This window comes from Methylibium sp. T29-B, assembly GCF_000576225.1.
Lineage (GTDB): Bacteria > Pseudomonadota > Gammaproteobacteria > Burkholderiales > Burkholderiaceae_C > Methylibium > Methylibium petroleiphilum.
In genome coordinates this window covers 1-91796 of the sequence record NZ_AZSN01000001.1, presented here as the reverse complement: position 1 = coordinate 91796, position 91796 = coordinate 1, and the positions used below count along the sequence as shown (strand labels likewise).

Genomic DNA, 91796 nt, shown 5'->3' with positions numbered 1-91796 from the left:
TCCAGCGCCGGGCCGATGCCGCGCCCGACCGGCTGCATCCCGTCGGTGACGCGCAGCGCCACCTGCAGTCCGATGGCCCGGCCGACCTCGACGAGCCGCCGCCCGAGCGTGTGGGCGGCCTCGGCGCTGCGCACCTTGGCCGTGGGGCCCACCGGAAGATCGATCAGCACGTGAGTCGAGCCGGCCGCCGCCTTCTTGGACAGGACAGAGGCGACCAGTTGTCCCTCGCTGTCGAGATCGAGCGGGCGCTCGACGCGGATCAGGATGTCGTCGGCCGGGCTCAGCCGCACCGAGCCGCCCCAGACGATGCAGGCGCCGGTGCGCTCCACCGTGCGTCGCATGGCGGCGATGTCGAGATCGACCGGGGCGAGCACCTCCATCGTGTCGGCGGTGCCGGCAGGGGATGTGATCGCGCGCGACGATGTCTTGGGCATCGTCAGCCCGCAGGCGGCGACGATCGGCACGACGAGCAGCGTCGTGCGGTTGCCGGGCAGGCCGCCGACGCAATGCTTGTCGACGACCAGGTCGCGGCCCCAGTCGAGGCGTTCGCCCACGTCGACCATCGCCCGTGTCAGCGATACGGTCTCGTCGAGGTCGAGGTGGTCGCCGGCACAGGCGGTGATGAAGGTCGCCAGGTGCAGGTCCGAGTAGCGGCCTGCGGCGACGTCGCCGATCACGGCGCGGAATGCGCGATCGTCGAGTCGGTGGCCATACACCTTCGCGCGAACATGGCTCAGCGATTCGAGGACCGGGGCGTGCGTGACCTCCAGCGATTCGCCCGGCAGCGGATGCAGTGCCGCCCACGCCGCCTCCGACAGGCCGGCCACGCCATGTCCGAGCCAGGAGCCGTCCACGACACTGAGCGTGGCCACGATGCTGGCCGAGCCGGTGCTCAGTTTGACGCGCGCCTGCGTCGTGAAGCCCTCGGCGCGGCAGACGGCGCAATCGCGCCGCATGTAGACCACCGGCTCCTGGTAGGTGTCGATGCCCGTGCGCCAGGCGCGCAGCGTGTTCTCGACGGCGTCGACGTGACCGGGCTGCGGATGCGCGCTCATGACAGTTCCACCGTCTCGAGGTAGTCGGGCACGCGGCAGGACCAGCCGAGTTCGTGCTCGATGCGCGAGCGCATCGCGTCGGCCGCCGCCGGCTCGCCATGGGTGACGAAGGTCTGCGTCGGTGGCGCATCGAAGCCGCGCAGCCACTGCAGGATCTCGGCGGCGTCAGCGTGTGCGGACAGGCTGGGCAGCGAGGCGACCTCGGCATGGATCGGCACTTCCTCGCCGTGGATGCGCACGGAGGCGGCACCCTGCAGGATGGCGGCGCCGCGCGTGCCGCCGGCCTGGTAGCCCGCGAACAGGATCGTGTTGCGGCGGTCCGGCGCGAAGGCCTTGAGATGGTGGACCACGCGTCCGCCCGTGGCCATGCCGCTGGCCGAGATGATGACCATCGGGCCGCGCCGCGCACTCAGTGCGCGGGAGTCGTCGGGTTTGTTGACGATCGTCGCCGCATGGCACATGGCATCGCACTGCTCGGGGCTCAGCCGGTGCTCGCCGCGGTGCGCGTGGTAGATGCGCGTTGCGTCGGTCGCCATCGGGCTGTCGAGGTAGACCGGCAGGTGGTGGATGACGCCGCGCTCCTTGAGCAGGTGGATGCAGTACATCAGGCTCTGCGCCCGCCCGACCGCGAACGCCGGGATCACCACGACCCCGCCGCGTGCCGCCGTCCGATTGATGACCTCGCCCAGCTTGAGCAGCGGATCGCTCGCCTCGTGCTGGCGGTCGCCGTAGGTCGATTCGACCACCGCGTAGTCGGCCCCGGGCACGCGCGTCGGCGCGGCCAGCACCAGATCGTTCGGACGCCCGATGTCGCCGGAGAACAGGATCGAACGCCGTCCGTCGTCGATCTTCACGAAGGCGGACCCGAGCATGTGTCCCGATGGATCCAGGCGCGCCTGCAGCCCGGGCACCGGGCTCCATGACGTGCCGTAGGGCCGCGGCACGAACTGCTTCAGGCAGCGTTCGGCGTCCTCGCGGGTGTACAGCGGCAGCGCCGGCTTGTGCTTGGAGTAGCCGCGCCGGTTGGCGTACTCGGCTTCCTCCTCCTGCAGGTGGCCGCTGTCGGGCAGCAGGATGCGACAGAGCTCGTAGGTCGCTTCCGAGCAGTACACCTTGCCCTTGAAACCCTGCCGCGCGAGCAGCGGCACGTAGCCGCTGTGATCGATGTGGGCGTGCGTCAGGACGATCGCATCGACCCCGGCGGCCGGCACGGGCAACGGCGCCCAGTTGCGCAGGCGCAGCTGCTTGTAGCCCTGGAACAGGCCGCAATCGACGAGCAGCGTGGCGCCTTCGTGGCGCAGCAGGTACTTCGAGCCGGTGACGGTGCCGGTGGCACCGAGAAACTGAAGTTGCATGGAATCCTCTGTTCGTGCGGGTGATCAGATCAGCAGCGGTGCATCGGGCAACTCATTGCGATCGCCTGACGTGACCGGGAAGTGGCGTATGACCAGTTGCGTGACGGCCTCGATGCCCTCGACGGCACCAGCCCCGAAATTGCCGTTGGCGAAGTGTGTTTCCATGCCGCGGCAGATCACGGACCAGGTCTCGGCGTCGGCCCTCGCGTGGATGCCCCGGTCGGCGACGATCTCGACACGCCGGTCGGCGAGCAGCACGTAGATCAGCACGCCGGTGTTGTGTTCGGTGTCCCAGACGTGCAACCGCGCGAAGAGCTCGATGGCGCGTTCGCGCGCCGTCTGGCCGCGCAGCAGCGGCAGGCCGTCGAGCGCGCCTTCGACGACGAACCGGATCTCAGCCGCGTGGGTCGTCTCGCTCGCGGCAATGGCCTGCTCGATCGAGCGAAGCGCAGATGCAGGGAAGGCGCGGCGGACCTGATTCGAGGTCGTCGCGACATGGCGCAGGATGCGTGGCAGATCCATCGTCACCACCTGCCGGAGGCACCGCCTCCGCCAAAACCGCCGCCGCCGCCGCCGAACCCGCCGCCCCCGCCAAAGCCACCGCCTCGGTGTCCGCCATGCCCGTGCATGCCGCCGTGACCGCCCATGCCGATGCCCAGTAGCGTGACGAAGAAGCCCGTCAGTCCCGCCGTGGCGGCGACGGCCAGTGTGCCGAGCGCGAACCACGCGACAGCACCCAGCACGCCGCCGACCACCAGTGCCCCGGGCAGGCGGCCCAAAACCTGGCGCAGCACGCCGCCGAGGACCAGCGCGACGATGAACAGCACCGGCCAGCCTTGTCCGAGGCCGTTGTCCGCCGAGGCCGGGCCGCGACGAGCCGGCGGCGGCAGCGCTTCGCCATCGAGGACGCCCACGATCCGGTCCAACCCCGCAGAGAGCCCGCCGTAGAAGTCGCCCTGCCTGAATCGTGGCGTGATGACCTCCGCGATGACGCGCGCCGCCGTTGCATCGTTCAGCGCGCCTTCGATCCCGTAGCCGACCTCGAGCCGCACGGCACGGTCGTCCTTCGCGACCAGCAGCAGTGCACCGTCATCGACCTTGCGCCGCCCCAGTTTCCACTTCTCGACCACGCGCAGGGCGAAGGCCTCGATCGCCTCGGGCCGCGTCGTGGGCACGATCAGCACCGCGATCTGCGTGCCCTTGCGCTCCTCGAAGGCGCGCAGCGACTGCTCGAGCGCGGCGCTCTGCTCGGCGGTCAGCGTGCCGGTCAGGTCGCTTACGCGACCCTGCAGGGGCGGCACAGGAACCAGTTCCTGTGCCGATGCGCCGAACGCCGCGAGGCCCAGCAGCCAGCAGACCGCGAGGCTACGCAGCCAGCGTCCGACCGGCGTGACATCCGTTGTCACTTCTTGGCACCCGAGGCGCCGATGCCGCCGAGGTCGACCTTCGGCGGAACGGCGAGCGCCGCCTCGTCGGCGACGCTGAAGTTGGCCTTGACGCCGTAGCCGAACACCATCGCCGTCAGGTTGCTCGGGAAGGTGCGGACCGCGACGTTGTAGTCCTGCACCGCCTTCACGTAGCGGCCGCGCGCCACGGCGATGCGGTTCTCGGTACCTTCGAGCTGCACGCGCAGATCCTGGAAGCCCTGGTTCGCCTTCAGGGTCGGGTAGTTCTCCGACACGACCAGCAGGCGCGACAGCGCGCTCGACAACTCGCCCTGCGCGGCCTGGAACTTGTTGAACGCTTCGGGGTTGTTGACCAGCTCCGGCGTGGCCTGGATCGAGGTGGCCTTGGCGCGCGCCTCGACCACCTTCGTGAGCGTCTCCTGCTCGAAGTTGGCCTCGCCCTTGACGGTGGCCACGATGTTCGGGATCAGGTCGGCACGGCGCTGGTACTGGTTCAGCACCTCGGACCAGCTGGCCTTGATCTGCTCGTCGGTGGACTGGAAGGTGTTGTAGCCGCAGCCGGACAGTGCGAGCGTGAGCGCGGCGAGAAGGGCGGCGAGGAAGTGGCGCATGCTCAGAACTCCTTGAGGTTTCATTTGGGAAGCGGGTCGGAGCGCACTCGCGACAACTGCGACGCAGCGTCCTCGGTGGCCCACCACGTGGGTCGAACGATCAGGGTGCCCAGCGTGGCCAGCAGCGGCAGCGCAAGCCACGCGAAGCTGAGCTGGGCGACCGCGCCGAACAGCCAGCCGGCGGCGGCCGAGCCGAGCGTCTGGCCGAAGCCCGCGGCTGCGGCCAACCCACCCATCGTCGTGCCGAGCCGTCGCTGAGAGGCTCCGGCCGCGAGGTACGAGATCGTCGGCAGCACGAGCCCGGTGCCCGCGGCGGTGAAGCTGACGCCGACGTACATCCACGCGTCGCTGCGGTGCTGCGCCAGCATCGCCAGGCCGGCGATCGCCAGCACCAGCCCGGCCGCCATCACGCCGCGGCCGGCGGCACGCTCGAGCAGACCCGTGAAGAACAGCAAGGCATTGACACCGAGCATCACGAGGCTGCACTCGGCAAACATCAGCGAGATCTCGCGCGACGACAGCGTCGGGTGCTGCTGACCTTGCAAAACGATGCCGAGCTCGAAGCCGGACAGCACGAACATGACCACGCCGTTCAGCCCCCACAGCGCCGCCGCGCGCCGCCGATCGGCGGACGCAGAGTGCAGGTCTTCCTCGGCCGCCGGCGGAGCCATGCGCGGCAGGGTGACTGCCAATCCGAGCATCATCAACGCGCCCAGGGCCGCCGACATCACGATCACGAGGTCCGTCGGGTCGACAGTGCCGGCGCCGATGCCGGCGAGCCCGCCGGAAGCCTGCCCCGCGGCGGCATTGAGCCCCGGCCCGAACAGGAAGCCCAGCAAGGACATCGCACCGAGCCACGCGAAGCGGCGCGCGCGCTGACCTTGCGGCGTGTGCTCGGCGACGAGCGCAGGCACCACCGGTACGACAGCCGCCACGAAGAAGCCGGTGGCCCCGCGCGACACGTAGATGCCGGCAATGCCGATCCAGTCGGGCCGCAAGAGGGGCAGCAGGCTCGCGACATAGCCGACCAGCCCGATCACCAGGATGCGGCCCCGGCCCCAGCGGTCGGAGACGAGGCCCCACAGCGGCGCACCGACCAGCACACCCGCGGCATACAGGCCGCTGAGCAGACCCACGTGGCGGGCCACCTCGGCCTGGCCGTCGGCATTCATCAGCGGCGTCAGCCAGGTCGGCAGCAAGGGCATCAGCGCCCCATAGCCAGCCGAGACGACGAAGACCGCGGCCGCGAGCCAGGCCAGTTGCCAGGCCCCCAGTCCCGACGCTGTCGGCGAGCCCTGCCGTTCGATGCGGAGCGGGCGGTTCATCGCGTTGGCCTGGCGGGGATCAGAGCACCAGCCGCAGCCCGGCTCGCACCGAGTTCGCGCCCGTGCCTCCGTCGGCGCCACGCTGCCACTGGCGGCCGACTTCAAGATAGGGGGCGACCGCTCGTGTGACTTCGTAGCGCAGGTTGAGCCCCCACTCCGATGCAGTGACGCCAGCCTTGATGCCGTCCGACGGTGCCGAGCGTGCCGCCCAGTCGATGCCGGCGAAGGGTTTGGCGATGAGGCGGTTGGTGAAGAGCATGTCGTACTCCACACGGGTGCGTGCGAACAGCCGGCCGTCGCTGCGCACGAACGCTGCCAGGTCGACATCGAAGGCATAGGGTGCCAGGCCCCGCACACCCAGCACGGCGTAGTTACGGGCGGCGGGCTTGAGTTCGCGCCGCAGGCCGAGTTGCAGGTCCCAGAAGGGCGCGAGGTAGCGGCTGTACAGCCCCTGGACCTCGGCGTCCTCGAGCCGGCCGGCGCGTTGCGTGCCTTCGGTCCGCCAGGCAAAGCGGTTGTAGTCGGTGCCGATCCAGCCGTCGGCGCGCCAGGCTGCGATGCTCTTCGAGTCCGCCCTGCCGGCATCGATTTCGATGCGGGTGGCCTGGAAAACCGCGTCGTCCTCCATGGCACGGGCAGGTCCGGCCAGTGCTGCGGCGAGCGCGAGCCCCAGCAAGTGGTACAGGCGATGGTTCTTCGTGTTCATTCGTTCTTGTTCCATGACCGGCCCGCTCACTTGACGACGATGGCCTGGACCATGCCGGCGGCCGCGTGATAGAAGAGGTGGCAGTGGAAGACCCACGGGCCTGGCTCGTCGAAGCTGGTGTGCACCGTGATGGTCTCGCCGGGCTTGACGATGACGGTGTGCTTGAGAGGGGCTCGCTCACCCCTGCCGTTCTCGACCACGAAGAACGCGCCATGCATGTGCATCGGGTGCTCCATCATGGTTTCGTTGATCAGGCGGATCTCCAGCCGCTCGCCCAGGCGGGCATCGAAAAGCTGGCCTGCGACAGCTTCTTGTCGTTGATCGACCAGATGTAGCGGTTCATGTCGCCCGTGAGCCGCATGTCGATCTTCTTCGCCGGCCCCGCGGCAGGCGCATCGGCGTCAGGGCTTCCAGGTCGGCGTAGGCGAGCCGGTCCTTCACCGCACCGGCGCCCGCGTCAGTGGTCATGCCTCCCATCGGCATGGGCATGCTATCCATTCCCTTCATGCCACCGTGCATCGCGTGTGGATCGGCCGGTACAGCCGCAGGGGCCGGGGCCGCCGGTGCGGCGCCGTGTCCGGCATGCGGGTCGGCCGTCGTGACCGCCGGCGTTGACGACGCTGCGCCGTGGCCGCCGCCGTGCGCACCGGCCATCTCGGCCATGGTGCGCACGGGCCGCGGACCCAGCGCAGGGATCTCTCCCTCCATGCCGAGTTCGGGCGCGAGCGTGCCGCGCGCAAAGCCGATGCGCCCTGAAGTAGCGGCGAACAGCGTGTAGGCCTTGCGCTCGTTGGGCTTCACGATCACGTCGTAGGTTTCGCCATTGCCCATGCGCAGTTCGCGGACCTTCACCGGGCGGACGTTCTGCCCGTCGGCCTGGACGACGGTCAACTCCAGGCCGGGAATCGAGACGTCGAAGAAGTTCATCGCCGACGCATTGATGAGGCGCAGGCGGATGCGCTCGCCGGGCTTGAACAGCGCGGTCCAGTTGTCCTGGATCCGCTGGCCGTGCACGAGGAACTGCCACTGGCTGCCGCCGTCGGTGGCGTCGGTCGGGTCCATGCGCATCCGAGCCCAGGCCAGACGCTCCCTCCAGATCGCCTCGCGTTCCTGTGGACTGCGTGCCGCCTGCAACTCGGCATAGAGCTCGGGCAGGGTCTGGCGCCGGTCGTTGTAGTAGCCCTCCACCTTCTTCAGGTTCGCCAGAACCTTCTCCGGCGGCGTGTCGACCCACTCGGACAGCATGACGACGTACTCACGGTCGTAGCCGAACGGCTCACGCTCCTGCGGATCGATGATCAACGGGGCATAGAAGCCAGCCGGCTCCTGCAGGATCGCGTGGCTGTGGTACCAGTACGTGCCGCTCTGGCGCAGCTCGAATCGGTACTGGAAGGTCTCGCCCGGCTTGATTCCCGGGAACGTGACACCCGGCACGCCGTCCATGTTGTTCGGGACCTTGAGTCCGTGCCAGTGCGCCGCCGTCACCTCGTCCAGCCTGTTCGTCAGCGCGATCGTGACGTCGCGGCCCTCGTGCATGCGCAGCAGCGGGCCCGGCACCGTGCCGTTGACGGTGATCGCCGACGCCGGCGTGCCGCTGAAGTTGACCTGGGTACGTGCCAGCGTCAGTTCGAACTTGTTGTCGACCCGCGAGGAGGACAGCGGCAGCGCGAGGTGCGATTCCTTCACGACCGCATTGGCGCCGAGTGGCCATGCCAGCATGGCCGCCATGCCGGCCGTACCCTGCAGGAAGCGGCGCCGCGGCAGCAGCGCGCCAGCGGCGGGCCGCCGGTGGTCGGGGTGGCGATTCATCGAGAGAACTCCTGTGATTCGTTCGGGGGAAGAGGGGGCTCGGGCCGATCACGCCGACGCGCCTTGCGCCACGGCCGAGGTCGTCGCGGGCGAGGGGCGGGCAGCGCGGATGCCGGCGAGCTTGGTGCGCTTGAGCATCAGCGCGTTGATCGCCACGATGGCCGAGCTGCCCGACATGGACAGCGCGGCGACCTCGGGCGACAGCGTGAACGGATAGAACACGCCGGCCGCCAGCGGGAAGGCGATCACGTTGTAGCCCACGGCCCACCACAGGTTCTGGTGCATCTTGCGCAGCGTCGCGCGCGACAGCTCGATCGCGCCGACGACGTCATAGGGGTCACTCTTCATCAGCACGACCTGGGCGCTCTCCATGGCCACGTCGGTGCCCGCGCCGATTGCAAAGCCCACGTCGGCCTGCGTCAGGGCCGGGGCATCGTTGATGCCGTCGCCGACCATGGCGACCTTGTGACCCTGGGCTTGCAGTTCCTTGATCTTCGAGGCCTTCTGACCCGGCAGCACATCGGCGAGCACGATGTCGATGCCGAGTTCCTTTCCGATGCGCTCGGCGGTGGCCTGGTTGTCGCCGGTGATCATGGCGACCTTGACGCCGCGCTCCTGCAGCTTGGCGATCGTGGCCCTGGAGGTCGGGCGCACCGCATCGGCGATCGCGATCAGGCCGATCAGGCGGCCGCCGCGCGCCACGTGGACGACTGTGCGCCCGCCGCCTTGCAGGCGGGCCGCCTCGGCTGCCAGATCGGCGAGGTCGACGCGCTCCGCCTCCATCAGCTTGCGGTTGCCGAGCAGCACAATGTCGTCGCCGATGGTCGCGCGCGCGCCCTGGCCATCGATGTTGGTGAAGGCGGTTGCCGTCTCCGGCGTGTCCGGGCCGGCGCGCTTGAGCACCGCCAGTGCGAGCGGGTGCTCGGAGAACTTCTCCACTGCGGCCGCGGTGGACAGCAGTTGCGCTTCCGTTGTACCGGGCGCCGGCACCATCTCGACCACGTCCGGCTGGCCCAGTGTCAGCGTGCCGGTCTTGTCGAAGACAACCACCGTCAGCTTGGTCGCGTTCTCCAGCGCCGCGGCGTTCTTGAACAGGATGCCGTTCATCGCGCCCAGCCCGGTGCCGACCATGATCGCCATCGGTGTCGCCAGGCCGAGCGCATCGGGGCAGGCGATCACGAAGACAGTGATGGTGAGCGTGAGGGCGAACAGCAGCGGTTGGCCGAGGACCCAGAACCACACCGCGAAGGTCGTCAGGCCAACCAAGATGGCGATGAGCACCAACCACTGCGACGCCTGATCAGCGAGCAACTGGCCCGGCGCCTTCGAGTTCTGCGCCTCCTGCACCAGCTTGACGATCTGCGCGAGCGCGGTGTCGGCGCCGACCTTGGTGGCCTGGTAGCGGAAGCTGCCGCTCTTGTTGATGGTCGCGCCGATCACCGCGTTGCCGACCACCTTCTTGACCGGCATCGACTCGCCGGTGAGCATCGATTCGTCGACCTGCGATGCACCCTCGGTGATCTTGCCGTCCACCGGGATCTTGTCGCCCGGCTTGATGACCACCGTCTCGCCGACCAGCACCTCGGCGGTCGGCACCTTTGTCTCGACGCCGTTGCGCAGCACGGTGGCCATCGGCGGCGCCAAATCCATCAGCGCGCGGATCGCGTCGGAGGCGCCGGCGCGCGCACGCATTTCCAGCCAGTGACCGAGCAGGATGAACACCAGCAGCACGGAGGCCGCCTCGTAGAACACCTCGCCCTCGTAGAAGAAGGTTGCGCCGAGGCTGAACACGTAGCCGGTGCCGACAGACAGCACGACCAGTGTGGCCATGTTCGCCACCTTGTTGCGCGCGGCGCGCCAGCCGGCGACGAAGAACGGCCAGCCGGGATAGGCGATGGCGCCGGTGGCGACGATGAACAGGAAGAGGTTGCGATCCATCCCGAACGGCGTCGCGAAGTCGCCGAACATCTTGCCCATCGGCGAATAGAGGAACACCGGAATCGAGAACAGCAGCGCGACCAGGAAGCGGTTGCGCATGTCGTTGGCCATGTCCTGCATCGACATGCCGGGCGCATGGCCCATGTCGTGCATCATGTCGCTCGTCTGGTGGGCGGCATCGCCGCCGTGGCCGGCGTGCGCGGTGTGTCCCGCGTGCAGCGCATCGGGCGGCGCCTTCGCTGCGGCACTGCTCACTGCAGGCGTCGTGGCGGCGACGTGGCCGGCGTGCCCATTAGTGGCATGCCCGGCGTGGGCGCCATGGCCTTCGTGTCCTGCGTGTTCGGCATGTCCCTCGGGCGGGCAGACGTGGGCGGGCAGCATCTCACCGCGGCAGTGGTAGCCGCACTCGACAATGCGCCGTCGGATGTCCTCCAGCGAGGTCTTCGTCTCGTCGTAGTGCACGGTGGCGCTGCCGGCGACGTAGTTGACGTCGACGTGATGAACGCCGGGGAGCGCCGCGATCTGGCGCTGCACGCCGGCGGCGCTCAGGCTGGAGACCAGTTCGCCGACTTCTACGGTGCTTGTCTTCATGAAGGATCCTTTGGATGGGATGTCAGCGGGCCAGGCGACCGGCCTCGAGGCAATCGGGAGAGAACTCGAACACGATGTCGGGGTCAGGACGCACGAGCTTGTCCTTCCGGCCGGCGTAGTGGAGCCGGGAGAGAATGTCGCGCATCAGGTTGAGGCGGGCTAGGCGCTTGTTGTCCGCGCGCACGATCCGCCACGGCGCTGTCGCCGTGTGCGTGCGCATCAGCATGGCGTCGCGCGCGGCGGAGTACGCCTTCCAATGCTTGACGGCCACCGCGTCGATCGGGCTCGACTTCCACTGCTTGAGCGGGTCGCGGCGGCGCTCTTCGAGGCGCTTGACCTGTTCGTCCTTGCTGACGTCGAGGTAGTACTTCAGCAGCTTGATGCCCGATCCGACCAGCATCTCCTCGAACTTCGGCACCGATTGCATGAACTCTGCATGCTGCTCCTTGGTGCAGAAGCCCATGACGTGCTCGACACCGGCGCGGTTGTACCAACTGCGGTTGAACAGCACGAGTTCCTCGGCCACCGGCAGGTGCGGCACGTAGCGCTGGAAGTACCAGCCGCTGCGCTCGCGGTCTGAAGGCTTGCCCAGTGCCACGACGCGGGTCTCGCGCGGGCTGAGGTACTCGACGATGCGCTTGATGCTGCCGTCCTTGCCGGCAGCGTCGCGACCTTCGAGCACGACCAGGATCCGGTCCTGACAGCGGATGAAGTGGCGCTGCAGTTTCACCAGCTCGACCTGCAGCACGTGAAGTTGGGCCTCGTACTCCTCCCTCGACAGGGATCGGTCCGTGAGCGCTGAGGTGTCGGACGTTGGCGCGGTTGCTCTGCTTGCCCCGTCCTCGCTGGTACTGATCTCTTCGCGCTTCTCTTGCTTCTTGTGCTTCTTGGACATGGCGAGCCCCTCAGGCTGTTGGATCCGCGCCGATCAGCAGCACGGTCTCGGAGAGGAAACGGTGCGGCGGCACGGTCAGGTTGGTCGGTGCCGGCACGTTCTTGAACACGCGGCCGGCGAGGTCGAACTTCGACCCGTGGCAGGGGCAGTAGAAGCCGCCAGGCCACTGCGCGCCGATGTCCGGGCTGCCGGGCGTGGGTCGGAAGCTGGGGACGCAGCCCAGGTGGGTGCACACCGCCTCGATCACAGCCAATTCGGATCGGCTCGAGCGCAGGGCGTTGCGTGCAAACTCGGGCTGCTCTGACCGGCGCGACTGCGGATCGGCGAGCAGGGCGTCGTGCCGCGCCAGCGCGTCGATCATCTCGGGCGTGCGGCGCAGCACGAACACCGGCTTGCCGCGCCACTCCACCGTGCGCAGTTCGCCGGGGCGCAGGCTGGCCAGGTCGACGTCGACCGGTGCGCCCAGTGCACGCGCCTTCTCGCTGGGCGCGAGCGAGGCCACGAAGGGCACCGCGGTGGCGACCAATCCCGCACCGCCGGCGACCGTTGCCGCGCCGAGCCAGAGCCGACGGTCCGCATCGTCGGGCGAACCGGCAGAGAGGACGGAATTCGTCACGATAGTCTCCCGCAGGCTGTACTACGTTGTGGACCACGGTCCAGCTCCGGTTGTCTTTTGCATGCGCTCGCCAGCCTCAGGCAGCCGAGGCGCGGTTGCCCAGGGCGGGAACGAAGCGCGGCGTGCGCGCGGCGTAGGAGTCGAACTCGGCGCCGAAGCGCTCGCGCATCTCGCGTTCTTCCGTGACGGCAAGACGCCCGTACATGGCCACCAGGATCGGGAACATCACCAGCGTCAGCAGCGTGGGCCACTGCAGCAGGAAGCCCAGCAGGATCATCACGAAGGCGACGTACTGTGGGTGGCGAATGCGCGCATAGGGCCCGGTCGTCGCCAGCCGATTGGCGCGCTGCGCGTGGTACAGCACGTTCCAGGCCGCGGACAGCAGGTAGAAGCCGAGCCCGAGGAAGACGTAGCTCGCGATGTGCAGCACGCCGAAGTGCGGATCGCCCTTCTCGCCCAGCAGCGTCGACCAGAGGTGCCCGCTGTTGTGCGACATCAGGTCCAGGGAGGGGTACTTCGTCTGCAGCCAGCCCGACATCAGGTAAATCGTCAGCGGGAAGCCGTACATCTCGACGAACAGCGCGATGACGAAGGCCGCGAAGGCCCCGAAGGTGCGCCAGTCGCGTCCGGTCTGCGGCTTGAAGAAGCTGAAGGCGAACATCAGGAAAATGGCCGAATTGAGGATGACCAGCATCCACAGTCCGTAGCCGGGTTGGTCGTGACTCATCTGCAGGTCCCTTCAGTGGTGGCGGTGCGTCTTCCGGGAACGTCCTTCGTACGCTTCTGGACCTTCGGGGCGGTCGTCCGAAGGCCCCTTGTCATCGTGTGCATCACCGTCACCGTGGTCGTGGCCGCGGTGCATGAAGATGTGCAGAAACGGTGACGCAGCCAGCAGCAGGTAGGGCAAGGCGCCCAGGGTGTGTGCGCGGTGTTCGGTCAGCAGGAAGAACAGGGCGATCGCGGCAAACACCAGCAGTCCGATGGCATATCGGCTACGCCAGAAACCGCGCGCTCGGCGGGTTGGCTCGTCGTGGTCATGATCCATGGAAGGACTCCTGTGCGGCTCTCGGTTCGGCCCGGCGATTCGATGGGTTCGACCGGGGCTTTCAGGCGCGTACGAGAGTCACTTGGCCGGAGCGGCAGGGGACATGGGCATGCGGTCCATCATCATCTGCATCATCGACTGCATCATGTCCATGCGTTTCTCCATCATCTGCTGGCGCGCGGCGGCGGTGGGCCCTTTCGCAGGCGCCATGCCTCCCATCATCGACATGCCTTCCTGCATGAGCTTCATGTGCTCGGCCATCAGGGCCTCGCGCTCCGCCGGAGTCTTCGCGTTGGCCAGCTTCTCGTGCATCGCCTGCATGGCCTTCATGTGCTTGTCCATCATGGCCATGTCGGGCATGCCCGCCGGCTTGCCCGTGGCCGGTGCAGGCATCGCTGCGGAAGCTGCCCCGGCAGGGTGATGGGACTTGTGCTGGTCGTCCTGCGCGAACGAAGCCGCGGACACAGCGGTGAGAGTCGCGACAACGGCGAGGGTGCGGAAACGGAACATGGAAGCCTCCAGGAAGCGAGAGAACGATCGGTCAGCGGTTGGTCGGCCCGGTGGCCGGACAAGGGAGAGATGCCGCGACTTGCGGTCCGACTGTGCGGTCCGTAGTCGGCTACGGAGTCAACAGGTCGGAACTGCGCGGCGGGCCGCCAGCAAGGGACGCACTGGAGCGTCCGTCGCTGCGGCCCGGGGGTCGCGCGCTACAGCGCGAGCCGGGAGAACTGCACCCGCGGAGGGGGTGAGGGCGGTGGAACCGCTGCAAGAGCGGCGCGGACCAGGGCGGCCGGCGCCATGTGCAGGTCGCTGGCCTGCCTGTGAGGCGCAGGAATCAGGACCAGCTGATCAGGCGTGTCGAACTTGGGAAGTTGCTTCAGCAGCGTCTGCGACGACGCGTCGCAGGACTTCTGGCACGGCGCCTTGTCGGAGTGCTCGCCGTGCTGCGCTTGATCCGCCGCGTGGGGTTGTTGTACAGCGGCCGGCGCCGGCTGGTCTGCCTGCGAAACCTGGATGCCGGCATGCGCCAGTTCGCCGCGCGGTTCCGTCAGACAGGCATTCGCCACGCCCGACAGCAGCGCGAACACCCACACGAGCAACATCGTGAGGGCGATGCTGCGCTTGTGGTGGCGGCTGGCGGTCAGGGTCATGTTCGGCTGGCTTCGTGTGCAGATTCGCAGAATCCACGTTGGAAGTTTCGCCGGTCATTGCATCGGAAAGGTTGATCGTCGTCAAACCGGCTCTGGGGTCAACTACGGAATCCGGACGTACCATTCCGCCATGAAAAAAAGGGTGGTCGCGGGCCCCCCGTCGCTGGAGACACCCTCTCCCTTGACCATCGGCCGCCTTGCCAAGGCGTCCGGAGTGGGCGTGGAGACGGTGCGCTACTACCAGTCGCGCGGACTGCTGCGTGTGCCGGCGGCAAACGGCGGCTTTCGCGTCTATCCCGCTGCGGCGATCGACCGCATCGCATTCATCAAGCGTGCGCAAGCGCTGGGCTTTTCGCTGGACGAGGTGCGCAGCCTGCTGGACCTGGAAGACGGCCGCAATCGCCGGGCCATCCAGTCGGTCACCCAGGCACGTCTGGGCCAGATCGAGGACAAGCTGGCGGACCTGCATCGCATGCGCGGGGCGCTGTCCGAGTTGCTGCATCGCTGCAGGCAGGCCGGCCCCATGCAGGCCTGCCCGATCATCGAGACGCTGGCCGGCGCGAGGTCACCCGCCTGAAGGTACGTGACCCGGACGGTCCGCCCAGCCGTCAAAGTTGCTTGGCACGCGCCAAGGCACGCCCGACACATTCACCACCGACGCCGCCGGCATCACCGCAGCCAGTCGCTGCGTGCCCAAGCCGACCGTCGCTTGACGCATCGGAACGCCCGACAGCCGCACCTCGGCTGGGACGGTCGCTGGCGTGGTTGTGCCAAGCGCTTGGCGACAACCAACGGGACGCCAGTGCCCGCGCCTTCCGTTCCGGCGGTTGCCGCCGACGCCGAACCGATGGCCAGGCCGGCGAGTGCCAGCAAGTCTGCGATGGTCCTCATGTCAATGCTCCTTCTTCAAGGTACGCGCTATCCGGGATTGGCAGCGAAGTCTCCCCTGGCTTGCTGCAGGGAAGGACATCACGGTACGCGGCTTCGATTGACCGGAACCTGACCGATTGATGACGAAGTCGTCAGGATCGGCCGGCAGACGCTGCAGGCATTCGACATGCCCCGTTCGCGCCGCACGCGGCCGCGATGGCGCTAAGCTTGCCGGCCATGGAACAAGCCGTCTTGCCGATGTCCTCTGCCGCCCAGCGGGATGCCCTGATCGACCGTTGGCGGGCCGATCCCCATGCAACGTACCGCACCTGGTTCCTGTGGGAAGAGCGCCTGAAGAACTTCCGCTCGATCCGGCGCGGCATCGGGCAGATCGTGCGCGAGATCGAGGGGGGAAGCTTCGGCAACGTGTATCGGGGCTCGACGCTGGAGACCGTCGTGTCGTCGATCGCCGAGCAGCGGCAGGTCTTCAAGGGTGCGGACCATGCGTTTCTGTGGAAGCCCAAGCTGCGCATCCCGGACATCTACGAGAACGAGGACAACCAGCGCGCCTTCGGGCGGCTGCTGCACGCGTGCGACTGCTGCGACACGGCCGAAGCGGTGATCGACGCAATCCGTCAGCTCGACGCTCGGCAGATCAAGGGGTTGGGGCCGGCCGTGGCGAACCTCCTTTACTTCATCCACCCGACCCTTGTCGTTCCGTTCAACACGGCGATCGTGCGGGGCTACAACGCGCTGACCGGAGGCAACGTCAAACTGGGGCGTTGGGACCACTATCTGTCGATGCGAGAAGGGGTCATGCGCCTGAACGCCGAGCATCGCTCGCGCCTGTCCAATGACCTCGGCGCGGTCGCCGGGCTGCTGTTCGACATCGGCTCCGGGCGCTACGAGGCGCCGCCGCGCGAGAACGATCCTTTGGCGGCGCAGGCTTGGCAAGGCGACCTCGCGAGGGTGCGTGAAGAGACGGTCGCGCAACACCGGCAGTGGACGCTCGAGCGGGAGAGCGACACCACGCATACGGAGGTTCAGGGCTGGCTGCGCGATCTCGGCCTGAGTTTGGGCTTTCAGGTGTGGATCGCGGCGAACGATCGCTCGCGCGAGTACCTGGACGGCCGGCTCGGCGATGGTTGTCTCGAGGGTCTGCCCGCAGGACTCGACGGCGCCGCGGAGTCTGTGCGTCTGATCGACGTGGTCTGGCTGGACACCAGCGGCGCGCGAGTCGTCGCTGCCTTCGAGGTCGAGCATTCGACTTCGATCTACTCCGGCATCGTGCGCATGCTGGATCTGGCGCTGGGTTGCGCACTGGGGGCGGGTACCGCGATGTTCCTGGTCGCGCCCGACGATCGGCGCGACCAGGTGGCACAGCAACTGCGACGGCCGGCGTTCTCGCGCGTGTCGGAACTCGGTATTCGCTACCTGCCCTATGGCGAACTGCGCTTGCACCGCGCCGCCATCGGCAGATTCGGAACGGGATTGAAGCCCATCCTCGAGGTTTCGCAGGCTCTATGAACTTGATTGTCGCGGCCGGCGTCTCGCAACAACATGATGGGCTCGTTGACCCGCCTTCCCGCTGAGGCCGCCGATGAGTGCGTTCGAGTGCGGCTTTACCTGTGGCCCCACCGCCTGCTCTACATCGGGCCTGGCCCCAGTACTCGATCGCATCGCCATCATGCGGCCCAGATCTGCTGGGGACTCGGCGGCAGCTTGCGTTCGCGTATCGAGCCCCACGGAAAATGGGAAGCGTGGAATGGATTTCGCGTCCTGCCCGACCAGCCGCATGCCTTCGATGCCAAGGACGCTCAGGTGGCGATGCTCTTCATGGAGTCAGAGGGGGCCGAGTACGCCTGCGTCGAGGGTCGGCTACACACAGATGAGTGCATTGTTCCTTTCCAACCGCCGCACCCGGCGGCCGCGGGATTGGCGACGCTCGCAGCCGAAGGCGGGACCATCGACGAAGCGGACGCCATCTGCAGAGCATGGCTCGGCTTGGGCAGCGTCAATGCGAGCGGGCGCGGCCGCGATGCTCGGATTGTTCGTGCGCTGCAGGTCCTGCAGTCGGCCATAGATCGACCCGTGCGACTGCAGTCGCTGGCGAACCAGCTGAACGTCTCGCCGAGTTGGCTGAGCCACCGGTTCGTCGAGGAGACGGGTGTACCGTTGCGGCGCTATGTGGTGTGGACGAGACTGCGTCGGGCTGTCGAATCCGTCCTTCAGGGGGCTTCGTGGACCGAAGCTGCTCACGCGGTCGGCTTCAGCGACTCGGCACATCTGTCGCGTTCATTCCGCGACAACTTCGGGATCGCACCGTCTTCGCTGATCGGGCGGCGGGATCAGATCTCGGTCTGTTTCGACAAGGGTTGACGGGGCATGTCGTGGGGCTCGACGCGAGTCGTCACGAAGTGCCGGATCGCTCGTGCGACGGCGGCCGGCTGGTCTTCGGTCACGAACGGGCCTGAATCGTCGATCACTTCGACGGTCGCATCCGGGAACAAGCCAGCCAGGCGGTGGGCGTGCTCGAGCGGGAAGAATCGGCGACGCTCTCGCGCCCACGCAAGCAGCACCGGCTTGGGGAACCCCGGAAGGCGCGTGGCAACCTCGACCGTGTACATCGGATCGATGGCGCGGACCAAGGCCGCGAAATCGCTTCGTGTGCCTGGGCGGTCGCGCAGCGGGGCGGTGTAGGACCTCATGATGTCGTCCGGGATCGCCCTCTCAGTCAGCAGACCAAAGGCGATGGGCAGTCGTTGTACCCAACGCCAGCGCAAGGTTTGCGCCAAGACCCACAGTCCCCATGACGTTCTCCCCAACAGGCGCAGGTGCCGAATCGGCAGCGGGACGAAGTTGTCGAAGGCGTCGCATGGAGTCAATACGAGCGCAGCAATCCGCTGGGCATGGTCGGCAACCACATGTTGTGCCACTGCACCCCCCGTGTCATTGGCGACGAGCACGACGCTGTCGAGATTCGCAGCCGCAAGGAAGCGGTCGACCATCTGGGCAACTCCCGGAAGCGAAAAGTCGGTGCCGTCCCGCATCTTGAGGGCATGCGCTCCCAGCGGCCAGTCGGGTGTGATGCAGCAGTGATCCCTTGCCAGATCCTCGACCACACCACGCCACACGTCGCCGTTGGCGATGATGCCGTGCAGGAACACGATGGTCGGACCCGTGCCCGTGACCCGATACTCGATCGGACCCTCTGGAACTTGAACGATGCGGCGTTCGCCGAGCACAGCCGAAACGGACATACGCGCCCCTCCCTTTGTCGTTGCGGGCTTCACCAGACACGAGGCGCCAAACCGTCTACCCCCTGTGGGGCCGGTGCCTGCGCCACGCAGTGATTCCTCGCCAGGCCAGGAGCCCTCGCGCGCGTGCATCCGATGCGAGCCACCAACAGACCTGGCGCCTCTGCGGGGTGCGCGTCGATTGCACGTCAACCGCAATGCGGTGGTAGCCGCGGGCCCCGTCGGGGTAGGGTGCGGCAGCGAGTTCGGCCTGAACGCCTTCTCGTCCCCAGGTGCGGGTCTCCAAGGTGTGGCGGCCGGGCGTTGCATCCCAGGGCGCTTGCCACTGAACCCAAGCACTCGGGCCGAGGGCCGTGGCCAGCGCGCAGACTTGCCACGGGCCGCCGTCGATGCGCAGTTCGACCTTCGCGACGCCGTGCGGAGGACTCCACGCCACACCGGCGACGATCTGGCGGCCGGGTGCCAGCAGCGCTGAGTGGTTTGGAACGTCGATCCTCGAGTTCGGCGCCATGCGGGATGGCCGTCTTGGCCAGCCCTTGCGCTCCGCGTAGTCGATGGCTTCGCTGAACCGCATGACCTCCACGGACGCCAGCCACTTGATGTTCGCGTCATAGCCGTGGATGCCAGGCACAAGGACTCGAACTGGAGCACCGTGCGCGCGTGTGAGTGGTGTGCTGTTCATGGCGTAGACCAGCATGGGCTCGAAGCCGTCCTCGAGCAACGACAAGCTGATGCCGGCAGAGAACCCGTCCACCGAGTGAAGCCGGACATGGTCCGCTTCCGTGGCCGCTCCGGCGCGCACGAGCAGGTCGCGCAGCAGTACGCCTTGCCAGCGCGCATTCCCTACGAAAGGGCCGCCAACGGGGTTGTGCACACACATCAGAACCGCGTCGATCTCTCGCGATGGAAGCGACAGCAGCTCGTCGAGGGTGAGACTGAGCGGGTGCTCGACCATGCCTCGCACCACGAGGCGCCAATGTCGCAACACGACGCTCGGAGCAGGAAACGTCACGTCGGTGACGAAGAATCGGTCGACAGGGGTGATCAACTCGGACAGTCCTGGAATCTCCAGGGAGGCAGAGCCAGGGGGCGAACCCAGGGGGGCTTGCGGCCGTGGCAGACGTACGGGCTCTGCGCGCCGGCGTTGTCGGACACGACGAATCACCAACGCCAGTCCCGCCGCGGCGAAGCCGATGGCGAAGGAAGCTTCCGCGCCGAAGAAGACACCCAGTATCCCTGCCGCTGTCGCGACCAAACCCAGGGGGGCGGCCGTGGTGCGCGAAAGCTCGGTGCGGCGCCACAGCGCATACAGCCCGAGCAACCCAGACAACAGCAACGCCGCCACGAGCGTGGCCGTGCCCGCGGTCGCGGCCATCGCCGGAACTCCGAGACTGAACAAGGTCAGTGCGATGGCGATCGCGGGCTTGTCGCCGCGCCGAAGCAATGCAATTGCGACGTCGATCAGCGGTGTTGGCAGCGTGTCGACCAGCCACTTGCCGAGCGCTCGAACCGGCGAGGTATGGGTTCCACGGACGGCTGCGGCAAACTCGCCGGCGGCCAGCTGAACGAAGGCGGCGCCCAGGCCCTGAAGCCACGCATCGGAGGGAGAGAACGGCATTGGTTGCTCGGGGCTGAATACTGTTGGCGTTCCCAGCTTGCATCGCCGTGCGCCTGCAGGCTTGAAGAAACTGGCAGTTCGGTGGCGCCGCCGCTGGCGAACTGGGCCACAGCTGCGGCGCGAGGCCTCCGCTGGCAGAACTGCGCCGCCGATCCGTGGCCGGAGTCTGCGAGAGACAAGCTTACGAGCCTGTAATGTGGTTGTCGGCCGTGCGTCGGATGCGGTTCCCTAGAGTGCAGGCCATGCCAAGTGGCATGACGTTGAGGGAGCGACTCCCTCGCTGCATCACGAAAGGTTCGATCATGAAGGCGACTCTGTTCACCCTGACCATCGCGCTGGCGGCCGCCACGGCAACCGCGCCGGCTCTTGCGCGCGATGCTCTGCCGCAGGCCACGCAGCAGGCGCTGGCGCTGAAAGACGGTTCCACGCTGTACGTCTTCAAGGACGGGAAGATGGCGAAGGAGGATCGCTACGGCCGCGCGGCCTACCTCAAGCAAGGCGAGGTTCTCGAACTGGCCGACGGACGCAAGGTACCGGCAGTCGGTAACGAGGTCGCGCGGCTGGACGGGCTCCTCAACGACGGGCATCGGAACTGAATCCCGGCGAAACGGGCCACCCACAAAGCTCCATCGAGAAGCACCCATGAACAAACTTGGCAAGGCCGGCTTCGTGTCGGCGCTCGTGCTCGCCGCATCCGCAGTGATCGCCGGCCCCGGCCACGGCAGCAATCCTGTTGGCGAACCCGGCAAGGCCGCGCAGGCCACCCGCACCGTCAACGTCGACATGACCGACAACATGCGCTTCACACCCAGCGAGATCTCGGTCAAGCAGGGGGAGACGGTGCGCATCGTTGTGAAGAACTCCGGCGCCGTGAAGCACGAACTGGTGCTCGGCACGCCCGAGGAGCTGAAGGAGCACTACGCGATGATGCTGAAGATGCCGGGCATGGAGCACGCTGACGACAACATGGTCAGCGTGGCGCCCGGCAAGACCGGCGAGATCGTGTGGCGCTTTACCAAGGTCGGCAAGGTGGACTTCGCCTGCCTGCAGCCGGGCCACTACGACGCCGGCATGAAAGGCCTCGTCAATGTTGCGCAGGAGGCCGACGCTTCCAAGAATGACGGCCACGGCGGCCACAAGCACTGAGTGACGTTTGTCACGACATGTCCGAGGCGCTCGGCACTTGTTGTCGCCACGTGCCTCTTGGCAGAATCCGATTCACCCCCTCAAGGAGCATTCGATATGAAGACCTTCAAGCCCCTCCTCCTCTCCCTGGCCTTTGCGGCCGCGGCGCCGTTTGCGATCAGCGCGCACGCCCAGGCGATGGATCACAGCAAGATGGGCGGCATGAACATGCCCGGCATGAAGATGGACGGCATGCCCGCTTCGATGACCGAAGGCGAAGTGCGCAAGATCGACAAGGAGGCCAAGAAGATCACCCTGAAGCACGGCGACATCAAGAACCTGGACATGCCCGGCATGACCATGATCTTCCAGGTCAAGGATGCGGCGCTGCTGGACAAGGTCAAGGCCGGCGACAAGGTGACGTTCACCGCCGAGAAGGCCGATGGCGCGATCGTCGTCACGGCGATCGAAGCCGTGAAGTAACCCCGGGCAATGAGGCTGTCCCCGATGGATCCGTCCAAGCGCCGAACTCTGCAGACCCTGGCCGGTTTGGGCGCGCTGGCAGCACTGCCGCGCGCCTGGGCGCAGGTGAGGGCGGTCGACCTGCGCGACACGCCGGTGTCGCGCGCCTACGACCTGACCGTGGCCGAGACCCCACTTAACGTTACCGGCAAGCCCGCGCAGGGCATCACCATCAACGGCACGATGCCAGGCCCGGTGCTGCGCTTCCGGGAGGGCGACGAGGTGGTGATCCGCGTCACCAACAAGCTGCGCGAGATCACCGGCATCCACTGGCACGGCCTGCTCGTGCCCAACGACCAGGACGGTGTGCCCGGCGTCACCTACCCCGGCATCCGCCCGGGCGAGATCTTCACTTACCGTTTCAAGCTCAGGCAGTCCGGCACCTACTGGTACCACAGCCATGCCGCGCTTCAGGAGGCGGCGGGCTACTTCGCGCCGCTGATCATCGAGCCGGCCAAGCCCGACCCCTTCCAGTACGACCGCGACTACGTGGTCGTCATCTCCGACTGGATCGACACCCCGCCCGCTCAGGTGCTGGCCAACCTCAAGAAAGTGGATGGCTACTACAACTACCGGCGCGTGACAGCGCCACAGTTCTTCGCCCAGTTGCGCAGCGCACCCGATGCCAAGGCTCGCGAAGCACTGTGGGCCGAGCGCATGGAGTGGGCCAAGATGCGCATGGATCCCACCGACTACAGCGACGGCGGCGACGAATGGTCGTTCCTCCTGCAGGGTAAACGACCCGGCGAGAACTGGACCGGGCTGTTCAAGCCGGGCGAGCGCGTGCGGCTGCGGTTCATCAACGCCTCGCCGATGAACCTGTACGACGTTCGCATCCCCGGCCTGCCGATGACGGTGGTCCAGGCCGACGGTCAGAACGTCAATCCGGTCGAGGTGGACGAGTTCCGCATCGGCAACGGTGAAACCTACGACGTGATCGTGCAGCCCAAGGAAGCCAGGGCCTACACGATCTTCGTGCCGACCATCGCGCGCATCGGCTACGCGCGCGGCACGCTCGCCCCGGAAGTCGGCATGAGCGCGCCCGTGCCCGAGATCGGGCCCAAGCCCGTGCGCACGATGGCCGACATGGGCATGGCTGGCATGGACATGAGCGGCGGCATGGCGGGCATGGACATGGGCCAGGCGCCCGCAGCCGCAGGCCATGCCGGCATGGCGATGCCCGCGCCAGCGAAACCAGCCGACCCGCATGCCGGGATGGTCATGGCCGCGCCGGCCAAGCCGGCGGACCCACATGCCGGCATGCCCGGCATGAGCGACATGCCGGGCATGAGCGCCGCCGCCCCGCAGATCGCACCCGACGGCGACGGCGTGCGCCGGCTGAAGTACGCGCATCTACGCGCGGCCACCCGCAATGCCGACGACCGCGCCCCGGAGAAGGAGGTGCTGGTACGCCTGACCGGCGACATGGCGCGCTACTTCTGGAGCATCAACGACAAAAAGATGTCCCAGGCCGAACCGCTCGAGATGGGGCTGGGCCAGCGCGTGCGCATCAAGTTCGTCAACGAAACCATGATGGAGCATCCGATGCACCTGCACGGCGTGTTCATGGAACTCGTCAACGGCAACGGCGTATACGCGCCGCGCAAGCACACCATCATCGTGCCGCCGGCGCAGACTGTCGAGCTTGACGCCACCTTCGAGGACGAAGGTATGTGGGCCTTCCACTGCCACCTTTTCTACCACGCCGCCACCGGGATGATGCGCCTGGTCAAGGTGGCCTGAGGATCACGCCGATGCGGACGAACATGAGTGCGGCGTTGCGCCGCGCGGCCGGCGCGCTGCTGGCCGCCGTTGCCCTGGGGGCGCAGGCGATGGAGGACGAGTCGATCTACTCCTACACACTGGTCGAAGCCGGCGCCGGCAAGGTGCGCGGGCAATCCGGCTCGGCGCAGTCGCTGGCCGTTGACGGCTGGGTCGGCGGCGACTTCAACCGCCTGTGGTATCAGCTCGATACCGAACGGCGCGGCGGGCGCATTGAGGCGGCCGAACTGCAGTTGCTCTACGGCCGCTACATCGCGCCGTTCTGGGACGCGCAGATCGGCCTGCGCCGCGATGAGCGGCCCGACCGGCGCAACTACCTGGCGCTCGGCGTGCGCGGGCTCGCACCCTATGCCTTCGATGTCGACCTGAAGCTGTTCGTGCGCGACGACGGCAAGGTCTTCGCCCGCACGCGCTTCGAGAACGAGTTTCTGATCACCAACCGCTTCATCGTCACGCCATCGCTCGGCGTCGAGTGGTCGGCCTCCGACATCGACGCGACGGTTCGTCGCGGCGCCTATCAGGCCGATGTCGGCGTGCAGGCGCGTTACGAGTTCAACCGGCGAGTCGCACCCTACCTGGGCTTGTCGCGCACGTTCTATCCACGGGCGCAGTCCGGCGGGGAGGCCACCGCGACGCAGTGGCGCGCGGGGCTGCGGGTACTGTTTTGACGCAGCCGGCAGCGGACATGATTGATGCTGCCGACATTCTCAGCGCTGCAGTCGTCGGCGGCGATACGTTCGACTGCGTCGTGATTGGCGGCGGGCCCGCCGGGCTGGCTGCAGCAATTCATCTCCGACGGCATGGGCGCGGCGTGCGCTTGGTCGACGCAGGTGCCAGCCGGGCGCAGCGCATCGCGCGTGCCCTCAACGTTGCCGGATATCCCGATGGCGTGGTCGGTGGACATCTGCTCGAGCGGATGCGGCAACACTTGCGCGCAGCGGGCGGGCACGTCACCTACGATTCGGTCGAAGGAATACGACGTTGCTCGGACGGCAGGCTCTTGCTCCGGCTGAGGCATGGAACGCTCCTGGCGCGCAACGTCATCTTGTGTGCCGGGGCCACGGATCCGCCGATCGGATTGCCTGGGATCGACGACGTGGCGTCGGCGAACCTGCTGCGGCGCTGTGCGTGGCAGCATGGAGTCGACGATCTCTTCGGGAAGCGAGTCGGTGTGCTGGGCGAATCGCTCCTCGACGTGCCTGGCATAGCCGATCTGCGGAAGGTGTGTGCGGAGGCGAGGTTCATCGACATCGACAGCGCGGCTGGGAAGGCTGACTACTCGTCATGCCATGCCGGACTCGAGCGTGTGCCCGGCGTCGCACGCCATGTCGCGTTGACTCACAACAAGGGCATCCTCGTGACATGCGACGATGGTCGGGTCCATGAGTTCGACTTGCTGCTTGCAGCATTCGACGCGCAGCCGCGAACGTACCTGGCGAATCAACTGGCTGTTCGGCTCGACGTGCATGGCGCAATCGCGATCGGCCCGACCGGACTCACGAGTGCAGACAATGTGTACGCCGCGGGCGACGTGGCGGGAGGATCGTGCCAGATTGACGTTGCCATCGGCCAGGCAGCGGTAGCCGCCGCAGCCGTGCACGACAGCTTGTAGGTTCAGTTCGATCTTTTCGCCGCCTTCGCGGAGGCCCCAAGAGGTCGCCGAGTTCGCGCAACCGCCCGGATGGCATCGGGTTGAACCGTCGGAAGGTGGCGAGGCGATCGTGCTTCTGTGGCTGGCGTGCGATGACGAGTGTGTCATCGCGGCGTCGGTCTGCGGTTGGTGATGGCTTCTTAGAGTGTTCCTCGTGCGTGCCGTTGCGCACGCCATTGAACGCCGTAAGGAGCCTCGATGAACACGTACATAAGTCGCGCAGCGCTCGCGCTGAAGAACCCGATTCTTGCGGCAACGATTGCCGGCCTCGGACTGTTCCCGTTACAGGGCAATGCCAAGGATTCGCCTCTGGCGACCTACCGATGCGTGGTTTCGGGGCAAGCAGATCAGTGCCATCCGTCCGAGTCGACATCCGATGTTCGGATCGAGAAGCAACTCGTGCTCGGGCCCTATGCGCGCTACCTTGTCTACCGCGGCGAAAGCGCGCGCGCCGCGGCCGCCAGAGCCAAGCCCTTGGCGAACAGACCGTTGAGCGAACGGTGAGGATCACGAAGAGAGAACTCGATGCTTTCCGGCGATACCAGCGTGCCGTCGGGGGGCTCGCGGAGTCGGACTACATCTACGAGACGGTTTCCGAGGTGGCAGTTGACGCCAGCGCTGTCCAATCCGACTGAATGAAGTCTTGCGCAGTACGCCTGATGGCCGGGTCGATGGACGCCGGGGACCCTGCATGTGCGTGATCGTCAGCCCGGTCGGCGCCCTTGACGATCCTCAAACGGGCCGTGGCCCGGAAGGTGCATACTTGTTTGAATTCTTGAATCAACCGCTCATGTTTCGCAGCCATCGACAGCTTCGCCGCTGGGCCTCCGGGTCCTGTGTGTGTGGCTATTCGGTCTCGGCTTGGGCGTTGCCAACGCATGCTTGGCCGCCCAGCAATTCTCCGGGGGCGGGGACACGTTCCAGGGAGTCGTCGAAGCACAGGCCGCCGACATTGAGGTGGCTCCTGCGGGGTGCGAGCATCACTCGGTCGCAGCGCCGGATCAGTCACAGCACGGTCAGGATGACTCGTCGCCGAAATCGAACTGCGAGAGTTTCTGCGAGCGGGCCGGTGTGACGATCCCGCCGCAGAAGTCCGCTCTCGACAACTACCAGTTCCATGTCCTGCCGCCCCCGATGGCGGCTCTGACGGTGCCGGCGTCCATTGACGTGTCGGCAGATGTGCAGGCGCCGCGCCGGGAAGGCGCAAGGCCCCTGCCGATTCCGATCGCCTTCTTGCGCCTGGCGCTATAGCGGTCACGAGCACGCAGCCGGCCTGTTTTGGCCGCGCAGCTTGCGTGCATCTCGCGTTCTTTCGTCGGCCGTCCTCGAGGACGGCGCCACGGAAGACTGACTGTATCGCCGCCGTGTTCGGACCCCGGATCGCCCATGTGTCCGGCGCTCCGAGCGGCACGCAAGGAGAAGACGAAATGACAACCGTATGGGGTCAAGCGAGTACCGCATGGCCAGACATGCCGCGCTGGGCCGGCTCGCTGCTGATGGGGCTGGTTCTCTGCGCTGCCGGGCCTGTTCCCGCAGTCGCTCAAGACGCGCCGTTGGGGCGCGACCTCCCGGGACTGCTGGCCTACGCCCGAGCCCAGAGCCCTGAGCTCCGGGCCATGCGCGAGGAAGCCGAAGCCGCGGCGCAGCGTGTGGGGCCGGCGGGGGCGCTTCCCGATCCGGTGCTGCGCGTGGAGCTCATGAACATCAACAACTACGGCAATGACGCTTCGCCCAGCCTGCTGCCGTGGAAGGTCGGCGAGACCAAGTACACCTTGATGCAGTCGCTGCCGCTGTGGGGCAAGCGGGAGCTCAAGCGGGACGCCGCCGCCGCGGATGCGCGGCAGGCCGAAGCCCGCACGAATGCGAGCTGGGCCGAGCTGGCAGCTCGAATCAAGGCGGCTCACGCGGAGTACTACCGTGCCGCTGGCAACGAGCGGCTGACCACGGAGGTGCTCGGACTGATGACCCGGCTCGAGCAGGTTGCCCAGGCGCGCTATGCAGGCGGACTGGCCGCCCAGGCCGACGCGATCCGTGCGCAGTTGGAGCAGACGGCGATGCGCTCGGAGTTGATCATGATCGACAGCGAGAAGCGCCAGATTCGCGCCCGGCTGAACGCTCTGCTGGCTCGCGAAAGCGGCGCACCGCTCGCCGACCCCTGGAACTGCGCGCGGTGCCGACGCTGAACACCGCCGATGCATCGTCGTTGGCAGAGCGGGCGCGGTCGGGCAATCCGCAGCTCCAGGCAGAGCTGGCCCGGGTGTCCATCGCACAGAAGAGTCGTGACCTCACGCAGCGCAATCGCTATCCCGATCTCACCGTCGGTCTGTCCCCTTCGCAGATGGGCTCGCGCATTACCACCTGGGGCGTGATGTTCGAGATGAACATCCCGCTGCAGCAGGAAGCCCGCCGTGGTCAGGAGCGGGAAGCGGAGGCGATGGTCGCCGCGTCGCGGTCGAGAGCCGACGCGCTGCAGCAGCAGCTGGTCGGCGACCTGGCGGTGAACCTGGCCGGGCTCGAGGCCGCACGGCGCAACGAGACTCTGCTGAAGACCCAGCTGCTGCCGCAGTCGGAACTCGGCCTTCAGTCGGCGCTGGCTGCCTACGAGAACGGCAAGGCCGAGTTCGCGATGTTGCTCGAGGCGCAGCGCCAGATTCGCAAGGCCCGTCAGGAGATCCTGAAGACGCAGGTCGAGGCGCAGATGCGCCTGGCCGAGATCGAACGCATTGTGGGAGAAGAACTGTGAAGACCGCCACGACCGTCCTCATGATCGCCCTGATCGGCGCCGTCGGCGCTGGCAGCTACTGGCTGGGCTCGCAGTCGCGCAGCGCCGCGCACTCGTCCGCCAAGGCAAGCCAGGACGCGCCTTCCGCCGCAGCACCGAAGCCGCGCAAGCTGCTGTACTACCGCAATCCCATGGGGCTGGCCGACACCTCGCCAGTGCCGAAGAAGGACCCGATGGGCATGGACTACATCCCGGTCTACGAGGGCGAGGACGAGGCAACGCCCAACGCCGGGCCCGGGGCTGCGGGCCAGGTCCGCATCAGTACCGAGAAGATCCAGAAGCTGGGTGTGCGCACCGAGCCGGCAGGCATGCGCTTGCTCGGCAAGACGATCCGGGCGGCAGGCCGCATCGAGCCGGATGAGCGCCGGACCTTTGCGGTGACCGCGAAGTTCGAAGGCTACGTCGAGCGGCTGCACGTCAGTGCGACCGGCCAACCGGTGGCCAAGGGCCAGCCGCTGTTCGAGGTGTACAGCCCCGAACTGGTATCGGCGCAGCGTGAGTACGCGATCGCCATGCAAGGGCTCGAGGCGATGAAAGAGGCCGGCACGGAGGCGCAGGTGGGCATGCGCCAGCTGGCCGATTCGAGCCTCGCGCGCCTGCGCAACTGGGATCTGTCGGCGCCGCAGGTGGCGGCCTTGATGAAGTCCGGCCAGCCGCAGCGGACGATCTCGTTCCCGTCGCCGGTGTCTGGCATCGTTTCCGAGAAGAAGGCTCTGCAGGGCATGCGCTTCATGCCGGGCGAACTGCTGTACCAGGTGACCGACCTGTCGGCCGTGTGGGTGATCGCCGACGTGGCCGAGCAGGACATCGCTCTGGTCAAGACGGGTGCGAAGGCGCGCGTGACGACCACGGCGTATCCGACCGAGGGTTTCGAGGGACGCGTCACCTACGTCTACCCAACCCTGAAGGCCGAGACGCGCAGCATCCCGGTGCGTGTCGAACTGGCCAACCCCGGGCAACGTCTCAAGCCGGCGATGTTTGCCCAGGTGGAACTCGGTGTCGGTGGCAAGTCGGCGGTGCTGGCCGTTCCAGACTCCGCCGTGATCGACTCCGGCACCCGTCGGATCGTCCTCGTCCAGGTGGGCGAAGGGCGCTTCGAGCCGCGCGAGGTCGAACTCGGCGCGCGGGCGGAGAACTACGTCGAGGTGCTGAAGGGCGTGCGTGACGGTGAGCCGGTCGTCGTGGCCGCGAACTTCCTGATCGATGCCGAGAGCAACCTCAAGGCCGCGGTGGGAAGCCTCGGGGGACACGCGGGGCACGGCAGCCCGGCGGGCGGGGGCGCTGCACCAGCGGCGCCGGAGACGCCGGCAAAGTCGGTGCCGCCGGCGGCGGTCGGCCACAAGGCCGAAGGCACGGTCGACAGCGTCGACGCAAAGAACGGCACGCTGAGCCTCAACCACGGTCCGGTCGCCACGCTGAAGTGGCCGGCCATGACGATGGAGTTCAAGGCCGCCAACGCGTCGCTGCTGAGTGGCCTCAAGCCGGGTCAGGCCGTGCGATTCGAGTTCGTCGAACGGCAGCCGGGTGACTTCGTCGTGACGTCCATCGCCCCGACCGGAGCAGTCCCAACGTAGCGCCGCAGGCCAAGCCGGCCGCACCGGCGGCAAATGCGGGCAAATCCACCCACTCCGGCCACTGAGCAGGGGGCGCCATGCTGTCCAAGATCATCCAGTGGTCCGGAAGGAATCCCTTCCTGGTCCTGCTCGCAACACTGTTCATCATCATCGGTGGCATCCTGGCCGTTCTGAAGACGCCGCTGGACGCCTTGCCCGACCTGTCCGACGTGCAGGTCATCGTCTACACCGAGTACCCGGGCCAGGCACCCCAGGTGGTCGAGGACCAGGTGACCTACCCGCTGACCACCGCAATGCTGGCGGTGCCGAAGTCGAAGGTGGTGCGCGGCTTCTCGTTCTTCGGGGCCTCGTTCGTCTACGTCATCTTCGAAGACGGGACCGACATCTACTGGGCGCGCAGCCGGGTGCTGGAGTACCTGAACTTTGCGTCCGGGCGACTGCCCAAGGGCGTGTCGCCTTCGCTCGGGCCTGATGCCACCGGCGTCGGCTGGGTGTACCAGTACGCGCTGCTGGCCAAGGACCGCACGCTCGCGGAACTGCGCACCATCCAGGACTGGTATGTGCGCTACCAGCTCACCAAGGCGCCCGGTGTGGCCGAGGTCGCTTCGCTGGGCGGCTTCGTGCAGACCTACCAGGTCACGGTCGATCCGCTCAAGCTGCGCAGCTACGGCATTCCGCTGATGAAGGTGTCTCAGGTCATCCGCGACTCCAACCGCGACGTGGGCGGCCGCGTGGTCGAGATGGCCGAGACCGAGTTCATGGTCCGCGGCAAGGGCTATCTGCGCGGCAAGAACGACATCGAAACCCTGGTGCTCAAGAGCGAGGGCGGCACGCCGGTGCTGATCCGGGACGTCGCACGCGTCGAGATGGCACCCGACGAGCGGCGCGGCCTGTCGGAGCTGAACGGCGAAGGCGAGGTCGTCTCCGGCATCGCGATGTCACGCTTCGGGCAGAACGCGCTGGAGGTGATCCACAACCTCAAGACAAAGGTGGCCGAGATCTCCGCGGGGCTGCCTGACGGTGTGTCGATCCATGCCGTCTACGACCGCTCGGACCTGATCCACCGGGCCATCGACACGCTCAAGCGCACGCTGATCGAGGAGAGCCTGATCGTTGCCGTGGTCTGCGTCGTGTTCCTGATGCACGTGCGCTCGGCGCTGGTTGCCATCCTCATGCTGCCGGTGGGTGTGCTCATCTCGTTCATCGCGATGAAGTTGTTGGGCATGAACTCCAACCTCATGAGCCTGGGTGGCATCGCGATCGCCATCGGCGCGATGGTCGACGCGGCGATCGTGATGATCGAGAACGCGCACAAGCACCTCGAGCGGCTGCCGGCCGTCCACACGGTCAGGCAGCGCGCGGATGCCATGCTCGACGCCTGCAAGGAGGTGGGACCGGCGCTGTTCTTCTCGCTGCTGATCATCACGGTGTCGTTCCTGCCGGTCTTCACGCTCGAGTCGCAGGAAGGGCGGCTCTTCGCGCCGCTGGCCTACACCAAGACGTTCTCGATGGCCGGTGCGGCTCTGCTGTCGGTGACGCTGGTGCCCGTGCTGATGATGTTGTTCATCCGCGGCAAGATCATGCCGGAAGCGAAGAATCCGCTGAACCGCTTCATGATCTGGGTGTACCGCCCGATCATCGCCGGCGTGATGCGCTGGAAGAAGTTGACCATCGCGCTGGCCGTCATCGCCATGGCATTGACCTACTTCCCCGCCTCGAAGCTCGGCAGCGAGTTCATGCCGACGCTCAACGAAGGCACGCTGCTGTACATGCCGGCCTCGCTGCCGGGTATGTCCATCACCAAGGCAGCCGAGGTGCTGCAAACCCAGGACAAGATCATCAAGAGCTTCCCGGAGGTGAGTTCGGTCTACGGCAAGGCAGGCCGTGCGAACACCGCGACAGACCCAGCGCCGATCGAGATGTTCGAAACCGTGATCAACCTGAAGCCGCAGGAAGAGTGGCGGCCCGGCATGACCACCGACAAGCTGATCGCCGAGATGGACAAGGCGCTGCAGTTCCCGGGTGTGTCGAATGCCTGGACGATGCCGATCAAGGCACGCATCGACATGCTGTCCACCGGCATTCGCACGCCGATCGGCATCAAGGTCTTCGGCAAGGATCTCGGCGAGATGGAGAAGCTCGCCAAGCAGATCGAAGCGGTGGTCAAGGCGGTGCCCGGCACGACTTCGGCCTTCGCGGAGCGCCTAACGGGGGGCAGCTACCTGAACATCGAACCCAACCGCGAGGCACTGGCCCGCTATGGCCTTTCGGTCGGTGAACTGCAGGACATCATCGGGACTGCGCTCGGTGGCGAGATGGTCACGACGACGGTCGAGGGGCGCGAACGCTTCGGCGTGACGGTGCGGTACCCGCGCGAGCTGCGCACGCACCCGGAGCAGATCGAGCGCGAGGTGCTGGTGCCCACGATGGGCGGTGCGATGGTGCCGCTCGGCCAGGTCGCGAAGGTGACGGTCGCGCGGGGGACCCCTGGCATCCGCACCGAGAACGCGCTGCTGTCGGCCTACATCTTCGTCGACATCCGCGACCGCGACATCGGCTCGTACGTGGCCGACGCGCGCAAGGCGGTGGCCGACCAGGTGAAGTTCCCGCCGGGCTACTACATCACATGGAGCGGCCAGTTCGAGTACATGGAACGCGCCGTCCAGAAGATGAAGATCGTCATTCCGGTCACCCTGCTGACGATCTTCCTGCTGCTGTACCTGAACTTCAGGCGACTGACCGAGACGCTGATCGTCATGCTGTCGGTGCCCTTTGCGCTGGTGGGCGGCGTGTGGCTGATGTGGTGGCTGGGCTACAACCTGTCGGTGGCCGTCGCCGTGGGCTTCATCGCGCTGGCCGGCGTCGCGGCCGAGACCGGCGTCGTGATGCTGATCTACCTCGACCATGCCTGGGAACAGGCACGCGAGCGCTGCCGAGCCGAGGGGCGTGTTCCGGGCCCGTCCGACCTCTACGGCGCGGTCATGGAAGGCGCGGTCGAGCGCGTGCGGCCGAAGATGATGACGGTGGTGGCCATCATGGCCGGCCTGCTGCCGATCATGTGGGGCAGTGGCACCGGCTCCGAAGTCATGAGCCGCATCGCCGCACCGATGGTCGGCGGCATGATTTCGTCCACGATCCTCACGCTGGGCGTGATCCCGGCGCTGTATGCCCTGGTCAAGCAGTGGCAGCTGAAGCGGGAGGCGCGCCGGTGCGCCTCGGCGGACTCGTCCGTCGGGGATGCCACGCGCACCGAGTTGGTCGAGCCCGCCCCGATTACCTGAGGAGGAAATCATGAAACGTCGCGAGATCCTGCAATGGACCGGCACCCTGGTCGCACTTGCGCCGTGGGCCGCGCGCTCGAAAACGACCGCTGACGAGATCCAGGTGTTCAAGGGCCGATCCTGCGGATGCTGCGCGGTGTGGGTCAGACATTTGCGAGAGGCCGGTTTCGGCGTCGCCGTGGTGGATGTTCACAGCGCGGTTGTCGAGCGCAGGCGGCTTGGCATGCCCGATCGCTACGGCAGCTGCCATACGGCAACGGTCGGGGGCTACGTCCTCGAGGGACATGTGCCGGCAGCGGACATCAGGCGACTGCTGGACACGCGGCCGAAGGCCCTGGGTCTGGCCGTGCCGGGCATGCCCGCTTCAGCGCCGGGCATGGAAGTACCTGGTCGGCACGAGCCCTATCAGGTTCTGCTGGTCGATGCGGCGGAACAGGCCACGGTCTTCGCGAGTCATCGGGGCTGATGGCTCAGGTGCCGCTCACGGGAGGAGCCAGCGCGCTCCGGGCGATCGCGCCCGAGGCGAGCATCGCGCTGTTTGCCCTGCTGGTGAACTTCCCCTGGGAGATGCTGCAAGCGCCCTTGTTCGCGGGTCACGCGCAGGCGCCACATCTCATCGTCGTCCTGAGCTGTCTCCAGGCGACGGTCGGGGATGCGGCGATCATGCTCGTCGCGCACGGGCTCGCCAGTTGGTTCGCCGGCGATCGACGCTGGCTTCTCGCGCCGACCGCCGCCGACCTGGCACGATTGAGCACGACCGGCATCGTCGTGACGGTCGGCATCGAGTGGTTCGCGACGCGGGGCTGGTGGGTGCAGGCGTGGTCGTACTCGGCATTGATGCCGGTCGTGCCCGGACTTGGGGTCGGGCTCGCGCCCTTGGTCCAGTGGTTCATCCTCCCTCCGCTGGTGGCGTGGCTCGCGAAACGCCATCTGCATGGAACGCTTTCCATCGGACGGACACTGCCCGGCCGGGGCTGAAGCAGCATGACAACGGCATCGATCGAAACCTGGACGACGGCAGAAGGTCTCGTCGCAGCGCTTGCAGTGGGTCTCTTGATCGGCGTCGAGCGCGGTTGGCGAGATCGCGATCTGGCCGAAGGCGGCCGCGTGGCAGGGCTTCGCACCTTCGCGCTGGTCGGTCTCCTGGGTGGTGTGCTGGGATCTCTCGCCGCGGACCTGGGTGCCTGGATCCTGCCCGGCGGATTCGTCGGACTGTCGCTGCTGCTGGCCGTGTCGTACCGTGAGGCCGCCCGGAAGACGGGCAATCTGAGCGTGACGACGGCAGTCGCCACCCTGCTGGCTTTCATGCTGGGCGTGCTGGCGGCACGCGGCGCGCCGGCCTTGGCGCTGGCGGCCGCGGTGGTCACGACGGTGCTGCTGAACCTGAAGCCGACGCTGCACGCATGGCTGCAACGCGTCGAGTCTCGTGAGCTCAGCGCGGCTCTGCAATTGCTCGTCCTGTCGGTGGTCATCCTGCCCAACCTGCCGGACGCCGGATACGGGCCCTATCAAGCGCTGAATCCGTACCGACTCTGGTGGGCGGTGGTTCTGATTGCAGGGCTTTCGCTGGCAGGTCACTTCGCGATGAGGCTAACCGGCGCGCAACGCGGCATCTTCCTGACGGGCCTGCTCGGCGGGCTGGCGTCGTCGACTGCGGCGACGCTCGCGCTCGCTCGGCAGGCGCGCCGTCAGCCTGCCCTGGCGGATGCCGCGGCCGCGGGAGCCCTGGCCGCCTGCGGCGTGATGTTCCTGCGCATGGCGGTGCTGGTCGCGTTGATTCAGCCATCGCTGCTGCAACGCCTGGGCGTCCCGATGTTGGTCACGGGCTCGGCCCTGATTCTGTTGGCCAGCTGGCATTGGCGTCGACAACTGAAGTCCGCAGGCCCTGTCGAGGAGGTCGAGCCCGTCGCGACCTTCGACCTGGGCACCGCGCTGGCGTTCGGCGGTTTCCTCGCTGCCATGGCGGTGCTGGTGCCGGCGGCAAGGCAATGGCTGGGAGATGCCGGCATCTACGCCTTGGCGGCAGTCTCCGGGCTGGCCGACGTCGATGCGACGGTGATCTCGATGTCGCGCGCACAGGCAAACGGTGCTTTGAGCGTGGGAACCACCGTCGTGGCGATCGGGCTGACCACGCTGGTCAACATGGGCACGAAGGCCGGCATCGCCTGGACCACCGGTGGCGCCGCGGTGGGGCGGCCCGTGCTGCGCGGGTACGCGATCGGCATGGGGATCGGCGCGCTCGCCGCGTTTGCCGTCATGTTCCTGTGAGCATGGCCGCGCCGGGCGATACGGCGTCGGCGACTAGGAGTGAAGTGCAGCGTTCAACTGGTCGGCGAGCTCCGCCCAATCGGCGTCCTGCCCGATGAGGTCGCGCAGCAGCTGGCGTTGCGACTGCGTCCAGAACTCGGCGTCCTCGATGCGGGTGCCGCCGGGAAGTGGCCGGTGCGTCGATATGAATTGACGGATTCCGTCCTCGCTGGTGGGCAGTCCGAGTTGGGCAAACAACTCCGTGAAGCGGTGAAACGGCTTTTCCATGTCCTGAACCTCGTCGTCAGCGAATTGTCGTTCGTTTGCGTTCGCCAGAGGTCGCCGCGACTGCCGGTTTCAGAGACGATCCACTGGCGCCGTGGGACTGTGGTGGTGATCGGCGCGTCGCTGCCGGGTTTCGCGCTGGCGGCTGCCCCGAGGGCCGAAGTACAGGTGTTCAAGAGCCGCAGCTGCAGTTGTTGCGCGGTTTGGGTTGGGTACCTTCGCGAGGCCGGGTTCACTGTTGCGGCGCTGGACGTGCACAACGCGTCAGTCGAACGCCGGCGCCTGGGCATGCCCGACCGTTCTCATGTTTCATTGCCACATCCTCGAGCACGAGGACACTGGCATGATGGGGCAGTTCACCACGGTGTAGTTTGAGTCTCCACGCTCGGACGACAAGTCGGCGCCTCGTCAGTACAGGGTTCCCTCTCAGCGAGGTGGACGGGTCAGCGATCGTCGTGGGCGCGATGTAGTGACCGGGGAGGCCAACTATGATTCCGGCCGCATGCTCACGAACAAGAACGAGGTGCTGGCCGCTGCGCTGGACCAGACCAACACCTGGTTGGCCCAGACGCTCGGTAGGCCGGATCTTCAACTGCAGTTGATCAGCCAGCCGATCGCCAGAGCAGCCGCGATGCAGTTTGAGCGAGGCGGCGGGCCAAGGCGGAAGGTGCACTGGAACTGGGAAGAAATCTTCTTCTCGCGAGTGCGGCACCAGGACGCCTGGATGTACGCGATGGTGCGTGCGGGCCGCCCGCGCGCGATGTGCTACGGGCGCATCCAGGTCAAGGGCGGCCATGTGTCGCTTGAATACCTTGAGCGCACGCCTTACGCACGTGGAATCCGCGGCGTCACCGCGCCGACAGCTTTCCAGTTCGCCCGTGCAGTTGCCCTGCTGCTCGACCTCAGGGAAGTTCGACTCAATGAGCCGTTCCCGTGCCTTGTGCGGTATTACGAACGGGTGCTGGAGGGGGCCATTCGACACCCTGCGGTGGGTCCGGTAAAGTACCTGTCTGTGAAGGTTGCACTATGAAGCGCGTACGAGTTGCTCCCGGAAAGTTTGTCGTCGTCTCCCAGGGGATGGCGGACAAAGCCGCGCGTGTGTTTGCCTCAGGCGCGTTCACCCGGGATCAGGTCCGCGAAATGGCCGCGGCCGAGCCTAAGAGTGCGAGCGGAGTGTTCCTGGGCAAGTCCACGGCCAAGCGAGCGGGAGCCTTGTCGGGTAAGAACGGTACTCTTGTGCGCCAGAGCACCGGCCACGTTGTGGTGGCGGGCGCTGACAGAGCGCCGACCAAGCGCAAGGCTGCGTAGGGCTGTAGCTGCACCGTACGGAGCGCATCTGTTCGGCTATGCACGCCCCGAGTTGACATAAACATTAAAGTCGCTCATTCGGCTTGCTTGCGACTACTGTGCCGAGGCGGCGCATGGTGGCGGCTGCGCCATTGGCTCGCCCTGGCCAAAGTCCTCGACGCAACGCTGTCGTGGGCCGCACCGCGTCCCTGGCGGAGACCGCGAATCGCTGGACCACGAGTTCGGTGGACGACTGGCGATCCGCGCCATCATTCTTACTGAGTCTCGCTCCCGCCGCACATGGCCGTTGCGCCGGGGCAGTCAAATGCGCATGATGCTTCCATCTTAAATGCGATAGAACCGTCGCCAAGACAAGACCACCCACGTGAACGGAATGAGCCCCAGCGACGCCAGCCGAGCCAAACTGATGCGAACCGTTCATCGGACAGCAGCCCACAGCCGATGGCTCGCCACCGAGATCCAGGACGCGCTGAACGATCCGCGGCTAAGCCTCCCTCTCGAAGAGGCCATGGCCGCCATGGAGGCTGAGATCGACGCGGTCGATCGCGTGTCCGCCATCGATTGCGCTCCCGCTCAAAAGCCTTACCCTTCCAGAGCCCCGCGTCGACAGTGAACTGTCAGCATGTTCTTCGCCCGGTGAGTTCCTTGCAGGAGTTTTGCGCGTGAAGTTGCCCGGCGATATCGAGGATCAGGGGTCGACACGTGGCGGCCTGGTAGCTGCTCAGGCCCGCGGCGCAGCGGCTCGGGCCCGGTGGATCGAGGAAGGACTCGTCGTGCCCGGTCCGAAGCTGGCACAGGCGTGGGGCATCCCTCAGGAGACCCTGGCGACGGCCGCCGCAAGTGGCGAGGTGGTCAGCATCGCCATCGACGGTGGCGAGTACTTCCCCGAGGCGTTGCTGAGCCTGGATCGTTTGACCGCAGGTGCGATCTGCCGCGCACTGCCGCAGATCCATGACACCGAGAGGCTGATGTTCTGGCTGCGCGACCATGGGGCCCTCGGCGGCAAGCATCCGGCCGCGGCCCTGAAGGCCGGAACCCCGATTGACCAGGTGATCGCACTTGCACGAGCCTGGGCGCGCGAGAGGACGGAGGGCGGCAGCCCGATGGATGCGAAGCCCGACTCTATGTGCGCTTGACCGGCTTGACGCTCTGCAGAGGCGTAGGCTCCACGTCCTTTCGCAGCAGTTCGTCGATCACCGCCGCATGCCGCGCCAGATGCTCCGGCGCCAGGTGCGCGTACCGCTCCACCATCGAGTCCGACTTCCACCCGCCCATCTCCTTGATCATGCCCTTGGGCACGCCGTTCTGGATCAGCAGGCTGGCCCAGGTGTGGCGGGTGTCGTGGAAGCGGAAGTTCTCGATGCCCGATTTCTTCAGCGCGTTGCGCCAGGCGGTGTTCACCGTGGCGTTCAGCCGCTTGCCCTTGTAGACGAAGACGTATTCGTCGTGCTTGCCGATCTGCGCGCGCAGGATCTCCATGGCCGTGGCGTTGAGCGGTATGCCTAGGGTCTTGCGGCTCTTGATGTCGCTGGCCGCCACGGTCATCACCTGGCGCTGCATGTCTATCTGGCTCCACTTCAGGCCCAGCACGTTGGCGCGCCGCAGGCCGGTGGCGATGGTGAAGCGCGTCAGTGAACCCAGGTGCTCGGGCAGGTTGCGCAGGAAGGTGTCGATCTCGGTGGGCGTGAGGTAGCGCACCCGGCCCTCGGGCTCGCGGTGCAGCCGGATGGTGGGCACGCTGTCGATCCAGTTCCACTCGCGCATGGCCCGCCGCAGGATGGACCGCAGCAACTGGTAGTAGCGGTTGCGCGTGGCCGGTGCCTTGTCGCCCTTCTGGCCCTCCACCACGGCCTGCATGCGGTCCCAGGTCAGCTCGGTCAGCGGCAGGCGCTTGAAGAACGGAGTGAGGAACTCGATCTTCTTCGCGTCGTCGCGGATCGACGCCTTGTGGCCCTGCTCGTTCAGCCAGCGCAGGGCCGCGTCTTCCCAGGTGTAGCGTGGCTTGTCGCCCAGCTTGGCCTGGCGCCACAGGTCGTGCTTCAGCCGGTCGTGGAGTTCCTTCGCGGCCTTGCGGTCAGTTGTCTCAGCCGACTGTCTAACGCGCTGGCCACCTGGCGCGGTGATGTCGATCCACCAGGTTGTGCCTCGTTTGAGGATGCCCATTTCCTGCCTCCAATGCGTTCACATGCGTCGCGATGGCCCTGCGCCCGTAGCTGCACGGCCTCGGTGCCTTGCTGCACGAAGGCATCGATGGCGGCCTGGGTCACTTTCCAGCGCCGGCCGATCTGCATCGCTTTCAGCTGGCCGGTGTTCACCAGGTTCCAGGCGGTGGAGTAGTCCACGCGCAGCATCGTCGCCGTCTCGCGCAGGTCGTAGAAGAGAGGTGTCACTGCAGTCATGTCCGTGCCTTCCTGCTGCGCGCAGCCGGGTCAGTTGGATCTGCTGCTTCGCGGCCGGCGTCAGATCAAAGATCGCACGGTGCTAGAGGCGTCAAGTTCACAGTCGTCCCCGCGGGCGCCTCGCGCACGGGGTGTAGGGTGGGATGGGTTCGCTTCGCGGTGGATCAGGCGCGCAGGGCGTCGAGGTCGGCCATCAGACGGCGCTTGCCGTACAGGCACATGCCGCGCACGCACGCGTGCATCGGCTCGGCGGCCACGTGCACGGACTGCCGATGGAACAGGCCTTCCGCGGCCTGCAGGAAGTAGGCAGCGCCGCCGCCAGCCACCCACACGCTCTGCGGGGTCGGCAGTTCGGTCAGTGCTTGCGTGATGCCGCCCAGCATCCGGCGGGCCCGGCCATGGATCCACGGCCAGTGAAGCTGCAGGTCATGCAGTTGTCCGCTCGCCCGCACGGGCTTGCCATGGCGTAGCGCTTGATCAATGGCATCGAGCCGGCCGTCGCCGCTGGGGGAACCCTGGCCGATCTGGTCGTCCACGGTGCGCAGCAGGTTGGCAACGCCGTGGTATTCGGTGCCGCCGGCCAGTGGCTCCAGGTCACGGCCGCGGTACAGCGCCCATTCCAGGCTGCCGAAGCCCGCCACCAGCACCAACGACACCTGCGTCTCGTCGAGCTCGGGCGAGTCAAGCCATTCGATGGCGCTGGCCGCGGTCTGGGCCAATATTTCCACGCGTGCCACGGTGACGCTGGCGTTGGCCGCGGTGCGCACCGGTCGACTCAGCCAGTCGCGGATCTGCGGCTCCAGGGCATCGCGTTCCCGCATGGGCACGGTCAGCACCAGCAAGTCGATGAAGGGCTCCTCGATGAAGGCCAGCGCGCCGGCGACGCAGGCGCGGTAGTCGTCGGTGGCCGCAAAGCCTTCTGATTGCAAGTGAAAGATCGCATCGCCCAGTGCCGCTTCGATGTCCGGGCCCACCTCGACCAGGTGGGCACCGAAGGGGATCAGGCATTGCGCCGCGGGGACCTGAGCCTGCTGCAGCGGCTGTCGTGAAAGACGATGTCCGTGAGCGACGGGAAGACTTCGATGTCCGCATGCTGGCCTGGGCGCAGCTTGCTGAACTTCGTGAAGCCGCAACCGGCGTCGATGGCGGCGATGACAGGGCTCTTCGTCATGGTGGTGCTCCGCTTCGGCCTTGCAGGCCAAGGTTCAAAGGTTTGGCCGTCGATGGGCCACAGGCCAGCCACACGCCGAGTCCAGAAATTCGCCTGGCGCGCGATTCAAGCCGGATGGGGGGATGCGCCCCGGGCGGGGCGATTCGATTGAAGTGCGGGTCACGACCGCTAACGCCGCCCTATGCGGTGGATAGGGCGGAGGGCATGGCAAGGTGCGCATGCCCGTGCGCAGTGAATCTACGCCCGTCTTCGGCGCCTGCCAAGCAGGCTCGCTGGTCGGGCCACAACCCGACCCTACACGGGCTGCAGGTGGTTTCAGCGGCGCGGCTTGAAGGGCTTGACGACGTCTTCCACCTGAATCGGGTCCAGCATCTCTTCGACCTGGTTGGCCAGGCTGACCTGGTAGTGGCGGCGGCTCAGCATCGCCACCGGGCCGTACAGCGCCAGCAGCGGCAAGCCGATCAGCAGGACCATCGGATGCCAGTAGGCGCCGAGCATCAGCGCGCCGAACGATCCGAACACGATGACCACGACATCGATGCTCCGAAGCAGCGCGATCGGATTCTCCAGCACGAAGTTCACGCGCATGCCGATGCTCAGGTTGTACAGGCCCACGCCACGCCCGCCGTAGTGGATGACTGTGACGGCATGGCCCGCACGCGCCGGCATGCAACGGCTGTAGACGACGATCTTGTGCTCGCGATTGCTGGCGTCGGCCAGCCACAGCTCCCAGCGCTCGCGCGAGGGATCGTCGTCGCGCAGGCCGGGGATGCGGTTGAGGTAGCGGCGCGCTCGATGAGACGACCGGTCAGCGTTTCCAGGACGTACATGGGGACTCCCAGGCGAAGGTTCACCTGAAAGTCCCATGGGTTTGGCTGCGGTCAAGGCTTGCACCGTCGGCTACTCCGGCAGTGGATCGTCGAAGATGCCGCCGGCCGACGGGCTGGCAGGTGGCGATGCCGGCCTGAGCAGTGCGCCATGCTTGGCCTCTCCACCGCGCCTTTCCTGTTCGACCAGGACGCCCAGGTAGGCCAGCGTGCGGAAGCGCTCGGCACGGCGCCGGCCCTTCGGCAGCCTTGCCAGGTCTTCATACAGCGGGCCGTGCTGCCAGGCGCCCACCTGGGCGTAGAACTCCAGCATCGGCTCGTCGCGGCCCGCACTCGCCGGGCCAGGCGCTTCATCGTCAACTTCACTGCGCTTCATGGTGTGCTCCTTGGCTGGCATCGGTGGGGGCCTGGGCGCGCAGTCGGTCGACGCCGGCACGCTGGAAGCCGCGCACGTTGGCGTAGAACGGGTCGGCCAGTTCCAGCACCGGCTGCTTCTTGAAGGCGTCCCGCAGCGCCTTTCGGAAGAGATGCGCGCCGCCACCGCTCAGCACGATGTTGGCGAAGCGGTACTTGCCGCCAATGGAATTGGTCAAGGCCTGGATGCCTTCGACGGCAATGCGCTCGGCGATGGGCATGTAGCGCTGGATCTCGCGAGCCTTGCCGTAGGTCGTCAGGCTCCTGCCGGTGCGCAAGGCCTCGTCCACGGTGTGCGGTTCGTCGTAGCGCTCGCCGATCTCGCGCGAGATGGCGTCGCAGATCGCCGACACCACATCGTGCACGCCGTACTGCGCCGAGTAGCTGCGGTTGGCCACCAGGCGCAGGCCGCGTGCCGTCAACCAGTCCAGCGTGCGTGTGCCGCAATCGATGATCAGGTTTTCCTGCTGACCGATCTGGTCCAGCAGGCCATGCTCCTCGGCATAGGCCACCAGCGCACCTTGCGGCTGCGCCACCACCAGCGCCTTGTGCACCCGCACCTTGCGGCCCTTGCCCACGTCATGCTCACCCACGCACAGGCGTTCCAGCGCCGATTTGCGAGCAGTGAACTCGGAGACCGGCAGACCCACTACCAGCACGTCGATCTCGTCGGCCTGCATGTAGTTCAGTGCGCCGAGCATCAAGGCCTTGTAATCGGCCGATTGCGTGTAGCCCTCGACCGACAGGATGGGTTTGCTGCGCGCGCCGACCGACAACACATCCGGCCCCACCTCGTAGAAAAACTGGCCCACCCGCACCGACACCGTCCGCCGCGGCGCCAGCAGCGGGCGTGCGGTGTGCGGATCGACGCTGGCCAGGGCCAGCGAAGGAAAGCTGGCGTATCGGAGCTCGCCGCTCGCGTTGACGGTGGTGAACTTCGTGTGGCCGAAGCCGAGATCAATGGCCCTGACTGTGCTACCCATGGGACCTCCAGCAGCCGTGGTGCCGACATGGCTCTACTGTTGCCAACGCGGCCAATCACGTCCACTCGAAAGGCGGGTCGAAGTCCCCCCGGAAATCGGCCGTCGATTCCCGGGGCCACGCTCAGCGGCACGATTTGCTTCAGCGAAGTGGGGCTGCAGCCCGAGTGATACGGCTGTCCGATCGCTTGTTTCGGCCCTCAGGTTCGTTTCCGGTGCGTCTGCGACCCGACCAGCAAGTCCGGCACGATCAGGCTTCGGAGAGAGAGGTATGGAATCCATTCGTCAACCCCAGGGGGCTTGCAGGTCTCACGCAGGTATTGGCGCCGTAACGGCACTTTTCGCGCTTGCAAGGGCGGCGACCTTCGCGCATGCTTGCATCGCCTTTGGCACCGGGCAGCTGGCCCACCGGGCGCATCGAGCGCGAATGGCAAGCCCTCCAGAGCACCTTCGGGTGCACGAGCCTTCGGGCTCTGATCCCCGGCCTGTCAACCCGACAGCCGATGACGACGGCGGCAGCGACCTTGGTCGATGCTGACCTGCAAGCCCCCGGCCCCCGAGCCACGCGGGCTTGATGCGCGCGACCCTGATCGCGCAACTGCAGCGGGCACGCGATGCCTGCTGGAAGACTCCCCAACGACTGCTGCGTGCGCGCCTACAAGGCGCCGACGAACACCGACACGATCGGGTTCGCCGGTGTGCACGCACGCATGGCGCGCCAGGTGGCACTGGCGCACTCAGGCCATGCGGCAGATCGTGAAGCCCTGAAGCGCCCCGAGCGCTTCAGCATGGGTGACGCCCATGCACCTGCTGCGCAGCGTGGCCACCAACGTGGCCATTCCCCTGCGCCCCGCCTTGAGCGGGCTGCCACGGCGCCAGACGCCGTGTTTGGGCGATCACTTTTACGACTGGCCTGCGCCCATGCCGATGACGGCAAGCGCGAACCCTGAGAACCTGAATGCGCCTGGCACCGGCGGGACGGTGCCGCACGAACCCACCCGCCCACTGGCCGCGCCAGCGGCCTGAACGGAGCACCACCATGCGTGACCTCGACCCGCGCACCGTCAACCTGCGCACCCTGCCGATTCAGATCGGCAGGCGAGGCTTCGTCCTGAACGCGCTGTTCGTCCAGAACAACTTCCGCCACGCGGTCAAGGACAAAGGTGTCTCCCACGACACCATGGAAGACCGACGGCAGTACATCTACCGCGCCTTCCACTACCTGGAGCACAACGACATCAAGAGCTTCAAGCTCGACCCGCGCTCGCTCGGCGACCGGCATGTGCGCTTCTTGTTCGCCGACATGGAACGGCGCGCCAAGGCCGGCGAGCTCGGGCCTTCCGCCATCCAGAAGGCGCACAGCTACCTTCACACGTTTTCGGGTTGGATCGACAAGCCGTGGCTGGTGCTGCCGATCGGCGCCTACATCAGCGACGAGACCCTCTACCGCCGCAGCTACGTGACCAAGCACAGCAAGGCCTGGGACGACAACGGCGTGGTGCCCGACGAGGTGATCGCGGCCGTTGCCGAGTTCGACGAGCGCGTGGCCGTGCAGATCGAGCTGATGAAGGAGTTCGGCCTGCGCTGCAAGGAAGCGGTGATGTTCCGCCCCCACCAGGACATCGTGACTGCGGCCCAGGCCGGCAAGGCGGCTGCCGGCGCGGCGGAATACCTGCAGCTGCGGCGCGGCACCAAGGGCGGCCGGCTGCGCTACGTGCCCGTGGTCACGCCGACCCAGCTTGCCGCGATCGAGCACGCCCGCCGCGTGGCGCCCGGCGAGAACGACAGCCTCAGCGATCCACGCTACCAGCTCGTCCGGGCCATCCGGCACCAGCGCTACGTGATGGAGCTGTTCGGCCTGACCAAGGCCATGCTCGGCGTGACGGCGCATGGCCTGCGGCATGGGTATGCGGCCGAGCGATACGAAGCTGAAGCCGGTGTGGCACCGCCGGTGGCCACCGACGAGCGCGCCGATGCGGCCGTGGATCTGGCGGCGCGGCGCCTGGTCTCGGAGTCACTCGGGCATTCGAGGGGCCAGATCACATCGGTGTACCTGGGTTCGAGCCGCGCTCGGCGCTGAGTTACGCTTGTTCGCCCATGTCGACGCCTGCTGCCACTGTCTGCCCGTTCTGTACCTTGCCACTCGCCAGGATCGTGCATGCCAACCAATTCGCTGTGGTCATCCGGGATGCCTACCCTGTGTCACCCGGCCACACGCTGGTGCTGCCGCGCCGGCACAAAGGGAGCTTCTTCGAGCTTGAACCACCCGAGCGCGACGCCGTCTTCGAGTTGCTCGACGTGGCACGACGCGACCTGGACCAGTCGCTGCACCCCGATGGCTACAGCATTGGCATCAACGATGGCCCGGCCGCCGGGCAGACCGTGCCACACCTGCATGTGCACCTGATCCCGCGCTACAACGGCGACCTGGCCGATCCGCGTGGTGGTGTGCGGTGGATCTTTCCGGAGCGTGCTGACTACTGGTCTGCCCGTGGCGGTGAGCCGGTTTGAGATGAAGACAGCCGCGCAGGTGCTGGAGGCCTTCGACAACATCCGTCGCGCACAACGGGCCGGTGTGTACGCCCCGCACAAGCCGCTGCTGATCCTGCTGGCGCTGGCACGGGTGCAGCGCAACGAGCCAAGGCTGGTGGAGTTCACCACCATCGACACATCGCTGCAGGCACTGCTCACCGAGTTCGGCCCCAGCGGCGCCGCGAAGTCGCGCCACTATCCTTTCTGGCACCTTGCCACTGATGGCCAGGGGGCGCTGTGGTCGCTGAATGGCCCTCGAGAGTTGCTCGGGCGACCAGCCGGCGCCACGCCCAACCTCGGCGAGCTGAGGACGCACCATGTGCAGGGCGGCTTCCCGCCGGAGGTGGACGAAGCCTTGCGCAAGGTGCCGGGTCTGCTGGAGGCTGTGGCGGCGCGTGTGCTGGAGACTTACTTCCCCGCAACGCTGCATGCTGACATCCCAGCCGCCGTCGGTCTGGACCTAGACCGCCAGGTCGCACACCTGGCCAGCGAGCCGGACGTGCCGACTTACGGCCAGGCAGAACGCCGCAGGCGCGACCCCGGCTTCCGCGAACGTGTGCTGCGCGCTTACGAGTACCGGTGCTGCGTCTGCGGCTTCGACCTGCGCATCGGCCAGGTGAGTGCGGGCCTGGAGGCCGCCCACATCCAGTGGCATCACGTCGGCGGGCCCGATATCGAACCCAACGGCCTGGCCCTGTGCGCGCTGCACCACAAGCTGTTCGACCTGGGGGCGTTCACGGTCGAGCCCACCGAGCACCGCGTCATCTTCAGCCAGCACGCGATGGCCGGAGACCGCAGCCAGCAGGGCGAGTTGCGACATCACGGGCAGCGCCTGCTGGCACCGCAGCAGGTGGACATGCGGCCGGCGCCGCCCTTCCTAGCGTGGAACCAGAAGAACGTGTTCAAAGCACCGGCACGTAAGGTCGCCGATGCTGGCCGTCACTCGCATTCGACCTGATCGAATTTTTGGCAGTAGGCGGAGCGCTTCGGCCCGTTCAACTGCCGAAGGACACCCCGACACTGAGGCGGCTGAGGATGTCCAGCTACAACTCCGGGGTTGCACTGATTGAGCGCTTAACTGGACAAAGCGTCTTATTTTGACTAGTATTCTGAACAAATGAACGTACCCGACAGCACCGTGATCCTCGAACGCCAGTTGCTGCTTCAACTCGGCGATCGGCTCAAGCGCCTGCGCAAGGCCCAGGGCCTGGGCACGGTAGAGATGGCCAAGCGTGCGGGCATCTCCCGCACCACGCTGAGCTCGGTCGAATCGGGCGATCCGGGCCCGGCCATCGGAACCTACCTGCGCGTGATGTCGGTACTCGGCATTGGCGGTGAACTGGCCTTGTTGGCCGGCGACGCATTGCAGCCCGGGCCACCGGGGACGGCAGCGGCCAGGTCCAAGCGCGCCCGCCCGGTCGTGCAGGTGACCGTCTCCACCGACGACACCCGACATCAAGTCCAGGATCTTCAAAGCCTGGCGCTGCACGAGGAGGCCATTCGACTCGCCCGCTTGGAGCCCGAGTTCCTGCACCAGGCCCAGAGCACGCTGGATCGCTGGCTGGCATCGGGCAACTCACGCTCGATGGGCTTGTGGCAGGAGTGGCAGGAGATTCTTCGCGGCGCGAAGTGGCGCAAGGTGCTGGGGCGAACGCGAAGGGCGCAGGAGCTTCGCCAGGCATCGCCACTGACGGCAGTGCTCCCGGCGCAGGTGCGTCAAGGCGTGCTGGACCAAGTCGGCAAGCTGCGAAAGGGTGTCGTGCTCGGTGACTCCGGAGCACAGACACCGACATGACCCGCGACGAACTCGAACACATCATCCGCGCCAGCGCGGACGTGACGGACCAGTACGAGTTCATCATCGTCGGCAGCCAGTCGATCCTGGGTCCGGTCCCGAATCCGCCCGATGTCTTCACGATGTCGGCCGAGGCGGACATCTACCCGCTTCAGGCACCCGAATTGGCCGACAGGATCGATGGCGCCATCGGTGAAGGCTCGCAGTTTCACCAGACCTACGGCTACTACGCACAAGGCGTGGGTCCCGAAACCGCAGTACTGCCGCGAGGCTGGATTGACCGCGTCCACAGGGTGCAGAGCGCCGCGACCAACCAACGCGTGGGCTACTGCCTCGACCTGCCGGACCTGTTCATGTCGAAGGCAGCAGCCGGGCGCGACAAGGACCGCGAGTTCTGCATGGCGATGCTCGCGCATCGCTACGTCAGGCCAGAAGTCGTGCTGGATCTCGTGGCGGCGATGCCGCTGGACGATTCCGCGAAGCGTCGTCTGAAGGCCGCCATCCGCCGGTGGGCCAGAGCCGTCGAAGCGTAAGGCGACGACCTGCCTCAAGCGTGAACTCGAGGGGCCTCCTAGACCTTGTGAGAATGCCCTGATCCGCACCGAATCGCTGTGACAGATTTGTGCCGCAACTTCGAGAAAACAGCCTGAAATCGGCCCGCTTGAGGCACAAAACGCGTGGCGCAGAAACACCAAATTTATCAACGGTGACAACGACTTGCGACAAGCCACTCGGGGTGGCAGGTGGGACTCTTAATCCGTAGGTCGAGTGTTCGAGTCACTCAGGGCCCACCAAGAAAGACAAGGCCTCGCACGACAGTGCGGGGCCTTTGTCATTTCTGGCTGTCGCGCGCGCGAGATTCCTCATCAGGCGATGGCCAATCGCCCAGCCCCTCGTGATGTCCGCGGCCTTGGTGACTGAGGATCAGTGTGAATCGCGCAGCGATCCATCCTGTCTGTTCGATGAGGTGCTCTGGTACCAGTATCGGGTCATAGAGCAGCGTCATGTGCGGTGTGCGGGACGGCTTCGGCCTGAGCCCTGCGCGGCGTAGTTCGTCTCCAAGTGCGTCCCGCAGTCGCGTCACGGCGTCATCGCTCTGTGCATCGCAGCGCAGGACGAAGGGGTTGTTGCCTGCGGTGTTGAAGCTGGATGCACGATCGAACAGGATGGACGAACCCGGCCAGGGCACTCGGGCAGCCGCGGCCCGGGCGGCTTCGATATCCGATCGAGGGATCCTGTTGGCGTAGCCGCGACCGCATGCAGGCTGACGTGCAGATTCTGAGGTGGGAGGCACGGACCCCGCAGCCCATGGCGCCTGCGCAGCTCGGCGCCGACCTGGGCCAAGTGTTCTGCGTCGTCGCGCAGAGGGACGAGTGCAAAGAACAGGTTGTAGCCACGCAACTGGCCGGCGCGCCCGTGGACGGCCTCGGGCTGGAACAGTGCGGGCTCGGCAGGAACTCCTGGCAGGCTGATTTGATCGGGCATGGCATCCGCTCCTCGGGTCGATGTGCTGGTGGCAAACGGGTTTTCACGCGAGCCTCGAACGACCCCGCCGACCCTGGGTCATTCGTTGTCTGACAGCGGCGGCCGGTCTAAGGGTTACACCCCATGGCCTCTGTCGCCTGCGTGACGGAAACGCTGCCTTCGCTCCTCCATCCTTGGGCAGCGCTTCTCCCGTGACGCGACGCTCGGTCACGGCCGCTGAAATCACCAAGTGAAGGGGATCGTGATGAACGACAAGACCGTTGCCAAGGCCACCAAGGTGGACGCCGTGGTCATCGGGGCAGGCATCGCCGGCCTGTACCAGGTCTATCGCCTGCGCGAGCAGGGGTTCGACGTCCAGGCTTTCGAGGCCGGCTCCAACGTCGGAGGCACCTGGTACTGGAATCGCTACCCGGGCGCCCGGTTCGATTCCACGGCCGAGGTCTACCAGTTCTGGTTTTCGGAAGATCTCTACAAGGGGTGGAAACCGAGCGAGCGCTTCCCGGCGCAGCCCGAGTCCGAGCGCTGGCTGAACTACGTGGCGGACCGCTGTGACCTGCGCAAGCATTACCGGTTCAGCACGCGCGTCGAGGCGGCGCACTACGATGAAGCTGCGCAGAGCTGGTCGATCACGACCGACCAGGGCGATACCGTCCAGGCGCGCTTCCTCATCACCTGCTGCGGCATGCTGTCGGCGCCGCTGACGTCGGTGTTCCCCGGTCAGGGCAGCTTCAAGGGCCAGTTGTTCACACCGCGCGTTGGCCGAAGGAGCCGGTCGATTTCACCGGCAAACGCGTGGGCATCGTGGGCACCGGGGCGACGGGCATCCAGGTCATCCAGACGATCGCGAGTCAGGTCGGCCACCTCAAGGTGTTCCTGCGCACGCCGCAGTACACGATCCCGATGAACAACCCGAAGTACACCGAGGCGGTCTGGGCCGGATTCTCGAGCCGCTTCCACGAGATGAAGGAACGCGTGCAGCGCACCTTTGCCGGCCACGTCTACGACTTCGGCGGCTACGGCACTTGGGCCGAAAGGACGCCCGAGGAGCGGATCGCCGTGCTGGAGGAGCTCTGGAACGACGGCTCGCTGGCGTTGTGGCTGGCCTCGTTCTCCGAAATGTTCTTCGACGAAAAGGTCAACGCCGAGGTCTCCGAGTTCGTGCGCGGGAAGATGCGCGAGCGGCTCAAGGACCCGATGCTGTGCGAGAAGTTGATCCCCACGAACTACGGCTTCGGGACCAACCGCGTGCCACTGGACACCAACTACCTGGAGGCCTACCACCGCCCGAACGTCGAGATCGTTGACGTGAAGGCGTCGCCGATCGAGTGCGTCACGCCCGAAGGTGTGCGAACGGCCGACGGCAGGCTCCACGAACTCGACATCCTGATCCTGGCGACGGGTTTCGATGCGGGAACGGGTGCACTGACGCGCATCGACATCCGCGGTCGCGGCGGGCGCTCGCTCAAGGACGACTGGGGCCGCGAGATCCGCACCACGATGGGCCTGCAGGTGCACGGCTATCCCAACCTCTTCACGACCGGGGCGCCACTGGCGCCGTCGGCGGCCTTCTGCAACATGACCACCTGCCTGCAGCAGCAGGTCGACTGGATCACCGAGTGCCTGGTGGCGCTGCGCCGTAAGGGCCTGACCGTCATCGAGCCCAGCCGGGCGCTGGAAGACGAATGGGTGGCTCACCACGACGAGACCTCCAACGCGACGCTGCTGGTCAAGACCGATTCCTGGTACATGGGAACCAATGTCAAGGGCAAGCAGCGCCGCATGCTTTCGTACATCGGTGGGGTCGGAAAATACCGCCAACGCTGCGAAGAACTGGCCGCCGGCGGCTATCCGGGTTTCGAGATGCGCTGAGTTTGCTAGTCGGTCTCGGGCGTCAGCGTCAGGACGGCGGGGATCGTCTCGTCGCAGTTGTCCAGCAGCCCGGCATGCACGGCCCGCAATGTCGCGAGGCTGCCGACGTGGGGCAGGACCGTGTCCGCACCGCAGAGCGGACACACGGCGGTGGATTCGCCGTGTGTCCAACTCACCACGTCGGACGGCTCGAAGATAGCCAGGCAAGAGAAGCAGCCTGCAATCCGCGCCGAAGCCAGTTCGGCGCGGTTGTTGAAGGAATCGTAGCCAGTGTCCGACATGTGCGAAGCGTCGGTTGCAGGACTCAGGACGTCACGCTGTCGCGCAGCGCCTTGATCTGGTCGTGGTTGGACTGCACCCCAAGCAACTGCCGGCCGAGCGTCTGCTGCACGTCGATCGGCAGTTGCTGCTTCAGCGCCTTGCGGTAGCGGGCCAGTGCCGCGTCCTCGCCGCGCTCGCACTCCTCCAGCAACGCGTGATCGCTGCTGCCGGTGAATGCATCCTTCACCGACACCCATCCCCGATGAAGGCGCCGGCGACGCTGCCATGATCCTCGGGGCTTCCCCCGTGCTGCAGGACCAGGGCCTGCAACTCCACCGCGGCGCTTTCGCATTCCGCGGCACGGGCCTGCAGTGTCTGCTTGAGGGCGACGGACTCGGCTCGCTCGGCGCATTTCGCGAATCCGTACTGGCCGTCCTTCGACGTTTCGATCAGTTCGTTCAGGATCTGGATGACTTGCTTGTCGCTCATGGGAACTCCTCGAAGTTGGGCAAGTGGGACCACCCGGGATGGATGGGACCGTGGCAACTCGATGATGGGTAGCCTGCAGTCCAAAGGCAGTAGGGCGATCGCGCCGCGTGCTGTACGAACGCGCCTACACCGTGTCTCCTTCGCTGCGAATGAACGGCCTCTTGATCTGGCGCAAGGCCTGCTGGGCGGTCTGGATCGACGCTAGCGACCGACGGCGCGGCGGGTGTTTATCGCCGTGGCCGTACGCTTTCTTACACTGCATCAACCCCCCGTGCACGCCAGCTTGACCATCATTCGCCAGGAGCATCGGGCTCTGTCTGCGATGCTGCGCGCCATCCACCTGATGCTGGGAGAGCATCGCCGGCGCGGAACGCTGCCGGACTTCGGGATGTTGCGCGCCATGCTCTTCTACGTCGACGAATTTCCCGAGCGCCTGCACCATGCCAAGGAAAGCCGGCTGCTGTTTCCGATGCTGCGGTCGCGCAGCGCAGAGCGCACCGCCGTGCTGAACCGGCTCGATCAGGACCATGCCCAGGGCGAGCAGTTCATCCGCAAACTCGAACACGAGCTGCTGGCCTTCGAGGTGATGGCCGAGACGCCCCAGGGCGAGGAGCGACGCGAGCGTTTCGAGCGCTCGATGACGGCCTACATGCACTTCTACCTGAACCACATGCGCACGGAGGAGGCGATGGTGCTGCCGATGGCCGAGCGCGTGCTCGGTGATCAGGACTGGAGCGAACTCGATGCGGCCTTCCTGCAGAACCGCGACCCGCTTGCCGGCGACGAGGGCGATGCGGTGTATGCCGATGTCTTCAGGCGCATCACCGAAGCGCAACCGACCCTGCTGGGTCTGGGCTCCGCGCTGGAAGCACTGGCCGGGCGGGCGACGGCGAGGTCCGTCTAGAGCGCTCGAGACCGGCCCAGGCGGCCGGGCGACCGATCGGTCTCCGGCGGACCGATACTGCGTCCATGCAGGACGAGGCCCCAATTCCCCCGACGCCGCGCTGGATTCGCGCGCTGTGGTCGCTGGCGGGGGGGCTGGCCTTGCTGACGGGCCTGGTCGGCATCGTGCTGCCCTTGTTGCCCACGACGCCCTTCGTGCTGCTGGCGGCCTTCTGCTTTGCGCGCGGGAGCGAGCGCTGCGAACGTTGGCTGCTCGGGCATCGACGCTTCGGACCGATGATTCAGGCGTGGCGTTCGCATCGCGCGATCCCGCTGGCGGCGAAGCGACTGGCCACGGTGATGATGACGCTGGGCTGTGTCTGGTCGTGGTGGTGGCTGACTTCGCCCTGGCGATGGATGCCCGCACTGTGTTGCACCGCCGTTGCGCTGTGGATGTGGCGCCTGCCGACGGCGGACGCGACGCGGCGGCTGCCAGGTCGCGATTGAGCGACGTTGCTCAATCGCGATCTCCGCGCGACCGGGTCGGATTTCGCTCGCGGGCAGAATTTGCGCATGAACCGGCCGACCCCCGCTGCTGCATCGACCACCCTGCGCTGCATGCTGCTGTGGATCGGCGTGCTCGCGTTGTCAGCCTGCGCCGGTTACAGCCCTTCGGGCCTGCCCGTCGGTACACCGCAGGCGCAGGTCATCGAGCGCATGGGGCCGCCGACCGGGCGCTATGCACTCGCTCCAGCCGGTGAGCGGCTGGAGTTCGCCCGAGGCCCGATGGGCAAGCACACTTACATGCTCGACTTCGATGCCGACCAGCGGCTGCTGCGCTGGGAACAGGTGCTGACCGAGAAGAACTTCTATGCACTGCAGATCGGCATGAGCCGCGACGAAGTGCTGCGGCGCATCGGCCATCCGTCGAACGTGCGCTTCCTGTCACGTCAGCAGCACCAGCTCTGGTCGTACCGCTACGACACGCCGTTCTGCGTGTGGTTCCAGGTCAGCCTCGACACCTCCGACAAGGTGGCCGAACTGGGCAACAACGTCGATCCGCAGTGCGACGATCTCTTCGACGGTCGCTGATTCCATGCCCACGATCACCCTGTACGGCATCCCGAACTGCGACACCGTGAAGCGGGCCCGCGCCTGGCTGGAGGCCCGCGACGTTGGCTACACGTTTCACGACTTCAAGAAGCAGGGCGTGCCTCCCGACGCGCTGGCCAGATGGGTGTCCGCCACCGGCTGGGAGACGCTGGTCAACCGCAAGGGCACGACCTGGCGCCAACTCGATCCTGCGGTGCGGGAGTCCGTCGTCGACGCGTCGAGCGCCCAGCGGGCGCTCAGGGAACATCCGTCGCTGGTGAAGCGGCCCGTGGTGGAGTGGCCGGGTGGCGTGACGGTCGGCTTCGACGAGGCGGTATTCAGCGCACGGCTGTCCCACTGAGGACGCGACGACCGTCGTGCCGCGTCCTCACAACTCACAAGGCGGTGGTCACGCGGCGAGCAACTGCCTCAGCACGAAGGGCAGGATGCCGCCGTGCTTGTAGTAGTCCACCTCGATCGGCGTGTCGATGCGCAGCGTGACGATCACGGTCTTCTTCTCACCGGTGGGCGTGGTGATCACCAGCGTGGCGTCCGATTGCGGCTTCATGTCGGCATCGACCACCACGTCCACCACCTCGTCACCGATCAGTCCCAGCGTGCTCCATGAGTCGCTGCCCTTGAACTGCAGCGGCAGTACGCCCATGCCGACCAGGTTGCTGCGGTGGATGCGCTCGAAGCTCTTCGCCACCACGGCCTTGATGCCCAGCAGCTGCGTGCCCTTGGCGGCCCAGTCGCGCGACGAGCCGGTGCCGTACTCCTCGCCGCCGAAGATCACCGTGGGTACGCCGGCGGCGATGTACTGCATGGCGGCGTCGTAGATCGCGAGCTTGCGGCCCTTGTCCGCACCGTCGAGCTGGAAGAGGGTGTAGCCACCTTCCTCGCGCGCGCCGTCGTCCTTGGGCGGCAGCATCAGGTTCTTGATGCGCACGTTGGCGAAGGTGCCGCGCATCATCACCTCGTGGTTGCCGCGGCGCGAGCCGTAGCTGTTGAAGTCGGCCTTCAGCACACCGTGCTCTAGCAGGTACTTGCCGGCCGGCGTGGTGTCCTTGAAGGAGCCGGCCGGCGAGATGTGGTCGGTGGTGATCGAGTCGCCGAACAGGCCCATGATGCGTGCGCCCTTCACGCCGGCGTCCGCCACGGCCGGCTCCATGGTGAAGTCCTGGAAGAACGGCGGCTCGGCGATGTAGGTGCTCTTGGGCCAGGTGTAGACATGGCCCTTCACGCCCTTGATCTGTTCCCACAGCTTGCCGGGATCGCTCTTGACCTTGTCGTAATTCTTCTTGAACGCCTTGCCGTCCATCGCGAACTTCATCAGCTTGTAGATCTCGTCGCTGGTGGGCCAGATGTCGCCCAGGTAGACCGGCTTGCCGCCCTTGCCGGTGCCCACCGGTTCCGTCATCAGGTCCCTGCTCACGGTGCCGGCGATCGCATAGGCCACCACCAGCGGCGGGCTGGCCAGGAAGTTGGCCTTCAGGTTCGGGTGGATGCGGGCCTCGAAGTTGCGGTTGCCCGACAGCACGGCGGCGCACACCAGGTCGTTCTTCGTGATCGCCTCGTTGATCTCGGGCGTCAGGTCGCCGGCATTGCCGATGCAGGTGGTGCAGCCGTAGCCAGCGACGAAGAAGCCCAGCTTCTCCAGGTAGGGCAGCAGGCCGGCCTTCTCCAGGTACTCGGTGACGATGCGCGAGCCCGGCGCGAGCGAGGTCTTCACGTGCTTCTTCACCTTCAGCCCGGCCTCGACCGCCTTCTTCGCCAGCAGCCCGGCGGCCAGCAGCACGCCCGGATTGCTGGTGTTGGTGCAGGAGGTGATGGCGGCGATCAGCACGTCGCCGTTCCGGATTTCCAGGCCGTCGCTGGTGGCAAAGGCCTGCCCCAGCTTCTCAGCCGGCTGGTTGAAGCCGTTCTCCGCCGGCGGCTTGCTGAACAGCGAGCCGAACTGCGACTTCACGTGGCCGAGTTCGATGCGATCCTGCGGCCGCTTCGGGCCCGACAGCGACGGCGCCACTGTGCCCAGGTCGAGCTTCACGACCGCGCTGTAGTCGATGTCGCCGGCCTCGGGCACGCCGAACAGCTTCTGCGCCTTGAAGTAGGCCTCGAAGGCCTCGATCTCGGCCTTGCTGCGGCCGGTGCCCTGGAAATAGTCGATGGTCTTCTCGTCGACCGGGAAGAAGCCCATCGTGGCGCCATACTCGGGCGCCATGTTGCCGATCGTGGCGCGGTCGGGCAGGGCGAGGGTGCGGGTGCCTTCGCCGAAGAACTCGACGAACTTGCCCACCACCTTGGCCTTGCGCAGGATCTCGGTGACCGTCAGCACCAGGTCGGTGGCCGTCACGCCCTCGCGCAGTTGGCCGGTGAGCTCGAAGCCCACCACGTCGGGTGTCAGGAAGTAGACCGGCTGGCCCAGCATGCCGGCCTCGGCCTCGATGCCACCCACGCCCCAGCCGACCACGCCGATGCCGTTGATCATCGTGGTGTGGCTGTCGGTGCCCACCAATGTGTCGGGGTAGAAGATGCCGCCCTGGGTCTTGTGCACGCCGCGCGCAAGGTACTCGAGGTTCACCTGGTGCACGATGCCGAAGCCGGGTGGCACGACGCCGAAGGTGTCGAAGGCGTCCATGCCCCATTTCATGAACTGGTAGCGCTCGCGATTGCGGCTGAATTCCAGCTTCATGTTCAGGTCCAGCGCCTTGGCCGACCCGAAGTGGTCGATCATCACCGAGTGGTCGACCACCAGGTCCACCGGCACCAGCGGCTCGATCGCCTTGGGGTTCTTGCCCATCTTCGCGGCCACGTTGCGCATCGCGGCCAGGTCGGCCAGCAGCGGCACGCCGGTGAAGTCCTGCAGCACCACGCGCGCGACGACGAAGGGGATCTCGTCGCTGCGCTCGACGGTCGGCCGCCAGTTCGCGAGCTGCTCCACGTGCTCCTTCGTGACCTTCTTGCCGTCGCAGTTGCGCAGCACGCTCTCCAGCACGATGCGCACCGACACCGGCAGGCGCGCCACGTTCGGGAAGGTCTTCGCCAGCTCGGGTAGCGAGTAGAACCGGCCCTCCTTGCCGGAGGCGGTCTTGAAGCTCTTCAGGGTCTTCGGGAAGGCGTGCGGGCTCGTGGCGGGCATGGTCGACCTCGGTGTGGGTTGGGGTTGAAAACGATTATGCGGTTTGCATGCCAACACCACATGACATCGCGGCACCTAGGTCGACGCACCCTTGCGAGGGCCGGTGCGCACCCCCGTGATCCGCTCCAGTGGGGAGGATCCCACGATGGCCATGCGACCGAACAATCGCCGCGGGCCATCGAAGGGCAGGAGGCGATCGTGCAGGGGATGTCGAGGCGTGATGTGGTGGGGCGTGCGCTGGCCTTGGCCGCGGCCGCTGGGGTCCGGGTCGCCGGTGCCGCAGCGGTGCGACGATCCGGCGACGGTGCGGCCGCGCCGTCGATGCTGCTGGCGCGTGAGGCCGCGGCCGGCCAGTCTCCGGTCGGCTACCGGGTCAGCGAGAAGCTCGACGGCGTACGGGCGCAATGGGACGGACGCGAGCTGCGGTTTCGTGGTGGCGGCGTGGTGCCGGCGCCGAGCTGGTTCACGGCCGGCTTGCCGGCCGTGGCGCTGGACGGCGAGCTGTGGCTTGGCCGCGGCCGTTTCGAGGCGCTCACGGCGATCGTGCGGGACCGGCAGCCCGACGATGCCGGATGGCGGCAGGTGCGCTACGGTGTGTTCGAGCTGCCGGGAGCGCCCGGCCCGTTCACCGAGCGGGCAGCGCGGATGGCTCAACTGGTCAGTCAAACGGGGCACGGGCCGCTGATGGCAGTGGAGCAATGGGAACTGCTCGATGCCGCAGCCCTGCAGGCCCGACTGGCCAGCGTGGTGGCGCAGGGCGGCGAAGGGCTGATGCTGCACCGGGCCGACGCCCCCTACGTCACCGGCCGCAGCGAAGTGCTGCTGAAGCTCAAGCCGCTGCAGGACGGCGAGGCAGTCGTCGTCGGGCACGTCGCGGGGAAGGGCCGCTTTGTCGGGCAGTTGGGCGCCTTGCGCGTGCGCACGCCGCAGGGACGGGAGTTCGCGCTCGGCACGGGCTTCAGCGATGCACAGCGGGCTTCACCGCCTCCGCAGGGCACGGTGGTCACCTACACCTACCGCGGCACCACGGCGCGCGGCCTGCCGCGCTTCGCCAGCTTCCTGCGGGTGGCCGGGCCTTGACGCCGGTCCCGGCCACGGCTTGAGGTATGTTGCGGGCGATGAGCGAACACAGCTTCTACTGGCACGACTACGAAACCTTCGGGCGCTGGCCGCGGCGCGACCGGCCGGCGCAGTTCGCTGGCGTGCGCACCGACGCCGAGCTCAACGAGATCGGTCCGCCGCTGATGCACTACTGCCAGCCCGCGCCCGATTTCCTGCCCGACCCCGAATCGTGCCTGCTGACCGGCATCCTGCCGCAGACCTGCCTCGAGCAGGGCCTGCCGGAACATGCTTTTGCTGCCACCATCGAGCGCGAGCTGGCGGCGCCGGGCACGGTGGGCGTGGGTTACAACACCATCCGCTTCGACGACGAGGTGACGCGCCATCTGTTCTGGCGCAACCTGATGGACCCCTATGCCCGAGAATGGCAGAACGGCTGCGGGCGCTGGGACCTGCTAGACGTGGTGCGCTGCACCTATGCGCTGCGGCCCGAGGGCATCGAATGGCCGCGCCACGAGGACGGCCGAGCCTCGTTCAAGCTCGAGCACCTGACGGCGGCCAATGGCCTGGCACATGAGGCGGCACACGACGCGCTGTCGGACGTGCGTGCCACCATCGGCCTGGCGCGGCTGATCCGCCGGCACCAGCCCCGCCTGTGGGACTTCTGCTTCCGGCTGCACCGCAAGGACGCGGTGATGGCGGAGATCGGTGCCGGTGCGCGGAGGCCCTTCCTGCACATCTCCGGCATGTACCCGGCCGAGCGGGGTTGCCTCGCCGCGGTGTGGCCGCTCGGCGCTCACCCGACCAACAAGAACGAACTGATCGTCTGGGATCTGGCAGCCGACCCCAGCGAACTCTACGGACTCGATGCCGCCGCGATCCGCCAGCGCCTGTTCACCAAGGCCGAAGATCTGCCGGAGGGCACGACGCGCCTGCCGATCAAGAGCATCCACATCAACAAGTCGCCGATCGTCATCGGCAACCTCAAGACGCTGAGCCCGGCGATGGCCGAGCGCTGGGGCTACGACGCCGCCCGGGTGCAGCGTCACGCCGACATCGCCCTGGCGCACGACGCGCTGCCACGCGCGCTGTGGGCCGACGTGTTCGCGCGGCCCGCGCCCGAGCAGGCACCCGACGTCGACGAAGACCTGTATGGCGGCTTCGTCTCCAATGCCGACCGGCGCACGCTCGAGCGGCTGCGTGGGCTGCCGCCGGAAGGGCTGGCGGGCCAGCGCCCGTCGTTCGAGGACGGGCGCCTGGAGGAACTGCTGTTCCGTTACCGGGCGCGCAACTTTCCGGACACGCTCGATGCCGAGGAGCGGGCCCAGTGGGAGCAGCATCGCGCCGAGCGGCTGCACCTGGGCGTCGGCGGCGGCAGCAGCCTGGCGGCCTTCTTCGAACGCATCGACGCGCTCAGCGAGTCGGCCGACGAGCGGGGCCAGGACATCCTGGGCGCGCTCTACGACTACGCCGAGCAGATCGCGCCGCCGGCCCCCTGACGCCCGTGCGCGGAAGCGAACGATGAAGATCGGCGTGATGGGCGCGGGGGCCGTGGGCTGCTACTACGGCGGCATGCTGGCGCGTGCCGGCCACGAGCTGGTGCTGGTTGGCCGACCGACCCATGTCGAGGCGCTGCAGCAGCGCGGCCTGCGCTTGCAGACGGCGGCCTTCGACGTCGAACTGCCGGTGCGCGCCAGCACCGAGGCGGCGGCGCTGATCGACGCGGCGCTGGTGCTGTTCTGCGTCAAGTCGACCGACACCGAGGCGGCCGGCCTCGAGCTGCGTGACCACCTGGCGCCGGACGCGCTGGTGCTGAGCCTGCAGAACGGCGTCGACAACGCCGAACGGCTGCAGGCACTGGTCGGTGTGCCGGTGTGGCCTGCGGTGGTCTACGTCGCCGCCGAGATGGCCGGTCCCGGCCACGTGAAGCACAACGGCCGCGGTGAACTGGTGATCGGACCGACCGGCGTGCACGGCACACCGGGCACGCTGGAGGCCGCCGGCCTGCTGGCGCTGCTGGGCGATGCCGGCGTGCCGGCCGAGACCGGGGACAACGTGGCCGGCGTGCTGTGGGCCAAGCTGGTGCTCAACTGCGCCTACAACGCGCTGTCGGCGTTGACGAACCTGCCTACGGCCCGCTGGTCGCGCGCGAAGGCATCGCCCGCGTCATGGATGACCTGGTGGCCGAGTGCCTGGCCGTGGCTGCTGCCGATGGCGTTCGGATCCCGGGCGAGGTGCCGGCGTCGGTGCGCCGCATCGCGCAGACCATGCCGGCGCAGTTCTCGTCGACCGCGCAGGACCTGCGCCGCGGGCGCCGCAGCGAGATCGATCACCTCAACGGCTACGTCGTGCGGCGCGGCGAGGCCACCGGCACGCCAACGCCGGTGAACCGCTGCCTGCACGCGCTGGTGAAGGCCCTGGAAGCGCCGCCCGCCTGATGCGCGTTCCCTGGCGTCCGCTGCACGCGCTGCCGCTGCATGTCGTCAATGGCATCGGCGTCGCACTCGGCATCTGCCTGATCCAGGCGCTGGTGTCGGCGCTGGCCGGCAGCGCGCCGGCGCTGTGGGCGGTCAGCGGCGCGGTCTGCGTCAGCCTGGCCGACTTGCCCGTGGTGCCGCGGCGCAGCTGGCTCAGGGTGTCGCTGGCGGCGTTCAGCACCTGCGTCGTGACGGCGTTCGTCGTCGCGCTGCGCCTGCATCCGGTGGCGCTCGGCGGCGTGGTGGCGCTGGTGGCCTTCGCTTCCGCGATGACGCTGGCCTGGGGCCTGCGCGCCGGTCCGGTGTCGTTCGTCGGCATCCTCGCGATCGTGTTCGCGATGGCGTCGCCGCCTGTGTCGGGCGCGGCTGCGGTGTTCGCGCACACCGCCTGGACGGCGCTCGGCGCGGCGTTGTACATGGCCTGGGCGATGTTCTGCTCGGTGATGCTGCAGCGCCGCTATCGAGCGCTGGCCCTGGCTGGCGTGCTGGAGGGGCTGTCCGCCTTGCTGCGGGCGCGCGCCGCATTGCTCGTGCCTTCATCGCCGCAGGTGCGCGGCAGTGACTCGGCCGCCGACCGGCTGCGAACGTGGATCCGCGACGAGACGGCACTCAACGACCGGGTGCAGGCGGCGCGCGATCTGATCTTCGAGCGGCCGGACCGCGATACCGAAACGCGGACCTTCGCCGGCCTGCTGGTCACCGCCGTCGATCTGCGCGACACCCTGCTGGCCAGTGAGCTCGATCTGGGCCTGCTGGGTGACGATGCGCTGGCGGCTGCGGTGCGCCAGCGGCTCGCCGCCAATCTGGAGGCGCAGGCGGCCGCGCTCGATGCGATGCAGGGCGCGCTGCGCTACGACGACCCGGTGGAGGCTGCGCACGACAGCGACGACCGCCCGCTGCACGCCTGGGTGGCCGGTGTCTCGATCCCGGCGGGCGACCGGCGTGAACACCTGCTGCCGGCGCTGGCCGATCGCGCGCAGCACATGATCGACGACCTGCGGCAGATGCGCGCGCTGTTGCGCGGAGAGCTGTTGCCGCTGCGTTTGACGCAGGAAGAATTGAGCCTGTTCGTGTCGGTCGAGGGCTGGCCGCTCGCTGCGCTGAAACCACACACCAGCGGGAGATCGCCGGTGCTTCGGCACGCCGTGCGATCGGCCGTCGCGCTCGGGGCGGCCTACTTCATCGGCGAGGCGCTGCCCTGGGCCTCGCACCCGCACTGGCTGGTGCTGAGCGTCGCGGTCGTGCTGCGCGGCAATCTGGAGCAGACGCTCGAGCGGCGCAACGCGCGGCTCGGCGGCACGGTGCTCGGCTGTCTGCTGGTACTCGGGCTGGCGCAACTGCACTGGAGCGGCGTGGCCTCGGTGGCCTTCCTGCTGGCGGTCGCGGCCGCGCATGCCTTCGTCAACGTGCGCTATCTGGTCACGGCGATCGCTGCCACCGTGATGGCCCTGCTGCAGGCTCACTTGGCCGATCCGGCCGCCGGCTTCGCAGTGGCCGAGCGCCTGGCCGATACCGCACTTGGCGCCGGGCTGGCCTGGGCGTTCTGCTACGTCCTGCCGTCGTGGGAGCGCAGCAGCCTCACGCGCGCGCTCGACCGGCTGCTGAACAGCCTGAACGCGCTGGCCATCGAGGTGCTGACCTGGCCCGAGCCCGGGCGCAGCCGCGCGCGGCTGGGTCTGGCGCGTCGCGAGGCCTATGAGTCCCTCGCCGGGCTGGCCGCGATGGCACAGCGAAGCAGCGTCGAGCCGGAACGCGTGCGGGTGCCTTTGCAGGCCATCACCGACGCACTGACCCACGGACAGGAAATGCTCGGCCACCTGGCCGCGATGCGGCAGATGCTCACCCGCCGGGTCGACGCGCTCGATCGCGAGCCGGCCGAGCGGTGCTGCGTCGCGCCGCCGCGGCGGTGCACGCCTGCCTCGCGCCGGGCCCGACTTCGGCTGCCGCCACGCCGGCCGAAGTCGCACCGGAAGCGCTGCCGTCCTTCGAACTGCCGGCCCAGTCGGCAGGGGCGGCGCTGTTGCCGTGGTTCGAACGCCGCTCGCAGATGGTGGTACGGGCCGCTCATGGCGTGGCCGCCGCGGTGCAACGGCTGCGCGCGCACGCGCAACGGCGGGCCTGAAAGGAAAACGGCCCGCAGGAACTGCGGGCCGTGGCCTCGAGCGGTGTCGCCGGTGATCAGGCGGTGACTTCCTTCGCGACGCTCGCGTACTCGTCGATCTGGTCGAAGTTCATGTAGCGGTACACGCTGTCGGCGTCCTTGTTGATGATGCCCATCGCCTCGTGGTACTCGGCCACGGTCGGAATCTTTCCGAGCTTCGAGGCGATCGCCGCCAGTTCGGCCGAGGCCAGGAACACGTTGGTGTTCTTGCCCAGGCGGTTCGGGAAGTTGCGGGTGCTGGTGGAGACGACGGTCGCGCCTTCACGCACCTGGGCCTGGTTGCCCATGCAGAGGCTGCAACCGGGCATCTCGGTGCGGGCACCGGCGGCGCCGAAGTTGGCGTAGTGGCCTTCCTTGATCAGCTCGCTCTCGTCCATCTTGGTCGGCGGGGCGACCCACAGCTTGACCGGGATGTCGCGCTGGCCGCCCAGCAGCTTGGCGGCGGCGCGGAAGTGGCCGATGTTGGTCATGCACGAGCCGATGAAGGCCTCGTCGATCTTGGTGCCGGCGACCTCGGACATGAACTTGGCGTCGTCCGGGTCGTTGGGGCAGCAGACGATCGGTTCCTTGATGTCGGCCAGATCGATCTCGATCACGGCGGCGTACTCGGCATTCTTGTCGGCCTCGAGCAACTGCGGATTGGCCAGCCAGGCCTCGACCTTCTCGATGCGGCGCTGCAGGGTGCGGGCGTCTGCATAGCCGTCGGCGATCATGTTCTTCATCAGCACCACGTTGCTGGTGAGGTATTCCTTGATCGGCGCCGGGTTGAGCTTGATGGTGCAGCCGGCGGCCGAACGCTCGGCCGAGGCGTCGCTCAGCTCGAAGGCCTGTTCCACCTTCAGGTCCGGCAGGCCCTCGATTTCCAGCACGCGGCCGGAGAACACGTTCTTCTTGCCGGCCTTGGCGACCGTCAGCAGGCCGGCCTTGATCGCGTAGAGCGGGATCGCATGCACCAGGTCACGCAGCGTCACGCCCGGCTGCATCTGGCCCTTGAAGCGCACCAGCACCGATTCGGGCATGTCCAGCGGCATCACGCCGGTGGCCGCGCCGAAGGCGACCAGGCCCGAGCCTGCGGGGAAGCTGATGCCGATGGGGAAGCGCGTATGGCTGTCGCCGCCGGTGCCCACGGTGTCGGGCAGCAGGAGGCGGTTGAGCCAGCTGTGGATCACGCCGTCGCCCGGGCGCAGCGCCACGCCGCCGCGGTTGCTGATGAAGGCAGGCAGCTCGCGGTGCGTCTTCACGTCCACGGGCTTCGGGTAGGCCGCGGTGTGGCAGAAGCTCTGCATCACCAGGTCGGCGCTGAAGCCCAGGCAGGCCAGGTCCTTCAGTTCGTCGCGCGTCATCGGGCCGGTGGTGTCCTGGCTGCCGACGGTGGTCATCTTGGGCTCGCAGTAGGTGCCCGGGCGCACGCCCTGGCCCTCGGGCAGGCCGACCGCGCGGCCGACCATCTTCTGCGCCAGCGTGAAACCGGCCTGGGTCGCGGCCGGGGCCTTGGGCAGGCGGAAGAGCGTCGAGGCGGGCAGGCCGAGAAACTCGCGCGCCTTGCCGGTGAGGCTGCGGCCGATGATCAGGTTGATGCGGCCGCCGGCGCGCACCTCGTCGAACAGCACCTCGTTCTTCAGCTTGAACTCGACGACGGTGGCGCCGTTCTTCTGGATCTTGCCCTCGTACGGCAGGATGTCGACCACGTCGCCCATCTCGAGCTTGGATACGTCCACTTCGATCGGCAGCGAGCCCGAGTCTTCCTGGGTGTTGAAGAAGATCGGCGCGATCTTGCCGCCCAGCGTGACGCCGCCGAAGCGCTTGTTCGGCACGAAGGGGATGTCCTGGCCGGTGGCCCAGATCACGCTGTTGGTCGCGCTCTTGCGCGACGAGCCGGTGCCGACCACGTCGCCGACGTAGGCGACCAGATGGCCCTTCTTCTTCAGGTCGTCGATGAACTGCATCGGTCCGCGCTTGCCATCCTCCTCGGGCTTGAAGGCCGCGCCTTCGCGCGTGTTCTTCAGCATCGCCAGGTAGTGCAGCGGGATGTCCGGGCGGCTCCAGGCGTCCGGCGCCGGCGACAGGTCGTCGGTGTTGGTCTCGCCCGGCACCTTGAAGACGGTGACGGTGATCTTCTTGTCGACCTCGGGGCGCGAAGTGAACCACTCGGCATCGGCCCAGCTCTGGATCACTTCCTTGGCCTTGGCGTTGCCGGCCTTGGCCTTCTCGGCCACGTCGTGGAAGAAGTCGAACATCAGCAGCGTCTTCTTCAGGCCTTCGGCCGCGACGGCGGCCACGTCGGCGTCGTCGAGCAGGTCGATCAGGGGCTTGACGTTGTAGCCACCCACCATCGTGCCCAGCAATTCGGTGGCCTTGGCCTTGGAGATCAGCGCGACCGCGAGATCGCCGTGCGCCACGGCGGCCAGGAACGAGGCCTTGACCTTGGCGGCGTCGTCGACTCCCGGCGGGACGCGGTGTGTCAGCAGGTCGAGCAGGAAGGACTCTTCGCCGGCCGGCGGGCTCTTGATCAGCTCGATCAGTTCGGCCACCTGCTTCGCTTCGAGCGGGAGCGGCGGGATGCCGAGCGCGGCGCGTTCGGCGGCATGTTGGCGATAGGCTTGCAGCATGGTGGACTCCGGGGACGGTAGGAGGAGGGCGGGGGACGAAAGCGAAGGGACCCTGTCAGGCGGCGCGCGGCACGATGACTTTCAGGCCTTTGAAGTAGAGGCGGAAGAACTCGGCATCTCGGGTGATCAGGCCGTTGCACTGAAGCAAGGCGTGGGCCCCGACGATGAAGTCGGGCACGTTGCGCTGGCGGGCACCTCCGCGCGAGCGGTAGCGACGCTGCATCTCGCCGGCGCGCACCGCGGATTTCTGCTCGACCGCGCTGTAGACGATGCCCATGTCCTCGAGCACCTGCACGGCGCGATCGCCTTCCTCGAGCGAGCTGCAGACCTCTGCGATGACGACATCGCAGACGGCGACCGGCCCGCGCGACAGCGCGTCGCGCAGCGCGGCCTCGGCCGTGTCGGCCTCGGGGCTCTCGCTGAGGAGTTCGATCAGGACGGAGGAATCGATCGCGATCATCGACGGCGGGGCGCTCAGCGATCGACGGGATCGCCGGGGGCCCGACCGCGCACCGCGCGCAGGGCCTCGTCGACCGAGGTGAAGCCGTCGAGCTTGAACTTGCCGCGAGCGCGAGAGATGGCGTCGTCGACGTTCTTGCGCAGGATGATGCGGCCGCCGTCGAGCTCGACCTTCAGCTGCGTGCCCTTGACCAGCCCGAGGGCGTCACGCACGGCCTTGGGCAGAGTGATCTGCCCGCGCTCGGCAACGGTGGCTTCCATGCTGGCTCCCGTGAATCTGCGTCGATCGGTATGTATGAAGTATACATACCTGAATCCGCATATTCAACCCGGGAGCGGACGCCGGCGCCGGCCAGGGCCAGCGCGGCGGGGGTCAATCGGCGTCTCAGCGCGCCGCGGCGGTGACGGCCGCGACCGCGGCGCGCTGCTCCGCGAGGGTGCAGCCATCGACCATGCGCTGGCCGATCTTCTGGTTCATCATCATCGACTTCACGGGGATCTGCAGCCACACGACGCCGCTGCGTCTGTCCTCGAGCCGGACGGCGCCGGTGGTGGTTTCCTGCGGCGTCATCACATAGGCCGCCTTGTTGAACACGACCTCGAAGTGGCCCGGCTTGTTCTGCACCGGGGTCACGCTGACAGTCTGGTTGAACTCGCACTGCGCGGTGCCGGTCAGCACGCGGTTGGAGATTGCCAACTGGTTGTCGCTGATCGTCTCGGTCACTTCCGTTGCGAGAGCCAGGCCCTTGGCTTCGGACTTCAGTTCCTTGCGCGACTGCGACACCGGCTTCTTGGCCGGGGCCGGCTTCGCGGCGGGAGCGGTCTGCGCCTGCGCCAGGGCGGCGCCGCCGGTGGTCATCAGGCCGGCGACCAGCAGCGACAGGGCCAGGGGGGTGATGCGGCTCATCGGTTCTCCAAGCGGGTATGAAAGTCTTGATTGTCGAACCTGCGGCCGTCAGTTTCGTTGCAAGTTGCATCAGGGTGCGCCGCGGGCGCCCTGCGTCGGACGGGCGGCCGAGCCGCAGGGTGGCCGACGGCACGAGAGCGCGCAAGCTTTTGGTGCGTTGTCCGGCGAGGCCGGACGTGCGCGAGATCACGACGCCGAGGGTCGGGGAGGCCGCGCGGCATATCCGGTTGTGCTAGGGAGCATTCGCGGGTCCCGCCTGCCCGGCCGGCACCTCGGCGTGACGCCGTGTCGCCGGCCGATCGGCGGTTCTTTCGACTGGTTGCAGGCTGTGGGTCGGCAGCGACAGGCGATGCGGCGCGCGTCGTGACATCGAGCCGGTTCAGCCGCCGGATTCGTCGGACGGGGGCATGCAGCGTGCCGCAGCCTGCTCGATCACGAGGTCCGAGCGGGCGTGTGCGACGCAGGGCAGGATGATGCCGGCGGCTTTCTCGTCGGCACTGAGCCCCGGCCATTCGATGCGGTATGCCACCTCGCCGTGGCGCGATTCGCACAGGCAGGCCCGGCAGGTGCCGTTGCGGCAGGAACTGGGCAGGCGGATGCCGGCGCGCTGCGCGGCGACGAGCAAGGGCACCGACGCGGGTGCGGCGAAGACCCAGCCCGCCGGTTGCACCGTCACCGTATGGATCGCCGTGTCGTCGCTCGTCATGCGGCTGACTCTAGCGGCATGCCGCGCGAGGGTGCCAACGACGGTGCGGCCTTCATCGGACAATCGCTGCGATCGATCGTTTGAACCGCTCCGGCAACCTCAGGACTCCGAATGGCCGCTTCCAGCTTGCTTGCCCTCATCGACGACATCGCGAGCGTGCTCGACGACGTGGCCCTGCTCACCAAGGTGGCCACCAAGAAGACCGCGGGGGTGCTGGGTGACGATCTGGCGCTCAACGCCCAGCAGGTGACCGGCGTCTCGGCCGACCGCGAACTGCCGGTCGTGTGGGCCGTGGCGCGGGGCTCATTGAAGAACAAGGCGATCCTGGTGCCTGCGGCGCTGGCGATCAGCGCCTTCGCGCCCTGGGCCGTCACGCCGCTGCTGATGGTCGGGGGCGCGTTCCTCTGCTACGAAGGCTTCGAGAAGCTGGCGCACAAGTTCATGCACGACAAGGCGGAGGACGAGGCCCGCCGGGCGGAACTGGCCCGCGCGGTGGCCGATCCGGCGCTGGATCTGGTGGCTTTCGAACAGGACAAGATCAAGGGTGCGGTGCGCACCGATTTCATCCTGTCGGCCGAGATCATCGCGATCACGCTGGGCACCGTGCCGAGTCGCCCTTTATCACGCAGGTGTCGGTGCTGGTGGGCATCGCGCTGCTGATGACGGTCGGCGTCTACGGGCTCGTGGCGGCGATCGTGAAGCTCGACGATGGCGGCCTCTATCTGAGCCGTCAGCCGGGCGGCGGGGCATGGGGCCGCTTTCAGCGCGGTCTGGGCGCCGGCATCCTGAGAGCGGCACCGTGGCTGATGAAGGGGCTGTCGATCGCCGGCACCGCAGCGATGTTCCTGGTGGGTGGCGGCATCCTGACGCACGGCATCCCGGTGCTGCACCATGCCCTCGAGGCGATCGTGGCCCGGGTCGCGGCGTTCGCCGGTGGCGTCGGGGGGGTGTTGCAGGCGTTGCTGCCGAGTGTGCTGGATGGTGTGCTCGGCATCGTGGCAGGGGCGCTGGTGCTCGCTGGCACGAGCTTGGTGCGCCGGATCATGGGGCGCGCCAAGGAGGGCGCGACGCCTGCCTCGCGATAGGCCGTGAAGGAGATTCCTTCGCAGCTTCTCGCCGTGCGCGGAATCTGCCCGCCGGACCTCGACGCGGGTTTGTTTCCGGCTCCGGCACCTCGGTCCACAAACGAAGCAGCCGCCCGCAGGCGGCTGGTTGAAAATGCCTCGGCCGGCTTCGCCGGTCGAAACCGATCGCCTGTCAGACCGAGAATTCCTCGATCTTGCGGCCGGAGGCCAGCGCTGCCTTCAACCAATTGGGTTGCAGCCCGCGGCCGCTCCAGGTATCGCCGGTCGCGGTATTCCGATACTTGACTGCGACCTTGCGACCGGCGGTCCCGCCGGTTTTTGCAGCCTTGGCCGGTTTGACCGGGGACTTGCTGCGCCCCAGATCCGCCAGCGTGATGCCGTGTTCGTCCATCAAGGCCTTGATCCTGGCGATGACCGCGCTGTGCTCGGCACGACGTGCGGTCTCGATCTGCTCGGTCAGGGCCGCAGCCTGCCGCTCGAGCGCGGCTTTCTGGGACATCAGGTCTTGGTATGTGGCCATTTCAGCGTCCAGCTCCATCGAGTTGAATTGAAGCGGGGAATAGCGCCCGCCTGAATTTGATTCTAGGCGGTCCAGCGAAAATCGTGCAATGTGACAACTCAGAGAAAACCCGGCCGCGGCCGGGTTCCAGGTGGAATATGTCGGGAATTATTTGTAGCCGACCCGATCGAGGCTCTGCTGAACCCGGATGGAATTCAGCCCGACCACCGAGATCGGAATCAGTTCGGCCTTGAAAGCTCCCAGCGCGTCGAGTGCCGGATTGGCGACCTTCACGCCCGGCACCACCGGATATTCGTTGTTGCCGTTCGCGAAATAGGTCTGGGCCGAATTGGTGGACAGGTATTCGAGGAACTTCACGCCGGCATCGCGGTTCTTCGCGTGCCGGGCCAGCGCGCCGCCGGCGATGTTGACGTGGGTGCCCCAGGATTGCTGGTTCGGGAACACGACCTCGATCTTCTCGACCACGGCCTTGTCTTCCGGCTTCTCCGAGCGCATCAGGCGTGCCAGGTAGTAGCTGTTGGTGAGGGCGATGCCGCACTCGCCGCTCGCCACGGCCTTGATCTGGTCGGTGTCGCCGCCCTTGGGGGCGCGCGCCATGTTGTCGACCACGCCCTTGAGCCAGGCCTCGGTCTTCTGGGCACCGAGGTGCTCGTACATCGAACCGAACAGCGACAGGTTGTAGGGGTGCGAGCCCGAACGGGTGCAGACCTTGCCCTTGTTCTTCGGATCGGCGAGTTCCTCGTAGGTGTCCACGTCGTCGCGCTTGACGCTGCCCTTGTTGAACACGATCACGCGCGCGCGGGTGGAGAAGCCAAACCACTGCGAGCCCTGGCCGTCGTCCTTGCCGCGCAGCTGCGCGGGAATGCGCGACGCCAGCACGCTGGACTTGACCGGCTGGAACAGGCCGTCCGCGTCGGCCAGGATGATGCGCGCGGCATCGACCAGCAGGATCACGTCGGCCGGGCTCGAGGCGCCTTCGCTGCGCAGGCGCGCCAGCAGACCGGCGTCGTCGGCGTCGACGCGGTTGATCTTGATGCCGGTCGACTTGGTGAAGTCGGCGTAGAGCGCCTCGTCGGTCTGGTAGTGACGCGCCGAGTAGAGGTTCAGCACCTGGTCCTGCGCCGCAGCGGCGAACGAGGCACAAAGGGTGGCGGCGGCCAGGGCCGTGCGGGCGAGGGTAGAGCGGACCATCGTGGAGTCTCCTGTGACAACGATCTGTCAGTATAAGAGTCAACACGAATGATTCGCGTCTGCGTCACCATTCCAGGCATCCGCAACGCACCGCCCTCGCGGGGCGGGCCACACGCCCTTGCGGCCGAACTCAGGTCGCGTCGGCGGCACGTAGCCGGCGGGCTGCTCGGCGCCGGCGCCGAAGAAGTAGTTCTCCATCTGACGCGCGAGGTACTGCCGCGCACGGGCGTCCGCCAGATTCAGACGGTTCTCGTTGACCAGCATCGTCTGGTGCTTGAGCCACTGGGCCCAGGCTTCCTTGCTGACGTTGTCGAAGATGCGCTGGCCCAGTTCGCCGGGGTAGGGCGCGAAATCCAGTCCGTCGGCGTCTTTCTTCAGCAGGGCGCAGTGCACGGTACGGGCCATGGGGAACTCCTTGTCCTTGTGATCGGGTCGACGAGGCTCGTCAGGCGAGCTTCTTCACCAGGACCAGCGAGCGTCGGTCCCAGTTGTACTTGCGTTTGCGCGCTTCGGGCAGCCAGTCGGCATCGACCTGGACGAAGCCGCGCTTGATGAACCAGTGCATCGTGCGGGTGGTGAGCACGAAGATGCTGGTGAGGCCGGCGGCACGGGCGCGCTGCTCCACGCGCTTGAGGATGCGCTCGCCATCTCCCTGGCCCTGCACGCTGTTGCTCACCGTCAGCGCTGCCATTTCGCCGGTGTGAGCCTCGGGGTAGGGGTAGAGCGCCGCACAACCGAAGATCACGCCGTCGTGCTCGATCACGGTGTAGTGGTCGATGTCGCGTTCGATCTCGGTGCGGTCGCGCTTGACCAGCGTGCCGTCGCGCTCGAAGGGTTCGATGAGCTGCAGGATGCCGCCGATGTCGTCGGAGCTGGCCTCGCGCAGGCTCTCTAGCTTCTCGTCGACCACCATCGTGCCGATGCCGTCGTGTGTGTAGACCTCGGTCAGCAACGCGCCGTCGGCGTTGAAGGGCAGGATGTGCGAGCGCTCGACGCCACCCTCGCAGGCCTTGATGCAGTGGCGCAGGTAGAAGGCGGTATCGGTGGGTTGGGTCGGGTCGGGCAGGCGGCCAGCAGGCGCCGGGCGTCGGCCAGCGCGAGCTCGGTATCGATCGCGCTCTCGGCGTCGCGCGGGTCCTCGCGCACGCCTGGCACCTCGGTCAGGAACATCAGTTTGTCGGCCTGCAACGCGATGGCGGTGCTGGTCGCCACGTCTTCCATCGTCAGGTTGAAGGCCTCGCCGGTCGGCGAGAAGCCGAACGGCGACAGCAGCACGATCGCGCCGATGTCGATGGCACGGCGAATGGCCGCCGCGTCGACGCGCCGCACGATGCCGCTGTGAAGGAAGTTCACGCCGTCGACGATGCCGACCGGCCGCGCCGTCAGGAAATTGCCCGACACCACGCGCACCGTCGCGTTGGCCATCGGCGTGTTCGGCAGGCCCTGCGAGAACGCCGCCTCGATCTCGAAGCGCAGCTGGCCGGCGGCCTCCTGGGCGCAGTCGAGCGCCACCGCGTCGGTGATGCGCAGGCCGTGGCTGAAGTGCTCCGGGTGGCCCTTGGCGCGCAGCTGCTCGCTCACCTGCGGGCGGAAGCCGTGCACCAGCACCAGCTTGATGCCCATCGCATGCAGGATCGCCACGTCCTGCACGAAGGCGTTCAGTCGGCCCGCGGCGATGCCTTCGCCGGCCATCGCGACCACGAAGGTCTTGCCGCGGTACGCGTGGATGTAGGGCGCGACCGAGCGAAACCAGGGAACGAAGGTGTGCGGGAAGACGAGGTCCATGAGACGGGCGCCGGGATAATCGCGGATTCTGCCCGACACCATGCCCGAGACCGCTCCCCGCACCGCCGCCCCTGCACCGCCGCGATCGCTGCCACCCATCCGCTTCCCCGAGGCGCTGCCGGTCTCGGCCCGGCGCGACGAAATCGCCGAGGCGGTGCAGCGCCACCAGGTCGTCATCGTCTGCGGCGAGACCGGCTCCGGCAAGACCACGCAGCTGCCCAAGCTGATGCTGGCGCTGGGCCGCGGCAAGGCCAATGCCAAACCCGGCGAGCGGGGACGGCTGATCGGCCACACCCAGCCGCGGCGCATCGCGGCGAGCTCGGTCGCCAAGCGTATCGCCGACGAGCTGGAAACGCCGCTCGGCGAGGTGGTGGGCTACAAGGTGCGCTTCCAGGACCGGCTGACGTCGGGTGCCTCGGTGAAGCTGATGACCGACGGCATCCTGCTGGCCGAGACGCAGACCGACCCGCTGCTGCAGGCCTACGACACGCTGATCATCGACGAGGCCCACGAGCGCAGCCTCAACATCGACTTCCTGCTCGGCTACCTGCGGCAGATCCTGCCGAAGCGGCCCGACCTGAAGGTGATCGTGACGTCGGCGACGATCGATGCCGATCGGTTTGCACGGCATTTCGGGAGCGTCCGCCCGACGCCGGACCGCCCCAAGCCGGGCGGCGCGCCCTCGGGGGGCGGAGACAGTGCGGAGCGCGGAGCGTGGGGGCACGAACTCGTGCCGGCGCCGGTGATCCAGGTGAGCGGCCGGCTGTTCCCGGTCGAGCAGCGCTGGAGGGCTTTCGAGGAGTCGCGTGAGCACGACCTGAACGACGCGATCGCCGACGCCGTCGACGAACTGTGGCGCGAGGGCCGCGGCGACGTGCTGGTGTTCCTGCCCGGCGAGCGCGAGATCCGCGAGGCCGCCGACCACCTGCGCAAGCACCTGCTGCAGCAGCACCGCGGCGGCCCGCAGCCCGAGATCCTGCCGTTGTTCGCGCGGCTGTCGCAGACCGAGCAAGACCGCGTGTTCCAGGCCGGCAACGGGCGGCGCATCGTGCTGGCCACCAACGTGGCCGAGACCTCGCTCACGGTGCCCGGCATCCGCTACGTGGTCGACGCCGGCACGGCGCGCGTCAAGCGCTACAGCTATCGCAACAAGGTCGAGCAGCTGCAGGTGGAGCCCATCAGCCAGGCCGCCGCCAACCAGCGTGCCGGCCGTTGCGGGCGCGTGGCCGACGGCATCTGCATCCGCCTATACGACGAAAAGGATTACGCGGGCCGGCCGCGCTTCACCGATCCCGAGATCCTGCGCAGCTCGCTGGCCGGCGTGATCCTGCGCATGAAGGCGCTGGGCCTCGGCGACGTGGAGGCCTTCCCCTTCCTCGAGCCGCCGCCGAAGAAGGCGATCGCCGACGGCTACGCGCTGCTGAACGAGCTGGGCGCGACCGACGACGACAACGCGCTCACGGCGATCGGCAAGGAGCTCGCCAGGCTGCCGCTGGACCCGCGCATCGGCCGCATGATCCTGGCTGCGCGCGACCGCCAGGCGCTGGCCGAGGTGCTGGTGATCGCCAGCGCACTGTCGGTGCAGGACGTGCGTGACCGGCCGCTCGAACAGCAGCAGGCCGCCGATCAGAAGCACAAGCTGTTCGAAGACGAGCGCTCCGAGTTCGTCGGCTACGTCAAGCTGTGGCAGTGGATCGAGCTGGACGCGGCCACGCCGCGCACCCGTCGACCATGCCGGCGCCGGCCCGTGCGTCGGACGGCCGCGGCGAGGGCACGGCCGCCCACAAGCTCTCCAACCGCCAGCAGGAGCAGCGCCTGCGCGAGCACTTCGTCAGCCCGCGCCGCGTGCGAGAGTGGCGCGACATCCATTCGCAGCTGCACACCGTGGTGGCCGAGCACGGCTGGCGGCTCAACGGTACGCCGGCCACCTACGAGCAGCTCCACCTGGCGATGCTGGCCGGGCTGCTGGGCAACGTGGGTTGCAAGAGCGACGACGAGGACTGGTACCTCGGCGCGCGCGGCATCAAGTTCTGGCGCCACCCCGGCGCGCACCTGAGCAAGAAGCCGGGCCGCTGGCTGATCGCCGCCGAGCTGGTGGAGACCACGCGGCTGTTCGGCCGCGCGCTGGCGGCGATCGAGCCGGCGTGGATCGTGCAGGTGGCCGGCCACCTGCTGAAGAAGCAGCTGCTCGAGCCGCATTGGGAGAAGAAGGCGGCCGAGGTGGTGGCGCTGGAGCGCGCCACGCTGTACGGGCTGGTGGTCTACAACAACAAGCGGGTCAACTTCGGCAACGTCGACCCCGCCGCCGCGCGTGAGATCTTCATCCGCGAGGCGCTGGTGAACGGCGAGTGGGAGAGCCGCCTGCCTTTCCTTGCGCACAACCGCAAGCTGATCCGCCAAGTGGAGGAGCTGGAGCACAAGTCGCGCCGGCAGGACGTGCTGGTCGACGACGAACTCATCTTCGCCTTCTACGACCAGCAACTGCCCGAGGACGTGTGTTCCGGCACGACGCTGGAACGCTGGTACCGCGCCCAGAGCCCGCAGCAGCCGAAGCTGCTGATGCTGACCAAGGACGAGCTGATGCGCCACGAGGCCGCGGGCATCACCACCGCGGCCTTCCCGAAGACGCTGCGCCTGGGCGGCATCGACTGCGAGGCCGCCTACCTGCACGAGCCCGGCGACAGCAAGGACGGCCTGACCGTCACCGTGCCGATCTACGCGCTGAACCAGGTGAACGACGAGCGCTGCGAGTGGCTGGTGCCGGGCCTGCTGAAGGACAAGGTGCTGGCGCTGATGAAGAGCCTGCACCAGCGGCCGCGCTCGCGCCTGGTGCCCCTGCCCGAGGCCGCAGCCGAGTTCTGCGAGCTGGTGCCGTTCGCGCAGGGCAGCCTGGTCGACGCGCTGCTGAAGGCGGTGCGCGAGCGCACCCAGATCGCGGTGCAGCGCAACGACTTCAAGCTCGAGACGCTGCAGCCCCATCTGTTCATGAACTTCCGTGTCGTCGACGAGCACGGCCGCCAGCTCGGCATGGGCCGCCACCTGCCGACGCTGAAGGCCGAGTTGGGCGCGCAGGCCAGGTCGGCGTTCCAGGCGCTGGCGGCCTTGAAGCTGGGCGGGGTGGAGCAGGCGGCGAACTCGCCATCACCCAACCCTCTCCCACCAGCGGGAGAGGGAGCCGCACAAACTCTCTCCCTCTCCCGCCCGCGGGAGAGGGCCGGGTGAGGGCACGCCACCCTCGGCCACGCCGCCTCAGCGCCACACCACCTGGTCCTTCGGCGAACTGCCCGAACTGATGGAGATCCGCCGCGGCGCGCAGAGCCTGGTCGGCTTCCCGGCGCTGATCGACAAGGGCGGCCACGTGGAGATCGAGGTGTTCGACGAGCCCGACGTCGCGGCCACGCGCCACCGCGCCGGGCTGCGCCGCCTGGTCGCGCTGCAGATCAAGGAGCCGCTGAAGTACCTGGAGAAGAGCATCCCCGACCTGCCGCGCATGGCGGTCGCGTACATGGCGCTCGGCGGCAGCGCCGACGAACTGCGGGCGCAGATCATCGACGTGGCGCTCGACCGCGCCTTCCTCGTCGAGCCGCTCCCCACCGATGCAGCGGGCTTCGCGAAGCGCATCGACGAGGGCCGCACGCGGCTCAACCTGATCGCGCAGGAGGTGGCGCGCCTCGCGGCGACCGTGCTCGCCGAGCAGGCGACCGCCACCCGCAAGCTCAAGGACACGCGGCCGGCCAAGGAGGTGGCCGACGACGTGGCGGCGCAACTGGCGCGTCTGTGCCCCAAGCGCTTCCTGGCCGAGACCGGCTACGCGCAGTTGCACCACCTGCCGCGCTACCTGAAGGGCGTCACGCTGCGGCTCGACAAGTGGCGCGCCGACCCGGCGCGCGATGCGGCCCGCCTGGCCGAACTGCGCCCGATCGAGCAACGCTACCTGCGCCGCGTGGCCGAACTCAAGGGCGCGGCCGACGCGCGGCTCGACGAGTTCAGATGGCTGATCGAGGAACTGCGCGTGAGCCTTTTCGCACAGGAACTCCGGACACCCCAACCCGTGAGCGCCAAGCGCCTGGAGAAGGCCTGGTCCCAGCTGAGCGCGTGAACATCCGGCTCGGCAAAGTGCGCTGGCTACAATCGCGGCTCAGTCGGGGCGTAGCGCAGCCTGGTAGCGCAACTGGTTTGGGACCAGTAGGTCGCGAGTTCGAATCCCGCCGCCCCGACCAATGTTCATGCGGCCTGTCAGGTGGAAGCCTCCAGGCCGCTTTTGCTTCTGACGGACCGGCCCGTCCGAGGCGAGCGCTCCTATCGACAACCCGGCATCCCGGCGCCGGCAAAAGCGCTGGGCAGTGCCGATGATCTGGGTCGAGCAGCGCAGGGGCCCGCTCCGGCGCCGCGACATTCGCAGATCGGCTGCTCTGCGTGCCAACGGTCGGACTCCACCTGCGCAACGACGCCCGGGTCCATATGCCCGTGTGTCGGAAACAGCCTCAGGCCGCGCTCGCTGAAGTCGCCCATGGCTATCCCACCACTGATCAATCGAGACAATTCGGTCGCGAAGTCCTCGGCCCAGATCACGCGCTGAAGCTTGTTCATGACCCATTCTGGCAACGGCGGCGGGCGCTGTGCGCGCCGGGGCAGCACCGCCGTTGACCCACATCAAGCGCCGAGCAATCGGGGCAGAGGTCGGCGTTGACGGCTCCCTGTCGGGTTCGGATTCACGGCTTGCTGCTGTAGTTCAGCGGCACCCAGACATAGCCCTTGCCCTCGGCACGAAGGCGTCCGATGCCCGGGAACGAGACATGAGCGATGGCCACGTAGTAGCCTTGGCGGGCCGCATCGGCGAAGGCCTTGCGGCGCTGCGGCATCGCCGTCTTCGAGTCGACATCGAACTTGATGACGATCGAGGGGTCGGGAAACTGCACGGCGGCCACGTGCATCATGTCGCCCCAGATCACCAGTTTCTGCCCGCGGCTCTCGACGACATAGAAGGTGTGACCCGGCGTGTGGCCCGGCGCCGGCTCGGCGCGCACCCCGGGCACCAGGTCGGTGCTGCCCGTGAACGTCTTCAGGCGGCCGGCGTCCTGGTAGGGTTTGACGGCGGCCATCGCGCCGGCGAAGAAGCCCTTGGCGTCGTCGGGCGCCCTGGCCATCTGCTCGTTGCTGAGCCAGAAGTCGGCGTCGTGCTGGTCGAAGCGCAGCGTCGCGTTCGGGAACGCCGCCTTGCCGTCGGCGAGCAGGCCGCCCACATGATCGGGGTGAAGGTGGGTGATGTAGACCTCGTCCACCTGCTCGGGCAGGTAGCCGGCGGCCTTCAGGTGGGCCGGCAGCTTGCCGAGCGTCGGGCCGAACAGGCCGGCGGCGCCGGTGTCGATCAGCACCAGCCGCGTCCCGGTGTTGACCAGGTAGGCGTTGACCGAGGTCTCGAGCGGCACGCCCAGGTAGGCCCGCTGCAGCGCGCGCTTCACCTGGCCGGGCCGGGCGCCGGACAGCAGCTGGTCGACCGGCAGGTCCACGGTGCCATCGGACAGCGCGGTGATCTCGAAGTCGCCCAGCATCATCCGGTGGTAGCCCGGCGCCTGGGTCTTCTGCTGCGGCGCCTCGGCGCGGCTGTCGGTGAGGGCGGGGCCGCCGGCCGACAGCGCGACGATGAGCCCGAAGATGGCAAGGAGTTTGCGAGTCATGGGACGTTCTCGGGAGTCGCTAAGGGATAGAGCGGTAGGCAGTCTAGGCCTCATGAGATAAAACCGCTCGGGCTCGCGGCATGGCCGCCAAGGAAGGCAATTTGGGCGCTCGTCTGGTCGAATGGCGTCGTACGTTCCGGCGGCAGGCTGCCGGGTCTTTGCTGCTGCTGCTGGCCGTGGCCGTCTTCCTGGGCGTCTCGCTCGCGCAGAGCTTCGATCGCTACCAGGTCGCGGCCGATGATGACCTCGAGAACCTCACGCTCAACCTCGAGCGCTATCTCTTCACCCGCTTGCAGGCGGCCGACCTCGTGCTGCAGTCGGCGGCGCAGAGCTTCGCGCTGATGAGCGCGGCCGGTCCGGTGAGCGAGACCGAGTTCAATGCCGCACTGTTCGAGTTGCAGAAGCGGCTCCCCGATGCCCCGGCACTGCGCGCGGCCGACCACACCGGGCTGGTGCTCTATGGCGGGGGTGTCGACCCTGCGCAGAGGCTCAGCGTAGAGCGGCGCCAGTTCTTCCAGGAAGCCAAGAGTTCCTCGACGATGGTGCTGGGGCTGCCGCTCAAGTCACGCATCACCGGCCGCTGGGTGCTGCCGCTGGCCCAGCAGCTGCGCGACCACCGCAACGCCTTCGCCGGTGTCGTCTACATCAACCTCGATCTCGAGGAACTGAACGGATTCTTCGGCTCGTTGAAGCTTGGCGCCCAAGGGGTGATCACGCTGTTCAACGCGCGCCGGGAAGTCCTGCTGCGCCTGCCGGCCGCGCCGATGGCGCAGGACGAGCAACCGGTGCGCGTGGCGGCGCCGGAGGTTCTGAACTCGCTCGCGTCAGGCAAGCCGGCGGACCGGTTCCGCACCCGAAGCTCGATCGACAGCGTGCTGCGGGCCGTGATGTACCGGCAGGTCGGCGGCTATTCGGTCTTCATCCTGGCCGGCCTGGCGGAGGCGGACTTCCGGGCGCCTGGTACCGGGAGCTGGCGATCACGGTGGCGTTCTGGCTCGTTCTGGCGGGTGCGCTCTGTCTGTTGTTGGTGCAGCAGTACCGGTCGGGGCGCGGCCAGCTGCGGGCGCTGCGGCTGCTCCAGGAGGCCAAGGAGCAGGCGGTGCGGGCCAATGACTCGAAGTCGCTGTTCCTGGCCAACATCAGCCATGAGATCCGCACGCCCCTCAACGGCGTGCTGGGCTTCGCGCAGATCGGCTACCGCGATCCGTCGGTCGCTCCGGAGGCGCGCCAGAAGTTCGCGCGCATCCTCGAGTCCGGCAAGCTGCTGCAGGGCATTCTGAACGACGTGCTGGACATGTCCAAGATCGAGGCGGGCAAGCTCCTGCTGGACCCGACCCCCACGATGCTGCGGCCGGCCCTGGAGCGTGCGGTCGACCTGGTCCGGGGCTTCGCGCGCGACAAGGGCATCGCGCTGTGCCTCATGGTGGACCGTCGCGTGCCCGAGGTCATCGTCGTCGATCCCCTGCGGCTGGGGCAGATCCTGCTCAACCTGCTGTCGAATGCGGTCAAGTTCACCGCCTCCGGCCAGGTGGACGTGACGGTCGGCGTCTCCGGCGACAAGCTGGTCATCAACGTGCGGGACAGCGGGCTGGGCATGTCCGAAGAGCAGATCTCCCGGCTCTTCATGGCGTTCGAGCAGGCCGATCGATCGACCACGCGTCGTTATGGAGGCACCGGCCTGGGCCTGGCGATCACCAAGCGGCTGGTCGAGATGATGAATGGCTCGATCGTGGTCACGAGCCACCTGGGGGCCGGATCCACGTTTTCGATTCGCCTGCCGCTCGCGCGCTCGACCTTGACCTCGGTGGAGCCCGAAGGGCCGGTCGGCACCGACGCGGAGCCTGTCGGTGCCGACACGATGCTGCAGCCTCAACGGGGCGAACGCGAAGAGACCGCGGGCCGGCTGCCGCATTCGAGGCTCGACGGGATGCGCGTGCTGGTGGCCGAGGACAACCCGGTCAATCAGATCGTCATCGAGAGCATGCTGTCGATGGAAGGGGCCTCCGCGGAGGTGGTGGCTGATGGCTACGAGGCGATCGACCGCGTCGCCGCGCAGCTGGATCCGAAGTACAACGCGGTGCTGCTGGACGTGATGATGCCTGGCATCGACGGCTACGAGACCGCGCGACGCATCCACTCGCTGGACGCGGAGTTGCCCATCATCGGCCAGACCGGTCACGCGCTCGCGGAGGATCGCACCCACTGCATCGAGGCTGGCATGGTCGAGCGCGTCACCAAGCCGCTCGATGCGGATGAACTCGTCAGCGTGCTGCTGAAGCATTCGCGCCAGGTCTGAGGCGCAAGGCCGCAAAGTGCCGCGTACACTTCCCCTGCCCCCTCTGCCCGTAGCTCAACTGGATAGAGCACCAGCCTTCTAAGCTGGGGGTTACAGGTTCGATTCCTGTCGGGCAGGCCAGTTGGGAAACCACCGTGCCGGCGATCCACTGTATGGCCTTCGTGCCCGCCGACATGACCTACCGAGGAGTGAAGTCTTGAACTCCCGTGTTGCCGAGTTGTCGTCCTCCGCGCCGTCCGTCGATCGCAGCCTGCGCATCGTGTGGCGCCGCCGCCTGGAGGCGGTGCGGTCGCAGTCGCTGCAGCTCGCTGCGCCGCTGTCGGCCGAAGACCGCTGCGTGCAGTCGATGCCGGATGCCAGCCCCACCAAGTGGCACCTTGCGCACACCACCTGGTTCTTCGAGACCGTGGTGCTGCAGGCGCACCAGCCAGGCTACCGCGTGCACGACGAGCGCTACGCCTTCCTGTTCAACTCCTATTACGAGTCGCTCGGGCCGCGTCATCCACGCGCCCAGCGTGGCCTGCTGACGCGACCGTCGAACGAGGAGGTGCTGCAGTACCGGCGTCATGTCGACGAGGCGATGCTCACCTTCGTTCGCGAGTCGGACGACGCCGCTTGGCTGGCCGCGCTTCCGCTGATCGCGCTGGGCCTGCAGCACGAGCAGCAGCACCAGGAACTGATGCTGACCGACGCCAAGCACCTGCTGTCGCTGAACCCGCTGCAGCCCGGCTACCGCAGCGCGTCTCCGGACGGCGAAGGCCGGGTGTTCGCCGCGCGCGGCCTGCATCCCGCACCGGTGTGTGGCCCGCCGTTGCGCTGGCTGGCGCGCGCCGGCGGTATCGCGGACATCGGCGCGCCTTCCACGACGGCGTTCGCCTTCGACAACGAGACGCCGTGTCACCGCGCACTGCTGCAGGCGCACGAACTGGCCAGCCGGCCGGTCGCCAACCGCGAGTTCCTCGAGTTCATGCGCGACGGCGGCTACCGTCGACCCGAGCTGTGGCTCAGCGATGGCTGGGCGGCCGTGCAGCAGCAGGGCTGGGCCGCGCCGCTGTACTGGAGCGACACCGAGGCGCGGTGCCCGGGGGTCTTCACGCTGCTGGGGCCGCGGGCGCTGGATCTCGACGAGCCGGTGAGCCACCTGAGCTTCTACGAGGCGGCCGCTTACGCCACCTGGGCCGGTGCGCGCCTGCCGACCGAGTTCGAGTGGGAGGCTGCGGCCGCCGACGGCGTGCTGGAAGGGACGGGTGAGGTCTGGGAGTGGACGCGTTCGTCCTACGATCCCTACCCGGGGTTCCGGCCGCAGGCCGGGGCCGTGGCCGAATACAACGGCAAGTTCATGGTGGGTCAGCTGGTGCTGCGAGGCGGCAGCTGCGCGACGCCGAGCGGGCACGCGCGGCCGAGTTACCGCAACTTCTTTGCGCCGGGCGCGCGCTGGCAGTTCGCGGGCCTGCGGCTCGCGAGGGATGTCTCGTGACGACGCAGCCGTTGCGGGCCACGCCCGATGCTCGCGCCCATCTGCTGCCCGTGACCGACGCGCAGCCGCCGCACCAGGTGATCGACGGCGACTTCGCCCGTGAGCTGCTAGCGGGGCTGGCGCGCCGGCCGCGCAGCATTGCGCCCAAGTTCTTCTACGACCGCGAGGGCTCGGCGCTGTTCGACCGCATCTGCGAGCTGCCCGAGTACTACCCGACGCGCACCGAACTGGCCCTGATGAAAGCGCAGGCCGACGAGATGGCCGAGTGCATCGGTCCGGACGCCGAGATCGTGGAGTTCGGCGCCGGCTCGAGCCGCAAGATCCGCGTGCTGCTGGGCGCGCTGCAGCGGCCACGTCGCTTCGTTCCGATCGACATCTCGGCCGAGCACCTGCACGTCGCGGCCGATGCGCTGCGTGCCGACCACCCGGGGCTGGACGTGCGCCCGATCGCCGCAGATTTCACCCGACCCTTCGACCTGCCGGCACCGCATGCCGCGAGCCGTCGCCGTGTCGGCTTCTTCCCTGGCTCGTCGATCGGCAACTTCGGCCCCGACGAAGCGCTGGGCTTTCTGCGCCGCACGGCCGTGCTGCTGCGCGGCGGCGGGTTGTTGATCGGCGTCGATCTGGTCAAGGATCCGGCGCTGCTGCACGCCGCCTACAACGACACGGCCGGCGTCACGGCCGCGTTCAACCTGAATCTGCTGGCGCGCGCGAACCGCGAACTCGGTGCGAACTTCGATCTCGCCCAGTTCGCGCACTACGCCCCTTACCGGCCGGCCGAGCAGCGCATCGAGATGCACCTGGTGAGCCGCCGTGCGCAGCAAGTGCGGCTGTGCGGCCATGTCTTCGAGTTCGCCGAAGGCGACACGCTCCACACCGAGAATTCGCACAAGTTCAGCGTCGCGGGATTCCGCGCACTGGCCGAGCAGGCTGGCTACACGCCCCGGGCAGTGTGGGTCGACCCGCAGCGGCTGTTCAGCGTCCATTGGCTGGCCCTGCCAGCGTGAAGGGGGAGTTTTCTATGAAGGCGGAGTGGAACGGCGTGGTCATCGCCGAGAGCGACGACACCGTGGTGGTCGAGGGCAACCACTACTTTCCGGAGAGCGCGCTCCGGCGCGAGTACGTGGTCGGCAGTAACCACCACACCATGTGCTCGTGGAAGGGCGAGGCGAGCTACTACTCGCTGCTGGTCGACGGTGACCTGAATCCGGACGCCGTCTGGTACTACGCCGAACCGAAGGAAGCCGCGGCCGAGATCAAGGGTCGGGTCGCGTTCTGGAAGGGCGTCAAGGTCTCCTAGGCGCTGCGCCGGCGCAATGGCGGCACAGGCAGGCGACCCCGCGTTGCTCGGGCGGCAGCCCGGTCAGGCGTTCGGGGGCGATGCACACGGTGCTGCACCAGCAGGCCACGTCGAAGCGGCCGGCCGCGGCCACGGCGCAGCCGTTCGGCCCGCCGCAGGCCGGGCAGTCCGGGGCCTGCAGCGGCCCCGCGCTCAGGCGGTGGCGACCGGAATCTTGCCGATCTTCGCCTGCCATTCGGCCGGTCCCGTCTGGTGCACCGAGCTGCCGGTCGAGTCGACGGCCACCGTCACCGGCATGTCCTTGACGTCGAACTCGTAGATCGCCTCCATGCCAAGGTCGGCGAAGCCCAGCACCTTGGCCTGCTTGATCGCCTTGGCCACCAGGTAGGCGGCGCCGCCGACGGCCATCAGGTAGGCGCTCTTGTGCTTGCGGATCGCCTCGATGCCGGCCGGGCCGCGCTCGGCCTTGCCGATCATGCCGATCAGGCCGGTCTGGGCCAGCATCATCTCGGTGAACTTGTCCATGCGCGTGGCGGTGGTCGGGCCAGCCGGGCCGACCACCTCGTCGCGCACCGGATCGACCGGGCCGACGTAGTAGATGACGCGGTTGGTGAAGTCCACCGGCAGCTTCTCGCCCTTGGCCAGCATGTCCTGGATGCGCTTGTGTGCGGCGTCGCGGCCGGTGAGCATCTTGCCGTTGAGCAGCAGCGTGTCGCCCGGCTTCCAGCTCGCCACCTCCTCGCGCGTCAGCGTGTCGAGATTGACCGACTTGCTCTTGTTGTAATCGGGAGCCCATTTCACGTCGGGCCAGAGGTCCAGGCTCGGCGGCTCGAGGTAGGACGGGCCGGAGCCGTCGAGCACGAAGTGTGCGTGGCGCGTGGCGGCGCAGTTCGGGATCATTGCCACGGGTTTGCTGGCCGCGTGCGTCGGGAAGGTCGAGATCTTCACGTCGAGCACCGTGGTCAGGCCGCCCAGGCCCTGGGCGCCGATGCCGAGGGCGTTGATCTTGTCGCACAGCTCGATGCGCAGCTCCTCCAGCTTGTTCTGCGGGCCGCGCTGCTTGAGCTCGTACATGTCGATGTCGCCCATCAGCGACTCCTTGGCCATCAGCATGGCCTTCTCCGCCGAGCCGCCGATGCCGATGCCCAGCATGCCCGGCGGGCACCAGCCGGCGCCCATGGTCGGCACCGTCTTCAATACCCAGTCGACCAGGCTGTCGCTGGGGTTGAGCATCACGAACTTGCTCTTGTTCTCGGAGCCGCCGCCCTTGGCCGCCACCTGCACGTCGACCGTGTTGCCCGGCACGACCGTCATGTGCACGACGGCCGGGGTGTTGTCCTTGGTGTTCTTGCGCTCGAAGTGGGGATCGGCCACGATGCTGGCGCGCAGGGTGTTCTCGGGGTTCAGGTAGCCGCGGCGCACGCCCTCGTTGACGGCATCCTCGATCGAGCCGGCGAAGCCCTCGAAGCGCACGTCCATGCCGATCTTCAGGAACACGTTGACGATGCCGGTGTCCTGGCAGATCGGCCGGCGTCCTTCGGCGCACATCTTGGAGTTGGTGAGGATCTGCGCGATCGCGTCCTTGGCGGCCGGGCTCTGCTCCTGTTCGTAGGCACGCGCCAGGTGCGTGATGTAGTCGGCCGGGTGGTAGTAGCTGATGTACTGCAGCGCGGCAGCGATGCTGTCAACGAGATCGGCGTGTCGGATCGTGGTCATGGGGCTGTCCCGTGATCGGGGAGTGGCTGCGGAACGGAGGGCGGCGTACCCGGCCGGTCTGCCGGGCAGCGGCACCAGGGCAAGTTGACAAGTTTACTGTTCGGGGGGACGCTCGTCCTCGTCCGGCCGATGCTCGGGCCGGGGCCGCCAGAGCAGCCAGACCAGCGTGAAGCCGGTGGCCGCACCGATCACGGCCAGCGAAGCCAGTCCCACGAGCAGCGGCGCACCGGCTGATTGCGCGGCCGTCCACAGCCCTTCGATGAAGCCCTGTTGCTCGAGCAGCGCCGCGGTCTCGCTTTCGACCCGCAGCGCCGCGGCCTCGTCGTCCGGTTCACCGAGCAGGAATCGGCCGATCTTGTAGGCGGCCCAGTAGATCGGAGGGAAGGTGAAGGGATTCGTGATCAGCGTGGCTGCCGCCGCGATCGCGACATGGGCGCGCAGCGCGATCGCCACGGCGATGGCGAACAGGAACTGCGCCACCGGCAGCATGAAGCCGACGAACACCCCGATGGCGACCGCCCGCGCCACGCTGCCGCGGTCGGTGCGCCACAGGCGCTCGTTGTCGAGATGGTGCGCGACCGGGCGCAGCCATTTCGAGCGGCGAAGCTGCTCGCGGGTGGGGATCCAGCGTTTCACGCGGGCTGCCGCCGGGGCCGCGGCGGCGTCAGTGCTTTTCCTGGTGAGTCGCTGCTGTCATCAGCTTGTCGGTGTAGGCGATGGCGAGCGCGGACAGCAGGAAGGTGATGTGGATCAGGGTCTGCCACAGCAGCACCTTGTCGGTGTAGTTGCCCGCGTTGATGAAGGTCTTGAGCAGGTGGATCGAGCTGATGCCGATGATGGCCGTGGCCAGCTTGACCTTCAGCACCGAGGCGTTGACGTGGCTCAGCCACTCAGGCTGGTCGGGGTGGCCCTCGAGATTCATGCGCGACACGAAGGTCTCGTAACCGCCGACGATGACCATGATCAGCAGGTTGCTGATCATCACCACGTCGATCAGCGCCAGCACCACCAGCATGATCACCGTCTCGTTCAGGCTCGCGATGGGTGCGTCGGTCTTGTAGCCGATGCTGGTCACCAGCTTCTGCAGTGCCTCGGTGTTGCCGAACGCCGCCTCGATCAGGTGGACCAGTTCTACCCAGAAATGGAAGACATAGACCACCTGCGCCAGGATCAGGCCCAGGTACAGCGGCAGCTGAAGCCACCGGCTGGCGAAGATCAGATTGGGCAGGGCGGGGAGCTTGTTCTTGATCGGGTCAGGGGAGGCGGACATGGGGAGGGAACGAAGGAGGAGGCGCAGATTCTATTGAACACCGCTCCGTGGGAGCGTGCCCGCATGAAGCAATGGCTCGGGGGTAGCCGCAATGGTCAGGGTCTGCCGGTCCGCGCTACATTGCCAAGCTGCGAGTAAGGGCATCGTAAGAGCGTCTGCCTATGGTGCCGACCGACAACTACGCCTCGAGGAGACGAACATGAGCAGTCAGGAACCCCACATCTACCTCCCGCCGGCGGAGCTCGCCGGCGCTGCCCATGTTTCGGGCATGGCGGCCTACGACAAGCTGGTCGCCGAGGCCGCGGCCGACTACCAGGGCTACTGGGGGCGGCTGGCACGGGAACTGGTGAGTTGGAAGAAGCCTTTCACCAAGGTGCTGAACGACAGCGATGCACCGTTCTTCAAGTGGTTCGAGGACGGCACGCTGAACGTCTCCTACAACTGTCTCGACCGCAACGTCGAGCGCGGACTGGGCGACAAGACGGCCATCATCTTCGAGGCCGATGACGGCAAGGTGACCACCGCCTCCTACCGCCAACTGCTGGCCCAGACCTGCCGGCTCGCCAACGGCCTGCGCTCGCTGGGCGTGAAGAAGGGTGACCGCGTCGTCATCTACATCTCCATGTCGATCGAGGGCGTGGCGGCGATGCAGGCCTGCGCCCGCATCGGGGCGACCCATTCGGTCGTGTTCGGCGGTTTCTCGGCGCAGAGCCTGCGCGACCGCATCGCCGATACCGGCGCAGTGGCCGTGATCACCGCGGACCAGCAGGTGCGCGGCGGCAAGCAGTTGCCGCTGAAGGCGATCGTCGACGAGGCGCTGGCGCTGGGTGGTTGCGAGAGCGTCCGGCATGTGGTCGTCGCCAAGCGCACCGGCGCCGACGTCGGCTTCCAGGCCGGGCGCGACGTCTGGCTGAACGAACTGCTCGCCGGCCAGGCCGACACCTGCGAGCCGGAGTGGGTCGAGGCGGAGCATCCGCTGTTCCTGCTCTACACCTCGGGCTCGACCGGCAAGCCCAAGGGAGTTCAGCACGCCAGCGGCGGTTACCTGCTCCACGCGGCGCTCACCACCAAGTGGACCTTCGACCTGAAGGACGACGACATCTTCTGGTGCACTGCCGACATCGGCTGGGTCACCGGGCACAGCTACATCACCTACGGCCCGTTGGCGCTGGGCGGCACCGAGATCGTGTTCGAGGGTGTGCCGACCTATCCGGACGCTGGCCGCTTCTGGCAGATGATCCAGAAGCACAAGGTCTCCGTCTTCTACACCGCGCCGACGGCGATCCGCTCGCTGATCAAGGCCGCCGAGGGCAACGAGGCGGTGCACCCGAAGCAATACGACCTCTCCAGCCTGCGCATCCTCGGTTCGGTGGGCGAGCCCATCAACCCGGCCGCCTGGGAGTGGTACCACCAGCACATCGGTGGCGGCCGCTGCCCGATCGTCGACACCTTCTGGCAGACCGAGACCGGCGGCCACATGATCACGCCGCTGCCGGGCGCGACGCCGCTGGTGCCGGGTTCGTGCACGCTGCCGTTCCCCGGCATCCAGGCCGCGATCGTCGATGAGACCGGCAAGGACGTGCCGAACGGGCAAGGCGGCATTCTGGTTGTGAAGCAGCCCTGGCCCAGCATGATCCGCACGATCTGGGGCGACCCGGAGCGCTTCAAGAAGAGCTATTACCCGGAAGACTTCAAGGCAAGTACTACCTGGCCGGCGACGGCGCGATCCGCGACGAGAAGACCGGCTACTTCACCATCACCGGGCGCATCGACGACGTGCTGAACGTGTCAGGCCACCGCATGGGCACGATGGAGATCGAGTCGGCGCTGGTCTCGCACACCGAACTCGTCGCGGAAGCGGCGGTGGTCGGCCGCCCGGACGACACCACCGGCGAGGCGATCTGCGCCTTCGTGGTGCTGAAGCGCCCTCGTCCGACCGGTGAGGAAGCGAAGAAGATCGCTGCCGAACTGCGCAACTGGGTCGGCAAGGAGATCGGCCCGATCGCCAAGCCCAAGGACATCCGCTTCGGCGACAACCTGCCCAAGACCCGCTCCGGGAAGATCATGCGCCGCCTGCTGCGCTCGATCGCCAAGGGCGAGGCCATCACCCAGGACACCTCGACCCTGGAGAATCCGGCCATCCTCGAGCAGTTGGCTCAGACCAACTGAATCGAGGGCCCGAAGGGCGTGGCGCGTCAGCGCCATGGGCGGATCGGGGAGCACTCATGTCGCGCAGCGACGTGGCGTGCTCACCAGAATCCGGCCATCCTCGAGCAGTTGGCTCAGACCAACTGACGTGCTCTGTCTGACATGAGAAAGGGCCCCGTATGCGGGGCCCTTTCTGTTTTGGCGAGGCCGCTGGCGCGGCCTGCACAGATCACTTCAGGCCGAGGATCCAGGTCACCAGTTGCTGGGCTTCGGCTTCGTTCACCTGCGGATTTGCCGGCATGGGGATCTGACCGAAGGAACCCGAGCCGCCCTTGATGACCTTGGTGGACAGTTTCGCCACGGCATCCTTGTCGCCGGCGTACTTGGCAGCCACGGCCTTGAACGACGGGCCCAGGACCTTCTGGTCGACCTGATGGCAGGCCATGCAGTTCTTCTTCTGCGCCAGATCGGCGTTGGCGAAGGCGGGTGCGGCGCTCAAGGCGCCAACGACCACACACATCATCACTTTCGGGTTCATCGAGGGTCTCCTTGCTGTGTCATGGCTGGGGTAAAGTGCCCAACGCATTGTACGTGGGCGGGGTTGACCTGCGCGCGCGGCCGGCAAGCGCCGGCAGAGGAGAAGGCGATGTGGTTCGTGGTCCTGGGCGTCGTGTTGTCCGCGTTGAAACTGCTCGACATCGGGGTGGTCGGCGTTTGGTCGTGGTGGGCCGTGCTGGCGCCGTTCGCGCTGGCCGTGATCTGGTGGACCTGGGCCGACATGTCGGGTTACACCAAGCGCAAGGAAATGGAAAAGATGGACGAGCGCAAGGTCGCTCGTCGCAACAAGAGCATGGCCGCACTGGGGATCGACCCGCGCGGCTTCGAGAAGAAGAAGGCGGCCGCCTTCAAGGCGTCCCAGGCGAAGCGGACCGACAAGATCGAAGGTCAGCGTGAGGCGCAGCGCCAGAAGGCCCGGGATTCCGTGCTCAACAGCCGCTTCGACAGCCAGAGCACCAGCCGCATCGACGGCGGACCGGACACCAAGCGCTGATCCCTGTTCGCGCAAGCGTCCGACCATGAACAAGGCGACCCGCGGGTCGCCTTTTCCTTTGCGGTCCAGTCCCGCCGCCTACCTACTCGAAGCGGTCCAATACCGCGCCGCTGCTGGCGCTTGACGCGTTCTTCGCGAACTTGGCCAGCACGCCGCGTGTGTAGCGCGGCGCCGGCGCCTTCCAGGCGGCGCGGCGCTTTGCGATCTCGGCCTCGCTCACGTTGAGGTTGAGCACCAGCGTGTGCGCATCGATGGTGATCGAGTCGCCTTCCTGCACCAGCGCGATCGTGCCGCCGGCCGCGGCCTCGGGTGCCACGTGGCCGACCACCATGCCCCAGGTGCCGCCGGAGAAGCGGCCGTCGGTGATCAGCCCCACCGATTCGCCCAGCCCCTGGCCGATCAGCGCACCGGTCGGCGCCAGCATCTCGGGCATGCCCGGGCCCCCCATCGGGCCCAGGTAGCGCAGCACCATCACGTCGCCGGCCTGGATCTGCTTGGCCATGATGGCGGCCAGCGCCGACTGCTCGTCGTCGAACACGCGCGCCGGGCCAGTGATGCTGGGATTCTTCAGGCCGGTGATCTTGGCCACGGCGCCCTCAGGCGACAGGTTGCCCTTCAGGATGGCCAGGTGGCCTTGCTCGTACATCGGCTTCGTGATCGGGCGGATCACGTCCTGGTCGGCGCGCGGCGCATCGGGGATGTCGGCCAGGTTCTCGGCCACGGTCCTTCCGGTGATGGTGATGCAGTCGCCGTGGATCAGCCCGGCGGCGAGCAGCGTCTTCATCACCTGCGGGATGCCGCCGGCGCGGTGCAGGTCGATCGCCAGGTACCTGCCGCTGGGTTTGAGGTCGCACAGCACCGGCACCTTGCGGCGCACGCGCTCGAAGTCGTCGATCGTCCACTCGACGCCGGCGGCGTGCGCGATGGCCAGGAAGTGCAGCACCGCATTGGTCGAGCCGCCGGTGGCCATGATCACCGCGACCGCGTTCTCGATGCTCTTGCGTGTGACGATGTCACGCGGCTTGAGGTCGGCCTTCACTGCCTCGACCAGCACGCGCGCCGCTTCCTTGGTGTGCGCGACGATCGGGTCCTCGACATTGGCCATCGTGGAGGCGAACGGCAGGCTCATGCCCAGGGCCTCGAAGGCCGAACTCATGGTGTTGGCGGTGTACATGCCCCCGCAGGAGCCACTGCCCGGGATCGCGCGTCGCTCGATCTGGCAGAAGTCTTCCTCGCTCATGTTGCCCGCGGTGAACTGGCCGACGGCCTCGAACACGCTGACGATGTTGAGATCCTGGCCCTTGTACTTTCCCGGCAGGATGGTGCCGCCGTAGACGTAGATCGCGGGCACGTTGGCGCGCAGCATGCCCATCATGCCGCCCGGCATGTTCTTGTCGCAGCCGCCGACCACCAGCACGCCGTCCATCCACTGGCCGCCGACGCAGGTTTCCACGCAGTCGGCGATGACCTCGCGCGAGACCAGCGAGTACTTCATGCCCTCGGTGCCCATCGCCATGCCGTCGCTGATGGTGGGGGTGCCGAAGATCTGTGCATTGCCGCCGGCCGCCTCGATGCCCTCGACCGCGGCGTCGGCCAGCTTCTGCAGGCCCGAGTTGCAGGGCGTGATGGTCGAGTGGCCGTTCGCCACGCCGATCATCGGCTTCTTGAAGTCGGCCTCCTGGTAGCCCATCGCGTAGTACATCGAGCGGTTGGGTGCGCGGGCCACGCCTTCGGTGATGTTCTTCGAACGGCGGTTGATGCTCATGATGGCGGGCTCCTGGGCTGGCGGTTGGTAGGCGTGCGGCGCGAGTATCGGCCTCGGCCTCTGTCTTCGTCCAATATATGTTGGCGGCTCGATTGATATGCTTGGTGAATGACCAACGACCTGATCGACGTGCGCGTCTGGCGGCAGTTCCTCGCCGTGGCGGAACTGCTGCACTTCGGCCGTGCCGCGCAGCGACTGCACATGACGCAGCCGCCGCTGACGATGGCGATCCAGCAACTGGAGCGGCGCCTGGGGCAGCCGCTGTTCGTGCGCAACCGCCGCACTGTGACGCTTGCGCCCGCCGGGGCCGCGCTGCTGCAACCGGTGCGTCAGTGGCTGGCGCAGGGGGAGGCCTTGTCGGTGCTGGCGCGTGCGGTGGGCGAGGGCGATGTCGGGCGGCTGCGCCTGGGCTTCGTGTCGACGCTGGGGTTCGGCCCCTTGCCGGACTGGCTGCGTGGCTTCCGGGAGCGCCACCCGCGCATCGAGGTCGAGTTGCGTGAGGTCACGACCGACGTGCAACGCCACGCCTTCGCGCGGTCCGAACTGGATGCCGGCTTCATGCTGCACGCCAGCGGCATGGACCCGGGGGTGGAGAGCGCGGGGCTGGATGCCCTGCGCGTGCTCGAGGAGCCGCTGGTGCTGGCGCTCCCCGAGGCGCATCCGCTGGCTCGGGCCACGCGCCTGTCCCTCCCGGTCCTGATGGCGCAGCCGTTGGTGATCTTTCCCCGGCCGATCGCGCCCTCGCTGTTCGATGCGGTCCTGGCTTACTACCACCGCCACGGCGCGGTGCCGACGATCGCGCAGGAGGCGATCCAGATGCAGACGATCGTCAACCTAGTGTCGGCCGGGCTGGGCGTGGCCTGGGTGCCCGAGGTGGTGACCCGCATGCAGCGCCGCGGGGTGGTCTACCGTGCCCTGCCGCCGTCGCTGGCTGTCGGCGCGCCACGCTGCGAGACGAGCCTGGTGTGGCGCCGCGAACCGCCGGCGGTGGTGGCGCGCTTCGTCGACTTCGTGCGCGCCGCGCCGTCGCCAGGCGGTTGAGGTCGCGGGGCGCTGCGTTATCGTGCCGGCCTGTCCAGATGCCTGCGGCCCCGGCGGCCGCAACCGACACGCCCATGCTGATCCATCCGCAGTTCGACCCCGTGGCCCTGGAACTCGGGCCGCTGGCGATCCACTGGTACGGTCTGACCTATCTGGTGGCCTTCGGCCTGTTCCTGTGGCTCGCGTCGCTCCGGGTGCAGCATTCGCCGTTCAGGGAGACCGGCTGGACGCGACGCGATGTCGAGGACCTGCTGTTCTACGGCGTGCTGGGCGTGATCATCGGTGGGCGGCTCGGCTATGTACTGTTCTACAAGCCCGGCTACTACGCGGCGCATCCACTGGAGGTGTTCGAGGTCTGGAAGGGCGGCATGGCCTTCCACGGTGGCCTGCTCGGCGTGATCGGCGCGATGGCGCTGTTCGCCCGCACGCGCGGGCGACGCTGGCTCGAGGTGACCGACCTCATTGCGCCCTGCGTGCCGACCGGTCTGGCCAGCGGACGCATCGGCAATTTCATCAACGGCGAGCTGTGGGGCCGGGCGGCCGATCCGTCATTGCCGTGGGCGATGGTCTACCCGCAGTCGGGCAGCGAGATCCCTCGTCATCCGTCGCCGCTATACCAGTTCGCGCTCGAAGGGCTGCTGCTGTTCGTCGTGCTGTGGCTCTATGCGCGCAAGCCGCGTGCGACCGGGCAGGTCTCGGGTGCCTTCCTGGTGGGCTATGGCGTGCTGCGCTTCATCGCCGAATACTTCCGTGAGCCGGACGGCTTCCTGGGCCTGCTGGCGCTGGGCATGAGCATGGGACAGTGGCTGTGCGTGCCGATGGTGGCGGCCGGCGTGGCGCTCTGGGTGTGGGCCAGCCGACGGGCCTGACCGTCGCACTTGGAGGGTGCGCACTCTTTGTGTGCGATCGACCCAGAAAAACCGCCCGACCTCGCGGCCGGGCGGGATAAAAGGGA

Annotated in this window: 92 protein-coding genes, 3 tRNA genes and 6 pseudogenes; 54 read left to right on the top strand and 47 right to left on the bottom strand. The window is 67.4% G+C overall.

Going from position 1 to position 91796, the window contains the following annotated elements; genetic code table 11:
- The 16 genes from Y694_RS00440 to Y694_RS00370 form a co-directional block, all read right to left on the bottom strand.
- Positions 1-1055, bottom strand: a 1055-nt coding sequence (locus Y694_RS00440; RefSeq protein WP_036228722.1) for a thymidine phosphorylase, incomplete at its 3' end; no start/stop codon positions are given.
- Entirely contained in the window at positions 1052-2410 is a 1359-nt protein-coding gene (locus tag Y694_RS00435) for an MBL fold metallo-hydrolase (RefSeq protein ID WP_036228719.1), read from the bottom strand. The genes Y694_RS00435 and Y694_RS00440, both read right to left, overlap by 4 nt.
- A gap of 24 nt (positions 2411-2434) precedes the next feature.
- Positions 2435-2932, bottom strand: a complete 498-nt coding sequence (locus tag Y694_RS00430; RefSeq protein WP_036228716.1) for a TPM domain-containing protein — start codon at positions 2930-2932, stop codon at positions 2435-2437.
- 2 nt (positions 2933-2934) lie between these two features.
- Complete coding sequence (locus Y694_RS00425; protein ID WP_051495424.1) at positions 2935-3816, bottom strand: YgcG family protein; 882 nt, start codon at positions 3814-3816, stop codon at positions 2935-2937.
- Positions 3813-4427 (bottom strand): LemA family protein, encoded by a 615-nt coding sequence (locus tag Y694_RS00420; protein ID WP_036228713.1) that lies wholly within the window; start codon positions 4425-4427, stop codon positions 3813-3815. The genes Y694_RS00425 and Y694_RS00420 overlap by 4 nt, the downstream gene beginning before the upstream one ends.
- A 20-nt stretch (positions 4428-4447) precedes the next feature.
- The gene (locus tag Y694_RS00415) at positions 4448-5752 is read right to left on the bottom strand and encodes an MFS transporter (protein WP_051495423.1); all 1305 of its coding nucleotides are present in this window, start codon (positions 5750-5752) and stop codon (positions 4448-4450) included.
- A gap of 19 nt (positions 5753-5771) precedes the next feature.
- Positions 5772-6458, bottom strand: a complete 687-nt coding sequence (locus Y694_RS00410; RefSeq protein ID WP_036228710.1) for a copper resistance protein B — start codon at positions 6456-6458, stop codon at positions 5772-5774.
- Positions 6459-6484: 26 nt separating this feature from the next.
- Positions 6485-6709 (bottom strand): multicopper oxidase domain-containing protein, encoded by a 225-nt coding sequence (locus Y694_RS22250; RefSeq protein ID WP_231497440.1) that lies wholly within the window; start codon positions 6707-6709, stop codon positions 6485-6487.
- An 88-nt stretch (positions 6710-6797) separates the two neighbouring features.
- Positions 6798-8267, bottom strand: coding sequence for a copper resistance system multicopper oxidase (locus Y694_RS00405; protein ID WP_051495420.1), 1470 nt, complete (start codon positions 8265-8267; stop codon positions 6798-6800).
- A gap of 48 nt (positions 8268-8315) precedes the next feature.
- On the bottom strand, positions 8316-10796 hold the full coding sequence (locus Y694_RS00400) for a cation-translocating P-type ATPase (RefSeq protein WP_036228707.1): 2481 nt from the start codon (positions 10794-10796) through the stop codon (positions 8316-8318).
- A gap of 22 nt (positions 10797-10818) precedes the next feature.
- Complete coding sequence (gene ppk2 / locus Y694_RS00395; protein ID WP_036228704.1) at positions 10819-11691, bottom strand: polyphosphate kinase 2; 873 nt, start codon at positions 11689-11691, stop codon at positions 10819-10821.
- 10 nt (positions 11692-11701) lie between these two features.
- A complete protein-coding gene (gene petA, locus Y694_RS00390; protein ID WP_036228701.1) occupies positions 11702-12307 on the bottom strand; it encodes a ubiquinol-cytochrome c reductase iron-sulfur subunit in 606 nt (201 codons plus the stop codon).
- A 76-nt stretch (positions 12308-12383) separates the two neighbouring features.
- On the bottom strand, positions 12384-13034 hold the full coding sequence (locus Y694_RS00385; RefSeq protein WP_036228698.1) for an isoprenylcysteine carboxylmethyltransferase family protein: 651 nt from the start codon (positions 13032-13034) through the stop codon (positions 12384-12386).
- Between the two features lie 12 nt (positions 13035-13046).
- Positions 13047-13352, bottom strand: coding sequence for a DUF2933 domain-containing protein (locus Y694_RS00380; protein ID WP_051495418.1), 306 nt, complete (start codon positions 13350-13352; stop codon positions 13047-13049).
- Positions 13353-13430: 78 nt separating this feature from the next.
- A complete protein-coding gene (locus Y694_RS00375) occupies positions 13431-13862 on the bottom strand; it encodes a hypothetical protein (RefSeq protein WP_036228695.1) in 432 nt (143 codons plus the stop codon).
- Between the two features lie 197 nt (positions 13863-14059).
- Entirely contained in the window at positions 14060-14503 is a 444-nt protein-coding gene (locus Y694_RS00370) for a hypothetical protein (protein WP_036228692.1), read from the bottom strand.
- On the opposite strand from Y694_RS00370, the gene Y694_RS00365 reads away from it, so the two are divergent.
- From Y694_RS00365 to Y694_RS22245, 3 genes are all read left to right on the top strand, one after another.
- Positions 14502-15080, top strand: a complete 579-nt coding sequence (locus Y694_RS00365; RefSeq protein WP_231497438.1) for a MerR family DNA-binding protein — start codon at positions 14502-14504, stop codon at positions 15078-15080. The genes Y694_RS00370 and Y694_RS00365 overlap by 2 nt on opposite strands.
- A gap of 530 nt (positions 15081-15610) precedes the next feature.
- Positions 15611-16900, top strand: coding sequence for a type II restriction endonuclease (locus tag Y694_RS00360; RefSeq protein ID WP_231497437.1), 1290 nt, complete (start codon positions 15611-15613; stop codon positions 16898-16900).
- A 45-nt stretch (positions 16901-16945) separates the two neighbouring features.
- The gene (locus tag Y694_RS22245) at positions 16946-17752 is read left to right on the top strand and encodes an AraC family transcriptional regulator (RefSeq protein ID WP_231497436.1); all 807 of its coding nucleotides are present in this window, start codon (positions 16946-16948) and stop codon (positions 17750-17752) included.
- Here the strand turns inward: Y694_RS22245 and Y694_RS24605 are convergent.
- Both Y694_RS24605 and Y694_RS22240 read right to left on the bottom strand, forming a co-directional pair.
- Positions 17722-18633 carry an alpha/beta fold hydrolase gene (locus tag Y694_RS24605; protein WP_051495408.1) on the bottom strand — a complete coding sequence of 304 codons (912 nt, stop codon included), beginning with the start codon at positions 18631-18633 and terminating at the stop codon, positions 17722-17724. The genes Y694_RS22245 and Y694_RS24605 overlap by 31 nt on opposite strands.
- A gap of 55 nt (positions 18634-18688) precedes the next feature.
- A complete protein-coding gene (locus Y694_RS22240) occupies positions 18689-20248 on the bottom strand; it encodes a molybdopterin-dependent oxidoreductase (protein ID WP_051495406.1) in 1560 nt (519 codons plus the stop codon).
- Positions 20249-20550: 302 nt separating this feature from the next.
- Between Y694_RS22240 and Y694_RS00340 the strand changes: the two genes are divergently transcribed.
- The 15 genes from Y694_RS00340 (at position 20551) to Y694_RS00280 (ending at position 35233) form a co-directional block, all read left to right on the top strand.
- Entirely contained in the window at positions 20551-20844 is a 294-nt protein-coding gene (locus tag Y694_RS00340) for a CopK family periplasmic copper-binding protein (RefSeq protein ID WP_036228687.1), read from the top strand.
- Positions 20845-20890: 46 nt separating this feature from the next.
- Positions 20891-21394 carry a plastocyanin/azurin family copper-binding protein gene (locus Y694_RS00335; protein WP_081771153.1) on the top strand — a complete coding sequence of 168 codons (504 nt, stop codon included), beginning with the start codon at positions 20891-20893 and terminating at the stop codon, positions 21392-21394.
- On the top strand, positions 21395-21856 hold the full coding sequence (locus Y694_RS26600) for a copper-binding protein (RefSeq protein ID WP_310732180.1): 462 nt from the start codon (positions 21395-21397) through the stop codon (positions 21854-21856).
- A gap of 24 nt (positions 21857-21880) precedes the next feature.
- Entirely contained in the window at positions 21881-23638 is a 1758-nt protein-coding gene (locus Y694_RS00325) for a copper resistance system multicopper oxidase (protein WP_036228683.1), read from the top strand.
- An 11-nt stretch (positions 23639-23649) separates the two neighbouring features.
- Positions 23650-24345, top strand: a complete 696-nt coding sequence (locus Y694_RS00320; RefSeq protein WP_036228681.1) for a copper resistance protein B — start codon at positions 23650-23652, stop codon at positions 24343-24345.
- Between the two features lie 17 nt (positions 24346-24362).
- Complete coding sequence (locus Y694_RS00315; RefSeq protein WP_036228679.1) at positions 24363-25289, top strand: NAD(P)/FAD-dependent oxidoreductase; 927 nt, start codon at positions 24363-24365, stop codon at positions 25287-25289.
- Positions 25290-25526: 237 nt separating this feature from the next.
- Positions 25527-25832, top strand: a complete 306-nt coding sequence (locus Y694_RS23960) for a hypothetical protein (protein WP_155935766.1) — start codon at positions 25527-25529, stop codon at positions 25830-25832.
- 378 nt (positions 25833-26210) lie between these two features.
- Positions 26211-26579 carry a hypothetical protein gene (locus Y694_RS00310; RefSeq protein ID WP_152543353.1) on the top strand — a complete coding sequence of 123 codons (369 nt, stop codon included), beginning with the start codon at positions 26211-26213 and terminating at the stop codon, positions 26577-26579.
- Positions 26580-26623: 44 nt separating this feature from the next.
- Entirely contained in the window at positions 26624-27511 is an 888-nt protein-coding gene (locus tag Y694_RS25235) for a TolC family protein (protein WP_231497435.1), read from the top strand.
- Entirely contained in the window at positions 27499-28071 is a 573-nt protein-coding gene (locus tag Y694_RS25230; protein WP_231497434.1) for a TolC family protein, read from the top strand. Before Y694_RS25235 ends, Y694_RS25230 begins: the two co-directional genes overlap by 13 nt.
- Before the next feature lie 20 nt (positions 28072-28091).
- Entirely contained in the window at positions 28092-29684 is a 1593-nt protein-coding gene (locus Y694_RS00300; RefSeq protein ID WP_036228765.1) for an efflux RND transporter periplasmic adaptor subunit, read from the top strand.
- A gap of 77 nt (positions 29685-29761) precedes the next feature.
- On the top strand, positions 29762-32965 hold the full coding sequence (locus Y694_RS00295; protein ID WP_051495405.1) for an efflux RND transporter permease subunit: 3204 nt from the start codon (positions 29762-29764) through the stop codon (positions 32963-32965).
- Between the two features lie 10 nt (positions 32966-32975).
- On the top strand, positions 32976-33431 hold the full coding sequence (locus Y694_RS00290) for a DUF411 domain-containing protein (protein ID WP_036228675.1): 456 nt from the start codon (positions 32976-32978) through the stop codon (positions 33429-33431).
- Entirely contained in the window at positions 33431-33943 is a 513-nt protein-coding gene (locus Y694_RS00285; RefSeq protein WP_051495402.1) for a hypothetical protein, read from the top strand. Before Y694_RS00290 ends, Y694_RS00285 begins: the two co-directional genes overlap by 1 nt.
- 6 nt (positions 33944-33949) lie before the next feature.
- Positions 33950-35233 carry an MgtC/SapB family protein gene (locus tag Y694_RS00280; RefSeq protein WP_051495400.1) on the top strand — a complete coding sequence of 428 codons (1284 nt, stop codon included), beginning with the start codon at positions 33950-33952 and terminating at the stop codon, positions 35231-35233.
- A 33-nt stretch (positions 35234-35266) separates the two neighbouring features.
- On the opposite strand, the gene Y694_RS00275 is transcribed toward Y694_RS00280, so the two are convergent.
- Positions 35267-35500 (bottom strand): DUF2789 domain-containing protein, encoded by a 234-nt coding sequence (locus tag Y694_RS00275; RefSeq protein WP_036228673.1) that lies wholly within the window; start codon positions 35498-35500, stop codon positions 35267-35269.
- Positions 35501-35705: 205 nt separating this feature from the next.
- On the opposite strand from Y694_RS00275, the gene Y694_RS26955 reads away from it, so the two are divergent.
- The 4 genes from Y694_RS26955 (at position 35706) to Y694_RS00265 (ending at position 37941) form a co-directional block, all read left to right on the top strand.
- Positions 35706-35867, top strand: coding sequence for a multicopper oxidase domain-containing protein (locus tag Y694_RS26955; protein WP_081771152.1), 162 nt, complete (start codon positions 35706-35708; stop codon positions 35865-35867).
- A gap of 132 nt (positions 35868-35999) precedes the next feature.
- The gene (locus tag Y694_RS00270; RefSeq protein ID WP_036228672.1) at positions 36000-36527 is read left to right on the top strand and encodes a hypothetical protein; all 528 of its coding nucleotides are present in this window, start codon (positions 36000-36002) and stop codon (positions 36525-36527) included.
- A 642-nt stretch (positions 36528-37169) separates the two neighbouring features.
- Complete coding sequence (locus tag Y694_RS24600) at positions 37170-37418, top strand: hypothetical protein (RefSeq protein ID WP_161727920.1); 249 nt, start codon at positions 37170-37172, stop codon at positions 37416-37418.
- A 49-nt stretch (positions 37419-37467) separates the two neighbouring features.
- Positions 37468-37941: a hypothetical protein gene (locus Y694_RS00265; RefSeq protein ID WP_152543352.1), complete on the top strand. Its 474-nt coding sequence runs from the start codon at positions 37468-37470 to the stop codon at positions 37939-37941.
- On the opposite strand, the gene Y694_RS00260 is transcribed toward Y694_RS00265, so the two are convergent.
- The 7 genes from Y694_RS00260 to Y694_RS00240 all read right to left on the bottom strand — a co-directional run bounded on the left by Y694_RS00260 (position 37928) and on the right by Y694_RS00240 (position 42599).
- Entirely contained in the window at positions 37928-38962 is a 1035-nt protein-coding gene (locus Y694_RS00260; protein WP_253950263.1) for a site-specific integrase, read from the bottom strand. The genes Y694_RS00265 and Y694_RS00260 overlap by 14 nt on opposite strands.
- On the bottom strand, positions 38845-39204 hold the full coding sequence (locus Y694_RS26950) for a helix-turn-helix domain-containing protein (RefSeq protein WP_152543351.1): 360 nt from the start codon (positions 39202-39204) through the stop codon (positions 38845-38847). Before Y694_RS26950 ends, Y694_RS00260 begins: the two co-directional genes overlap by 118 nt.
- Positions 39205-39368: 164 nt before the next feature.
- A complete protein-coding gene (locus Y694_RS00255) occupies positions 39369-40178 on the bottom strand; it encodes a hypothetical protein (RefSeq protein ID WP_036228663.1) in 810 nt (269 codons plus the stop codon).
- 26 nt (positions 40179-40204) lie between these two features.
- Positions 40205-40375: a hypothetical protein gene (locus Y694_RS23950; RefSeq protein ID WP_155935764.1), complete on the bottom strand. Its 171-nt coding sequence runs from the start codon at positions 40373-40375 to the stop codon at positions 40205-40207.
- A gap of 315 nt (positions 40376-40690) precedes the next feature.
- A complete protein-coding gene (locus tag Y694_RS23945; protein WP_231497433.1) occupies positions 40691-41269 on the bottom strand; it encodes a hypothetical protein in 579 nt (192 codons plus the stop codon).
- Positions 41270-41275: 6 nt separating this feature from the next.
- Positions 41276-41578, bottom strand: a complete 303-nt coding sequence (locus Y694_RS00245; RefSeq protein ID WP_036228657.1) for a hypothetical protein — start codon at positions 41576-41578, stop codon at positions 41276-41278.
- Positions 41565-42599 carry a PRTRC system protein D gene (locus Y694_RS00240; protein WP_036228655.1) on the bottom strand — a complete coding sequence of 345 codons (1035 nt, stop codon included), beginning with the start codon at positions 42597-42599 and terminating at the stop codon, positions 41565-41567. Before Y694_RS00240 ends, Y694_RS00245 begins: the two co-directional genes overlap by 14 nt.
- Positions 42600-43243: 644 nt before the next feature.
- Here Y694_RS00240 and Y694_RS23940 point away from each other — a divergent pair.
- The 7 genes from Y694_RS23940 to Y694_RS23935 all read left to right on the top strand — a co-directional run bounded on the left by Y694_RS23940 (position 43244) and on the right by Y694_RS23935 (position 47717).
- Complete coding sequence (locus tag Y694_RS23940) at positions 43244-43546, top strand: hypothetical protein (protein WP_155935762.1); 303 nt, start codon at positions 43244-43246, stop codon at positions 43544-43546.
- A gap of 89 nt (positions 43547-43635) precedes the next feature.
- On the top strand, positions 43636-44676 hold the full coding sequence (locus Y694_RS00235; protein ID WP_036228652.1) for an integrase domain-containing protein: 1041 nt from the start codon (positions 43636-43638) through the stop codon (positions 44674-44676).
- Positions 44677-44693: 17 nt separating this feature from the next.
- Positions 44694-45107, top strand: coding sequence for an HIT family protein (locus Y694_RS00230; protein ID WP_036228650.1), 414 nt, complete (start codon positions 44694-44696; stop codon positions 45105-45107).
- Position 45108: 1 nt separating this feature from the next.
- Positions 45109-46086 (top strand): phosphorothioated DNA-binding restriction endonuclease, encoded by a 978-nt coding sequence (locus Y694_RS00225; RefSeq protein WP_036228647.1) that lies wholly within the window; start codon positions 45109-45111, stop codon positions 46084-46086.
- A gap of 159 nt (positions 46087-46245) precedes the next feature.
- A complete protein-coding gene (locus tag Y694_RS00220; protein ID WP_036228646.1) occupies positions 46246-46923 on the top strand; it encodes a helix-turn-helix transcriptional regulator in 678 nt (225 codons plus the stop codon).
- Positions 46920-47456, top strand: coding sequence for a DUF6036 family nucleotidyltransferase (locus Y694_RS00215; RefSeq protein ID WP_036228643.1), 537 nt, complete (start codon positions 46920-46922; stop codon positions 47454-47456). The genes Y694_RS00220 and Y694_RS00215 overlap by 4 nt, the downstream gene beginning before the upstream one ends.
- Positions 47457-47656: 200 nt before the next feature.
- Positions 47657-47717: transfer RNA gene (locus Y694_RS23935), tRNA-Ser, on the top strand.
- Between the two features lie 38 nt (positions 47718-47755).
- Here Y694_RS23935 and Y694_RS23930 read toward each other — a convergent pair.
- Positions 47756-48112 (bottom strand): 2'-5' RNA ligase family protein, encoded by a 357-nt coding sequence (locus tag Y694_RS23930; protein ID WP_155935761.1) that lies wholly within the window; start codon positions 48110-48112, stop codon positions 47756-47758.
- 540 nt (positions 48113-48652) lie between these two features.
- Here Y694_RS23930 and Y694_RS25225 point away from each other — a divergent pair.
- Positions 48653-49312 carry an NAD(P)/FAD-dependent oxidoreductase gene (locus tag Y694_RS25225; RefSeq protein ID WP_231497432.1) on the top strand — a complete coding sequence of 220 codons (660 nt, stop codon included), beginning with the start codon at positions 48653-48655 and terminating at the stop codon, positions 49310-49312.
- Positions 49201-50277 (top strand): NAD(P)/FAD-dependent oxidoreductase, encoded by a 1077-nt coding sequence (locus Y694_RS00205; RefSeq protein WP_231497431.1) that lies wholly within the window; start codon positions 49201-49203, stop codon positions 50275-50277. The genes Y694_RS25225 and Y694_RS00205 overlap by 112 nt, the downstream gene beginning before the upstream one ends.
- A gap of 5 nt (positions 50278-50282) precedes the next feature.
- On the opposite strand, the gene Y694_RS00200 is transcribed toward Y694_RS00205, so the two are convergent.
- Together Y694_RS00200 and Y694_RS00195 are read right to left on the bottom strand one after the other, a co-directional pair.
- On the bottom strand, positions 50283-50558 hold the full coding sequence (locus tag Y694_RS00200) for a hypothetical protein (RefSeq protein WP_036228638.1): 276 nt from the start codon (positions 50556-50558) through the stop codon (positions 50283-50285).
- A 23-nt stretch (positions 50559-50581) separates the two neighbouring features.
- A pseudogene (locus Y694_RS00195) lies at positions 50582-51027 on the bottom strand (ferritin-like domain-containing protein).
- 283 nt (positions 51028-51310) lie between these two features.
- Here Y694_RS00195 and Y694_RS00190 point away from each other — a divergent pair.
- The 4 genes from Y694_RS00190 to Y694_RS00175 all read left to right on the top strand — a co-directional run bounded on the left by Y694_RS00190 (position 51311) and on the right by Y694_RS00175 (position 53362).
- The gene (locus tag Y694_RS00190) at positions 51311-51931 is read left to right on the top strand and encodes a hemerythrin domain-containing protein (protein WP_231497430.1); all 621 of its coding nucleotides are present in this window, start codon (positions 51311-51313) and stop codon (positions 51929-51931) included.
- A gap of 65 nt (positions 51932-51996) precedes the next feature.
- Positions 51997-52416, top strand: coding sequence for a YbaN family protein (locus tag Y694_RS00185; RefSeq protein WP_011828954.1), 420 nt, complete (start codon positions 51997-51999; stop codon positions 52414-52416).
- A gap of 66 nt (positions 52417-52482) precedes the next feature.
- Complete coding sequence (locus tag Y694_RS00180) at positions 52483-53001, top strand: hypothetical protein (RefSeq protein ID WP_011828955.1); 519 nt, start codon at positions 52483-52485, stop codon at positions 52999-53001.
- A 4-nt stretch (positions 53002-53005) separates the two neighbouring features.
- Positions 53006-53362 (top strand): arsenate reductase, encoded by a 357-nt coding sequence (locus tag Y694_RS00175; protein WP_011828956.1) that lies wholly within the window; start codon positions 53006-53008, stop codon positions 53360-53362.
- A gap of 48 nt (positions 53363-53410) precedes the next feature.
- Here Y694_RS00175 and acnA read toward each other — a convergent pair whose 3' ends face one another.
- On the bottom strand, positions 53411-56140 hold the full coding sequence (acnA, locus tag Y694_RS00170; RefSeq protein WP_011828957.1) for an aconitate hydratase AcnA: 2730 nt from the start codon (positions 56138-56140) through the stop codon (positions 53411-53413).
- A gap of 207 nt (positions 56141-56347) precedes the next feature.
- Between acnA and Y694_RS00165 the strand changes: the two genes are divergently transcribed.
- The 4 genes and pseudogenes from Y694_RS00165 to Y694_RS00150 all read left to right on the top strand — a co-directional run bounded on the left by Y694_RS00165 (position 56348) and on the right by Y694_RS00150 (position 61865).
- Entirely contained in the window at positions 56348-57220 is an 873-nt protein-coding gene (locus Y694_RS00165; RefSeq protein ID WP_036228635.1) for a DNA ligase, read from the top strand.
- 38 nt (positions 57221-57258) lie between these two features.
- Positions 57259-58698, top strand: a complete 1440-nt coding sequence (sbcB, locus tag Y694_RS00160; RefSeq protein ID WP_036228742.1) for an exodeoxyribonuclease I — start codon at positions 57259-57261, stop codon at positions 58696-58698.
- A 22-nt stretch (positions 58699-58720) separates the two neighbouring features.
- Positions 58721-59637 (top strand): annotated as a pseudogene (locus Y694_RS00155) (ketopantoate reductase family protein).
- Positions 59637-61865, top strand: coding sequence for an FUSC family membrane protein (locus tag Y694_RS00150; protein WP_036228633.1), 2229 nt, complete (start codon positions 59637-59639; stop codon positions 61863-61865). Before Y694_RS00155 ends, Y694_RS00150 begins: the two are co-directional and overlap by 1 nt.
- Here the strand turns inward: Y694_RS00150 and acnB are convergent.
- The 5 genes from acnB to Y694_RS00125 all read right to left on the bottom strand — a co-directional run bounded on the left by acnB (position 61855) and on the right by Y694_RS00125 (position 66518).
- On the bottom strand, positions 61855-64446 hold the full coding sequence (gene acnB, locus Y694_RS00145) for a bifunctional aconitate hydratase 2/2-methylisocitrate dehydratase (protein WP_036228630.1): 2592 nt from the start codon (positions 64444-64446) through the stop codon (positions 61855-61857). The genes Y694_RS00150 and acnB overlap by 11 nt on opposite strands.
- A gap of 55 nt (positions 64447-64501) precedes the next feature.
- Positions 64502-64906: a type II toxin-antitoxin system VapC family toxin gene (locus Y694_RS00140; RefSeq protein WP_011828963.1), complete on the bottom strand. Its 405-nt coding sequence runs from the start codon at positions 64904-64906 to the stop codon at positions 64502-64504.
- A 14-nt stretch (positions 64907-64920) separates the two neighbouring features.
- A complete protein-coding gene (locus Y694_RS00135) occupies positions 64921-65166 on the bottom strand; it encodes an AbrB/MazE/SpoVT family DNA-binding domain-containing protein (RefSeq protein ID WP_011828964.1) in 246 nt (81 codons plus the stop codon).
- Between the two features lie 124 nt (positions 65167-65290).
- Positions 65291-65812 carry a hypothetical protein gene (locus Y694_RS00130; RefSeq protein ID WP_011828965.1) on the bottom strand — a complete coding sequence of 174 codons (522 nt, stop codon included), beginning with the start codon at positions 65810-65812 and terminating at the stop codon, positions 65291-65293.
- A gap of 379 nt (positions 65813-66191) precedes the next feature.
- Positions 66192-66518 (bottom strand): 2Fe-2S iron-sulfur cluster-binding protein, encoded by a 327-nt coding sequence (locus Y694_RS00125; RefSeq protein ID WP_011828967.1) that lies wholly within the window; start codon positions 66516-66518, stop codon positions 66192-66194.
- Between the two features lie 111 nt (positions 66519-66629).
- On the opposite strand from Y694_RS00125, the pseudogene Y694_RS00120 reads away from it, so the two are divergent.
- A pseudogene (locus Y694_RS00120) lies at positions 66630-67603 on the top strand (DUF808 domain-containing protein).
- A 172-nt stretch (positions 67604-67775) separates the two neighbouring features.
- On the opposite strand, the gene Y694_RS00115 reads toward Y694_RS00120, so the two are convergent.
- From Y694_RS00115 to argA, 4 genes and pseudogenes are all read right to left on the bottom strand, one after another.
- On the bottom strand, positions 67776-68141 hold the full coding sequence (locus Y694_RS00115) for an H-NS family nucleoid-associated regulatory protein (RefSeq protein ID WP_231497429.1): 366 nt from the start codon (positions 68139-68141) through the stop codon (positions 67776-67778).
- A gap of 129 nt (positions 68142-68270) precedes the next feature.
- Complete coding sequence (locus Y694_RS00110; RefSeq protein WP_036228625.1) at positions 68271-69314, bottom strand: Fe(3+) ABC transporter substrate-binding protein; 1044 nt, start codon at positions 69312-69314, stop codon at positions 68271-68273.
- A gap of 138 nt (positions 69315-69452) precedes the next feature.
- Positions 69453-69719: pseudogene (locus Y694_RS00105) on the bottom strand (oxidative damage protection protein); the annotation flags it as partial.
- Positions 69720-69759: 40 nt separating this feature from the next.
- A pseudogene (argA, locus tag Y694_RS00100) lies at positions 69760-71099 on the bottom strand (amino-acid N-acetyltransferase).
- A gap of 40 nt (positions 71100-71139) precedes the next feature.
- On the opposite strand from argA, the gene hrpA reads away from it, so the two are divergent.
- The 4 genes from hrpA to Y694_RS00090 all read left to right on the top strand — a co-directional run bounded on the left by hrpA (position 71140) and on the right by Y694_RS00090 (position 75319).
- Complete coding sequence (gene hrpA / locus Y694_RS26945; protein ID WP_409072450.1) at positions 71140-73155, top strand: ATP-dependent RNA helicase HrpA; 2016 nt, start codon at positions 71140-71142, stop codon at positions 73153-73155.
- Positions 73050-74321, top strand: coding sequence for a DUF3418 domain-containing protein (locus Y694_RS26940; RefSeq protein ID WP_409072452.1), 1272 nt, complete (start codon positions 73050-73052; stop codon positions 74319-74321). Before hrpA ends, Y694_RS26940 begins: the two co-directional genes overlap by 106 nt.
- A gap of 70 nt (positions 74322-74391) precedes the next feature.
- Positions 74392-75198 carry a DUF3418 domain-containing protein gene (locus Y694_RS26935; RefSeq protein ID WP_409072449.1) on the top strand — a complete coding sequence of 269 codons (807 nt, stop codon included), beginning with the start codon at positions 74392-74394 and terminating at the stop codon, positions 75196-75198.
- 44 nt (positions 75199-75242) lie between these two features.
- Positions 75243-75319: transfer RNA gene (locus tag Y694_RS00090), tRNA-Pro, on the top strand.
- Between the two features lie 79 nt (positions 75320-75398).
- Here the strand turns inward: Y694_RS00090 and Y694_RS23925 are convergent.
- Both Y694_RS23925 and Y694_RS00085 read right to left on the bottom strand, forming a co-directional pair.
- The gene (locus Y694_RS23925; RefSeq protein ID WP_148210911.1) at positions 75399-75689 is read right to left on the bottom strand and encodes a hypothetical protein; all 291 of its coding nucleotides are present in this window, start codon (positions 75687-75689) and stop codon (positions 75399-75401) included.
- A 122-nt stretch (positions 75690-75811) separates the two neighbouring features.
- Entirely contained in the window at positions 75812-76777 is a 966-nt protein-coding gene (locus Y694_RS00085; RefSeq protein WP_231497428.1) for an MBL fold metallo-hydrolase, read from the bottom strand.
- 158 nt (positions 76778-76935) lie between these two features.
- Between Y694_RS00085 and Y694_RS25220 the strand changes: the two genes are divergently transcribed.
- The 6 genes from Y694_RS25220 to Y694_RS00050 all read left to right on the top strand — a co-directional run bounded on the left by Y694_RS25220 (position 76936) and on the right by Y694_RS00050 (position 81850).
- Complete coding sequence (locus tag Y694_RS25220) at positions 76936-78057, top strand: cache domain-containing protein (RefSeq protein WP_051495393.1); 1122 nt, start codon at positions 76936-76938, stop codon at positions 78055-78057.
- Positions 77949-79073 carry an ATP-binding protein gene (locus Y694_RS00070; protein ID WP_051495391.1) on the top strand — a complete coding sequence of 375 codons (1125 nt, stop codon included), beginning with the start codon at positions 77949-77951 and terminating at the stop codon, positions 79071-79073. Before Y694_RS25220 ends, Y694_RS00070 begins: the two co-directional genes overlap by 109 nt.
- Positions 79074-79116: 43 nt before the next feature.
- Positions 79117-79193 (top strand) — tRNA-Arg (locus tag Y694_RS00065).
- 97 nt (positions 79194-79290) lie between these two features.
- Positions 79291-80550, top strand: coding sequence for an ergothioneine biosynthesis protein EgtB (egtB, locus tag Y694_RS00060; protein ID WP_081771149.1), 1260 nt, complete (start codon positions 79291-79293; stop codon positions 80548-80550).
- A gap of 11 nt (positions 80551-80561) precedes the next feature.
- Positions 80562-81557: an L-histidine N(alpha)-methyltransferase gene (egtD, locus tag Y694_RS00055; protein ID WP_375136165.1), complete on the top strand. Its 996-nt coding sequence runs from the start codon at positions 80562-80564 to the stop codon at positions 81555-81557.
- A gap of 14 nt (positions 81558-81571) precedes the next feature.
- Complete coding sequence (locus Y694_RS00050) at positions 81572-81850, top strand: DUF427 domain-containing protein (RefSeq protein ID WP_011828980.1); 279 nt, start codon at positions 81572-81574, stop codon at positions 81848-81850.
- On the opposite strand, the gene Y694_RS22950 is transcribed toward Y694_RS00050, so the two are convergent.
- From Y694_RS22950 to Y694_RS00035, 4 genes are all read right to left on the bottom strand, one after another.
- Positions 81837-82085, bottom strand: coding sequence for a cysteine-rich CWC family protein (locus Y694_RS22950; RefSeq protein ID WP_081782168.1), 249 nt, complete (start codon positions 82083-82085; stop codon positions 81837-81839). The genes Y694_RS00050 and Y694_RS22950 overlap by 14 nt on opposite strands.
- On the bottom strand, positions 82043-83566 hold the full coding sequence (locus Y694_RS00045; RefSeq protein WP_036228614.1) for a fumarate hydratase: 1524 nt from the start codon (positions 83564-83566) through the stop codon (positions 82043-82045). The genes Y694_RS22950 and Y694_RS00045 overlap by 43 nt, the downstream gene beginning before the upstream one ends.
- Positions 83567-83659: 93 nt before the next feature.
- Positions 83660-84202: a DUF2062 domain-containing protein gene (locus Y694_RS00040; protein WP_036228613.1), complete on the bottom strand. Its 543-nt coding sequence runs from the start codon at positions 84200-84202 to the stop codon at positions 83660-83662.
- Between the two features lie 28 nt (positions 84203-84230).
- Positions 84231-84836: a TIGR00645 family protein gene (locus Y694_RS00035; protein ID WP_011828983.1), complete on the bottom strand. Its 606-nt coding sequence runs from the start codon at positions 84834-84836 to the stop codon at positions 84231-84233.
- A gap of 199 nt (positions 84837-85035) precedes the next feature.
- Between Y694_RS00035 and acs the strand changes: the two are divergent.
- Positions 85036-87005: pseudogene (gene acs, locus Y694_RS00030) on the top strand (acetate--CoA ligase).
- 208 nt (positions 87006-87213) lie between these two features.
- Here the strand turns inward: acs and Y694_RS00025 are convergent.
- Complete coding sequence (locus tag Y694_RS00025; protein WP_036228610.1) at positions 87214-87522, bottom strand: c-type cytochrome; 309 nt, start codon at positions 87520-87522, stop codon at positions 87214-87216.
- A gap of 108 nt (positions 87523-87630) precedes the next feature.
- Between Y694_RS00025 and Y694_RS26930 the strand changes: the two genes are divergently transcribed.
- Positions 87631-88035, top strand: coding sequence for a TIGR04438 family Trp-rich protein (locus Y694_RS26930; RefSeq protein ID WP_081771338.1), 405 nt, complete (start codon positions 87631-87633; stop codon positions 88033-88035).
- 82 nt (positions 88036-88117) lie between these two features.
- Here Y694_RS26930 and ilvD read toward each other — a convergent pair whose 3' ends face one another.
- Entirely contained in the window at positions 88118-89800 is a 1683-nt protein-coding gene (gene ilvD, locus Y694_RS00015) for a dihydroxy-acid dehydratase (protein WP_011828986.1), read from the bottom strand.
- A 108-nt stretch (positions 89801-89908) separates the two neighbouring features.
- On the opposite strand from ilvD, the gene Y694_RS00010 reads away from it, so the two are divergent.
- Both Y694_RS00010 and lgt read left to right on the top strand, forming a co-directional pair.
- Positions 89909-90841 (top strand): LysR family transcriptional regulator, encoded by a 933-nt coding sequence (locus tag Y694_RS00010; protein WP_011828987.1) that lies wholly within the window; start codon positions 89909-89911, stop codon positions 90839-90841.
- 74 nt (positions 90842-90915) lie between these two features.
- Positions 90916-91710 carry a prolipoprotein diacylglyceryl transferase gene (gene lgt, locus Y694_RS00005; RefSeq protein WP_036228600.1) on the top strand — a complete coding sequence of 265 codons (795 nt, stop codon included), beginning with the start codon at positions 90916-90918 and terminating at the stop codon, positions 91708-91710.
- Positions 91711-91796 lie beyond the last annotated feature (86 nt).

What these genes read in the sequence shown, in the direction of transcription:
- Y694_RS00435 (WP_036228719.1), bottom strand. Translation starts at nt 2,410, where the DNA reads ATGCAACTTCAGTTTCTCGGTGCCACCGGCACCGTCACCGGCTCGAAG.
- Y694_RS00430 (WP_036228716.1), bottom strand. Translation starts at nt 2,932, where the DNA reads ATGGATCTGCCACGCATCCTGCGCCATGTCGCGACGACCTCGAATCAG.
- Y694_RS00420 (WP_036228713.1), bottom strand. Translation starts at nt 4,427, where the DNA reads ATGCGCCACTTCCTCGCCGCCCTTCTCGCCGCGCTCACGCTCGCACTG.
- Y694_RS00415 (WP_051495423.1), bottom strand. Translation starts at nt 5,752, where the DNA reads ATGAACCGCCCGCTCCGCATCGAACGGCAGGGCTCGCCGACAGCGTCG.
- Y694_RS00410 (WP_036228710.1), bottom strand. Translation starts at nt 6,458, where the DNA reads ATGAACACGAAGAACCATCGCCTGTACCACTTGCTGGGGCTCGCGCTC.
- Y694_RS00405 (WP_051495420.1), bottom strand. Translation starts at nt 8,267, where the DNA reads ATGAATCGCCACCCCGACCACCGGCGGCCCGCCGCTGGCGCGCTGCTG.
- Y694_RS00400 (WP_036228707.1), bottom strand. Translation starts at nt 10,796, where the DNA reads ATGAAGACAAGCACCGTAGAAGTCGGCGAACTGGTCTCCAGCCTGAGC.
- ppk2 (WP_036228704.1), bottom strand. Translation starts at nt 11,691, where the DNA reads ATGTCCAAGAAGCACAAGAAGCAAGAGAAGCGCGAAGAGATCAGTACC.
- Y694_RS00385 (WP_036228698.1), bottom strand. Translation starts at nt 13,034, where the DNA reads ATGAGTCACGACCAACCCGGCTACGGACTGTGGATGCTGGTCATCCTC.
- Y694_RS00380 (WP_051495418.1), bottom strand. Translation starts at nt 13,352, where the DNA reads ATGGATCATGACCACGACGAGCCAACCCGCCGAGCGCGCGGTTTCTGG.
- Y694_RS00375 (WP_036228695.1), bottom strand. Translation starts at nt 13,862, where the DNA reads ATGTTCCGTTTCCGCACCCTCGCCGTTGTCGCGACTCTCACCGCTGTG.
- Y694_RS00365 (WP_231497438.1), top strand. Translation starts at nt 14,502, where the DNA reads ATGTTCGGCTGGCTTCGTGTGCAGATTCGCAGAATCCACGTTGGAAGT.
- Y694_RS00370 (WP_036228692.1), bottom strand. Translation starts at nt 14,503, where the DNA reads ATGACCCTGACCGCCAGCCGCCACCACAAGCGCAGCATCGCCCTCACG.
- Y694_RS00360 (WP_231497437.1), top strand. Translation starts at nt 15,611, where the DNA reads ATGGAACAAGCCGTCTTGCCGATGTCCTCTGCCGCCCAGCGGGATGCC.
- Y694_RS24605 (WP_051495408.1), bottom strand. Translation starts at nt 18,633, where the DNA reads ATGTCCGTTTCGGCTGTGCTCGGCGAACGCCGCATCGTTCAAGTTCCA.
- Y694_RS22240 (WP_051495406.1), bottom strand. Translation starts at nt 20,248, where the DNA reads ATGCCGTTCTCTCCCTCCGATGCGTGGCTTCAGGGCCTGGGCGCCGCC.
- Y694_RS00340 (WP_036228687.1), top strand. Translation starts at nt 20,551, where the DNA reads ATGAAGGCGACTCTGTTCACCCTGACCATCGCGCTGGCGGCCGCCACG.
- Y694_RS00335 (WP_081771153.1), top strand. Translation starts at nt 20,891, where the DNA reads ATGAACAAACTTGGCAAGGCCGGCTTCGTGTCGGCGCTCGTGCTCGCC.
- Y694_RS00325 (WP_036228683.1), top strand. Translation starts at nt 21,881, where the DNA reads ATGGATCCGTCCAAGCGCCGAACTCTGCAGACCCTGGCCGGTTTGGGC.
- Y694_RS00320 (WP_036228681.1), top strand. Translation starts at nt 23,650, where the DNA reads ATGCGGACGAACATGAGTGCGGCGTTGCGCCGCGCGGCCGGCGCGCTG.
- Y694_RS00315 (WP_036228679.1), top strand. Translation starts at nt 24,363, where the DNA reads ATGATTGATGCTGCCGACATTCTCAGCGCTGCAGTCGTCGGCGGCGAT.
- Y694_RS23960 (WP_155935766.1), top strand. Translation starts at nt 25,527, where the DNA reads ATGAACACGTACATAAGTCGCGCAGCGCTCGCGCTGAAGAACCCGATT.
- Y694_RS00300 (WP_036228765.1), top strand. Translation starts at nt 28,092, where the DNA reads ATGATCGCCCTGATCGGCGCCGTCGGCGCTGGCAGCTACTGGCTGGGC.
- Y694_RS00295 (WP_051495405.1), top strand. Translation starts at nt 29,762, where the DNA reads ATGCTGTCCAAGATCATCCAGTGGTCCGGAAGGAATCCCTTCCTGGTC.
- Y694_RS00290 (WP_036228675.1), top strand. Translation starts at nt 32,976, where the DNA reads ATGAAACGTCGCGAGATCCTGCAATGGACCGGCACCCTGGTCGCACTT.
- Y694_RS00285 (WP_051495402.1), top strand. Translation starts at nt 33,431, where the DNA reads ATGGCTCAGGTGCCGCTCACGGGAGGAGCCAGCGCGCTCCGGGCGATC.
- Y694_RS00280 (WP_051495400.1), top strand. Translation starts at nt 33,950, where the DNA reads ATGACAACGGCATCGATCGAAACCTGGACGACGGCAGAAGGTCTCGTC.
- Y694_RS00275 (WP_036228673.1), bottom strand. Translation starts at nt 35,500, where the DNA reads ATGGAAAAGCCGTTTCACCGCTTCACGGAGTTGTTTGCCCAACTCGGA.
- Y694_RS00270 (WP_036228672.1), top strand. Translation starts at nt 36,000, where the DNA reads ATGCTCACGAACAAGAACGAGGTGCTGGCCGCTGCGCTGGACCAGACC.
- Y694_RS26950 (WP_152543351.1), bottom strand. Translation starts at nt 39,204, where the DNA reads ATGACTGCAGTGACACCTCTCTTCTACGACCTGCGCGAGACGGCGACG.
- Y694_RS23950 (WP_155935764.1), bottom strand. Translation starts at nt 40,375, where the DNA reads ATGACGAAGAGCCCTGTCATCGCCGCCATCGACGCCGGTTGCGGCTTC.
- Y694_RS00245 (WP_036228657.1), bottom strand. Translation starts at nt 41,578, where the DNA reads ATGAAGCGCAGTGAAGTTGACGATGAAGCGCCTGGCCCGGCGAGTGCG.
- Y694_RS00240 (WP_036228655.1), bottom strand. Translation starts at nt 42,599, where the DNA reads ATGGGTAGCACAGTCAGGGCCATTGATCTCGGCTTCGGCCACACGAAG.
- Y694_RS00235 (WP_036228652.1), top strand. Translation starts at nt 43,636, where the DNA reads ATGCGTGACCTCGACCCGCGCACCGTCAACCTGCGCACCCTGCCGATT.
- Y694_RS00230 (WP_036228650.1), top strand. Translation starts at nt 44,694, where the DNA reads ATGTCGACGCCTGCTGCCACTGTCTGCCCGTTCTGTACCTTGCCACTC.
- Y694_RS00225 (WP_036228647.1), top strand. Translation starts at nt 45,109, where the DNA reads ATGAAGACAGCCGCGCAGGTGCTGGAGGCCTTCGACAACATCCGTCGC.
- Y694_RS00220 (WP_036228646.1), top strand. Translation starts at nt 46,246, where the DNA reads ATGAACGTACCCGACAGCACCGTGATCCTCGAACGCCAGTTGCTGCTT.
- Y694_RS00215 (WP_036228643.1), top strand. Translation starts at nt 46,920, where the DNA reads ATGACCCGCGACGAACTCGAACACATCATCCGCGCCAGCGCGGACGTG.
- Y694_RS25225 (WP_231497432.1), top strand. Translation starts at nt 48,653, where the DNA reads ATGAACGACAAGACCGTTGCCAAGGCCACCAAGGTGGACGCCGTGGTC.
- Y694_RS00200 (WP_036228638.1), bottom strand. Translation starts at nt 50,558, where the DNA reads ATGTCGGACACTGGCTACGATTCCTTCAACAACCGCGCCGAACTGGCT.
- Y694_RS00185 (WP_011828954.1), top strand. Translation starts at nt 51,997, where the DNA reads ATGCAGGACGAGGCCCCAATTCCCCCGACGCCGCGCTGGATTCGCGCG.
- Y694_RS00180 (WP_011828955.1), top strand. Translation starts at nt 52,483, where the DNA reads ATGAACCGGCCGACCCCCGCTGCTGCATCGACCACCCTGCGCTGCATG.
- Y694_RS00175 (WP_011828956.1), top strand. Translation starts at nt 53,006, where the DNA reads ATGCCCACGATCACCCTGTACGGCATCCCGAACTGCGACACCGTGAAG.
- acnA (WP_011828957.1), bottom strand. Translation starts at nt 56,140, where the DNA reads ATGCCCGCCACGAGCCCGCACGCCTTCCCGAAGACCCTGAAGAGCTTC.
- Y694_RS00165 (WP_036228635.1), top strand. Translation starts at nt 56,348, where the DNA reads ATGTCGAGGCGTGATGTGGTGGGGCGTGCGCTGGCCTTGGCCGCGGCC.
- sbcB (WP_036228742.1), top strand. Translation starts at nt 57,259, where the DNA reads ATGAGCGAACACAGCTTCTACTGGCACGACTACGAAACCTTCGGGCGC.
- Y694_RS00150 (WP_036228633.1), top strand. Translation starts at nt 59,637, where the DNA reads ATGCGCGTTCCCTGGCGTCCGCTGCACGCGCTGCCGCTGCATGTCGTC.
- acnB (WP_036228630.1), bottom strand. Translation starts at nt 64,446, where the DNA reads ATGCTGCAAGCCTATCGCCAACATGCCGCCGAACGCGCCGCGCTCGGC.
- Y694_RS00140 (WP_011828963.1), bottom strand. Translation starts at nt 64,906, where the DNA reads ATGATCGCGATCGATTCCTCCGTCCTGATCGAACTCCTCAGCGAGAGC.
- Y694_RS00135 (WP_011828964.1), bottom strand. Translation starts at nt 65,166, where the DNA reads ATGGAAGCCACCGTTGCCGAGCGCGGGCAGATCACTCTGCCCAAGGCC.
- Y694_RS00130 (WP_011828965.1), bottom strand. Translation starts at nt 65,812, where the DNA reads ATGAGCCGCATCACCCCCCTGGCCCTGTCGCTGCTGGTCGCCGGCCTG.
- Y694_RS00125 (WP_011828967.1), bottom strand. Translation starts at nt 66,518, where the DNA reads ATGACGAGCGACGACACGGCGATCCATACGGTGACGGTGCAACCGGCG.
- Y694_RS00115 (WP_231497429.1), bottom strand. Translation starts at nt 68,141, where the DNA reads ATGGAGCTGGACGCTGAAATGGCCACATACCAAGACCTGATGTCCCAG.
- Y694_RS00110 (WP_036228625.1), bottom strand. Translation starts at nt 69,314, where the DNA reads ATGGTCCGCTCTACCCTCGCCCGCACGGCCCTGGCCGCCGCCACCCTT.
- hrpA (WP_409072450.1), top strand. Translation starts at nt 71,140, where the DNA reads ATGCCCGAGACCGCTCCCCGCACCGCCGCCCCTGCACCGCCGCGATCG.
- Y694_RS26940 (WP_409072452.1), top strand. Translation starts at nt 73,050, where the DNA reads ATGCTGGCCGGGCTGCTGGGCAACGTGGGTTGCAAGAGCGACGACGAG.
- Y694_RS26935 (WP_409072449.1), top strand. Translation starts at nt 74,392, where the DNA reads ATGGAGATCCGCCGCGGCGCGCAGAGCCTGGTCGGCTTCCCGGCGCTG.
- Y694_RS23925 (WP_148210911.1), bottom strand. Translation starts at nt 75,689, where the DNA reads ATGAACAAGCTTCAGCGCGTGATCTGGGCCGAGGACTTCGCGACCGAA.
- Y694_RS00085 (WP_231497428.1), bottom strand. Translation starts at nt 76,777, where the DNA reads ATGACTCGCAAACTCCTTGCCATCTTCGGGCTCATCGTCGCGCTGTCG.
- Y694_RS00050 (WP_011828980.1), top strand. Translation starts at nt 81,572, where the DNA reads ATGAAGGCGGAGTGGAACGGCGTGGTCATCGCCGAGAGCGACGACACC.
- Y694_RS22950 (WP_081782168.1), bottom strand. Translation starts at nt 82,085, where the DNA reads ATGGCAGGCGAAGATCGGCAAGATTCCGGTCGCCACCGCCTGAGCGCG.
- Y694_RS00045 (WP_036228614.1), bottom strand. Translation starts at nt 83,566, where the DNA reads ATGACCACGATCCGACACGCCGATCTCGTTGACAGCATCGCTGCCGCG.
- Y694_RS00035 (WP_011828983.1), bottom strand. Translation starts at nt 84,836, where the DNA reads ATGTCCGCCTCCCCTGACCCGATCAAGAACAAGCTCCCCGCCCTGCCC.
- Y694_RS00025 (WP_036228610.1), bottom strand. Translation starts at nt 87,522, where the DNA reads ATGAACCCGAAAGTGATGATGTGTGTGGTCGTTGGCGCCTTGAGCGCC.
- Y694_RS26930 (WP_081771338.1), top strand. Translation starts at nt 87,631, where the DNA reads ATGTGGTTCGTGGTCCTGGGCGTCGTGTTGTCCGCGTTGAAACTGCTC.
- ilvD (WP_011828986.1), bottom strand. Translation starts at nt 89,800, where the DNA reads ATGAGCATCAACCGCCGTTCGAAGAACATCACCGAAGGCGTGGCCCGC.
- Y694_RS00010 (WP_011828987.1), top strand. Translation starts at nt 89,909, where the DNA reads ATGACCAACGACCTGATCGACGTGCGCGTCTGGCGGCAGTTCCTCGCC.
- lgt (WP_036228600.1), top strand. Translation starts at nt 90,916, where the DNA reads ATGCTGATCCATCCGCAGTTCGACCCCGTGGCCCTGGAACTCGGGCCG.